The following is an 86327-nucleotide window of genomic DNA, read 5'->3' on the forward strand; positions in this document are numbered from 1 at the left end:
CTGGGGCGCGAAGCGGCCCCAAAAATGGGACTGCTACGCAGTCCAGCGGGAGCAAGCTCCCTCGCCACAAGTCACTGGTTGTCTGCTCTAGCTCTTAACTGACTGGCATTAGGGCAAGCCCGGCTCCCACAGGGATCTCTACACGTCTGACGGTCTTTTAAAAGGCAAAGGCGCCATCAAACACCGGCTTGTCATCCAGCGCCAACACCCCGCTGGCGAAGATCAGGTCCAGGTGATGGCTGCCCTTCTGCCCGCCACCCAAGCCCAGGTGCAACCCGCAGTGACGCTCTTCAAACCCGGCATTGCGCGCATACAAGTCCTTGACCCCTTCATTGGTGCCAATCCCCAACTCCTCCACGCGACGGTTGGACGGGTTGGCATTCAGGTACTTGTTGAAGTCATCTGCCAACCCCGGCACTTCGCTGGCCACGCTGCAAACGGTGGAGTTCTCGATCCATAACTCCAACGGCGATTGCAGCACGCCGTATTTGCGTGCAAAGGGGATGGTACTGAGGAAAGTGCCGACAAACCGCACCTGGCCGTTGATGGCTTCGCTGTGGGTGGCGATTTCGCCGGGCGCCAGGTCGTGGTTGCCGACGCCGTTGATATTGGTCCACTTCTTGATGCTGCTCATCGGCGCTTCCAGGCGCGAACCGTGTTTGTCGGTAAAGCTCAGCACGTTGGCCTGGGCCATGCGCCGGATCAGTGTGGCGTTGAGGTCGGCGATGCGTTGGGGCTCGACGCTGAAGGTGTCGTAAAAATAGTCGCCGTAATCCTTGAACAGCAGGGATTTCTTCCAGTGCTCGGCCATCACGCCTTGCAGGGCGCGGATAAAGTCAGGGCCTTCGGCGCGTGGGTTGGGCAGCGTGGAGGAATCGTAGAGAAACAGGTACAGATCACAGGTTTGAATGGCCTTTGCCAGGGTGTCGCTGGGCGCCAGGTCCAGGCGTTGCAGTTGGAAGTTGAAGCGGGCGGCGCTGCCGTGGGTGATCGCCTGGGCGATGGCGTCATAGCGCTCGGTATGGCCCAGCAACACGGTGGGGCGGTTCAGGCCGTTGAGGGCCGGGTGGTGAGCAAGGTAGTAGAGAAAGTGTTCGACGGCGCGGGCCTTGTCCATGACGGGTGTCCTTCGGTGCCTTGGGTAAGGGGGCAGGCGCCGTGCACAGCGCCTGCCGGATGCCTGCCGGTTATTAGAAAGGCCACATCGCGGTGCCAAAAGGCACAACGGCATCGGCTTGCATCATTTCAACGGCGGCCTCATGGGTCGGCGCTTCAAACCAATCGTCGAGTTGCAGTTCGGTTTCCAGGTCGTTTTCCAGTGCTTGCATGGTGTATCTCCTAGAGGACGTTGATTGAGAACGGCTCACCCACGGGCTTCGCGGGCAAGTGGAAAGAACCTAGAAGAGAGTGTTTCGAAATGCAAAAAATTTATTGACACGGTTTCATTTGCATTTTTTCTTCTGTTTTTTGGCGGATTTTTTTATTCAGGCAAAACAGTAAATTGGCTGAAGCGATTCTTCAGATTTTGCCTTCCGACAGAATTCCGTTGAGGGCTGCCAAAGTCTGGCTGTAACGCAGGATTTCCGTGGTGTAACGATAGATTTACGCAACTGCCCTGCCGTTGTTGGGGGGCGCGCCGATGTAAGCATTAGCTGACAGAATTGCCTGTGCACTTTCCCGGTGCGTGCCGAAGCTGTCGAGCGGTGTACAATGCGCCGCGTTTTACTGTGACCCCCCTTGCGTACCCACGCAAAAGGCCAAGACCTCAGGGTTTGATCCCCCTGATCACTCCGCCTGGCCACGAGCCGGACGGGTTCGATTTCGTCACAGATAAAAACAAACAGGTGACGCATGACCATTAGAAAGACGCTGTACTCCTGGTGCCTGCGCTGGGGGTTGAGCGGCGCTGCTTGAGTCGGTAATTCAAGGCAGCAACCTGCATTCAACTCTTCAAACCTTGCGTGAGACCCTTTTCATGAGTGGACCCCATTCCTCTTCAGGCGAGCTGAAACGCGGCCTGAAAAATCGGCATATCCAGTTGATCGCCCTCGGTGGCGCCATCGGCACCGGCCTGTTCCTGGGCTCGGCCGGGGTGCTCAAATCCGCCGGCCCGTCGATGATCCTGGGCTATGCCATCTGTGGCTTTATCGCCTTCATGATCATGCGCCAGCTTGGCGAAATGATCGTCGAGGAGCCCGTCGCCGGCTCCTTCAGCCATTTTGCCCACAAGTACTGGGGCGGTTTCGCCGGTTTTCTGTCGGGCTGGAACTGCTGGATTCTGTACATTCTGGTGGGTATGTCGGAGCTGACGGCCGTCGGCAAGTACGTGCATTACTGGTGGCCGGAGATTCCGACCTGGGTCTCTGCTGCGGCCTTCTTCGTGCTGATCAACGTGATCAACCTGGCCAACGTCAAAGTCTTCGGTGAAGCCGAGTTCTGGTTCGCCATCATCAAGGTGGTGGCGATCGTCGGCATGATTGCCCTGGGCAGCTACCTGCTGGTCAGCGGCAGCGGCGGCCCGCAAGCCTCGGTCAGCAACCTGTGGGAGCATGGTGGTTTCTTCCCCCATGGCGTCGGCGGCTTGGTGATGGCCATGGCGATTATCATGTTCTCCTTCGGCGGCCTGGAAATGCTCGGCTTTACTGCTGCCGAAGCCGACCAGCCACGTACCGTGATCCCCAAGGCGATCAATCAGGTGATCTACCGCATCCTGATTTTCTACATCGGTGCCCTGGTAGTACTGCTGTCGCTCACACCGTGGGACAGCCTGCTGGCGACCCTCAACGCCTCCGGCGATGCCTACAGCGGTAGCCCGTTCGTGCAGGTGTTCTCGATGCTGGGCAGTAACACCGCCGCGCATATCCTCAACTTCGTGGTGCTGACCGCCGCGCTGTCGGTGTACAACAGCGGTACCTACTGCAACAGCCGCATGCTCTTGGGCATGGCCGAGCAGGGCGACGCGCCCAGGGCCCTGGCGAAGATCGATAAGCGCGGCGTGCCGGTGCGTTCGATCCTGGCCTCGGCAGCGATCACCCTGGTGGCGGTGCTGATGAACTACCTGATGCCCCATGACGCGCTGGAACTGCTGATGTCGCTGGTGGTGGCCACGTTGGTGATCAACTGGGCGATGATCAGTTTCTCCCACGTCAAGTTCCGCCAGCACATGAACCGCACCGGCCAGGTGCCGCTGTTCAAGGCGTTGTGGTATCCGTATGGAAACTACATCTGCCTGGCGTTCGTGGTGTTTATCCTGGTGATCATGCTGATGATGCCGGGGATTCAGGTGTCGGTATATGCGATCCCGGTGTGGGTAGCGTTCATGGCAGTATGTTACTGGATCAAGAACAAGCGCACGGCGCGGTCAGCGATTGGCGCAACGGGTCCGGTTCTGGAGTAGGACTTTTCCCCTTGCAGAAAACCCGGCGCCCTGCCGGGTTTTTTGTGGGTATGGCACGTTAGAATCGCCCCCTCTTTTTTCCGCCTACCCGGAGGCCCCGATGCAATACACCGACGTCGCCGATAGCGCCTTGCAGCGCGATGAACTGCAAGACTTGATCGGCCGGCACAGCGGCCCTTTGCGCTTGATCGGAGTAGATTTAAGTGGTGTCGACCTGTCGCGCATGGCACTGGACAACTGGGTGTTCGAGCGCTGCACCCTGGTCCAGACCTCGTTTCTCGGTTCTCGACTGGAAGGGACTCAGTGGAAAAACTGCCGAGCCAGCCTCGCCATTTTCGAAGCGGCCAACCTGCTCGAGGCGCAATTCCACAGTTGCGATCTGAACAACACTCGTTGGCAGCGCAGCAAACTGTCCCAGGCGACTTTTACCCAGTGCAAGCTGACGGGCGCCAATTTCACCCATTGCGCGTCACTGGGGCTGAGCTTCAGCGAAACCCTGCTCAACAGTGCCTTTTTATCCGGGTTGTCGTTTGCTCGAAGTGTGCTCAATAATCTGGATTTTTCCGACAGCGACTTGTCGGATACGGACTTTCGCAAGGCTGAACTGGTCGACTGCAGCCTCGCACATGCCCGCATCAACGGCGCTAATTTTGCGGGTGCCGACTTGCGCGGTGCAGATTTGAGCGGTTTTCGCCTCAATGATGCCAAACTGTTCAAAGGCGCCGTGATTTCCAAAGCCCAGGCGTCGATATTGTTGTCCGAGTTGGGCTTGTCCGTTGCCTAAGGTTTTGATTGATGCTGGAAATTTCCAACAATGTGCACCTGCCCGACGCCGAGATCGAGCTGACCGCCATTCGTGCCCAGGGTGCCGGTGGGCAGAACGTCAATAAGGTGTCGAGTGCGGTGCACCTGCGGTTTGATATTCCGGCCTCGTCGTTGCCGGAGTTTTACAAGGAGCGCCTGCTGGCGCTGCGTGACAGCCGGATCACCAGCGAAGGCGTGCTGGTGCTCAAGGCCCAGCAATATCGCACCCAGGAGCAGAACCGTGCCGATGCGCTGGAGCGCCTGGTGGAGTTGATCCAGAGCGCCACCAAGGTCGAGAAAAAGCGTCGTCCGACCAAGCCCACCCTGGGTTCGAAGAAACGCCGCCTGGAGTCCAAGACCAAGCGCGGCAGCATCAAGGCCGGGCGCGGCAAGGTCGACTTCTAGGCGTCGCGTGTTTCGCGGGCCTTAGGCGCCTGGCGGTACAGGTAGAAGCTCAGCAGCAAACCGGCGAAAGCTGCGAGGGCCGCGAACAGGAAGATTGAGGCAAAGCCAAAACCTGCCGCCACGGCGCCCGCCAGCGGCCCGGTGATGCCCAGGGACAAGTCGATAAACAGCGAATAGGCGCCCACCGCCGAACCTCGGCTGGAGGCCGGCACCAGGTTGACCGCCTCTACCCCCAGCGCCGGGAACACCAGGGAAAAGCCGAAACCGCTCAACGCCGCACCCGCCAACGCCAGTTGGGCATCCGGCGCCAGCCACAGCAACAGCAGGCCCAGTACTTCCACTGACAGGCAGGCGATTGCGACGCGAAAACCGCCAATGCGGTTGATCAAATTGCCAAACAGCAAGCGTGCGCCGATAAAACTGGCACCGAACAGGCTCAAGGCCCACACCGCGTTATCCCAGTGCTGGGTGCTGTAATACAACGTGATAAAGGTGGCGATGGTGCCAAAGCCGATGGAGCCCAGCGCCAGCGCGCAACCATGGGGCAGCACGCGGCCCAGCACGTTCATGAACGGCAAACGTACGCCGGGCACAATCGGCGCCGCTTGTTTTTTCCAGGCCAACAGCACACCCAGCACGGCCAACAGAATGATGCTGACGCCCATGCTCCACAGCCCAAAATGGCTGACCAGCAGCACCCCCAACGGCGCACCCACCGCCAGCGCGCCGTAGCTGGCAATGCCGTTCCAGGAAATAACCTTGGCCGTGTTCGCCGCGCCGACACGGCCAATGCCCCAGCCAATCGCGCCCGAACCCACCAGGCTTTCAGCGCTGCCCAGCACCAGCCGCCCGACCAGCAGGCAGCCGAGGCTCAGAGCCGGCAGGCTGGAAAACCACGCCGCAAACAACATGAACACGCCACTCAAGCCGCAGCCCACCAAGCCGATCAGCACGGCGCGCTTGCTGCCCAGATTGTCGATGATCTTACCGGCATAGGGGCGGCTCAGCAGGGTTGCCAGGTATTGCACGCTGATCACCAGCCCGGCGATGACGGCGCCATAGCCCAACTGGCTATGGACATAGCCCGGTAGTACGGCCAGGGGGATGCCGATATTCAAGTAGCCGATGAAGGTAAACAGCACGATGGAAACGACTTGCAGCGTGACCGTCATGGGGCGCTGGGTATCTGGCATGGGAGAGATCCACTGTCGCAGCAGGTAAAGATAGGCTGCTAATGATACCGGTGCGCAAGCCGGGCAGGGCGGCAAAAATGTAAAACGTCAGATCTAAGGCAGATCAAGCTTGGGCGGGGGCCAGCAATTGGGTGGTCACCAGGGCCGCCAGGGCGTTTTCCTGGGTGCCGAAGCGCTTGAGCAGTGCTGCTTGCTTGTCGGCACTGAGGCGGTTCCAGACTTCGACCATCTGCAAGGCAGCGTCGAGTACAGCGGCGTCCGGCGTGTCGGAAGGGGAAGTGGTCATAGTGAAGGTCTCGGATAATTCAGGCAGTGTGGAAAGCGCTCAAAGGCGCGCTTTCCACACGGTCTGGTACGGCGTCAGTCTCGGCTTTCGCGCTCGACTGGTTTTGCTTCTTTGGCCTCAGGCTGCTTGTCGCTGGCCTGCTGCGGTGTTGGCTGCTCAGTTGGGTGCAGGCTTGGGAAGGGGAGATTAGGTATCTCGTGCATCGTGGTCGCTCCTCGCAAGGTCTGTTTTTTCAATCGCAGGTGATTCCGCGCTCTCAAAAAGCCTTGGCAGGATACAGCACCGTAAATGACAAAAAGACTTTTATCTCCACAGATGCACAATTTTTAATGGTTCAGGCGCAAGTGACATGAGGTCACACCCCTAGAACGGCACCTTGCCCAGGATCATGTCGCGGTACATCACAAAATCCCCCAGCAAGCTGTAGAACGGGTGCTGAAAGGTGGCGGGGCGGTTCTTTTCGAAGAAGAAGTGGCCAATCCAGGCAAAGCTGTAGCCTGCCAGGGGCAACGCCAGCAGCAGAACCAATGAGCCTCTGCCGATGGCGTACGCGAGAATGCCTATTACCAGGGTGGTGCCGATAAAGTGCAGGCGTCGGCAGGTGCTGTTGCCATGTTCGCTCAGGTAGTACGGGTAGAACTCGGCAAAACTGTTGAATTTCTTGATGTTTTCCACGGTCACCGGCCCTCTGGTTGCTGTGCCGCCAACGGGTGCGCGGCGGGGAGCTTATTTGAGTCTAGAGTGATCAGTGCTAACAGCCAGTGACAATAGATGCCACTTTAGTATCCTTGGCTTCCTGGCTGCCGTTTGAGCCTGCTTTCAACAAGAAGACGCCATGAGCGAACGAACAACTTCTGCAAGCTGGGCGATGGGCATCGTCAAGGCGCTGGAAATGGATGGCCTGGATTGCCGTGCCTTGTTCAAGCAACTGGGCCTGGACTACGCCGCCCTCAGTGACCCCGATGCGCGCTTCCCGCAAGACGCCATGACCCGCCTGTGGCAACGCGCGGTAGAGGTGTCGGGTAACCCGGCGATTGGCCTGAACATGGGCAAGGTGGTGCGCCCGGCCTCGTTTCACGTTGCCGGTTATGCGTTGATGTCCAGCAACACCCTGGCCGAAGGTTTTATGCGATTGGTGCGCTACCAGCGCATCATCGCCGAAAGCGCTGATTTGAGTTTTCGACTGTTACCCGAAGGCTATGCGTTGATTCTGACGGTGCATGGCGATCACCTGCCGCCGACCCGTCAAAGCGCCGAAGCCTCGCTGGCCAGCGCCCTGGCCCTGTGCGGCTGGCTCACCGGGCGCACCCTGCAGCCCCGCAAAGTGCTGCTGCAAGGCGAGCAGCCAGCGGACCTGGCGCCCTACCAACAGGCCTTTCATGCGCCTTTGCAATTCAATGCACCCTATGACGCGCTGATTTTCGAGCAGGCGGACATGGAGGCGCCGCTGCCCACGGCCAACGAAGCCATGGCGCTGTTGCATGATCGCTTTGCCGGTGAATACCTGGCGCGTTTTTCCGAAAGCCGCGTGACCCACAAGGCGCGTCAGGTGCTGTGCCGCCTGTTGCCTCAGGGCGAGCCCAAGCGCGAAGCCGTGGCCCAGACGTTGCACCTGTCCCAGCGCACCTTGCAGCGGCGGCTGCAGGAGGAGGGCACCAGCTTCCAGGCCTTGCTTGATGACACCCGGCGCGAACTGGCCGAGCAGTACCTGGCACAACCCAGCATGACCTTGCTGGAAATCGCTTACCTGCTGGGGTTTGCCGACCCGAGCAACTTTTTCCGCGCGTTTCGCCGCTGGTTCGATGCCACGCCCGGTGAATACCGGGCGCGCTTGCAGCAAACGTCGTCGGTCAGTGACGCCAGAACGCCGGAATGCACAACACAAACACGGTGATGATCTCCAGGCGCCCCAACAACATGCCCAGGGACAGGATCCACTTGGCGGCATCCGGCAGGGTGGCGAAGTTGCCGGCCGGGCCGATGGTTTCGCCCAGGCCGGGGCCCACGCCGGAAACGGTACTGGCGGCGCCGGTCAACGCGGTCATCCAGTCCACGCCTAGCAGCGACAGGGCCAGGGCGATCATGCAGATGGTGATGGCGAAGAAAAACGAAAAAGTCAGGATCGACCGCACAATCTCTTCATCGAGGCGATGGCCGTTGTACTTCTGCTTGATCACCGCGCGCGGATGGATCAACTGATTCAAGTTGGCCTTGAGCAGGATGTAGGCCACCTGGAAACGGAAGATTTTGATACCGCCCGCGGTGGAGCCCGAGCAGCCGCCGATAAAGCCCAGGTAGAAAAACAGCATCAGTGAGAAGTTGCCCCACAAGCTGTAATCCCCCAGTGCAAAGCCGGTGGTAGTCACCACAGACGTCACGTTCAGCGCCACATGGCGCAAGGCATCGAGCCAATGCAGGTTGGTGGTCCACCAGTACCAGGTGCCGAGTACCAGCCAGGTCACCAGCAACAGGCCGAGCAAGCCTTGCACCTGCTGGTCCTTGATCAGCGCCCGACGGTTACCACGTAAAGTGGCCACGTACAGGGCGAACGGCAAGCTGCCCAGGATCATCACCACCACCGCGACCCAATGCACCGCCGGTTGTTTCCAATGGGCCAGGGACTCGTCCGAGGTGGAAAACCCGCCCGTGGAAATCGCCGACATCGCATGGTTGATCGCATCGAACACGCCCATTCCGGCCCACCAGAAGGCCAGGCTGCCGAAGATGGTGATGCCCACATACGCCGCCACGATCAGGCGCGCCACCATGTGTGAACGAGGCATGACCTTTTCCGAGCGGTCCGAGGATTCGGTCTGGAACAGGCGCATGCCACCAATGCGCAGCAGCGGCAGGATCGCCACCGCCATGCCGATAAAGCCGATACCGCCGAGCCAGTGCAGCAGCGAACGCCACATCAAGATGCCCGGCGACATGCTGTCCAGCCCGCTCAACACGGTGGAGCCTGTGGCGGTGATGCCGGACATGCTTTCGAAGAACGAGTCGGTGTAGCTGATGTGCTGGGTCAGCAAAAAGGGCAGGGCCGCGAAGATGCACACCACCACCCAACTACTGACCGTCAGCAGGTACATGTCCCTGGGGCGCAGGTGCACGTGCTCTGGGCGACCAGGGATGACCAGCGCCAGGCCGGCGATAAAGGTGATCAGGCTGGCCCACAGGAACGAGGGCAGGTCGCTGGTGCGTTCGAAGATCACCAGGGTCGCCATCGGGATCACCATGGCGACCGCAAGGGTGATCAGGAAGATGCCGATGATGAAACCGATGATGCGCAGGGTCGGCAACGCCATGAAGTTCGCTCGGGTGATTGGGCAGAGGCGCCATTCTACCTGCGGTGCAGGTCTTGTAAACCAAGGGCTGCCGGTTGATGGAGAACCCCTGTGGGAGCTGGCCTGCCAGCCGGCGGATATCCACCTGACGCCCCGCAAGCCAGCTCCCACAGGTATAACGGCGGCAGTTATTGCGCGCATGAAAAAGGCGACCCGCAGGTCGCCTCTTTCAACTGCGCTTGATCAGAACTCGTGATCAGCGCTGTCCGGGTTCAGGTCGCTGATGCCCAGCTTGCCAGCAGCGGCTTCGATCGAGCCGGTCTGCTTGACCAGGGCGGCAATCGAGTCACGCACGATCTGGTTGCCCTTTTCATTGTCGGCGGCGATCAACTGGTCGTAGTGCTCGCCGTTGTTGGCGTGGTCAACCATCACCTGGATCTTCGCTTCGGTGGCGGCCAGGTCAGCCTTGAGGGCTGCATCGGCTGCCGGGTCGGCCTTGGCCACCAGGGACGACAGGCTGGCGCCGGTCAGCTTGGTACCGTCAACACGGGTGTATTCGCCCAAGTAAACGTTACGGATGCCCTTGGCGTCGTAGAAGTGCGAGTAATGGGTGTTGTCGCTGAAGCAGTCTTGCTCGTCTTCTGGCGAGTTGGCTTCCAGGGATACTTTCATGCGCTCCCCGGCGAGTTCGCCCAGAGACAGGCTGCCCATGCCGAACAGCATTTTACGCAGGCCATCGGTCGCAGGTTCCGACTCCAGGGTGGCGCGGTAGTTGTCTTCGACGTTGGGCTTCCAGTTGCCGACCATTTCCTGCAGGTCGCTGACCAGCAGTTGAGTGACAGCTCGCAGGTAAGTGCGGCGACGCTCGTTGTGGCCGCCGGTTGCACCATCACCGGTCATGTAGTCCGACGCCGGGCGGTTGCCCGCGCCTGGGCCGGTGCCGTTGAGGTCCTGGCCCCACAGCAGGAATTCGATGGCGTGGTAGCCGGTGGCGACGTTCGCTTCGGAACCGCCCAGTTCATTGAGGCTGGCGAGTTTTTCCGGAGTGATCTCCTTGACGTCGACCTTGTCTTCGCCGACCTGGATCTCGTTATTGGCGATGATGTTGGCGTTCGCACCTGGGTTGCCCAGCGCGTGCTCGTAGGACTTGTCGACGTAGTCGATCAGGCCTTCGTCCAGGGGCCAGGCGTTCACCTGGCCTTCCCAGTCGTCGATGATGGTGTTGCCGAAGCGGAATACTTCGCTCTGCAGGTAGGGTACGCGTGCGGCGATCCAGGCGGTACGGGCCGCTTTCAGGGTTTCGTCGTTCGGGTTGGCGAGGAAGGTATCGATTGCGGTCTGCAGGGTTTTTGCGGTGGATTCGGCATCGCTGTACACCGCAAACACCATGTCTGCGTAGTGCGCGACCACGGCCTTGGCGGCCGCTTCGTCGACCTGGCCAGCCGGGGCAGCCGCCGGTGCGGTAGTGCTGGCGGCAGCGGGTGCCTGGGGCGCGGCGGCCTTGTCTTTACCTTCGCCGCAACCGGCGAGAGAAATGGCAATGGCCAGCAGACTGGCGGTGGCCAGGGGCATACGAATCATGGCGAACATCCTGCTTCGGTTGTTGAAAGGGCGCGCGGGGAGCGCAAACGCTGCGACATAATGCGAAAGATTTGCATTTTGTGTAAAGGCTTATACGCGGGAAATATTGAGTATCGAAGTGTAAATTCAAAGACTCACGGCGTTATTGCGCTCGGACTGCTTCAGATAAGCCGTCAACTCCCGGGCCTGCAGCGGTTTGCTGTAGTGATAGCCCTGCCCCTCATGGCACCCCTCGGAGATGATGTAGGCCTCCTGTTCGGCAGTCTCCACGCCTTCGGCAATCACCTGCATGCCCAGGCTTTTGCCCAATTGGATAATGGCGCGCACGATGGTGGCGTCATCGTCGTCGTCCTGCAGGTCCTGGACGAAGCTCTTGTCGATCTTGATCTTGTCCAGGGGCAGGCTCTTGAGGTAACTCAAGGATGAGTAGCCGGTGCCGAAGTCATCAATGGCGATCAGCGCGCCGGAGCGACGCAGGCTCAGCAGGTGCTGGGCTGCGGTGCTGATGTCTTCCATCAGGCCGGTCTCGGTCACTTCCAGCTCCAAGCTGCGGGGCGGCAGGCGATAGATCTGCATCAGGTTGTTGACCACCCGCGGCAACTCGGTGTGGTGCAGTTGCACGGTGGACAGGTTGACGGCCATGCGCAGCGCGGTGAAACCCTGGTCATGCCATTCGCGCAGTTGCCGACACGCCTGGTCCAGCACCCATTCGCCGATGGGAATGATGGTGCCGTTCTGTTCCGCCAAGGGAATGAACAAGTCCGGCGGTACCAGCCCATGTTCCGGGTGTTGCCAGCGCAGCAGGGCTTCCACACCGACCACGTGATGGTCGAGATAGCTGATTTGTGGTTGGTACACCAAGTGAAACTGCTCGCGGCCCAAGGCGTCTCGCAAGTCTTTCTCCAGTTCACGACGCCGGCGCATTTCGCTGTCGACGCTGGCGATATAAAACTGATAGCGGTTGCGCGAGCGGCTCTTGGCCAGGGTCATGGTCTGCTCGGCTTTCTGGAGCAACTTCTCGGTGCTGTCGCCATCTTCCGGGAACAGCGTGATGCCGATGGTGGCGCGCAGGCGGATCAGGTCATGCTCAAGGGCGAACTCTGCTTCCAGGTCATCAAGGATGCTTTGCGCCAGTTCGGCGGCTTCGTAGGGCTGGTCGATATCGGCTTGCACCAGGGCGAACTGGTCGCCGCCCAGGCGGGCGAGCGTGCCCAGGTGGCCACTATGGGCGCGCAAGCGATCAGCCAGCGCCAACAAGAGTTTGTCGCCGGCCTGGTAGGTGAATTGCTCGTTGACGCTCTTGAAATCATCCAGCCCCACGCACAACACCGCGACACGGCGTTGCCGGCGGCCGGCGTCCGTGAGGATTTTGTCCAGTTGCGCCTGCAACTTCTGGCGGTTCGGCAGGCCGGTCAGGAAGTCGTATTGGGCCATGCGCAACAGGCTCGATTCGGCCTCGTGGCGCAGGTGGGTATTGCGCTCGATGGATTCGAGCAATTGGTTGGCGGTGTTTATCCACTGCCCCAGTTCGTTGCGTTCGTGGCCCTTGAGCTGAGGGATCTTGTGCTCGCTGGGGCGGTCCGGGTTGATCGAGGTCAGGTGCTCGATCATCCGCGACAGCGGTTTGGTGAGCATCCAGTGATACACCAGGTACAGCACCAGCCCCATGACCAGGGCGCGCAATACGCCCGAGATAAAGATGATGACCGAGCTGACCAGAAAACTTCGGCCATAGGTGGCGGTGTCGAGGGTGATGCTCAGGTCGCCGTAATATTCGCTGTAGGGGCCCTTGCCCACCAACGCAGTAGTAAAGGAGCGTTCCTGGCCAAGAATCAGGTCGGTCAACCAGCGGCTGGGCGACTGCTGTAAAGGACGGCTTTTTTCCGCCAGCATGGTCTCGTTGGGGTGCCCGATGGAAGCCATGCGCACAGCGTCGTCCTGGAACAGACCTTCGATCACCTGCATGCCCATCTCGCGATCCAGGCTGTACACGGCCTGGGTCGAGGGGTCGCGAAACATGTCGAGGATGCGCTGGGCATCGCCCGCCACGGCCTGGCGCGTCTTGTAGGCATCAAAAACGATCTGCGCCACGCTCAGCGCCACACCCACGATCAATGCCGAAAGCAGCACAACCCGTAGCAACTTCACCGACAAGCTGTTCTTGAGTTCCAGCTTCAAAGGGGCATTCCTTGTCTCATGCGGGTGGCCGTCAATATGCCATGAGTATTGGCAATCTGGTGATGGCAGTCAAAGGGACATTCGGGCTTGAGATTAATTGAAGGGGCTGGATAAACGTGGAGGGATACCCGCTTATGAGACGTGGGCAGAGGGCTTGGCGTGGGCTGGATGCCTGGCAGAGAAGAAGGCGGAACAGATCCGCCTTCTGTTTGGCGACGCTCTCAAAAATTGATCTTACCCTCTGGCTGTTGCTCTTCCCCTCCGACCTTTGACTGTTCACCCGCGATGTCTACGAGTTTGTTCGTCAAGTCCAGTGCGCTTTTCGCCAGGTCCATTCCCTTCTCAAGAAGACCGGATAACATTGGCACTGCACCCGCGGCCGTTGAAATAGGATCCATTGTCATTCTCCACATTGATTCAGGAGGTTTATTCCTCCTGGCGTTTGTGTGGTGAATAGTTACCGTTGGGTTCCGGGATTTCTGGCATGGCAATCAGGGCGCCCATGAAAAAGCCCGGCAATCGCCGGGCTCTTTTTACTGCAAGCGTCGCTTAGGCAGTGAAGGTCTTGCCTTCGAACTGCTCAGCCACAAACTTCCAGTTGACCAGGTTCCAGAACGCTTCTACATACTTTGGACGCACGTTGCGGTAGTCGATGTAGTAGGCGTGTTCCCAGACGTCGCAGGTCAACAGCGGGGTGTCGCCGTTGGTCAGCGGGTTGCCGGCGCCGATGGTGCTGGCCAGGGCCAGGGAACCGTCAGCCTTTTTCACCAGCCAGCCCCAACCGGAACCGAAGGTGCCGACCGAAGTCTTGGTGAACTCTTCCTTGAACTTGTCGAACGAACCGAACGCAGCGTTGATGGCTTCAGCCAGTGCGCCGGTTGGTTGGCCGCCGGCGTTCGGCGCCAGGCAGTTCCAGTAGAAAGTGTGGTTCCAGACCTGAGCGGCGTTGTTGAAGATGCCACCCGAGGAAGACTTGACGATCTCTTCCAGGGTCTTGCCTTCGAACTCGGTGCCAGGCACCAGGTTGTTCAGGTTCACGACATAGGTGTTGTGGTGCTTGTCGTGGTGGTATTCCAAGGTTTCCTTGGAGATGTGCGGCTGCAGGGCATCGTGTGCGTAGGGCAGCGGCGGCAATTCGAAAGCCATGATGATTCTCCTAATCAGGTCAGTTGCGGTGAGCGCAAGGCCGATCACGGGCGGCCAAACATGCGCCGGGGAGTTTGTACTCTTTGCGGCGCAGGGGGCCGATCATAGCACCGGGGGTGCGGCATAACCACGCAACAACTGTGTGGGATAGAGGTTCCAGAGCGTTTTGGAATATTGCTCAGGCGCTGATCAGTTGATAGGCCACCGAGAACATCATCGCGGCCACCAGCAGGTCCAGCAGGCGCCAGGTGGCCGGGCGTGCCAGCCAGGGTGCCAACCATGCCGCACCCAGCGCCAGGGTGGCGAACCACAGGAACGATGCACTGGCTGCACCGGCTACGTAGGCACCGGGTTCGGTTTGTTGCGCGCCCAGGGAGCCGATCAGCAGGACGGTATCCAGGTAGACATGGGGGTTGAGCAAGGTGACCGCCAAAGCGCTCAGCAGCACAGCGCGTAATGAGCGCATCTTGAGGGTGCCGCTTTGGTCCAGGCTCTGCTTGGTGCAAGCCCTGCGCAGCGCGCATGCGCCGTACCAGAGCAAGAACGCTGCACCGCCCCAGCGTGCCACCGCCAGCAGTATCGGGCTCTGCGCCAGCACGGTGGCCAGCCCGAATACCCCAGCGGCCACTAGCAGGGCGTCGCAGATCACACACAACGCCGCCACGGGTAAGTGATGTTCGCGGCGCAGGCTCTGCGCGAGTACGAATGCATTTTGGCTGCCGATTGCCATGATCAACCCGAGGGCCACCAGCAAACCGTTCATATAGCTTTGCCACATAGAGGGAGATCCTTGTTGATGCTCAAACGATGCTGGCTATGGTGCGGGTCGGGGCTGTATAAGAAAAACCAATATTGCTGATCGCTCATTAGAGAAACTGATGTTCGACTATAAATTGCTTTCCGCCTTGGCGGCGGTGGTGGAACAAGCCGGCTTTGAGCGCGGTGCCCAGGTGTTGGGGCTGTCGCAATCAGCCATCTCCCAACGCATCAAGCTATTGGAGGCGCGCGTCGGCCAGCCGGTGTTGATACGGGCCTCGCCGCCAACGCCCACCGATATCGGTCGGCGCCTGCTCAACCATGTGCAGCAGGTGCGTTTGCTGGAGCGTGACCTGCAAAGCCAGGTGCCGGCCCTGGACGAGGAGGGCATGCCTGAGCGCTTGCGCATTGCCCTGAATGCCGACAGCCTCGCCACTTGGTGGGCCGAGGCAGTCAGCGACTTCTGCGCCGAACAGCACGTGTTGCTGGACCTGGTGGTCGAAGACCAGACCGTGGGCCTCAAGCGCATGCGCGCCGGTGAAGTGGCGGCCTGCATTTGTGCCAGCGAGCGTCCTGTGGCCGGTGCTCGCAGCCTGTTGCTGGGCGCCATGCGTTATCGGGCGCTGGCCAGCCCGGCCTTTCTGGCGCGGCATTTTCCTGGAGGCGTGCGGGCCGACCAATTGGCGCGCACGCCTGCGCTGGTGTTCGGCCCGGATGATTTCCTGCAGCACCGCTACCTGGCGTCCCTTGGCGTGGACGGTGGTTTCGAACACCATCTATGCCCGTCATCCGAAGGTTTTATCCGCCTGACGGAAGCCGGCCTGGGGTGGGGCCTGGTGCCTGAATTGCAGGTGCGCGACCAGTTGGAAACCGGTGTATTGGTCGAGTTATTGCCAGATAAGCCCATCGATGTGCCGCTGTACTGGCATCATTGGCGCAGTGGCGGGCAACTGTTGGGCTTGTTGACCGACCATCTGGCCGATGTGTGTGGTCATTGGTTGGTGCCGTTGGAGTGATGGCGCGCGTCAAGGCAAGAGCGATGAAAAATGAAAGAACACGGAGTACGACATGAAAATTCTGGTCACCGGCGCAAGCGGCTTCATTGGCGGGCGCTTTGCGCGCTTCGCCCTTGAGCAGGGCCTGGACGTGCGGGTCAACGGGCGGCGCGCCGAGGGTGTGGAACACCTGGTGCGGCGCGGTGCCGAGTTCATCCAGGGTGATTTGAATGATGCCGACCTTGTGCGCGACCTGTGCCGCGATGTCGAAGCCGTGGTGCATTGCGCCGGCGCCGTTGGGCTGTGGGGCAAGTACCAGGACTTCCACCAGAACAACGTATTGGTCACCGAAAACGTCGTCGAAGCCTGCCTGAAACAGCGCGTGGGGCGCCTGGTGCACCTGTCGTCGCCGTCGATCTATTTTGACGGTCGTGATCACCTTGGGCTCACCGAAGAGCAAGTGCCCAAGCGTTTCAAGCATCCCTATGCCGCTACCAAGTACTTGGCCGAGCAGAAGGTGTTCGGCGCCCAGGAGTTCGGCCTGCAAGTGATAGCCCTGCGCCCACGCTTTGTCACCGGGGCCGGCGATATGAGTATCTTCCCGCGCTTGCTGAAAATGCAGCGCAAGAACCGTCTGGCGATCGTCGGCGACGGTTTGAACAAAGTCGACTTCACCAGCGTGCACAACCTCAACGAGGCGCTGCTCAGCAGTTTGCTCGCCACCGGCTCGGCCCTGGGCAAAGCCTACAACATCAGCAACGGCGCACCGGTGCCGATCTGGGATGTGGTGAACTACGTGATGCGGCAGATGGAGCTGCCCCAAGTGACCCGCTATCGATCCTACGGTTTGTCCTACAGCGTGGCGGCGTTGAACGAGGCATTCTGCGCGATGTGGCCGGGGCGGCCGGAACCGGCGTTATCGCGTCTGGGCATGCAAGTGATGAATAAAAACTTCACCCTCGACATCAGTCGCGCCAGGCATTATCTCGACTACGAGCCCAAGGTCAGCCTGTGGGCCGCGCTCGACGAGTTCTGCAGTTGGTGGAAAGCCCAGGACCCGGGCCGCCAATAACCTCATAAGCAGCAACACTTCGGGAACCCCATTCCAGGTTCCGAGTCGATCCATGCGCCGGGAGTGCGGTTTATACTCCTGCCGCTCGGCTTTACAGCCAGCCATCTCATTGATTCAGGGTAGATTCATGCGCAACGATGCTAAAGACGACTTCGACAACGTTCCCAGCCTGCGGGCCGACCTTGGGGATGACGATGATTTCGTGCCGACCCCCGCGACGTCGGTGCGTTCGCGAACGACGCCCGTGGTCAAGGTCAAGAGCGCCAGCACTGGCCCGTTGTGGGCACTGGTCGGTGCGCTGTTGATCGCCTTTGCGGGCCTGGCCTGGTGGAGCTTCCAGCAGATTTCCCTGATGGGCCAGCAGTTGGTTGCCACCCAGGAAAGCTTTGCCCGCATCAGCGAGGAAGCGGCAGGACGGCTACAGGCGATTTCCGGCAAGGTCGTGGCCAGCGAAGCGAATGTGAACAACGGCAGCGAAGCCTTGAAGCTGCAGATCAAGCAACTGGAAGCCCAGTTGCAGGAGCAGGGCAAGCAACAGTTGGGCGTCGCCGGTCAAACCACCGAACTTGACAGCCGCCTGGCCCAGATGAGCGCCAGCAACACCGAGCTGACAGCGGCCAATACCAAGCTGCAAGGCCAGGTGCAGGCCCTCACTGACGCGGTCACCAGCCTCACGGCAGCACAGGCCGAGAGCAAGGGCCTGGCCACCGATGTGGCGGCCTTGAAGAAACAAGGCAACCCAAGCGCGGCCATCGCCCGCCTCGAGCAGGACGTGCTGGTGCTCAAGAGCGCCCAGGAAAACCAACCGGCCAATATCGACGCGCCGACCAACAAGGAATTTGACGTGTTCCGCATCCAGACCACGCGCAATATCACCACCTTGCAGAGCCAGGTGCAGAACTTGAATCAGCGTCTCAATGCGCCTGCTGCGGTCACCCCACTGGGTCAATGAACTCAAAATCATCCTCTGTAGGAGCGAGCTTGCTCGCAAAAAACGTTAACGATCACGCAGGTTTCCTGGAATAAACGCGGCGCTTGTGAGCTTTTCGCGAGCAAGCTCGCTCCTACATTAAGGTGTTGATTGTCACCACTCGGTGACATTTCTTTTCCCCTTCGTTACTTGCCCCTGCCGTGCCCTTGTTTAGACTCCGGTCATCCCAAAAAAACAATAAGGGCCACCCATGACCACCCACCCACTGCCTGCCAGCAGTTGGCTGAATGCACCTGCCCATCACGCTTGGCTCGCCGCGGAAGGCCAGCGCCTGTTGGCGTTCGCCAAGGCATCGCGCCTGCCGGACGGGTTCGGCAACCTCGACGATAAAGGCCAGTTGCCGGCCAATGCTCGCGCCGAAACCATGAACACCGCGCGCATGACCCACAGCTTTGCCATGGCCCATGCCATTGGGTTGCCGGGTTATGCCGAACTGGTGGCGCACGGTGTGGCAGCGCTCAGCGGCCCGCTGCGTGACAGTGAGCACGGTGGCTGGTTCGCCGCGCCCCAGGCGGCTGATGGCAACACCGGCAAGGCCGCCTATCTGCACGCCTTCGTGGCCCTCGCCGCCAGCTCTGCCGTGGTGGCCGGCGCGCCGGGTGCGCGCACATTAATGAACGACGCCGTCCATATCATCGACCAGTTCTTCTGGAGCGAAGAGGAGGGCGTTATGCTTGAATCCTTTGCCCGGGACTGGAGCGGCGTCGAAGCCTATCGTGGCGCCAACAGCAACATGCACGCCACCGAAGCTTTCCTGGCATTGGCCGATGTCAGTGGTGATACACGTTGGCTGGACCGTGCGCTGCGCATCGTCGAACGGGTGATCCACACCCACGCCGCTGGCAACCAGTTCATGGTCATCGAACATTTCGATGCGCACTGGAAGCCGTTGCTCGGTTACAACCAAGACAACCCCGCCGATGGCTTTCGCCCCTACGGCATCACCCCCGGCCATGGTTTCGAATGGGCGCGGTTGCTGCTGCACCTTGAAGCTGCGCGCCTCAAGGCCAAGCTGACCACGCCGGACTGGCTGGTAAGCGACGCCAAAGGCCTGTTCGCCAGTGCCTGCGAGTACGCCTGGGCGGTGGATGGTGCGCCGGGCCTTGTCTACACTCTGGATTGGAACCAGCGCCCGGTGGTACGCGAGCGCCTGCACTGGACCCATGCTGAAGCCAGCGCCGCTGCTCAGGCGCTGCTCAAACGTAGCGGCGAGCTGCATTACGAAACCTGGTACCGACGCTTCTGGGAGTTTTGCGAAACCCACTTCATCGACCGGCTCCAGGGCAGTTGGCACCACGAACTCAGCCCGCACAACCAACCCAGCAGTAAAATCTGGGGCGGCAAACCTGACCTGTACCATGCCTGGCAAGCGGTCGTGCTGCCTGCACTGCCCTTGGCACCCAGCCTGGCCAGTGCATTGGGCAGCGGATGCTATGTCACCAGGTGGTGACATTTGTACGTCCCTTTGTTACCTGCGCCCCGAAAATCCATGTTTAAACTCCGTGCAGCGCAAGCTCTAGACTTGCATGCATAACAACAAGAAAAGGTACTCAGATGAACGCGATTAATCGCCTCGCCGTCGCTATTTCCATTGCCTCGTTGTTCCCCCTCAGTGCATTTGCCGCCGACTCCAAAGGTACGGTGGAAGTGGTGCATTGGTGGACCTCCGGCGGTGAAAAAGCGGCTGTGGATGTCCTGAAGGCCCAAGTTGAGAAAGACGGCTTCACCTGGAAAGACGGTGCAGTGGCAGGCGGCGGTGGCGCCACCGCCATGACCGTGCTGAAAAGCCGTGCGGTCGCTGGCAACCCGCCAGGCGTTGCCCAGATCAAAGGCCCCGATATTCAGGAATGGGCCTCTACTGGCCTGCTCGACACCGACGTGCTCAAAGACGTCGCCAAAGAAGAAAAATGGGATTCGCTGCTCGACAAGAAAGTCTCCGACACCGTGAAATACGACGGTGACTACGTGGCCGTGCCGGTGAATATCCACCGCGTGAACTGGCTGTGGATCAACCCGGAAGTCTTCAAGAAAGCCGGCATCACCAAGAACCCAACCACCCTCGAAGAATTCTATGCAGCGGGCGACAAGCTCAAGGCTGCAGGCTTCATTGCGCTCGCCCACGGCGGTCAGCCTTGGCAGGACAGCACCGTGTTCGAAGCGGTGGTGCTTTCGGTAATGGGCGCTGATGGCTACAAGAAAGCGCTGGTCGACCTGGATAACGGCGCACTGACCGGCCCGGAAATGGTCAAGGCCCTCACCGAGCTGAAGAAAGTCGCGACCTACATGGACGTCGACGGCAAGGGCCAGGACTGGAACCTGGAAGCTGGCAAGGTCATCAACGGCAAGGCCGGCATGCAGATCATGGGTGACTGGGCCAAGTCCGAGTGGACCGCCGCCAAGAAAGTCGCCGGCAAGGATTATGAGTGCGTAGCGTTCCCGGGCACTGATAAAGCCTTCACCTACAACATCGACTCCCTGGCGGTGTTCAAGCAGAAAGACAAAGGCACTGCCGCTGGTCAGCAGGACATCGCCAAAGTAGTGTTGGGTGAAAACTTCCAGAAGGTGTTCAGCATCAACAAGGGCTCGATCCCTGTGCGTAACGACATGCTGACCAAGATGGAATCCTACGGCTTTGATTCCTGCGCCCAGACCGCCGCCAAGGACTTCCTGGCCGACGCCAAGACTGGCGGCCTGCAGCCAAGCATGGCGCACAACATGGCCACCACCCTGGCGGTGCAAGGTGCGTTCTTTGATGTCGTGACCAACTTCATCAACGACCCGAAAGCCGACCCGGCCGACACGGCCAAGAAGCTTGGCGCGGCGATCAAGTCGGCCAAGTAACACCCTATGTAGGAACCCGGCTTGCTGTGGCGAGGGAGCTTGCTCCCGCTGGGGTGCGAAGCGCCCCCAAAGACAGCGTCTGCTTCGCAGCCGAGCGGGAGCAAGCTCCCTCGCCACAAAGGCGGGTTCCTGCAGGCTGTAGTCCTTTTTCCCTGTACTGGATTTTCCCATGAGTTCTGTTGCTGTGTTCAGCAAGGCCTCGCCATTCGATGTGCTGCAGCGCTGGCTCCCTAAACTGGTGCTGGCGCCGAGCATGTTCATCGTGCTGGTGGGCTTTTATGGCTACATCCTGTGGACGTTCGTGCTGTCGTTCACCACCTCGACCTTCCTGCCCAGCTACAAATGGGCGGGCCTGGCGCAGTATCAGCGGCTGTTCGATAACGACCGCTGGTGGGTGGCGAGCAAGAACCTGGCCGTGTTCGGCGGCATGTTCATCGGCATCACCCTGGTGATCGGTGTGCTGCTGGCGATTTTCCTCGACCAGAAAATCCGCCGCGAAGGCTTTATCCGCACCATTTACCTGTACCCGATGGCGCTCTCCATGATCGTCACCGGTACCGCCTGGAAATGGCTGCTCAACCCGGGCATGGGCCTGGACAAACTCCTGCGGGACTGGGGCTGGGAAGGCTTCCGTCTCGACTGGCTGATCGACCCGGACCGCGTGGTCTACTGCCTGGTGATCGCCGCTGTGTGGCAAGCCTCGGGCTTTATCATGGCGATGTTCCTCGCCGGCCTGCGCGGTGTTGATCAGTCGATCATCCGCGCTGCGCAGATCGATGGCGCAAGCCTGCCGCGTATCTACTGGAGCGTGGTGCTGCCGAGCCTGCGCCCGGTGTTCTTCAGTGCGGTGATGATCCTGGCGCACATTGCGATCAAGAGCTTCGACCTGGTGGCGGCAATGACCGCAGGCGGCCCGGGCTACTCGTCCGACCTGCCGGCTATGTTCATGTACTCGTTCACCTTCAGTCGCGGCCAGATGGGCATGGGTTCGGCCAGTGCGATCCTGATGCTCGGTGCGATCCTCGCGATCATTGTGCCGTACCTGTATTCCGAGCTGAGGACCAAGCGCAATGACTAGTCTCGCCGCCAAACCTGCCATCAGCCTGAGCCGCATCGCGATCTACGCGGTGCTGATCCTGGCGGTTCTGCTGTACCTGGTGCCGTTGGTGGTGATGCTGCTCACCAGCTTCAAGACCCCGGAAGACATCAGCACCGGTAACCTGCTGAGCTGGCCCACCGTGGTCAGCGGTATCGGCTGGGTCAAGGCCTGGGCCACCGTGGATGGCTACTTCTGGAACTCGATCAAGATCACCGTTCCTGCTGTGCTCATCTCTACCGCCATTGGCGCCTTGAACGGCTACGTGCTGTCGTTCTGGCGCTTCCGGGGTTCGCAGCTGTTCTTCGGCCTGCTGCTGTTCGGCTGCTTCCTGCCGTTCCAGACTGTGCTGCTGCCCGCGTCGTTCACCCTCGGCAAGATGGGCCTGGCCAGCACCACCACCGGCCTGGTGTTTATCCACGTGGTCTACGGCCTGGCGTTCACCACGCTATTCTTCCGTAACTACTACGTGAGCATCCCGGATGCGCTGATCAAGGCAGCACGCCTGGACGGAGCGGGTTTTTTCACCATCTTCCGCCGGATCATCCTGCCGATGTCGACGCCGATCATCATGGTCTGCCTGATCTGGCAGTTCACCCAGATCTGGAACGACTTCCTGTTCGGTGTGGTGTTCTCCAGTGGCGACTCCCAGCCCATCACGGTGGCGCTGAACAACCTGGTCAACACCAGTACCGGGGCCAAGGAATATAACGTGGATATGGCGGCGGCGATGATCGCCGGGCTGCCGACCCTGCTGGTCTATGTGATCGCAGGCAAGTATTTCGTGCGCGGCCTCACGGCCGGCGCGGTCAAGGGGTAATCATGGCTACGCTTGAACTTCGCAATGTAAACAAGACCTATGGCGCCGGCCTGCCCGACACCTTGAAGAACATTGAACTGTCGATCAAGGAAGGCGAGTTCCTCATCCTGGTCGGCCCGTCGGGCTGTGGTAAATCCACGCTGATGAACTGCATCGCCGGCCTTGAGACCATCACCGGCGGCGCGATCATGATCGGTGATCAAGACGTGAGCGGCATGAGCCCCAAGGACCGTGACATCGCCATGGTGTTCCAGTCCTACGCGCTGTACCCGACCATGAGCGTGCGCGAGAACATCGAGTTCGGCCTCAAGATCCGCAAGATGCCGCAAGCCGACATCGACGCCGAAGTGGCGCGCGTGGCCAAGTTGCTGCAGATCGAACACCTGCTCAACCGCAAGCCGGGCCAGTTGTCCGGTGGCCAGCAACAGCGCGTGGCCATGGGCCGTGCCCTGGCGCGTAGGCCGAAGATCTACCTGTTCGACGAACCGCTGTCCAACCTCGACGCCAAGCTACGGGTCGAGATGCGTACCGAAATGAAGCTGATGCACCAGCGTCTGAAAACCACCACCGTCTACGTGACCCACGACCAGATCGAAGCGATGACCCTGGGCGACAAAGTGGCGGTGATGAAGGACGGCATCATTCAGCAATTCGGCACCCCGAAGGAAATTTACAACGACCCTGCCAACCTGTTTGTGGCAAGCTTTATCGGTTCACCACCGATGAACTTCGTTCCCATGCGTCTAAAACGACAGAACGGTGGTCTGGTCGCGCTGCTCGACAGCGGCCAGGCCCGTTGCGAGTTGCCGCTGGGCGTGAATGACGCCGGGTTGGAAGACCGCGATGTGATCCTAGGCCTGCGCCCGGAGCAGATCGTGCTGGCAGCGGGCGAGGGCAACGGCTCGTCGAGCATTCGCGCCGAAGTGCAGGTGACCGAGCCTACCGGCCCGGACACCCTGGTGTTTGTGCAGCTCAATGACACCAAGGTCTGCTGCCGTTTGGCGCCGGACGTGGCACCGCAAGTGGGCGAGACACTGACCTTGCAGTTCGACCCGGCCAAGGTATTGCTGTTTGACGCCAAGACCGGTGAGCGGTTGGGCGCAGTGGCTTCATTGCCGGCACAGGGGCATGCCGACAATGTGACCCAGTTCAAGGGGCGTTGAGCAAGATAAGTGATTGTTTTAGTTAAAAAATGTAACCCGCGTTAGATAAAAACAGTTTAATAACAATAAAGACGAGGATGTAGGGATGAAAAAGCAACACAACAACACCCGGCTGATCTGCCAACTGTCAGCGGCAGCAGCCCTTGTATTGTCCGCCAATGCGATGGCGGCCGATGCATTCAGCGCCGATTCCAAGTGGATGACCGGCGATTGGGGCGGCGAGCGTACCAAGCTGATCGAGCAAGGTATCGACATCAAGGCCGACTACGTGGGCGAGATGGGCTACAACGCCCACGGCGGCTACAACGACGACAAGACCGGTCGTTACTCCGACCAGTTCGGTCTGGGCGTGGCGCTGGACCTGCAAAAACTGTGGGGCTGGGATAACACCCAGGCCAAGATCCAGTTGACCAATCGTAATGGCCAGAACATCTCCAATGACCGCATTGGCGACCCGCGTGCCGGCACCTTGAGTTCCTCGCAAGAAGTGTATGGCCGTGGCCACATGGTGCGTCTGACCCAGTTCTGGATTCAGCACCAGATGTTCGACAACAAGCTGGACGTGAAGCTCGGTTACTTCGGTGAAGGCGAAGACTTCAACACCTTCCCTTGCGACTTCCAGAACCTGTCGTTCTGCGGCTCGCAGGTCGGTAACTACGTCAATACCTGGTACAACTGGCCGGTCGCCCAGGCCGCTATCCGCGTGAAATACAACATCACGCCTGAGCTGTATGCGCAAATCGGTGCCTACAACCAGAACCCGTCGCAGTTGGAGCACGGCAACGGCTTCAAACTCAGCGGCAGTGGTACCAAGGGCACCGTGATTCCGGTGGAATTGGTCTGGTCGCCAAAGGTTAATAACCTGCCGGGCGAATACCGTGTGGGTTTCTATAAAAGTGCGGCCGATGCTCCGGATGTACGTGAAGACGTCAACGGTAACGATGCGGTCCTCAGCGGCGCCGACTTCCGTACCCGCAGCAGCAAGAAAGGCTACTGGTTCGTTGCGCAACAGCAACTCACCACCCATAACGGCGACGCTTCCCGTGGCCTGAACATTGCAGCCAACGCGACCTTCCATGACAAGGAAACCAACCTGGTCGACAACTACCAGTCGTTGATGCTCGTGTACAAAGGCCCATTCGACGCGCGTCCAAAAGATGACGTCGGCATTGGCGTCGCTCGCCTGCATGTCAACGATGACGTGAAGAAGAACTCTCAATTGCTCAACGCCGCCAATGGTGTGAGCGACTACGACAATCCGCTGTACACGCCGATTCGTGAGACTGAATACAACGTCGAACTCAACTACGGTTTCCACGTCACCAACTGGCTGACTGTGCGTCCGAACCTGCAGTACGTTGTCCAGCCTGGCGGCGTGGATAAAGTCGACAACGCGCTGGTAGCGGGCCTGAAAATTCAGTCTACGTTCTAACGCTGTTGCGATAAGCTCCTCTCTCTGTGCGCATTTGCGGGTAGCCATGGCTATCCGCTTTTTTTTGCGTGGCACTGTGATATTCGGGACCTGGGCACATGCACGAGCAACCGCTGCAACGCTTTTTCAAATCCCTGCGCGAGCGTCCGGTGTTCGCCTGGGAGCGCTTTCAGATGCGCGATGTGTTGGTGATCGACCACCCCCTGTGCCAGGCGGTGTTCAGTCGCCAGGGCGCGCAATTGCTGCACTTTCAACCTACGGGCCAGAAGCCGTGGCTGTGGTGTGCCGCCAAATGGCCGCAAGTCGGGGCTATCCGTGGTGGCGTACCGGTGTGCTGGCCGTGGTATGGCCGCCACCCCAGCGAAAATGCCTGGCCGTCCCACGGATGGGCCCGCTTGATCGACTGGAAACTGCTCGACAGCAGCACCGATGACGACGGCGTGCGCCTGCTCTGGCAATTGCAACTGTGCGACTGGCAGGTGGACTTGCACGCGCACCTGGGTGACACCCTGGAACTGCGCCTGAGCACCGAGCATCACGACGAGCTGCCGTGCCAGTTGAGTCATGCATTGCACGCTTACTGGCGTATTGGTCACGTCGATGAGGTAGCGCTGTCTGGGCTCGAAGGAGCACAAGGTTACGACCAGCTCAATCGCCAGGTTTGCCAGCAGGAAGGTGAATTGCGGGTCGATGGCGGATGCCAGCGGGTGTTCCAGCATGAGGGCGAATTGCAGCTCAAGGACCACGCCTGGCAGCGTGAACTGTGCATCGACACCGGCGACAGCGCCGACACGGTGGTGTGGCACCCGGGGAGCCGGCCGCTGTTGGGCGTGAGCTTTAACGAAGCGTCGGGGTTTGTGTGCGTAGAGGCGGCGATGGCGGCGGCGAGCCTGGCGCCGGGGGAGAGGGCCCACTTGAGTTTACAGGCCAGGGCAGGGGTTTAGCGGTGTGGCTGATGGCGCTATCGCAGGTACTGCTGGAAGAGCTGCCTGCTAGTTGAATTCATGATCGTTCCCACGCTCCGCGTGGGAATGCAGCCTATGACGCTCCGCGTCACGACGCTAAAGGCAGACGCAGAGCGTCCAGTGAGGCATTCCCACGCGGAGCGTGGGAACGATCAGTTGACACGGATTTAGTTGAATTCATCCCCCACCGGATATCGGCTGTCATTCAAGCTCTCTTTGATTTTCCGCAAATGCGGCTGAAAATCTACGCCACGGCGCAACGTCATGCCGGTCGCCAACACATCCAGCACCGTCAATTGAATGATCCGCGAGGTCATCGGCATATAGATATCGGTATCTTCCGGCAACGGGATGTTCAGGCTCACCGTACTGGCCTTGGCCAGCGGCGAGTTTTCGGCGGTCACGCCCAGCACTGACGCACCGTTTTCCCGAGCGATACGCGCCACTTCCACCAGCTCGCGGGTACGGCCGGTGTAGGAAATGATCACGAACAACTCACCGGTGTGCGCCACCGAGGCGATCATGCGTTGCATCAGCACGTCGGCATGGGCGGTCACCGCCAGGTTGAAGCGGAAGAACTTGTGCAACGCGTCCATGGCGACGGGGGCCGAAGCGCCGAGGCCAAAGAAGTGGATTTGCCGCGCCTGGATCAACAAGTCCACGGCCTTGCTGATCAGCGCCGGGTCCAGGGCCTGGCACGCACTGTCCAAGGAGGCAATGGCGCTGCCAAAGATCTTCTGGGTGTAGGCCTCAGGGTTATCATCGGCCTCCACGGCGCGGCTGACATACGCGGCGCCACTGGCCAGGCTTTGCGCCAACTGCAATTTGAGTTCAGGGTAACCGCTGACACCGAACGAACGGCAGAAGCGGTTGACCGTCGGTTCACTGACCGAGGCGGCCTGGGCGAGGGCGGCGATCGAGAAGCGTGTGGCCTGCTGCGGGTTGAGCAGGATCACTTCAGCGACTTTGCGCTCGGCCTTGTTCAATTCTTCGAGGCGGTTCCGGATCTGTTCCAGAAGATTTCGCACGCGGTCCATTCAGTCTTTCCTTCGGGCGACGATGCAAATAAAAAGGCGGTAACCAATCGATGAGTGGCTTTTCGCGGTGGCCTATCCTACTGAGGGTAGCTGAACACCACCACTCGCAATGCGTATTTCGGGAAAATGTTGTGGTTATTACTACATTTTTCCTTGAGTGATGCCTTGAAAAAAGGTATTTGTAGCTTAACTTGATAAAAGAACAAACATCATGCCTTCGATAACCGTGGAACCCTGCACCTTTGCCCTGTTTGGCGCCTTGGGTGATCTGGCGCTGCGCAAGTTATTTCCTGCCCTTTATCAACTCGATGGCGCCGGGTTGCTGCACGACGACACACGCATCCTGGCCCTGGCCCGTGAAGCCGGCTCCGAGCAGCAACACCTGGCCCATATCGAAAAAGAATTGCGTAAATACGTCGGCAAAGAGCTCGACGAAGCCGTGGCCCAGCGTTTCCTCGCACGCCTGGCTTATGTGCATGTCGACTTCATGAAGGCCGACGACTACGTCGCCCTGGCCGAAAAAGCCGGCAGCGAGCAACGCCTGATTGCCTACTTCGCCACCCCGGCGGCGGTGTACGGCGCGATCTGCGAAAACCTGTCCAAGGTCGGCCTGGCGGAAAATACCCGCGTAGTGCTGGAAAAACCCATCGGTTCGGACCTGGAGTCGTCGCGCAAGGTCAACGACGCCGTGGCGCAGTTCTTTCCGGAAAACCGCACCTATCGCATCGACCACTACCTGGGCAAAGAGACGGTGCAGAACCTGATCGCCCTGCGTTTCGCCAACAGCCTGTTCGAAACCCAGTGGAATCAGAACTACATCTCCCACGTGGAAATCACCGTGGCCGAGCAGGTTGGCATCGAAGGCCGTTGGGGTTACTTCGACAAGGCTGGCCAGCTGCGCGACATGATCCAGAATCACTTGTTGCAACTGCTTTGCCTGATTGCCATGGACCCGCCTGCCGACCTGTCCGCCGACAGCATCCGCGACGAGAAGGTCAAGGTGCTCAAGGCCCTGGCGCCGATCAGCCCCGAGGGCCTGACCACTCAGGTAGTCCGTGGCCAGTACATCGCCGGCTACAGCGCTGGTAAAGCCGTGCCGGGTTACCTGGAAGAAGACAACTCCAATACCCAGAGCGACACCGAGACGTTCGTTGCCCTGCGTGCCGATATCCGTAACTGGCGCTGGGCCGGCGTGCCGTTCTACCTGCGTACCGGCAAGCGTATGCCGCAAAAACTGTCGCAGATCGTCATTCACTTCAAGGAACCGTCCCACTACATCTTCGCCCCGGAGCAGCGCCTGCAAATCAGCAACAAGCTGATCATCCGCCTGCAGCCGGACGAAGGTATTTCCCTGCGTGTGATGACCAAGGAGCAGGGCCTGGACAAAGGCATGCAACTGCGCAGCGGACCACTGCAATTGAATTTTTCCGACACCTATCGCAGCGCACGCATCCCCGATGCCTACGAGCGATTGTTGCTGGAAGTGATGCGCGGCAATCAGAACCTGTTTGTTCGCAAAGATGAAATCGAAGCCGCGTGGAAGTGGTGTGACCAGTTGATCGCCGGGTGGAAAAAATCCGGTGATGCGCCCAAGCCGTATGCGGCGGGGTCCTGGGGGCCGATGAGCTCCATTGCACTGATCACGCGGGATGGGAGGTCGTGGTATGGCGATATCTGAATTGAAACTGCCTCAGGGCGTCACTGCCCATGAGTACCGTACGTCTGCGCTGCTGGCCGATGGCCTGGCCAATGACGTGGCTGAGCAACTGCGCTCGGCCATCAGTGCCCGTGGCGAGGCGACGTTGGTGGTGTCCGGTGGCCGCAGCCCCGTGGCGTTTTTCCAGAACCTGGCCAAGCAGGGCCTGGACTGGTCCAAGGTCACCATCACCCTGGCCGATGAACGCTGGGTGCCGGTCGAACATGCCGACAGTAATGCTGGCCTGTTGAAGCAACACTTGCTGCAAGGTCCGGCGGCCAAGGCGAAGTTCTTGAGCCTGTACAGCCCCGCTGCCAATCTTGAAGACGCTGCCGAGCAGGCCGATCGCCTGCTGGGCGAGTTGCCAGCCATTGATGTGCTGGTGCTGGGCATGGGCGATGACGGCCACACCGCATCGCTGTTCCCCAACAGCCCTAACCTGAGCGAAGCGCTGAAGGCCGACGGTACCCGCCGTTGCTGGCCGATGCTGGCGCCCACTGTGCCGCACCAGCGCCTGACCATGAGTCGTGCGCTACTGGCCACGGCCAGCTACACCGTGCTGTCGATTTCCGGCAGTTCGAAATTGACTACCTTGAGCGCCGCCCTGGCCAGCGACGATGTTGCTGCCATGCCGATTCGCGCGTTTTTGCAACCTACTCTAGAGATTTACTGGTGCCCATGAGCCAAGGATCAGCCGCTATGAAAAGCCCTCAACCGACCGTGTCCATGGCGGATAAAGTTGCCTTGATCGACAGCCTCTGCGCCAAGGCGCGGATCCTGCCGGTGATCACCATCGCCCGCGAGCAGGACATCCTGCCGTTGGCCGACGCCCTGGCCGCTGGCGGTTTGACCGCGCTGGAAGTGACCCTGCGTTCCGAGTTCGGCCTCAAGGCCATTCAGGTCTTGCGCGAGCAACGTCCAGAACTGTGCACTGGTGCCGGTACTGTGCTCGATCGTCACATGCTCGAAGCGGCAGAAGTGGCAGGCTCGCAATTTATCGTCACCCCCGGCATTACCCGTGACTTGCTGGAAGCCTCGGTGCACAGCCCGATCCCGCTGTTGCCGGGCATCAGCAACGCCTCCGGCATCATGGAAGGCTACGGCCTGGGTTATCGCCGCTTCAAGCTGTTCCCGGCTGAAGTCAGCGGTGGTGTTGCTGCCATCAAGGCTCTCGGCGGCCCGTTCGGCGAAGTCAAATTCTGCCCGACTGGCGGTGTTGGCCCGGCCAACATCAAGAGCTACATGGCGTTGAAGAACGTGATGTGCGTGGGCGGCAGTTGGATGCTGGATCCGGAGTGGGTCAAGAACGGCGACTGGGCGCGTATCCAGGAAGTCACTGCCCAGGCGCTGGCGCTGCTGGACTGAACTGATTTATCGAATCGTTGTTGCTGTGCTTAACGGCATTTTTGCGGCGCACTTGGTCGGTGTGCCGCTTTTTTTTGCCTGTAAAAAACCTCAAGCACATCGCCGCTCTGAAGGTGGGAGCTGGCTTGCCTGCGATAGCCATTTATCAGTTAGCCCATCTTTGGCTGATACACCGTTATCGCAGGCAAGCCAGCTCCCACAGTTTTAAACGGTGTTTAGTTGGGTGATCGCATGGACTAGCGCATTGATGTCCGCCGCCGACGTCACCAGCCCCGGCGTCACCCGGATACAGGTGCCAAACGCTGCCCCCGTGCGCGTAGTGGTGAACAGGCCGTGCTCCTTGAGCAACCTGTCCACCATCGTCTGCTGATCACGCCCGATGAACTTGAAGGCTGTGATCCCGCAGTACAGTCGCGGGTCATCCGAAGTCAGCACTTCAATCCCCGGCAGCGGCCGTACCTGGTTTACCCATAGGGTGCGCAGGTAATTGACGCGTGCGCCCTTGGCCGCAGCGCCACCCAACTGTCGATGCTCTTCAAACACCAGGGGCAAGGTCATCAGCGCCGGAAAGTTCGGCGTGCTGTAGGACGTACGCGCTCGCACATCGGTGGCTGGGTAGTGAAACTCGCCCATATCCGGGTCGATATCGGCCAGGCGCTCCGGTGCGATGTACAAAAATCCCAGGGTCAGCGGCGCGCCGATCCACTTGTGCAGGTTGAAGCCGGCGAACTGAATGCCCAGTTCGGCCAGGTTGAAGTCGATCTGGCCCAAGGCGTGGGCGCCGTCGAGGATCACGTCGATTGCGCGTTCGCGCGCGGCCTTGGCAATGGCCGCAACCGGCATGACCAGGCCCGTACGGTGCGTCACATGGGTCAAGGCCATTAATCTCAGACGCGGGTACTGCACAAACGCATCGTGATAAGTCTGCACCAGGCTGTCGACACTGGCCGGGTGGGTGTGGGCCACCTCTATCACTTCCACGCCGCGAGTCGCTGCCAGCCAGCGCATGGCGCCTTTGACCGTGTCGTATTCCAGGTCGCTGATCAGCACCTGGTCGCCGGGTTGCAGGCGGTTGTAGTTGCGGATCAGTGACTGCAAGGCTTCGGTAGCGTTACGGGTGAAAGCGACCGATTCGGGGTCGACATCAATCAAGCCGGCCAACTGGCGGCGTATCTCGTTGTTTTCACCCTGTTCAAAACGCTGGCGCACATGCACAGAGTTGCTGCGGTTGATAAAGCTGATGTGCTCAAGGTACTGGGCCTGCACCGCCCGGCTCATGCGCCCGAAGTAGCCGTTTTCCAGGTTGATCGGACCGGGCTCGTATTCATAGCGCTGGGCGATGGCCTGCCAGTGCGGTTCGTTATCAGCATTCCTTGGCATGGTGAGTCTCTTAGTGACGGGGGGCAGGTTTACCGTGTTTGGCGCGCAGCGGTTCGAGCAATTCGGACAGGCCGTTGTGGTCGATTTCCTGCATCAAGGCCAGCAAACCGCCCAATTCGCCGTGGGGGAAACCTTCGCGGGCGAACCAGTTCAGGTAGGGCCCAGGCAGGTCGGCAATGATCCGGCCTTTGTATTTGCCAAAGGGCATTTGGCGGGTGATCAGCAGTTCGAGTTTTTCGGGATTCATGAGCGTCTTAAGGTTGAGGCCAGGCTTTCGAAAATACAGGCATTCTGCATGAAGGCCAAATGACAGATCATGCAAATAACCAACATACAGATGGTTCAATAATTCTTAACCTATTGAAAATAAACACAAAAATAATTTTTCTAAACCTGGCACGGGCGCTGCAATAACCAAGGCAACCTTCTAACCCGTACAAGGAATTGAAAAATGACTGATATCAACAAAGAATCGATCTCCGTACTGAACGACCTGATTGAGACCAGCATCGACGGCCAAAAGGGTTTCAAGGAATGCGCTGAAGACATCAAGCATCCAGAACTCAAGGCCCTGTTTGCAAAGCGCTCCGCTGATTGCGCGACAGCCGCCGCTGAACTGAAAACCGCTGTGCGTGCCTTGGGTGGCGATCCTGAAGATTCCGGCAGCATGGCCGGCGCCCTACACCGTGGCTGGGTAGACGTGAAGTCGATGGTCACTGGCAAGGACGAAGAGGCCGTATTGAACGAAGCCGAGCGCGGTGAAGACCACGCACTGAAGGCTTACAAGGAAGCGATCGAGAAGATCAACAAGCACAACCTGGTGGGCATTCGTGACTTGGTTGAGCGTCAGTACCACGGTGTACAGCGCAACCACGACCAGGTAAAAGCCCTGCGTAACCAGGCTCGCGCTCAGTCGTAAGACCTGAGGTAAGACCTACGCTGGACCTAGTGTGGGAGCGGGCTTGCGCGCGAAAGCGGTGGATCAGTCACTGTTGTATTGGCTGATACACCGCATTCGCGGGCGAGCCCGCTCCCACATTTTTTTATGCAAAGGCTGGAATGTAGATCAGCCGATGCTGATTGGCGGCAGCTCGGTCAGGGTCACGACTTGCTGTTTGCGCGGCGCCAGAATCTCCGCCTCGCCATCGACTACCAACTCATCACGCTGGTTGAACACCCGAGTGGCAATGCGCACGCGAAACTTCGGCAGTTTCTCGAGGATTTCCAAGCGCACGGTCAGGGTGTCGCCGATCTTCACCGGTTTCTGGAAGGTCATTTGCTGGCCGATGTAGATCGTGCCCGGCCCAGGCAGCTCGCAGGCCACTGCCGCGCTGATCAGCGCGCCGCTGAACATGCCATGGGCAATCCGCTCCTTGAACATGGTCGCCTTGGCGTATTCAGCGTCCAGGTGCACCGGGTTGTGGTCACCCGACATGGCGGCGAACAGCTGGATATCGCGCTCTTCGACGGTTTTGCTGAAGCTGGCAGTCTGGCCCACTTCAAGCGCTTCGTACGGGGTGTTGGTTACCTGGGTCATCTCAAGGTGCATCCTGTGGCTTAACGGTAATTAATCGGCTGATTTTAAAGCAAAAACTATTCGCAGCGGGTGGGCCTGCGCAACGCCAACGCCTGGTCGAGCCAGGTCAGCAGGTCGGCGGTGACTTCATCACGGTTGGTTTCGTTGAATACTTCATGGCGCGCCTGCGGGTAAAGCGTCAATTGCACGTCCTGGCAACCGGCCTCACGCAGGGCGTGGGCCAGGTGCTTGAGACGCTTGCCTTCACTCACCGGATCACGATCGCCGCCCATCACCAGGATCGGCAGGCCGGGATCAATCTGCGCCAGGTTGGAGACTTTGCTGATCTGCTGCAAGCCGCCCAACAGGTCGATCCACAGTTGATTGGTGCAACGAAAGCCACAGAGTGGGTCGTTGATGTAGTTGTCCACTTCAACCGGGTCGCGGCTGAGCCAGTCAAACGCGGTGCGATTGGGTTTGAAGGCTTTGTTGAATGAGCCGAACGACAAGAAGTCGATCAACGCACTGCGCCCTCGCATGCCTTGGCGTGCACGTTCGATGCGCGCAATGATTTGCGCTGCACGGTAGAGGGCCACCGGCTGGAAATTCGAGCCGCTGAGTATTGCGCCATGCAAGCTGGCGCTGTGATGCAGCAAGTATGCCTGGGAGATATAGCTGCCCATGCTGTGGCCCAGCAAGATGATCGGCAGCCCGGGATGCTGTTGGCCGATGTGCTGATTAAGGCTGGCCAGATCGCCCACGACTTTGTTCCAGCCATCCGTTTCAGCATATAGCCCAACGGTGCCGGCCTCGGCGGTACGGCCATGCCCACGCTGGTCCAGCGCATATACGCCATACCCTGCGCCACACAACGCTTGCGCCAGGCGCGCATAGCGACCGCCGTGCTCGGCCATGCCATGGGAAATCATCACCACGGCCCTGGGCGGGCCGTCGGGCATCCATTGGTTGACGTACAGACGGGTGTGGTCGTTCGCGGTCAGCCAGAAGGTGCTGTGGTTCATGGCGGCTTCCTTTGCTCAGGGTGGTTGCATTGTATAGCTCATCCGGCGTGGGGCGGGGTATCTGCCTACGCCTTAGGTACAAGATTCATACAATCAATGACACAGTTCAGCGTCTTGCCTGTTTGGCCATAGCTGCTAACTTCCCCAAAGCTCCGCTTCTTATTGCTGCACATCTGCATGGCAGCGGCCGGACACACTCAGGTAAAGAGGACAAGAATAATGCAACCTGATTTCTGGAATGACAAACGCGCGGCGGGAGTCCCCAATGCCATCGACCTCAGCACCTACACGTCGGTGATCGAGGTCTTCGAGCGTTCCTGCAAGACCTTTGCCGACCGTCCGGCATTCAGCAGCATGGGCATTACCCTCACCTACGCCGAGCTTGAGCGCCAGAGTGCGGCGTTTGCCGGTTACCTGCAGCAGCACACCGACCTCAAGCCCGGCGAGCGCATCGCGGTGCAGCTGCCCAACGTGCTGCATTACCCGGTTGCGGTGTTCGGCGCACTGCGCGCCGGGCTGATCGTGGTCAACACCAACCCGCTTTATACGCCGCGCGAGATGCGCCATCAGTTCAAGGATGCCGGTGTGCGGGCGCTGGTCTACCTCAACCTGTTCGGTTCACGTGTGCAGGAGGTGTGCACCGACACGGAGATCGACTACCTGATCGAAGCCAGGATGGGCGATTTCATGCCCGCCGCCAAAGGCTGGCTGGTCAACACCGTGGTCGACAAAGTCAAGAAGATGGTCCCGGCCTACCACCTGCCGCGGGCGGTTTCGTTCAAGCGCGCCCTGCGCATGGGCGCGGGCCTTGGAGTGACGCGCCATCCGGTGACCCTGGACGACGTCGCCGTGCTGCAATACACCGGCGGCACCACTGGGCTGGCCAAGGGCGCGATGCTCACTCACGGCAACCTGGTGGCCAACATGCAGCAAGTGCGGGCGTGCATGTCGCAACTGGGCGACGACGGCCATCCGCTTATCAAGGAAGGGCAGGAGGTGATGATTGCACCGCTGCCGCTGTACCACATCTATGCATTCACGGCCAATTGCATGTGCATGATGGTCTCCGGTAACCACAACGTGCTGATCACCAACCCACGGGACATCGGCGGGTTTATCAAGGAGCTCAAACAGTGGCAGTTCTCCGGCCTGTTGGGGCTCAACACACTGTTTGTGGCGCTGATGGACCACCCGGATTTCAAGACCCTGGATTTCTCCCACCTGAAGATTACCAACTCCGGCGGCACCGCCCTGGTCAAGGCCACGGCGGAACGCTGGAAAGCGGTGACCGGCTGCGCCATCGGCGAAGGCTACGGCCTCACCGAAACCTCGCCAGTGGCCAGTACCAACCCCTACGGCGGCCTGTCGCGCCTGGGTACCGTGGGCATCCCGGTGCCGGGTACGGCGATGAAGGTCGTGGATGACCTGGGGCAAGAACTGCCGTTGGGCGAGCGCGGCGAGCTGTGCATCCAGGGCCCACAAGTGATGAAGGGTTACTGGCAGCAACCGGCCGCCACCGCCGAAACCCTGGACGCCGATGGCTGGTTGAAGACCGGTGACATTGCGGTGATCGACACCGATGGCTACATCAGTATTGTGGATCGCAAGAAGGATTTGATCATCGTCTCGGGTTTCAACGTGTACCCCAACGAAATCGAAGACGTGATCATGGCCCACCCGGCCGTGGCCAACTGCGCCGTGATCGGCGTACCGGACGAGCGCACGGGGGAGGCGGTGAAGCTGTTCGTGGTGGCACGGGCCCAGGGGGTGAGCCTCGAGGAACTGAAGGCGTACTGCAAGGCCAACTTCACGGGGTACAAGGTGCCCAAGCATATTGTGCTGAGAGAGTCGTTGCCGATGACGCCGGTGGGGAAAATTCTGCGCCGGGAGCTGCGCGACATCGCTTGAATTGAAATAGGGTACAAAAATGTGGGAGCTGGTTTGCCCGCGATAGCAGTGTTTCAGTCGCCTGTTGAATTGACTGATCCATCGCTATCGCAGGCAAGCCAGCTCCCACACTGTATTTTTCGCCCGTGAGAGCCTGTTCTAGAGCCATTTCTGGAGTTATAGAATTTTTGCTCTAAAAGTGACCATTGGATATTCTTGAGTCATGTTTATGACTGTAGGGGCCTCTTTTGGCTCTAGGCGGCCCTTGGCAAAGCTGCTACTCTCGGCGCGCTTTGTGACTTCTAGGCCTGCTTGAAAGCGCCAGACTCACCTAAAAACATACACCAATAATAATCGCATCAAATGCGATGATGAATTCGCGTCGCTGAGGAGTGGGCTTCCATGAATGAAGACTTTTGGAAGGATAAGTACCCCGCCGGGATTGCTGCACAGATCAATCCAGACGAGTATCCGAATATTCAGGCGGTACTGAAGCAGTCCTGCCAGCGCTTCGCCAACAAACCGGCTTTCAGCAACCTGGGCAAGACAATCACCTACGGTGAACTGTACGAATTGTCCGGCGCATTCGCCGCGTATCTGCAACAGCATACCGATTTGAAGCCTGGCGATCGAATCGCCGTGCAACTGCCCAACGTTCTGCAATACCCCGTCGCTGTATTCGGTGCGATCCGCGCCGGCCTGATCGTGGTCAACACCAACCCGCTGTATACCGCGCGGGAGATGGAACACCAATTCAATGATTCGGGGGCCAAGGCCCTGGTTTGCCTGGCGAACATGGCGCACCTGGCTGAAAAAGTCGTGCCCAAGACCGCCGTCAAGCACGTGATCGTCACCGAAGTTGCCGACCTGCTCTCGCCGTTCAAGCGCGTGCTGATCAACAGCGTGATCAAATACGTAAAGAAAATGGTCCCGGCCTATCATCTGCCCCTGGCCATCAAGTTCAACGACGTACTCGCCAAGGGCCATGGCCAGCCGGTCAACGATGCCAGCCCGGCCAGCGGCGATGTGGCCGTGTTGCAATACACCGGCGGTACCACCGGCGTGGCCAAGGGCGCGATGCTGACCCACCGCAACCTCGTCGCCAACATGCTGCAATGCAAGGCGCTGATGGGCTCCAACCTCAATGAAGGCTGCGAGATCCTGATCACGCCGCTACCGCTCTACCACATCTATGCCTTCACCTTTCATTGCATGGCGATGATGCTGATCGGCAACCACAACATCCTGATCAGTAACCCGCGCGACCTGCCGGCGATGGTCAAGGAACTGTCGAAGTGGAAGTTCAGCGGCTTCGTCGGCCTCAACACCCTGTTCGTGGCACTGTGCAACAACGAAGGTTTCCGCAAGCTGGACTTCTCTGCGCTGAAGGTCACCCTATCGGGCGGCATGGCGTTGCAACTGGCGGCGGCGGAGCGTTGGAAGGCCGTGACCGGCTGCGCGATCTGCGAAGGCTACGGCATGACCGAAACCAGCCCGGTGGCCACGGTCAACCCGATCCAGCACATCCAGATCGGCACCATCGGCATTCCGGTGCCTTCCACCGCGTGTAAAGTCATCGCCGACGACGGTACCGAGCTTGCACTGGGCGAAACTGGCGAGCTGTGTGTGAAAGGTCCGCAAGTGATGAAGGGCTACTGGCAGCGCCAGGAAGCTACCGACGAGATGCTTGACAGCGAGGGTTGGCTGAAGACCGGCGACATCGCGATCATCCAGCCAGACGGCTACATGCGTATCGTCGACCGCAAGAAGGACATGATTCTGGTCTCCGGCTTCAACGTCTACCCCAACGAGCTGGAAGACGTGCTGGCGGGCCTGCCGGGTGTGCTGCAGTGTGCGGCTATCGGCGTACCGGATGAAAAATCCGGCGAGCACATCAAGTTGTTCATCGTGGTCAAGCCAGGGGCTACCCTGACCAAGGACCAGGTGATGGAGCACATGCGCGCCAACGTCACCGGCTACAAAGTGCCCAAGGCCGTGGAGTTCCGTGATGCGCTGCCGACCACCAACGTGGGCAAGATCCTGCGGCGTGAATTGCGTGATGAAGAACTGAAGAAACTCGGTCTTAAAAAGTAACCCATAAAAAACCCCGCCGATGCGGGGTTTTTTATGAGGGCGCTGGCGAAACACTTACCCCCGTGGGAGCTGGCTTGCCTGCGATAGCGCTACAGCAGCCATTGCTGTATCGCCTGACTCACTGCCATCGCGGGCAAGCCCGCTCCCACAGGGTTACCGGGCTTACAACGCGAACTGCGCGAAGCTCACACCCGCACCGGCGGGGCGTACGTCCTTCAAGAACGAGTCCTTATCCGCGCTTAGCTCCAGGGTAATCTCCGGCTTGCGCTTGCCCGCATTGCGTACCACCAGCCCTTCGAGTTTTTCACGCAGGAACACGGTCGGCACCTTCAGGTGCAGCAACTGGTCGGTGTCGGCGTTGTGCATCAACAGGTGGATCCACTCGTACTGGCCCACGGCAATACGCCCCACCGGCAGGTCGAACCACCAGATGTTGCGTTTGCGGTCCAGGTCGGTGAAGTGGCAGTTGTTGACGCCGAGTACGGCACCGCCCAGTTCCTGGTTTCTGCGGGCAATGGCCTGTGCTTTATTGAGTTTCATAACCTTCCTACGGGATCTGTTATTCAGCGTTGCAGCCTGAATGTGCCGGGCATTCTCGTGGGTTGGCTGCAAAACATAAAGCCAAACCTGCCGCTTTCGATGAAATGCTTGCGCAAAAATAATTGAAACTCTGCCGTTGCGCTTCAGGTCAACCGCTACGTAGTGACCAAAAACCATTTGATTGTTATCAGGAGTAATACCATGAGCAGCACTTCCGATAAGGTAAAGGGCTTGGCGAACGAAGCTGTCGGTAACATCAAGCAAGGCGTCGGTAAAGTCACAGACAATGACAAGCTGCGTGCTGAAGGCGTGATCCAAGAGAAAAAAGGCGAAGCTCAGCAAGCAGTGGGCAAGACCAAGGACGCAGTGAAAAAAGCCACTGAGTAACACGTCCTGGCTGGCAGACTCCAGCAGCCCGACGGCCATCCACGGATGGCCGTTTTTGTATCCGGTGCTGCAACTAAACTTTCGAAATTGTTTCAAAGTCGCCAAATGGGCTACTTTGATGTAGAAAACGGCCCCTGAGTCGCCCACGAACTCAACCTCTTTTGCGGCGAAAGGAGACGCTATGCTTTTTCCAGTACTCGATGGTCTCAAGCTGCACAAGGTGCTGGTACGCACCATCAAGGAATTCGTCGATGACGAGATGCCTACCTACGCCTCGGCACTGGCCTACCAGATGCTGTTCTCTTTGTTTCCGTTCCTGCTGTTCCTTATTGCCCTGATCGGCTTCCTGCATTTGCCCGACTTCTTCAGTTGGCTGCGCCTGCAATCGGAGCTGGTGTTGCCACCCCAGGCGCTGGAACAGGTCAACCCGGTGATCGATCAGTTGCAGCAGTCCAAGGGCGGCTTGCTCTCGGTGGGTATCGTTATCGCCCTGTGGACGGCCTCTGCGGGCGTGCGCCTGATGATGAGCGCCATGAACGCCGCCTACGATGTGGTTGAAGGTCGGCCGATCTGGAAGCGTTTCCCGCTGTCGATTTTCTACACCGTGGGTATCGCCGGCATGCTGCTGGCGGCCGCCGCGCTGATGGTGCTGGGCCCGCAAGTCATGGAGTGGCTGGCCGGGCAGATCGGCATGCAGGAATTCGTGGTCACGTTGTGGACCATCCTGCGCTGGCCGCTGATTGTGATCTTGCTGATGTTCGCCGTGGCCCTCATGTACTACGTGATGCCGGACGTCGAGCAGGAATTTCGCTTTATCACCCCCGGCTCCGTCTTGGCCGTGGTGGTATGGATCGTCGCCTCCCTGGGCTTTGGCTACTACGTCAAGACCTTCGCGGACTACAACGCCATGTATGGCAGTATCGGTGCGATCATTGTCTTGCTCCTGTATTTCTACATCTCTGCCGCCGTACTGCTGCTGGGCGCGGAGATGAACGCGGTGATCGAGCATATGTCTGCCGAGGGCAAGGACCCCGGTGAGAAGGAAATAGGCGAGCCGGGCCACACCGATGAAAAACAACACGTCTCAGGCCTAGGCCGGGACCACTCCAAGCCCATGACCGAGCCTGAACAATGATCCGTGAAATCCTGAAAATGGGCGACGAGCGCCTGCTGCGTATCGCCCCGCCGGTGCCGCCGGAGATGTTTGACAGCCCGGAGTTGTGGCAACTGATCGACGATATGTTCCAGACCATGGAGCACGTGGGCGGCGTTGGCCTGGCGGCGCCGCAGATTGGCGTGGACCTGCAACTGGTGATCTTCGGTTTCGAGGCCAGCGAACGCTACCCGGACGCGCCGCCTGTGCCGCAGACCATCTTGATCAACCCGCTGATCACACCGCTCAGCCCGCTGCAGGAAGAGGGCTATGAGGGTTGCCTGTCAGTGCCCGGCCTGCGCGGCGCCGTGAACCGTTACCAGCAGATCCGCTACGAAGGGTTCGACCCCAAAGGCGAGCCGATCGTACGTTTTGCCGACGGCTTCCATGCGCGGGTGGTGCAGCATGAGTGCGACCATTTGATCGGCCGGCTGTACCCCTCGCGGATTACCGACTTCAGCAAATTCGGATTTATTGAAGTGATGTTCCCGGAGCTGGACCCAACGGCTGACGAATAGCCCTTCTGACACACTCACAGTTCAACTGTGGGAGCTGGCTTGCCTGCGATGGCGGTGGGCCAGCTACCTTATTTGTAGCTGATACACCGCCATCGCAGGCAAGCCAGCTCCCACATTGGATCAGTGTTTTGGGGCATTGAGCCCCATCGCAATCATCGGTTTATTGCGCTTGTAACGCACCAGCCGCTCACTCAGCGATTGCGGCAAAACCGTGTCCTGGCTGAACCCCATGCCCTGATACAACCCTTCCAGGTCCGGATGGCACAGCAACCAGACCGTCCCCTCACAACCTGCCACGGCCTCGCCAATCAGTCGCGCCGCCAGCTGCTGGCCACGATAAGTCGGCGCCACAAACACCCCCGTCAGCCACTGCCCACCCATCACCGGGCTCAAGCACAAGCCGGCCACGATCTCGGCATCTCGCACTACCCACAAACGGCCGCCCTTGAGCGCCTTCATCGATGAATTGTGGCTGCGGTAAAACTTGTTCAGCAGTGGCCACAGAGGCTCGGCCAGCGGTTCGATGTGCATTGGGGGCATGGGGTTCAGACAAGCATTATCCAGGGCAGGGGATTATAAGCGCCTTCTGCCGGGCAATAGGTGGTATACCCAGTGCTACATCCCCTGTTAGTGGAGCATGCATCATGGCCAAAGGTATGGATTCAAAGAAAGCCGCGAAGAAAAAACCGGCAAAGACCGCGGATGAAAAACGCGCGGACAAGAAGACCAAAAAATCCGAAGCAGGCCTGTTCGGTCACTGAGTTACACGCTTAGAACCAAACGATCTGCAAGATTTTCCCGCCTCATTGCACAGAGCAGGAAACACCTGCTCTGAGCTGCCGATGGCCAATTACCTTGATCCGACCCACCGCCGGGAAATCGAAGCCCTGGCGACGACCTTTGTGGCAAGAACCGAGTGGCCGACCTGGCTGCTGTTGATCGGCGTGTATGCCGGCTGGTTTGCGGTGATCCTTGGCAGCCGGTGGCTGGGCGTGTGGCTGAGCATGTTGCTGCTGATTCCGCTGCTGACCCTGTGGCTATCGGTGCAGCACGAATTGCTCCACGGCCACCCGACCCGTTCGTTATGGCTGAATAAACTCCTCGGCTATGCCCCTTTCGCGGTGTGGTATCCCTACACGCTGTACCGCGACAGCCACCTGTTGCACCATAACGACCATGACCTGACCCTGCCGGGCATCGACCCGGAAAGCCGCTACCTCAATCAGCAGCAATGGAACAACAGCTCACTGTTCGAACGTGGCGTGCATTGGCTGACCAAGACCGTGCTTGGCCGCTTCCTGCTGGCTGCGCCGTTGGCGATTGGCCGGTTGGCACGTCACGAGTTTCAACGCCTGCCCCAGGTATGGCCGATGTGGCTGGCCCACGGCGCCGTCACTGTGCTGATGCTGAGTTTCATCGCCTACTACAGCGCGCTTGCGGTGTGGCACTACCTGCTGCTGGTCAGCGTGCCAGCCTTGTCCCTGGCCTCGATCCGTTCCTACTATGAGCACCGCCCCCATCCTCGGCCGGAACAGCGCACAGTGCTCAACGAAGCATCCTGGCCCTGGGCCTGGCTGTTTCTCAACAACAATCTGCACCTGGTGCACCACGATCTGCCAAAGTTGCCGTGGTACCTGCTGCCCAGGGTGTACCGTGCCCGGCGCGAGCAGTGGCTGGCGCGCAGCGGTGGTTTCCTGGTGCATGGCTACGGCCAGTTGATCAGCCGTCACGGCCTCAAGGCCATCGACAGTCCCCTGCACCCGTTTGCCTGAGAGGCGACCATGAGTGAGCACTACGCCGACCTGCGCATGTACGTTGCGCCCGAGCCCATCCAGCAGGCCAATCAATACTGGCTGGCGCGCATCCTTGAGCGCTTGAAGCTGCATCGTCTTGATGCCGACCACCTCGACTTGCGCGGCCTGTGGCTGGCGCCGCAATTGCTCGTCAGCCAAACCTGCGGCTACCCGCTGATGACCCAACTGCGCGGCCAGGTGCGCATCATTGGGCGCCCCCGTTACGAGTTGGCCCACAGCAGCCACGGCGAACATTGCAGCCTGCTGTTAACTCGCGCTGACAACCCGCGTACCCGCCTGGCGCAGTTCTACCAGAGCCGCGGCGTGATCAACGGCCACGACTCCAACAGCGGTATGAACCTGCTGCGTGACTGCCTGGCGCCGTTGCAGCGCGACGGGCGTTTCTTCGCCAGCGTCGGCATCAGCGGTGCCCATCGCGAGAGCTTGCGCTGGCTGCGTGAAGGCCGCGCCGACCTCGCCGCCATTGACAGCGTCACCTACGACTACCTCGCCCGATTCGCCCCAGCAGAGGTCGCGGGCCTACGCGTCATCGCCCGCAGCGCGCCGAGCCCGACTTTGCCTTACATAGGCGCGCTGGGCTTGAGCGATGCGCAGGTAGCGCAGATTCGGGAGGCGATGAACCTGGCGTTGCAGGACCTGCCGCAGGTGGCGCAAACCCTCGGTGTGCGAGCTGTGCTTCCTGCCAGCGAAGATGACTACCAGGTGGTGTTGGATTACCAGCGCAAAGCCGCCAGCAACGGCTATCCGGTACTTCAATAAGGTTATATAAAAATGCGTTTTAAATATTATTAAAGCATAAGTAGCCTTGCTAGGATTGCTTCACCGGAACACCGGACATACCGCGCAACCTACTCAGAAGGAGCCACTATGTCCGGCGCCGATAGTGCTCACAGCGACTACGTGGGCTCATTGTTTCGCATTCATTACCCTTGGCTGTGCAGCCGCTTGCACCGCTACCTCAACTCCCGTGCCCACGCCGAAGACATCGCGGTCGACGCGTTTGTCCAGCTCTTGAGTGCACCTCAGGTAGCGCCGATACGACAGCCCCGCGCATTGCTCACCACCATTGCCCAGCGCCTGGTGTACCAGGTGTGGCGCCGGCGTGACCTGGAGCGTGCCTACCTCGCTGTGCTGGATGACGATGCAGCCTGCGCCGAGGACCGGGCGCAGGTACTCGAAGCCCTCCAAGCCATCGATCTCTCGCTCGACCGCTTGCCGGCCAAGGTCAAGACGACGTTCCTGTTGTCCCGCGTCAACGGCCTGACGTACCCCCAGATCGCTGCCGAACTGGGGATTTCCCAGCGCTCGGTCAGTGACTACATGGCCCGCGCTGTTACCGGACTTGAATCCCACCCCGATCAAATGTGGGAGCTGGCTTGCCTGCGATAGCGGTGAGCCAGCCAACACCCCTGGCCATGACAGGCCGCCATCGCAGGCAAGCCAGCTCCCACACTTCCTGTGCTCACTTTGAATCTGATCGAACCACCAAGAGGCAACTTATGAAAGCAATCAGACACCTGCTGGGCAGTTCGCTGCTGGCATTGGCAGTACTGGCGCAACCCACCTCGGCGGCCGAACCTTCCACGCTGCGCATCGGCTACCAGAAAAGCTCGGTCAGCATGGTGCTCGCCCGTGAGCACAAGCTCTTCGAAGCCGCACTGCCGGGCACCCAGGTGCAGTGGACCGAATTTCTCGGTGGCCCGCCGCTGATCGAAGCGCTCAACGCCGGCAGCCTGGACATCGGCAATATTGGCGATATTCCGCCGATCTTCGCCCAGGCAGCCGGAATCGACTTGCAGTATTTTGCCGTCGAGCCCAACGAGGGCAAGGCCGAAGCAGTGCTGGTGCCCAAGGCCAGTACCGTGCAGAACGTGGCCGAACTCAAGGGCAAGCGCGTGGCATTGCTCAAGGGCTCCAGTGCACACAACCTGTTCCTCAAAAGCCTGCTGCACGCCGGGTTGCAGTGGAAGGATGTGAACGTGGTGTACCTGTCGCCTTCCGACGGCCGCGCCGCGTTCGAACAAGGCAAGGTGGACGCATGGGTGGTGTGGGACCCGTACTACTCGGCCGCCGTGATCGACGGCTCGGCACGCGTGCTGCGGGACGGGCAAGGGTTGAACCCTGCGGGCAGTTTCTTCGTGGTCAACCACCCGTTTGCCAAGCAGCACCCAGAGGCCGTTGCCACGATTATCCAGACGCTTGGCAAGGCGCAGCGGCTGTCGCTTGATGAGCCTGACGCGAGCATCACGCTGATGGCCGGCACCCTGGGCCTGCAACCGGCGGTGGTCAAAAGCTACTTCGAACATCGCTCGCCCGAGCCGATCCGCCCCTTGGCGGCCATCGACATTGCCAACCAGCAACGCACCGCCGACCTGTTTTTTGCCAACGGCCTGATCCCGAAAAAAGTCGATGTGCAGCAGGCTGTCTTCAAGCCCCTTGATCATCCATGAGCAGCAATGCTGGCGGATTAGTGGCCTTGCAGAGTGCCAAGGCCTGTCTATGCTCACCCAGAACCGTTAACGACGCTTGGCCGATAAAGCGTTTCCAATGGTTATTTCCCCATGCAGGTGTACCAGAAATATCCAACGTATGAATGGAATGCGCCCTCCAGGCGCCGGGAATCTAGGGTGATCTGACCATGTTCAACCGCCAGCACAAATCCGACCTGCAAGAAATCCAGCGTTTTTCCTGTGCCCTCACCGAAGCCAACGCCAAGCTTGCCGCCATCAGTCGCTCCATGGCGATGATCGAGTTCGACCGCACGGGAGTGATCCTGAATGCCAACGAACGCTTTTGCCAAACCATGGGCTACAGCGTCGAGGAGATCCGTGGCAAACATCACCGCCTGTTTTGCGAGGAGGCGTATACCCACACCGATGCCTACCACCAGTTGTGGCGCGATCTGGCGCGAGGCGAGGCGCTCAGCGGCACCTTCATGCGCCTTAACAAGCGCGGTGAGCAAGTGTGGCTGGAAGCCAGCTATTTGCCGGTGCTGGACAGCGACCATCAGGTACGCAGTGTGATCAAGGTGGCGGCGGATATTTCCGCACGGGTCCATCACGAACACGAAAACCAAAGTCTGATCGACGCCATCAGCCGTTCCATGGCGGTAATCGAATTCACTCCCCAGGGCCAGATCCTCAATGCCAACGACAACTTCCTGCGCACGGTGCAGTACACGCGCGAAGAAATCATCGGCCAGCATCACAGCATGTTTTGCCACCGCAGCGAAGTGGAGTCCCCGGCGTATAAAGCGTTCTGGGCTTCACTCAATCGCGGTGAATTTCACTCCCACCGCTTCGAACGTAAAAACAAATACGGCAAGACCCTGTTTCTGGAAGCCTCTTACAACCCCATTTTCGACACCCATGGGCGCTTGTACAAAGTGGTGAAGTTCGCCAGCGATATCACCGAGCAAGTCAGCACCCTGCGCACGGCCGCCGACTCGGCCCACGCCACTTCGGTACAGAACGATGCCTGCGCCCGCAAGGGCTCGCAGGTAGTGCAGCAAACGGTGCAGATCATTGAAGCCATGTCCCACGACCTTAACCAGGCGGCGCAGAGCATCGATGCGGTGAGCAAACAGTCGGACATCATCGGCGCCATCGTGCAAACCATCCGCAGCATTGCCGAACAAACCAACATGCTGGCCCTGAATGCGGCGATTGAAGCCGCGCGTGCGGGCGAGCACGGGCGTGGGTTCGCGGTGGTCGCCGATGAAGTGCGCAGCCTTGCCGCTCGCACCAGCCAGGCCACCGTTGAGATCGTGGACGTGGTGCGCAAGAACCATGACCTGTCGTTGAGCGCCGTGTCGAGCATGCAGTCGAGCTTGAGCCGTACGGGCCTGGGCGTGGAGTTGGCGAACGAGGCGGGGCAGGTGATCCTGGAGATCCAGGAAGGGTCACGGCATGTGGTAGATGCGATCAGTCAGTTCAATTCGACGCTGCAATTGCAATAGCGCAGCCGCCGCTCTATGTGGGAGCAGGCTTGCCTGCGATAGCATCACCTCGGTCCTGCAGATCCACCGAGTTGTTTGCATCGCAGGCAAGCCAGCTCGCACCTGTTTAGATCGCGGCCAAGGTTTCTTTAAGTGTCTGGGCTGGCGAAGCAGTAGCCTTCGCCGCCACCTGCTGCTGTTGCTGCTCTTTCAAGCGCTCGGCCACTTGTTTGGCGATGGCGTCTTGTTTGTCCTGGGGCATCGCCTGCACTTGTTCTTCGGTCAGCCCTTGTTCCTTGAGTAACTGTTCACGAATACGTTCGGCTGGAGTCTTGCTCATGTATTCGGTGAACTCGGTACGTGCCCCATTAGTTGTGGCCTGTAACTGCACGCGAGTCTTGGCGAAGGCTTCGTCGATGCGATCGCTGGCCTTGTCCAATTCCCTCTGCGCGGCGGGCACTGTCACGCTGTGTTGCGCAGCCTGCAGGGCGCCGCTGTACAGCGCACTGGCGGCGGCGTTGGCGGGGTCCATGTCGGGTCGCGTGATCTGTTGCACGTTCGACGCCGCTTGAGTGTTGTTAACCAGCATGATCGTTCACCTATGAAAACAGACGGTGCGACAGCTGGAGCAAATACTGTGCCGGTTGCCAGACCCCAGTGTTTACTGGGGCTGGCGTCGTCGACGCGGCAAGCCTTCTCCTTGTGCGGCCAACCGTTGCCGTCAGTGAGCGATGTTCTCCAGGGCCAGGTTGCGCGTGCGCGGCCCAAACCAACTGATGGTAATCATCACGATCAACATGCTGCTGGCAATAAACGCCAACACGCCCGGCGTGCCCAGGTGTTCGAGGATAAAACCGATCAACAGGCTGCTGAACACCGTGGATAAACGGCTGAACGAATAGCAGAACCCGACCGCTCGCGCACGGATATTGGTGGGGAACAATTCGCTCTGGTACGAGTGATAACTGAAGCTCAGCCACGCATTGCAGAAGGTGATCATCACCCCGCAGAAAATCAGCCCTAACGCTGTGGTTTGCAGGGCAAACAGGCTGCCGAAGATCACCGCACCCATGGCTGAGCCGACGATCTGCCATTTGTTCTCAAAGCGGTTGGCCACCTTGACGAACAACAGCGGGCCCAGCGGGTAGGCGAGGGTGATGATGAAGGCGTAGAGCAGGCTGTGGGTCACGCTGACACCCTGGCCCGAGAGCAAGGCCGGCAGCCAGTTGCCAAAGCCGAAGAAACCGATGGCCTGGAATACATGAAACACGATCAGCATCAAGGCGCGGCGACGGTAGGGCGGCTGCCAGATATCGGCGAAACGGCCATTGCCCTGCACGCTGATCGCTTCGGGTTCCGGTTCGTCCAGCGGCTTGCCTTGGTCCTTTCGGCAGCGTGCCTCCAGGTTGTTCAGGATCGTGTCGGCCTCTTCGAAGCGTCCCTTTTGTGCAAGCCAGCGCGGTGATTCCGGCAGGCGCTTGCGCAGTTGCCAGATAAACAGCGCAAACACCGCACTTGAGAGCACCACCCAGCGCCAGCCCGCGATACCGAACGGCGCCTGTGGCACCAGCCACCACGACATCAACGCCACGGCCGGTACGGACAGAAACTGGATAAAAAAAGCAAAGGCAAACGCCGAACTGCGCATACGTTTGGGCACCAGTTCCGAGAGGTAGGCGTCGATGGTCACCAGTTCGATGCCAAGGCCAATGCCCACCAGAAAGCGCATGCAGATGATGCCCAAGGCCGAGGTTTGAATGCCCATCAACACCGTGGCCACCGTGTACCAGACCAACGCAAAGGTGAAAATCGCGCGTCGCCCGAAGCGGTCAGCGATGGGGCTGAGCAGGCTGGCGCCGAGGAACAGGCCGAGGAACGTGGCCGAGGCGAAAGCGGCTTGGTCCGAGAAACCGAAAACACCTTCGCTGCCGGTATGAAAAATCCCGTCGCTGATCAGGCCAGGGCTGATATAGGCGGTTTGGAACAGGTCATACAGCTCGAAAAAACCGCCGATGGAGAGCAACGCCACCAGGCGCCAAATAGTGGCGACGGCGGGCAGGCGGTCGATGCGGGCGCTGATGTGGGCGGCGCGGGTGGGGTCTGAGACGCAGGCGGCGAGTGGGGGCATGAATAACCTTCAGTTGGGCGAGTTGGAAGCTTCGAGCTTTAAGCCAAACCGCTATTGGGCTTGGGGCTTAACGTGCACAACTGCTTCTCTAATTGTGGCCGTCGAGCGCGAACGTCTTGAAGCCGGCGTGCTGGCTGAGGCGTTGGTAATACGCCGCGATGGCGGGGTAGGGTGGCCGCTCCATGGGTGTCATCTGCCACCGATGTACCGAAAGGCCTATCAAGATGTCAGCGAGGGTGAACTCTTCGCCGGCCACGTAGGCGCCGGTCTTGGTGAACTGTTGTTCTAGCAAGGCCATCTTGTCATTCCAGGCCTGCACACCCGCCTGGATGCGTTGCGGGTCCTGATAGTCCGGGTTTTGACGCACCAGTGCGTGGAACGCATAGCCCCACGAAGGGTTGAGTTCGGTGGCTTGCCAGTCCATCCACTGTTCGACCCGTGCACGCAAGGCGGGCTCAACGGGTAGCAAGTCATGGCGCTGGTAGAGGCCGACAAGGTAGCGGCAGATGGTATTGGACTCCCACAGCACGCCATGGTCGTCGATCAGCACTGGCACCTGGGCGTTGGGGTTCAAGGCGAGGAAATCGGGGGATTGGGTAGGCTTGAAACCGATGCCCCAGTCTTCGCGCACGTAGTCGATGCCCAACTCCTGGCAGGTCCACAGTACTTTTCGCACGTTGATTGAAGAGGTACGACCCAAGATTTTCAGTGAATGGCCCATGGTGCTTCCCTGGCATCTAAGAGAGTGACCAATCTAGCAGGGGCCGGGCACGGCGGCGAGGGTGTGAAGCGGGCACGGCCGAAAATGTGGGAGCTGGCTTGCCTGCGAAAGCGTTGGTTCAGTTGAAGATGCGTTGACTGACCCACCGCCTTCGCGAGCAAGCCCGCTCCCACAGGGGATCTGTGCCAGGCGCTGATTCTGTGGACACTACATGGCCAGCTCTCACATTGATTGCGTTCGGCTCGACGCTCAGGTGCTCTCGCGCACCTGCAACTCAAACCCCATATCCACCACTGGCTTGGCCACCTTGTTGCCCGCCATGATCGTCAGCAGATGCTCTGCTGCCCGACGCCCGATGGCTTCCCGTGGCGTGCTGATGCTGCTCAGGCGCGGCACCATGAATGACGAGGCGGGTAGGTCGTTGAAGCCCAGCACCGCCACACGTTCAGGCACCTTGATGCCATGGCGCAGGGCTTCGAGCAGGGCGCCCTGGGCCAGGTCGTCGTTGCCGAAGAAGATCGCGTCCACATCCGGGTGGGCGGCCAGCAGTTGCAAAAACAGTTCGCCTCCCAGGCCCACGGAGGACGGGCGTGGCGTCAGCAGCTCCAGCGCCGGATCGTACATGCCGGCCTGTTGCAAGGCGCGGCGAAAGCCTTCGCCACGCAGCAAGGTGCGTTGGTCCAGTTGTGCGCCGATATAGGCCAGGCGCTTGCGCCCCCGGGACAGCAAGTGCGCCGCCGCGGTCTCGCCGGCGGCCAGTTGCGAGAAGCCCACACAGTTCACCCCGGCATTGGGGTCCAGATCCATCATGTACACACAGGGCACATTGCTGGCCTCGACCATTCGTCGCGCGCTTTCGGTGCGGTCAAAACCGGTCAGCAACAAACCCCGTGGCTGGTAGGCCATGTAGTTGCGCAGCAGGTCTTCTTCTTCATCGCGCGAATAATGGGAGTTGCCGATCAGTACTTCAAAGCCCTTGGGCCGCAGTACCTGATGGATAGCTTCGAGGGTTTCGATAAACAGCAGGTTGGACAGTGACGGCACCAGCACCACCACCGAATGGCTCTGCGCCGAGGCCAGGGCGCGGGCGGCGGGGTTGACCACGTAGCTCAGTTCGGCGGCGGCCTGTTGCACTTTTTCCACCAGTTCGGTGGCCACGGTGCTGATGCCGCGCAGGGCACGGGAGGCGGTGATCGGGCTGACGCCGGCCAGGCGCGCAACTTCATTGAGGGTAGGGCGGCCCGTCGTGCGGGTATTTTTATCGTTCTTGGAGGTCATCAGGCGGCTTGCCAAACAAAAATCGAGGCACTAAGGTAGCGCTGTCTCCAAAGGGCTGCAAATTCTTGGATAAAGGGTTGCCTGATCCTGTCCAGCTCTTGAAGTCAATCTGTTGGAACGGATGCACGCGTCACTCCATAAAAATGACAAGTCGGCGCGGGAAAAGCCTGTTTTTGCACTAGCCTTACGCTATGCAAAGGTAGCGCTATCTGCGTCCTGAGGTGTTTCATGAGTCAACCTGTTACCGCCCTGGTCATCATGGGTGTTTCCGGCTGTGGCAAGTCCAGCGTCAGCCAAGCCCTGTGCGCCCTTAACGGCGCCACTGCCATTGAAGGCGACAGCTTTCATCCTGCCGCGAACATCGAAAAGATGAGCGCCGGCCACCCCCTCAACGACGACGACCGCGCCGGCTGGCTCGATATCCTGTGCGATGAACTGCGTCGTGCGTTGAAAGCGGGCGAGCATCCTGTACTGACCTGTTCGGCCCTGAAGAAAAAATACCGTGACCACCTGCGCGAAGCTGCGCCGGGCCTGGGTTTTGTCTTCCTAGAGCTGACCCGCGAAGTCGCCGCCGACCGCGTGTCTCACCGCCCCGGCCATTTCATGCCGGCGAGCCTGATCGACAGCCAGTTCGCCACCCTTGAATCGCCCAAGGGTGAGCCGCTGACCCTGGCCTTGAACGCCAGTGAAGACAGCGTCGAGGAACTGGCCGCGCAGACCCATACCTGGTGGCGCAAGCACGGCTTTGAACCTACTCATTAATTTTTTGCCGGAAAAGATAGCGCTATCCCCGGCAGGAAGTTCAACACCCGCTTTAATAACAACAACAAACAGGAGAGACCCCCCATGTTTGGCATGTCCCACGAGTCTTACCTGCTGCTAGATGCAGTAGTCACTATCATCGGGTTGATCGTACTGATCACCAAGTTCAAGGTGCACCCGTTCATTGCACTGATCATCGCGGCCGGTTTCCTCGGCCTGACCTCGGGCATGCCCGTGGACAAGATCATCAAGGCGTTCCAGGACGGTTTCGGCGGGGTGCTCGGTTTTGTCGGCATCATCCTCGCGCTGGGCACGATGCTCGGCAAGATGATGGCCGAGTCCGGCGGTGCCGATCAGATCGCCCAGACCCTGATCCGCGCCTTCGGCAAAGAGAAGGTCCAGTGGGCCATGATGTTCGCCGCGTTCCTGGTGGGCATCCCGCTGTTCTTCGAGATCGGCTTTGTGTTGCTGATCCCGCTGGTGTTTATCGTCGCCCGGCGTACCGGCGTGTCGTTGATCAAGATCGGTATCCCGCTGCTGGCCGGTCTGTCGGCGGTGCACGGCCTGGTGCCACCGCACCCGGGCCCGCTGCTGGCCATCGGCGTGTTCGGTGCCGATATCGGCAAGACCATCCTGTACGGCCTGATCGTCGCACTGCCGACCGCCATCATCGCCGGCCCGATCTTCGGTACGTTCATCGCCAAGTACATCCCGGGCAACCCGTCCCAGGAACTGGTGGACCAACTGGCCCGCGAAACCGATAACAAGTCGCTGCCAAGCTTCAGCATCACCCTGGTCACCGTGCTCTTGCCGGTGTTCCTGATGCTGCTCAAAACCTTTGCCGACATCGCGTTCGCCGAAGGCAACGTGGTACGCAACTGGATGGACATGATCGGCCACCCGATCACCGCACTGTTGCTGGCTTTGCTGTTATCGCTGTACACCTTTGGCCATCGTCAGGGCATCCACTCCAAGCAGATCCTCAAGCTGCTCGACGCCAGCCTTGCGCCAACCGCCGCGATCATCCTGATCATCGGTGCCGGTGGTGGCTTCAAGCAGATGCTGGTGACCAGCGGCGTGGGCGACGTGATCGGCCATATGGCGGTGAACGCGCAGATCAACCCGATCCTGCTGGCGTGGCTGGTGGCGGCGGTGATTCGGATTGCCACCGGTTCAGCGACGGTCGCGACCATTACCGGCGCGGGCATTGTGGTGCCGGTGGTGGGGATGATCCCTGGCGTCAACCGCGAGTTGCTGGTACTGGCGACGGGCGCGGGTTCGTTGATCCTGTCTCACGTCAACGATGCGGGGTTCTGGCTGGTCAAGCAGTACTTCAACATGACCGTGGCCGAGACGTTCAAGACCTGGACGGCGATGGAGACCATTCTGTCGATCGTGGCGCTGATCTTCATCATGTTGCTGTCGTTGGTGGTGTAAGCCACACCCCAAAGCAAGGGTGGGAACTGATCAAATGTGGGAGCTGGCTTGCCTGCGATTGCGGTAGTGAATCCAACACTGCCATCGCAGGCAAGCCAGCTCCCACATTGATTGGGTTTCTTCAGGTGGATCAAGTCAGGCTTTGGTCACCAACCCATCCGCCCTGAACATCCCGCGAATCCCACGCACGGCCTGGCGAATCCGGTCCTGGTTTTCGATCAGCGCAAAGCGCACATGATCGTCGCCATACTCACCAAAGCCGATCCCCGGCGACACACACACCTTCGCTTCCAATAGCAGTTTCTTGGCAAACTCCAGCGAGCCCATGGCCGCGTACTGCTCGGGAATCTTGGCCCAGACGTACATCGACGCCTTCGGATTCTCCACCATCCAGCCCAGTTCATGCAGGCCCTTGACCAGCACATTGCGACGCTGGCGGTACTGCTCGGCGATGTCCTTCACGCACTGTTGGTCGCCTTCCAGCGCCGCAATCGCCGCCACTTGCAGCGGGGTGAAGGTGCCGTAGTCGTGGTAGCTCTTGATGCGTGCCAGGGCGTTGACCAGTTCAGGGTTGCCCACCATGAAGCCGATGCGCCAGCCGGCCATGTTGTAGCTCTTGGACAGGGTGAAAAACTCCACCGCAATGTCCTTGGCGCCGGGCACTTGCATGATCGAGGGGGCTTTCCAGCCGTCGTAGACGATGTCGGCGTAGGCCAGGTCGTGCACCACCAGCACGTCGTACTGCTTGGCCAGGGCGATCACCCGTTCGAAGAAGTCCAGCTCCACGCACTGCGCGGTCGGGTTGGACGGGAAGCCGAGGATCATCATCTTCGGCTTGGGGATCGAGCCACGAATCGCGCGCTCCAGCTCAGCGAAGAAATCCACGCCCGGTATCAGCGGCACCGAACGTACCTGGGCGCCGGCAATCACTGCGCCGTAGATATGAATCGGGTAGCTGGGGTTGGGCACCAGCACGGTATCGCCCTGGTCCAGGGTGGCCAGCATCAAGTGCGCCAGGCCTTCCTTGGAACCGATGGTCACGATAGCTTCGGACTCCGGGTCGATTTCCACCGCGTAACGGTCCTTGTACCAACGCGAAATCGCCCGGCGCAAGCGCGGAATGCCTTTGGAGGTGGAGTAGCCGTGGGTGTCTTCACGCTGGGCGACGGTGACCATTTTCTCCACGATATGAGGAGGCGTGGCGCCGTCAGGATTACCCATGCTCAAGTCGATGATGTCTTCGCCGCGCCGACGCGCAGCCATCTTCAGCTCGGCAGTGATATTGAAAACATACGGGGGGAGTCGATCTATGCGCGCAAAGCGGCGCGGCGAACCTTGGTCTGCCATTGTTGCCTCGAGGTACGTAAGCGCCCGGAACCGTCCGAGCGACGTCGGCCACTGCGGTGGCCTGCGGGGCAGACAATACGGGCGATGATGGCCAGTTGTCCAGATGCGTAGGAAATTTTTCTACATGGAGTACAACGCGGATATGCCCCTATACTCGATGCGGGTTTGTTCCCTCATAAGAAGGAGACTGTTCGTATGGATCAGCAGACAAAACAACCGTTGGAGCCGCGCCTGGAAGCCGGTAAGGCCCTGGTGATCGCCGGGGTACAAGGGCGATATTCGAAGGCCACCGTTGGCGATATCCCACGGCTGTGGGAGTTGTTCGATACCTGTATCAAGGACATCAAGAAGCGCGTCGGCGGTGTGACCTACGGGGTGTGCCATAACCCGCATCACGGCGAATTCGATTACCTGGCAGGTGTTGAAGTCCCGGCCAAGAAGGACGTGCCGAGCAATTTCGAGGTGATCGAAATTCCGCCACTCAACTATGCCGTGTTCCCCCACTACGGGCCGGTGCAGGCGCTTGAGCAAACCTACGAACGCATCATGTTCGAATGGCTGCCGCACTCGGGCTACAAGGTCATGGGCGCGGATTTCGAGCGCTATAGCGCGGACTTCGATGCCAGGAAGGGCACGGGGACGGTGGAAATCTGGCTGCCGATCGGGGAGCGGGGCTGACACTGCACCCGATGTCACGTAAACACGACATGCACGCTTAAAAGTCATGTTTACGTGACATTGCCGCTATGGATTAAACCTGAAACTCAACCGGCGCTCATACCCTACGCGACCCTTGTACGCCTCACCGCGATCCACCCATCCCGCCCCCAGATACAACCCCATTGCCGCCAGGTTGTGGGCATCCACCGACAACTCCAACCCCTTGATCTGCGGCCAGGCCTCGCGCGCCACGGCGGGCAACGCCTGCAAACACATCTTGCCGTATCCACGCCCCTGCTGATGCCGGTCTACCTGTAGCGCGTGGAGTGTGGTGCTGTGTTCATCGGCCCAATGAGGCAGGCACGGTGGTCGCTTGAGCAGCAGGAACGCCACGGGAAGGTCGTCGACCAACAGCGCAAAGCCCTTGACCCCAGGACTCGGGTTGGCGAGCAGGGTATTGAGGGCGCAATACATATCACCGCAAAACGGCAGTTGTTCAGGGTGAACTTCGATGGCGCCGACTTGCTGTTGTTGCACAGCGTTCAGCGCCTCGTAAGCAACGAGGCGGGTTGGCATGGGACTATCCGAACGGCTGCAAGAGAAGTGGCAGTTTATCGGGTTTGAGCCACAGGAAATTATTTTTCAGGGGGATGTCGATTTCCCTCGGGGCCATTCGACTAAGGGTGTCTTCCGTGATTTTCCACCCCAAGGAGTCATCGCCATGAGCACTGCAATCAAGAGCCTGATCGAGCAATGGAAAGGCGCCGTTGTCAGTCGCGATATCGACCAGATTGTCAGCTTTTACGCCGACGATATCGTCTCGTTCGACGCTGTAACCGCTCTGCAATTCAAGGGCAAGGCGGCCTATCGCGCGCATTGGGAGGCGTGCATGGAGCACTGCCCCGGCCCCGGCATCTTCGAGTTTCATGAACTGCATGTCGTCGAAGCGCCAGACAGCGCATTCGCCCACTGGCTGGCCCACTGCGGCGGTGCCGGGCCGGACGGTGAGGTAAAGGCCTGCTGGATGCGCGTGACTGCCGGCTACCAGCGTATCGATGGCCAATGGAAGGTGGTGCACGAGCACTGGTCGGCACCGTTTGATATGCAAAGCGGCACGGCGTTGTTCGACCTGAAACCTTGAGCACCGCGAACTATAGTCAGTAGTCCGAAAACGGAGAACGCCATGAAATACCTGTGCCTGATCTACAGCGATGAACAGGTGTTGCACACCTCGCCCGACAGCCCCCACGACTCGGAATGTCTGGCCTACGCCGAGTCCATCCAGGCCAGCGGGCGCATGCTCGCCGCCGAGCCGCTGGAGTCGGTGACCACCGCCACCACCGTGCGCATGCGCAACGGCAAGCTGTCGATCACCGACGGGCCGTTTGCCGAAACCAAGGAGCAGCTCGCCGGGTTCTACCTGATCGACGCCAAGGACCTCAATGAAGCGCTCCAGGTGGCTGGCGGCATTCCGGCGGCCCGGGTCGGCAGTGTGGAAGTGCGCCCCGTGCGCCAATTGAATCTCTCAACACAATAATCAAAAGACGTGAGGAGGTTTCCCGTGAACACTCAACCCGCCCAATTTGAACTGTCCATCAGCCGCTTGATCGATGCGCCGCGCCGCCGGGTGTTTCGCGCCTGGACTGAGCCAACCCTGCTGCAACAATGGTGGGGCCCCCACGGCATGACCACCCCTGAATGCGAGATGAACCTGTGGGTCGGCGGCTTGTTCCGCACCTTGATGCGTGCGCCCGATGGCAGCGAGTTCCCGACCCAGGGCGTGTTCCTGGAAATCGATGCGCCCAACCGCCTGGTGTTTACCGACGCGTTCATGCCGGGTTGGGTGCCTTCGGGCAAGCCGTTCATGAGCGCCGAAGTCACCTTTGAGGAGGTCGGCGAAAAGACGCTCTATACCGCCCGCGCCATGCACTGGAGTGCCGAGGACAAGCAGGCCCACGAAGCCATGGGCTTTCATGACGGCTGGGGCCAGAGCCTGGACCGCCTGGTGAAGTTGGTGACCGAGGACATGGTCGATTGACCCAGCAGATCGACGCTATTTACCGCCGCGAATCACGCCGCGTGCTCGCGACGTTGATTCGTGTGCTGGGTGATTTCGACTTGGCCGAGGAGGCGCTGCACGAAGCATTTTTCGTCGCCCTGCAGCGCTGGCCCGAGGATGGCGTGCCGGATAATCCACGGGCGTGGCTGGTGTCCACCGGTCGCTTCAAAGCCATCGACCGCCTGCGTCGGCAGTCGCGTTTTACCCCGTTATTGGAAGAGCAGGCCGAGGCGTTGGAGGCCGCGCCTTGGACTGATGAAGACGTGGAAGACGACCGCCTGCGCCTGATGTTCACTTGCTGCCACCCAGCGTTGGCAGCCGATGCCCAGGTTGCGCTGACCTTGCGCGAGATCTGCGACCTGAGCACCGAGGCCATCGCTCACGCTTTTCTTGCCACGCCCACCACCATTGCCCAACGCATCGTGCGCGCCAAGGGCAAGATCCGTGAGGCGAAAATTCCGTATCAAGTGCCGTCCCGCGCCGAATTGCCCGAACGATTGGACAGTGTGCTGCGGGTGATTTACCTGGTGTTCAACGAGGGCTATTCGGCGTCAGCGGGTGCCGACCTCACCCGTGAGGACCTGACCTTGGAGGCCATTCGCCTGGGGCGTTTGCTGCTGGAGTTGCTGCCCGAGCCGGAAGTCATGGGCTTGCTGGCGTTAATGTTGCTGCACGAGTCGCGTCGGCCTGCCCGCACTTCTGCCAGCGGCGAACTGGTGCTGTTGGACGCTCAGGATCGTACGCTTTGGGACAGGGCCTTGATCGCTGAAGGCTGCGCATTGGTGGAGCAGGCGCTGATTACCCCGCGCTTTGGGCCGTATTGCTTGCAGGCTGCGATTGCCGCCGTGCACGCCGAGGCGCCCAGCGCAGGGGAAACCGATTGGCGGCAGATTGTCGGGCTCTACGATGTATTGCTCAGGTCTGTGCCGTCGCCGGTGATCGAGTTGAACCGTGCGGTAGCGGTGGCGATGGAGCAGGGGCCGTTGGCGGGGTTGGTGCTGGTAGACAATCTTTTGCAGCGCGGTGAGTTGCAGGACTACCACTTGGCGCATTCGGCGCGTGGGGAGTTTTGCCGGCAGTTGGGGCGGTTTGACGAAGCCCGCAGCGCGTACGAAAAAGCGCTGTCGCTGACGCAACAGGCGCCAGAAAAACGCTTCATCACGCGGCGTCTCGCCGAACTCAATTCCTCCAGGCAGTGACGATCCAAATGTAGGAGCGAGCTTGCTCGCGAAAAACTCACAGACGCCACGTTTCTTCAGGAAGCACGCGTTATCGTTGACGTTCTTCGCGAGCAAGCTCGCTCCTACAGGCTCATTCCAGCATCTTGCCCAGCAACCAGCTCCCCGCAGGCCCCGGCGGCTGGTGCCGGGACCACAGCGCATCCACCGCCACCGAACGCGGCCAACTGCGCACCTTGAGTTCAACCAACTGGTTGCCGCCAAAGCGCTCCACCAGCCAGCGTGGAATCGGTGCCCAGCCAAACCCCAGCTGTGCCATCTCCATCAGCATCAGGTAACTCGGCGCCGACCATACTCGCTGCGTACCGCGGTTTTCATTGGGGCTGATGATGCTCGCCAAACGCAACTCCCGGTGTTGTTGCAAGGTGTGCGGGTGAACCTTGTCCAGGGTCGCCAATGGGTGTCCAGGCGAGACAAACAGCGCGATCTCCGTGCGCTCCTCCACCGTGGAGAAGGAAAGGTCCGGCGGGTAGGCTTCTTGTTTCTCGATAAACGCGATCTGCGCCCGGCCACTTTGCACCAGTGCGATCAAGTCTTCGCATTCCGCGATCAGGCATTCCAGCTCAAGGTCCGGGTAGCGTTGCTCGAAGGCCGTGAGGGCGACCTCGAATCGATCGGATTGGTAAGTATCGGACATGGCGAGACTCAACTTCGGCTCCAGGCCTTGCGATAACTGACTGGCTGCCAGCTCCAGGCGGCTACTGGCTTCCAGCACTTGCTCAGCCCTTTGCAGCAACACTTGCCCCGCCGGCGTGAGGGTCGGCTTGCGGCTGCTGCGGTCAAACAGCACCACGTTCAGGTCAATCTCAAGGCTGGCCACTGCCGCGCTCACGGTGGACTGGCTTTTGCCCAGCTTGCGCGCCGCCGCGGAAAACGAGCCTTGGGTGGCAGCCTGGACAAACGCCTGAAGCACTTCATGGGAGGCCATGACTATCGCCTTGATCGATGGTTATTGGTTGTGAAGTATCGATACAAAGCCTGATCATGGCAACCATCGTCACTCACGGAGCCGGGTCATGACCCCTACCAAATCCTTTACTGAACGCGTGTTTCAAGCCCTTGGTTTCGAAGGGCTGGCCTTATTGATTTGCACGCCGCTGTTGGTGTGGATCACCGGCCGGCCGGCGCTGGAAATGGGCGCAGTGACCCTGGGCATCAGCCTGTTGGCACTGAGCTGGAACGTGGTGTTCAACAGCCTGTTCGACCGCCTTAAAACCCGCCTGCAACTGGCCAACGGTGGTTGGACCCGTGTGCTGCACGCGCTGTTGTTTGAAGGCGGCCTGATTCTCTTGGCAGTGCCGTTGATTGCCGCCTTGATGAAGATCAGCCTGCTGGAGGCCTTCATCCTCGACATTGGCGTGCTGTTGTTCTTCCTGCCGTACACCTACGTGTACCACTGGGGTTATGACGTCATTCGGGAAAAAATCAGCGAAAAAAACGCCGCCCACTGTAGGAGCGAGCTTGCTCGCGAAGATCGCTAACGATAACGCGAGGCCTCTGGAAACACGCGGCGCTCTTGAGTTTTTCGCGAGCAAGCTCGCTCCTACAGAGGGGAAGCCGTTTAGAGGAACATCCCCCCCGACGCCTCGATCCGCTGGCCGGTGATCCAATGACTGCCATCGGCCAGCAAGGTCGAAATCGCCCCGCCAATATCGTCTGGCAAGCCAGCGCGGCCCAGGGCGGTGTTATTGGCAACCATCGCATTCACATCGGTGTTATCGCGTACCGCGCCGCCGCCGAAGTCAGTGGCAATCGCGCCCGGTGCCAGGGTGTTCACGGTAATACCCCGTGGGCCCAGCTCTTTAGCCTGGTAGCGCGACAAGACTTCCACCGCGCCTTTCATGGACGCGTAAGCGGCATAACCCGGCAGGCTGAAGCGCGCCAGGCCGCTGGAGACATTGATAATGCGCCCGCCATCGCTGATCAGCGGCAGCAGTTTTTGCGTGAGGAAAAACGGTGCCTTCACATGGATCGCCACCAACTGGTCGAACTGGGCTTCGGTGGTTTCGGCAAAGCTTGCGTAGGTGCCAACCCCGGCGTTGTTGATCAGGAAGTTGAAATGTTCCTGGGCGAACACATCCTTGAGCAGGGTGCCGATCTGCCCAACGAATGCATTGAAGGTTGCGCTCTGGCTGACGTCCAATTGCAGCATGGCGCCGCGACCGCCCAAGGCCTCTACCTGGGCAACCACGGCTTGGGCTTCGGCCGCTGCGCTGTGGTAAGTGCCGATGATGTCGATGCCTTGCGCAGCCAGGTGCAGGGCGGCGCTTTTGCCCAGGCCACGACTGGCGCCGGTGATGAGTGCGATTTTACGGGTCATGGTGCAGTCCTCAGTGGGGGTCAGTGGGAGTGAGTGTATTTGTCCGCCTATAACGTGATAAACAGTGCTATAGCGGAATCACTGGCCGGATAAGGCGAACAATCCATGAACAAGCTAGAGCTGCTGCGCACCTTCGTACGGGTGACCGAATTGTCGAGTTTCACCCAGGCCGGTGAAAGCCTCGGCCTGCCGCGCTCCACCGTGTCCGAGCATGTGCAGGCCCTGGAAGAGCTGCTCGGTGCGCGACTGTTGCAACGCACCACGCGCAAGGTGCAGGCGACCCAGGATGGCCGTGTGTTGTATGAACGCAGCAAGGACCTGCTGGCGCATATGGAAGAGCTCGAGGGCCTGTTTCGCCAGGATGAGACCCAACTGGCCGGGCGCATTCGAGTAGACATGCCTAACGTCATGGCACGCAGCGTGATCTTGCCGAACCTGCCCACCTTCATGGCGCGCCATCCTCTGATCGACATGGAGATCAGCGGTTCGGACCGCCAGGTGGACCTGATCGCCGAAGGTTTTGATTGCGTGGTGCGCGTCGGCGCCCAGCCCGATCAAACCGTGGTAGCGCGGCGGGTGTGCAGCATGCCGATGGTCAACTGCGCGAGCGCGGCGTACCTGCAACGGTATGGCGTGCCCGAAACCCTGGCAGACCTGGCGCATCACCAGTTGGTGCATTATGTGCGGCCGCTGGGCGCACGCTCGGCCGGGTTCGAATACATGGTGGGCAACAAGGTGCAGCGGCTGGCGATGGCAGGCCGGGTGACGGTCAACAGCACCGACGCCTATCAATCGGCGTGCCTGGGCGGGTTTGGCATCACCCAGGTGCCGCAGCTCGGGATACGCGACTTATTGGCCAGCGGCGAGTTGGTGGCGGTGCTGCCCGACTACCAAGCGCCGCCCTTAGATGTGTCGTTGCTGTACGCCGGCCAGCGGCATCTGCCGTTGCGAGTGCGGGTGTTCATGGACTGGTTGACCGCCACCCTGCAAGCTCATCTTTAACGGCGTGCCGACAACTGCTGGGGCGCCAGAAACGCGTCGTGGAAGTAATCCCGGAACGCTTGCATCGCTGGGGTAAACGCGCGCTCGCGGTGCCAGGCCAGGCCGACGCTCATGGGTGTGACCGGGTCGGTCACGGTCAGGGTTTCGATGCGTTTGCCTTCCAGGGACCAGGGCCGGTGCACCAGGTCTGACAGGATCGCCACGCCGCTGCCGTTGGCTACCATGCTGCGCACCGCCTCCACTGAGCTGGTGCGCAGCCGCACCTTGGGCGTTTGCCCGGCCTGTTCCCAGTAGCGCATGGCGCTGTGTTCGGCTTCGTCGACGGTGAGCAAAATGTAGGGTTCTTGGGCCACGTCGGCCAGGCTCACGGCACCGCGTTCGCACAACGGGTGATGGCTGGGCAGCCACAAGCGGCGCTCGGAGTTGAACAGAATTTCCGAGACGATATCCGCGTGGGTAAGGTTGGCGGTCAGCACCACGGCCATGTCGAACTGGCCGTCGAGCAGGCCCTGTTCGATGGCCTGGCGCTCCTGTTCGAACACCTCGATGGTTACGTCCGGATGCCAATGCTCCATGCGCTGTAAATGGTGCGGCAGGAAATAACCCAGCACCGTGTAGCTGGCCGCCACCCGCAGCACGCCGCTGGCGCGGTAGTCCGGCAACGGGCTGTTGAGGGCGTCCTCCACACTGCGCACAATCACATAGGCACGGTTGAGAAAATGCCGCCCGGCGTCGGTGAGGTTCATGCCTTGGGCCGAGCGCACGAACAACTGCACGCCGAGCATGGCTTCCAGCTCCTTGATCGCTGTGGTCACCGCCGATTGGGAAATATTCAGATGAATTGCTGCCTGGGAAATCTGGCCGATTTCCGCAGTGGCGACGAAATAGCGAACCTGGCGCAAGGTTAAAGACATATCGCACTCTGCTTATTGATCGTTCCCATGCTCTGCGTGGGAGTACCTCTTGTGGCGCTCCGCGCCACGGTCTCAAGTGCGGACGCAAAGCGTCCATGGCTGCATTCCCACGCAGAGCGTGGGAACGATCTGGGGTTGAGGATAAAAAGCTATCTGATTTTCAGAAGATGGGCCATCTGATAATAGATCTTCCCAAGGGGTCAAGCCCCGGCCTACTTTGCGGGCATCACCTTTGGCGGAGCGCCCCTGATGCAGGCAGTGGATTTCAATTCAGACATGGGCGAAAGCTTTGGCCCCTGGACCATCGGCGACGGCGTCGACGCAGAGCTGATGGCCTATATCAGCTCGGCCAATATCGCCACCGGCTTTCACGCCGGCGACCCCGGCACCATGCGCCGCACCGTCGAGCGCGCCAAGCAACTGGGTGTGGCCATCGGCGCGCACCCAGGCTTTCGTGACCTGGTGGGTTTCGGTCGCCGGCACATCAACGCACCGGCGCAGGAATTGGTGGACGACATGCTCTACCAGCTCGGTGCCCTGCGTGAAATGGCCCGCGCCCAAGGCGTGACCCTGCAACATATCAAGCCTCACGGCGCGCTTTACATGCACCTGGCCCGTGATGAAGAGGCCGCCCGGCTGTTGGTGCAGAACCTGCAAATCATTGAGCCCACGCTGATGCTGTACTGCATGCCCAACTCAGTGATCTGGCGCATCGCCAAGGAACTGGGGCAGCCGGTGGTGCGCGAGTTCTATGCCGACCGTGAATACGACCTGAGCGGCTCCATCGTGTTTACCCGCAATGTGCGGGCGCTGGCCCCAGCCACAGTGGCCGCCCGGGTCTTGCGTGCGTGTCAGGCCGGCCTGGTACGTACCGTCGAAGGCGAAGACCTTGCGATCGAATTCGATTCCATCTGCCTGCACAGCGACACCCCTGGCGCCCTGGATCTGGTGGAGGCTACCCGTGAAGCCTTGGACCAGGCGGGTATCGACGTCAGAACACCCCGATAAGATCCAACCCTTACTTTTTTGCCTGCCTTTCTACAAAGATTCCAAGAGGAACAGACATGGCTGAAACGTCCCCCATCCGCTATAGCTTCGGCGGTGATGAACATCTGTTTGCCGAGGTCAGCGACAGCATGTCCCTGGAGGCTTTTTTCAAGGGCATGGCGGTGACCCGCGCCGTGGAGCGCCTGGCACTGGAAGGCGTACTGGATGTGTGCCTGGCCAATGCATCCTTCCAGATTCGCTTCGACCCTGACCGCATCGCCCCTCACGCGCTGCTCGACGCCGTGCAAAGCGCCGAAGCCCAGGCCGTGGCCGAACGCACCTTGCGCACGCGCATCATCGAAATCCCGGTGCTCTATAACGACCCCTGGACCCACGAAACCCTGATGCGTTTTCGTGACCGCCACCAAGACCCCAGCGGCACAGACCTGGAATACGCGGCACGCATCAATGGCCTGGCCGACGTGGAAGCGTTCATCGCCGCCCACAGTGGCGCGCCGTGGTTTGTGTCGATGGTCGGCTTTGTCGCGGGCTTGCCTTTCATGTTCCAGATGGTCGAACGCGAGCGGCAATTGCAGGTGCCCAAATACCTGCGGCCACGCACCGACACACCGAAACTGACCCTGGGCCATGGCGGTTGCTTTGGCTGTATCTACTCAGTGCGAGGGGCGGGCGGTTATCAGATGTTCGGCGTTACCCCGGCACCGATCTACGACCCGGCGCAGCAGTTGGCGTACCTCAAGGAGCACATGGTGTTCTTCCGCCCTGGCGATATCGTGCAGTTCAAGCCGATGGACCGCGAGGCATATGACCTGGCGGTCGCCGAGGTGGACGCCGGGCGTTTCGACTTGCGCATTCGCCCGGTGGAGTTTTCCCTGGATGCCTTTCTCGCCGACCCCATCGGCTATCCGAAAAAACTGCAGGAGGCGCTGGCATGATCAAGGTCCTCAAACCCGGCCTCGCCACCTCCGTGCAGGACCTGGGCCGCGAAGGTTATTACCATTTGGGCATCCCACCATCGGGGGCGCTGGACCAATACGCGTTGAGTGCGGCCAACCACCTGGTGGGCAATCCCGTGGGCGCGGCGGGCCTGGAATGCACGCTGATCGGGCCGGCGCTGGAGTTCCAGCAGGACGCGCTGGTGGCCCTGAGCGGCGCCTTGATGTCGCCGCGCCTGGACGGGGAAGTGGTGCACCAGGACACCGCCTTTGCCGTGCGCGCCGGGCAGGTGCTGCGGTTCGAGTTTCCCAAGGCCGGCGCACGCACCTACCTCGCCGTCGCCGGCGGTATCGACGTGCCGTTGGTGCTCGGCAGCCGCTCCACCTACACCCTCGGCGCCCTCGGCGGGTTTAATGGCCGACGCTTGCAGGAGGGCGATCAATTGCCGATCGGTAGCGCCAGCGGTACCGGGCGTGCGGGCAACAGCTTGCCGATGGCGTTGCGGCGTTCGGTCGGCGGCGATGTGACGTTGCGGGTGGTGCCGGGGCTGTATTACGAACGCTTGAGCTTGGAGGCCAAAAGCAGCTTTTTTGCCGAGCCGTGGACGGTCGGCTCCGAGGCCGATCGCATTGGCTATCGCTTCAAGGGCGGCAGCGCGTTGAGCTTCCAGCCGCGGGAACAGCCGTTTGGCGCCGGCTCCGATCCTTCCAACATCGTGGACAGTTGCTACCCGATTGGCTCGATTCAAGTACCGGCGGGGCTGGAGCCGATTGTGCTGCACCGCGATGCGGTGTCGGGCGGTGGCTACGCGATGATCGGCACGGTGATCAGCGCCGACCTGGACTTGATCGGGCAAATGCAGCCCAACCAGCGGGCGGGGTTTGTGGCGGTGAGTCTGGAGGAGGCTTTGGAGGCGCGGCGGTTGTACAAGAAGCGGCTCAGAGCGATGACGGGACTCTTCAATCACTGAACATACGCTTAACCCCTGTGGAAGCTGGCTTGCCTGCGATAGCGGTGGGTCTGCTTGCATTGTCTTGGCTGATACACCGCAATCGCAGGCAAGCCAGTTCCCACCTTTGGGCTTATTTCAATTTGAGAATTTGCGGAATGCCCACCGCCCAGCGATCAGGGTGAAGGTTGCGACCAAGGCCACCAGTATCCAGAAGCCTTCCGGGTCTTGGGACAGGGGCACCCCACCCACATTCATGCCAAAAAAACCGGCAATGATGTTGATCGGCAGCGCCAGCACCGTCACCACTGTGAGGGTAAACAATGTGCGGTTGCTCTGTTCATTGAGGTTGGCGGCGATCTCTTCCTGCAACAGCTTGATGCGTTCGCCCAGGGCGGTCAGGTCGTTGATGATCAGCGCAAACTCCTCGGTGGATTTGCGCAATTCCTTCACGTCTTCCTTTTGCAGCCATTGCGGCGGGCGATTGAGCAGGCGTAGCAGCGAGCCCGGCTCCAAAGCCAGCAGGCGTTGCAGGCGCACCAGCACGCGGCGGGCGGCGCCCAGTTCGGCACGGTTGGTGGACAGGCGCGAAGACAACAGCTGATCCTCGATTTGGTCAACGCTGATGCTGGTCTTGCGCACGATCTGCGTCAGCACTTCGCCCTGGTCGCGCAGCAGGTGCACCAACAGCTCCAAGGGGGAGCGAAAGTGTTCGCCGGCCTTCACCGACGAGCGCAATTTATCCACCGAGTGCAACGGCTGCAGGCGTGCGCTCACCAGCAAGCGGCTGCGCGCACACACCCACAGCGTGGAAATATCCGACGACACCATGCTGCTGAAGTTGAACACCACATCGTTGACCACGGCCAATAAGGCCGAGTCCACATGCTCGATGCGCGTGGAGCGTGAGCCCTCATGCAAGGCTTCAAAAAACTCTTCTGGCAGTGACAGATGCGCCTGCATCCAGCGCTCGCAGGCGGCGTGCGCCAGGTTCAGGTGCAGCCACAGGAATTCTTCCGGATCTGGCGGTTGCTGCAAGGCGGCGAGGGCGGTGGCGGAATCAATTTGTTGGCCTTTCTCGCCGGGGCGAAAACGAAAACCGTAAAGCAGGCCAAACAGATCGGAATCTTGATGGCCGTGGTCGATGCTGTGGTTCATGGCGACTCGCAGAGAAAGGGCCTGTAGGACGTTTCACAGGTTCCTGAGCGAATCATTGCAAGGCGGTATGACGGTTATGTGACGGTTTGAGGCGCGCATAAAAAAACGCGCCACCCGAAGGTGGCGCGTTTTTTCAAGGTTCAACTCAGGTGTCTTGCTTGTTTTCCAGCACGGCACCGGTTTTGGCGTCGAGCTTCACATCCCATTTCTTGCCGGTGGTGTCGGTCAGGTCCACTTCGTAGACCAGCTTGCCAGCTTCGTGATCCAACTCGGTATCGTTGATGGTAGCGCCGGCATGTTGGGCGACGGCGGCGGCGTTGAGCTTTTCGAACGCCATCACTTCACCGGTCTTGAGCAGGCTGGGAATCTGGTCTGGACGAACATCAGCCTGGGCCAGGCCGGCGGTCAAGGTCAGGGCAGTAGCGGCGAACAGGGCGGTCAAGGTTTTCATGGTGTATGTCCTTCTTAGGTTGAGCTGTTTAAGTGGCGCCAGATTAACCAGCGCAACTTAACTCATCCTTAATGGCTCACTGACACCAACGCTTTTAGTACTTATGGTCGTTGAGCAGGTCTTGCACGCTGGACGACGGCCAGCGCTTGTAGAACTTCAACAGCTCGGCGGCGCGGTTGGTGAAGATGCCATCGACGCCGGCCTTCATGACCTTCTCGAAGTCCACCGGCTCATCCACGGTATACACATGCACCAGCAGGCCCTTGTCGTGGGTCAGCTTGTTCATTTCCGGCTTCACCAGGTCGGTGTAGCTCTGGTCGCCGTGGTCGGTCAGCTCAGCCGACGGGCCGGTGCCGATGGCGCCAAGGCTTTTGGCCTCATCGACCCACTTTTCGAATTCGGCGGCATCTTTGGGCTCTTGCTTGGCGTAGTAGGCGGCCTTGGTGGCTTCGCCAGACTCGGCGAAGGTCACTTTGGATTTGGGCTCGATGCTGCCTTCACCCACCCACAACAGCAGGATTTTCGGAGTGTTGGGCATTTCTTTCTGCAGCTCTTTGAGGCTGGCGGTTTCGAAGGTTTGCAGCACCACGCGGCCCTTGCCTTGGCCGACACCGGTGTTGCTCTTGCCCAGCTTGGAGCCGGCGGAGCTCAGCCAGCCTTTGTCCAGCAGCTTGTTTTTCAGGTCGGCTTCGATGCCCGGGAACTGCTTGGGCTCCTTGGTCTCGATGTACAGGCCGGGTTTGTGCGAGGGGTTGCCTTCGGCGATCTTGATGATGTCGTCCAGGCTCAGGATTTTCAGGCCAACGAAACCAGGGCGCGCGCGGTCCGGGTAGGCGGCGTTGAACCAGCTGCCGGCGTCGAGGGTTTGCAGTTCTTTCCAGGTGAACTCGTTGGCAGGCGCGTCTTTGCGCTCGGGGAACTTGGTGGCGACGTCGGTGGTGCGCTGCAGGTTGTTGTCGTGCAGAGCGAACAGCACGCCGTCCTTGCTGCGTTGCAAGTCCAGTTCCAGGTAGTCGGCGCCCAGGTCGCGTGCAACTTTGTAGGCAGCGGCGGTGGATTCAGGTGCGTCGTAGGATGCGCCACGGTGAGCGATCACGGCAGGATAGGGGATGCCTTCGTTTGTCGCCAATTCGGCCGGGCTGACCGGTTCGGCAGCCTGTGCCTGGCCAAGGCCGAGCATCAACGCCAGCAGCAAGGCGCTTTTGGAAAACGTGACAGGCATATGCGAAGTCCTTTCGTGGAGGTAACTTTGAGAAGGTGTCCTTTTTAACAATTGATTGCGAACGGCGCTATCACCAAACCGACATTAACGTGCGCACCGGCCAATTTTGTCGACTTTTTTGCAGGGCGTTGCAGTATTCTTACGGGTAGCTGCCCCGTCAGAGGGCGGTAATTTCTGCCACGCGTGTAAACCATCTTTCCAGTCCCTGTGGGACTTTTCAGTGAGGTTTACCATGCGCATCACTTCCGAGCTTATCTGCCAGGCCGCCGACCAACTCCAGGGATTTGTCGGCCTCAACCGCAAGACCGGCCAGTACATCGTACGTTTCAGCGAAGACTCATTCGGCATGGACGTGGCCGATGACGGCATCATCCCCACGGCCGAGTTCGTCTGGCTGCCGGCCGCCGACCACACCATGACCCTGTGCCGAGTCCGCCTGCAGTTGTTGCTCGACCAGAATATCGACGAGCGCATCAACATCACCGAGCCGCTGCGTGTGTATATGCGCCGGGTAGAGATCCCGCAGATCAGCGCGTTGCGTAGTTTGGTGAGCTGAGCGTCCGCGATTTTGCTAACGATGACGAGCAAATGTGGGAGCTGGCTTGCCTGCGATAGTATCAATGCGGTTTCACTGCATCACCGAGGTGTCTGCATCGCAGGCAAGCCAGCTCCCACCGGGTTCGGTGATTCAAGTGGAGAAGGTGTAGGCCCGCTCTACCTTGCATACCCGTGTGTGAAACGCCTCATACCAAGTGGCCCGCCCTTGCTCGCGCACCTGCCGATGCTCGGCCTGCTGTTTCCAGGCCAGTATCGCCGCCTCACTGGCCCAGTAGGACACGGTGATCCCCAGTCCATCCTCCCGCGCCGATTCCACCCCCAGGAACCCCGGTTGTTGCCTGGCCAGTTCCAGCATGCGTGTGGCGGCCTCGCCATAACCCAGGTCGGCGCCGGTGCGCAGCGAGCTGAAAATTACCGCGTAATAAGGTGGGGCGGGTGTCTTGGCGATCATACCGATACCTCCTGGCAGGCCTTGAGCAGCGCAATCGCCAGCGGCGGCGTGATGCCCTTGAGTGCGGCGCGTTCGGGCTGGAACAGGGTGGCGACGAAGAACGGGTGGTCGAGCAGTTCCACCGCGCGCAGATCGCCCGCCGAATCGTGGCCGGTGGGAATCAGGTTGGCGTCCAGCAGGGCGTCGGCAAAGGCGGGGTTGATGCCGTAGCGGCAACGGTAACCCTCGTGGATGTCCAGGCGGCCGTAGGCCTGGGCAATGCGCGTGTACGGGGCCAGGCGTACGGTGTCGCTCACCTCCACCAGGGAGCAGTTCAGCGGCGTGATGACAGCGCGTTCAGCATCCGGCATTAATTCGCCGTGCTGGGCATCGGCCCAGCCGAGCACATGGCGGGCATATTCCAGCACGGCATGTTGAAAACCGCCGCAGGTACCGAGGAAAGGGCGACCTTGTTCGCGGGCAAAACGTATCGCCCGTAAGGCGCCGTCGACATCGCGATAGGGGCTGCCGGGCACGCACCAGAAACCGTCGAAGTCGCTCAGGGCAGAAGTGGAGGTGAGGGTGTCGGTGGCCAGCCATTGCACTTGGACGTTCAGGCCCAGAACGTCGGCGGCCTGTTGCAGGGCCATGGGAATGGCTTGGTGGGCGGTCACATCGGGGGTGTAATCACCGATCAGGGCAAGGTGCAGCGCGGGGGTTGGCATCATGTACGTCCATGACTTGTGGTGGGGTGATACCCACTATAGATTGGCGCTCACGCAATCAATATTGGCGTTTGCCCATATGTTCAATGCAGTCACGCACTATCAAATCGACTACGCCGACCTGTCATTGATCCTGGCCCTGGTGCGCGGCGGTACCCTGGCGCGGGCGGCGGCGCTGCTGCGGGTCGATGTGTCCACGGTATTCCGTGCGGTGCGGCGGCTGGAGGCGGCGCTGGGCCAGACCCTGTTTGAAAAAAGCCGTGCCGGTTATTTGCCCACCAGCCTGGCGAGCAACCTGGCCCAACAGGCCGAGCGTGCCGAACAGGCGCTGGAGGCGGCGCGTATTGGCGTGGAGCAGGGCGGTGAAGTGATCAGCGGTACCGTGCGCCTGACCTGCACCGACTCGGTGTTGCAAGGCTTGCTGTTGCCGGCCCTCGCGCAGTTCATGCCGGCCTACCCGGCGTTGACCCTGGAACTGAGCACCTCCAATGACTTCGCCAACCTCAGCCGCCGCGATGCGGATATCGCCCTGCGCCTGACCAAGACGCCGCCAGCACATCTTGTCGGACGTTGCCTGGGTGCGGTGACCTACCAGGTGTGTGCCAGTGCCGACTATGCGCGCCTGCACCCAGACCATGAGTGGGCCGACCTGGCCTGGATCGCGCCGGACGATTTTTTACCCGATCACCCCACCGTCATCTGGCGCCGTGAGCATTTGCCGGGCGTGCGTCCCCGTTATCGGTGCAACAGCATGCAGTCGGTGACCGAATTAGTGCGCGCGGGGTTGGGCGTGGCGGCGCTGCCGGAGTTTCTGATGGGCGATGGCCTGCAACCGCTGGGCCCTGCGCTGGCAGGGCACGATACGGCGCTGTGGTTGTTGACGCGGCCTGATTGCCGGGCGTTACGCTCGGTGGTGACGCTATTTGATGAACTGGGGCGGCATGTGCGCTGGCTGCGAAGTTAACCTGCAGACAGCCAGCGCCAATGGCTCAGCGATTGCCCCGCTCATTGGCAAACGCACTTACCGCTTGTACTGCTTCGCCGGTGCCTTCGCGAATCTGCAGGATCACCGTGCCGGCCTGGTTGGCCAGTTCCACACCCTGGGCGGCGCGGTCGCGGGTGGCGTCCATGCTGTCGATGGCTTGGCGGGTTTCGTCCTGGATCATGGCGATCATGCCGGAGATTTCGGCGGTGGAGCCGCTGGTACGCGCCGCCAGTTGCCGCACTTCATCGGCCACCACGGCAAAGCCACGGCCCTGCTCGCCGGCGCGGGCGGCTTCAATGGCGGCGTTGAGGGCCAGCAGATTGGTCTGGTCGGCAATGCCGCGAATGGTATTGACGATGGCGGTGATCTGTTGCGAGCGTTCGCCGAGTTTGGCGATCAGTTGCGAAGAGGTGTCGATATCCACGGCGATTTCGCGCATGCCGCTGGCGGTTTTCTGAATCACCTCGGCGCCTTTTTCCGCCATCTCCTGGGTGTTCAACGACAGGTGGTAAGCCTGGGCGGCGCTCTGTGCGTCAGCGGCATGCTGTCGCACGCGGGCGGTGACATCCGAGGCGAACTTCACCACTTTGCACAGGCGCCCGCTGGCGTCGTACACCGGGTTGTAGTTGGCTTCCAGCCACACGACCTGGCCGTGTTTGTCCACCCGCTCGAACTGGCCATTGAACAGCTCGCCCTGGTTCAAGCGCTTCCAGAACTCGCTGTAGGCCGCACTGTTGGCCAGCTCGGGTGTGCAAAACAGGCGGTGATGCTTGCCCTGGATCTGCGCCAGGCTGTAGCCCATGCGCTGCAGGAAATTGTCGTTTGCGGTGATGATGGTGCCGTCGAGGTTGAACTCGATCATCGCCATGGCGCGGTCGATGGCTTCGAGCTTGGCGTTGGCTTCGCTTTCGGCTTGCAGACGCGGGGTGACGTCCATGGCGTATTTCACCACTTTGATCACATTCCCCGCCTCATCCCGTACCGGGTTATAGCTGGCTTCCAGCCACACCGAGGCGCCGTTGGCGCCTACTCGTTCAAAGGTGCCCGACTGGAATTGGCCGTTTCGCAGGTGCGTCCACAGCTGGTTGTAGTCCGCGCTGCGGGCGAACGCCGGGGTACAGAACATCCGATGGGGCTGGCCCAGGATCTGTTCGGCGCGGTAGCCCATGGTCTTGATGAAGTTGTCATTGGCGCGCAGCACGGTGCCTTGCAGGTCGAATTCGATCACGGCCATGGAGCGTTCGATGGCGTCCAGCAGGCTGGTCTGTTGGGCTAGGCTGTGTTGCAGGGTACTGATGGTTTTCTTGTGAGCGTTGAATAGCATGGTGGAGGGCTCGGGCATGCAAGCGTATGCGGGGTCCATGTATTTGCGCCTGACCCCGTAGGGCCCCTGGCCTTACGGTTGACTTGCTCATTGCCAGCTTCCTGATGCTGACAGAGGGGGGTAGAACAACGGTGTCAGAGTGATCAACCGACCTGGAAGTTCGCCCGTCAGGCAGGACTATTTTGACCAGGCGACCAATGGCGGCATTATGCTATTGCGGCAAGCCGGCGAATGAAGTTTCAGACGAGGTGTCATCAGACAACTCAGGCCGGATGGGCGGCCACGCAACGGGCGGAATACGCCAAAACGCTCTGCAATAACGCGCCTTAGTATGAGGGCGGAGTGCTGACTTCGTAGCCGGCCAGGAACAGGTCGATGGCTGATTCGATAACACCTGCCTGGGCGGCGGGGTCGAGGGTGGGCTGGCCGAGGGTAATCTGCGGCCAGAATGCAAAGGCCTTGAGCAGGCTTTGGATCTGGTGGGCGGCGAACCCCGGGTCGGTGCAGGTGAGGCGGCCGTCTTCCTGGGCGGCGCGCACCCATTGGGTAAAGCCTTCTTCTCGTGCGCTGAGGCGGTTGACCATGTCTTGAGCGCGTTCCGGCGAATGAATGGTGGCAGCAATGGCTACGCGTGCCAGGTCGAGGAAGTTGGCGTCCGACATCATCTGCATTTTCGCTTCCAGCAACGTGCGCAGTTGGTCGCGCAGCGGACGGTCGCTCGTATAGATCACGTCCAGCTGGGCAACGCTGCTGGCCCATAGTTGGTGGAGGATCTCGGCGAACAGTTCTTCCTTGCTGGGGAAATGGTTGTACACCGTGCGCTTGGAAACGCCAGCAGTTGCGGCGATTTTGTCCATGCTGGTGACCTCGAAGCCGTTCTCGCGAAATTCGGCAATCGCCGCAGCCACGATGGCTTCGCGTTTACGCTCGGTGAGGCGTTTGGGGGCAGTCATGGAAGGCATTCGACTCAACAATGAAATTACACCGGGCAGTTTACTTGCTCCGGATTTTGTTGCAATCTAGAAACTACACTGTGCAGTGTAATACTTGAGCGGACCGCCGGAGTCACATCGTCATGGCCACTATTTCAACCCGTCTCGACCCGGCGCCCTCGGCGCCCAAGCCTGCCGAGCAGGGCCTGGGGCACTTCAGCAACGACACTCCGGTGCAGCACGGTGGCTTGGGCAAGACCCTGCGCATTTTCTGGAACATGCTATTCAACAAGCCGCGCACGACACGGCCGGTGGGGCAGATTCCGGTACAGCCACTGACCCGCGAGCAGTTATTGGCCGCCCCTGATCACAGCGTGTATCGCCTCGGCCATTCAACCGTGCTGCTGAAACTGCGTGGTAAATTCTGGGTCACCGACCCTGTGTTTGCCGAACGCGCCTCGCCGTTCAGTTGGGCCGGCCCCAAGCGTTTTCATCAGCCGCCCATCAGTCTTGATGAGCTGCCAGCGCTGGAAGCGGTGATCCTTTCCCATAATCATTACGACCATCTCGACCGTAAAGCGGTGGTCCAATTGGCCGAAAAGACCCGCTACTTCCTGGCGCCCCTGGGCGTGGGTGACACGCTGGTCAAATGGGGCGTAGACGCCAGCAAAGTGCGCCAGCTGGAGTGGTGGCAGGGCATCGAAGTCGATGGCGTTCGTTTTGTCTGCACGCCGGCCCAGCACTTTTCAGGGCGCGGCCTGTTTGATGGCAACCAGACCCTGTGGTGCTCATGGGTAATGATCGACGCTACGCGACGTATATTTTTCAGTGGCGATACTGGCTATTTCGACGGTTTCAAACGCATCGGCGAGCAGTACGGGCCGTTCGACCTGACCCTGATGGAAACCGGCGCTTACAATGTCGATTGGCCCCATGTGCACATGCAGCCGGAGCAAACGCTGCAGGCGCATATCGATCTGAAAGGGCGCTGGCTTCTGCCGATTCACAACGGCACCTTCGATCTGGCCTTCCACGCCTGGCATGAGCCCTTCGACCGCATCATGGCCCTGGCCTGGGAGCGCAATATCTCGATCACCACTCCGGCGATGGGTCAGGCTTTTCGCTTGAACCAGCCTGAGCGCGGGCAAGCCTGGTGGCTGGAAGTGGAGCCTCAACCGGTCAACGAACACGCAGCAAGCTGAGCCGATGGCCCGCTTGGAAAAGAGTTTTTCAGCGAATTTCTGCTCTGCGACAAAGGTCAAATGAGAGTGCGATGATCCCGCGGGAATTTTATTTCCGGGAGGATGTTTCGATGGACAGCCACTGTAAGAAGCTTTGGAAAATAGGGGTGCCTTGTGCCCCAGCCCAACCGCTACCCCCGCCAATGAACGCCGCCGACGTACCTGCTTCACCCCCCCATGCTGCACCCACCTCTATTGTCTTTGGCACCGAACAGGCTGCGGGCGCCATGCTCATCCCAGGGTATAACGCCCTGGCGCCCCATCTACGGCCGGTGCGTGACCCCGCGCTATCACTTGTCGCCCTCAGCGGCGAGGATCCTACCGAACCGGTGATGGTAGAGGTACCGCTCGTGTTGAATAACACCACGTTCACCGCCACGCGGGCGTTGACGGGCTATCGGGTCGGGTATGTCGAGCGCTATGTGCAGGGCAATCACGTTGAACGGGTCGAACACAGTGAGGCCTTGCACCGAGTCTTCGACACCCTGCGCAGGGCCGGTGTCCAATGGGTAGCGGTGGACATGCAGCGCAGCGGCGACAATCAGCAGGCCTGTCGTGAAATCGATGAGCGGGTGGCAGGCCTTCGCCTGGATGCCTTGGTGTCGGAGGACCCCGAAGCCGCCTTTCATAACGCCTCGAGAAGCGGATACCCCACGGTGTGTGAAACCCTGGAGGATGGCTCCAGAGTCTGGTTTTACGGTGCACGCTGGGCAGGTGATCGTTTGGCGGCACTGGTACGCGCTTACCGCCAGCTACGGCCATAGACGTTATTGAAGACTACGTCGGGCTGGGAAGAGTAGGACGCAGCAGCAGGATTCGCCCGAAATAGTGATGGGGTGTCGGCTCTTAGACTGGTGCGGTGTTATCGACCGATAACGCTCACATCCAGTTAGACAGAGGGGAATTTCATGATCGGACCAGTTTCGGTAAGTGGATGGGCGACAGGCCTGCTTCAGGAACTTGCAAACCCTGTGCAAGGTTTCAAGAGTGCCTGCCAGATGTCATTGGAGATGGGCCAAGGTGGCGGCGTTACCTCAGAGTCACTGTTGAGGGACTCGCTCAAGCAGATTGCCAATATTGATCGTGGGCTACAGGGCGGCAATGCGTTTTTGGAAACCAACCCGGATGCTATGAGGGAGGCGAAGGCCCGCGACCAGGAACGTGCCAATGGCCGCGTACTCAAGCACTTGCATGGCGTGCCGATAGCGCTGAAGGATGTCTTCGAAACCAACGACCGCATGCAGACCAGTGCAGGTTCGAAGGCCTTGGTGGGCGCGCCGGCCACTAAAACCGCCAAGGTTGTCGACAATTTGTTGAAGCACGGGGTGGTGATTGTGGGGAAAACCAATATGAGTGAGCTGTCCAACTTTCGGTCACTATTACCTGTGGATGGCTGGAGCTCCCGAGGTGGCCAGACGCTGAACCCTCATCGACTCGGAGGGCCGGTGGCTGGGTCGAGTTCAGGTTCGGCAGTGGCGGTCGCCCAAGGGCATGTGCCTGTGGCACTGGGGTTGGAAACCAACGGATCGATCATCAGCCCCGCCGCCTACAACGGTGTGTTTGGCCTGAAAACAACGACGGGCCTGGTCAGTACCGAAGGCGTCATGACCAGCACTCGCATGGACGCGGTGGGGACTTTTACCCGCAATATCTGTGATGCGGCCGAAGCGCTTAACGCAATGACCGAGACCACTGCCTACACCAAGGGCCTGCAGTCCGACGCCTTGAAGGACAAGCGAATTGGCTATACCCCTTTACCCGAGTTGTCCGCTGAGGAGGCCAAGGACCCGGCCAAGCGAGCAGACCGCAAGCATTATGAGGCGGCGCTCGACGTGATGAAGGCCCAAGGGGCGATTCTGGTGCCGATGGCGCGGTTGGATGCTGGCGTCCCCGAACAAACCTATGTCGATTATAACAACGCGCTTTTCTCGGAGGTCAAGCAAGCGCTGGAAGGCTACCTGGCTGGGCGAGAAGGTTTGCCGGTCAAATCACTCTCTGAGCTGATTGCTTTTATCAACCGCACCCAGAAACCTGGTGAGCCTGACCAGAAACTGCTGGAAATGATCAATGGGGTGCAGACCAACCAGGAAGATCGCGATGCGCTGTGGAAAGCCATTCTTCCTATATTTCAGAACACCATTGATGACCCCATGAAGGAGCACAAGCTCGACGCCATGGTGTCGAACTTCCAGTCCCACAATTATTTTTTCAGCGCTGCGGCCGGGTACCCAGGCATATCCGTTCCGTCAGGCATGGATGAAGATGGCATGCCCACGGCACTTTACGTGTATGGCTCCGCCAACAGTGAAGCGACCTTGCTGTCAGTCGCCTATGGTTATGAACAAGCCTCACAGGCCATTCAAAAACCGGCTTTTCTCCCAGGTGCTCCCTTCACACCGACACCTGCCAGTACAGAGGACGTGGTTGAGACTACTGACACTTGAGTTTGAATCAGCCTCTGCAGACGGCTGCCTCGCAGAGGTTGTGCCAGGGTTCAATCGACCGCCACGGGTGCATTTGAAACTATTGAAGCGCCCGGAGAAACACCTGGGCTCTACGCACCATTGGGTTGAGGCGTTTGTGAGTCAATGGTTGCGGTGGTTGAACCCATCAACCGGGAAATGAGGCCTTGCGCAGAAGGTTGCGCTGCGGCGGTATCAAACCGCCGCGCACTCATCCCCCACCCCGGCGCGAACCCCGGGAAAAATACCAGCCCTTCGGCCTCCAGGCGAAACGCCAGGATCAAACGAGTTTCATCGTCCACGTCGCCGTGGCCTTCCAGTTTCTCAATTGCTTGCACCGCCACGCCAGCCTGGCGAGCCAGCTCTTCGCGGCTCCAGCCCAGCATCACGCGCGCCTGCGCGCAGTGTTTGGTGGTGAATTGATGCAAGACGATCTGTTGTTCTACGAAAGAACTCATTGCCAGAGAGGACATGGGGTTTCTCCAGGTTCGACAGGGGAGGCGCAACTATACTGTGTTTTTGTACAGTTGTTTCTACCGCTCATCCATTGGCGTTGCAACCCCTTATGATTCCAGCCCCGGCGCCTCGCGAATAATCAGGTGATCCAGGTTTTCGATCCTGGCGCTGAATACCCCGAACGTCTGCTCGGGTTTTTTCTGGCTGGGCACCTGCACAAGCTGCGGCGTGACCCCGTAGAAAAAGCAATACAGCGGCCGTTCGCTGCTGGCCGCCGCCTTGATCTGTTCCAGGAATGCCGTGCGCTTGCGGTAGTTTTCGATAAGCTTTTTGCTCAGGTAGACATTTACCGAATAGGGCTTCTTGTCGAGCCACACCTTCTTTTCGAAGTCGATGCGAAAGCTGCTGGTGTAGTCCTTGATGGTCTTGATCTTGCCCCAGTAAATCAAACCCTGGTTGTCTTGCAGGTATTCGATCTTCTTGAAGAATGCCCAGTAGGTCGCCGTGTGCTCACCGATCTTCAAGGGCATGGCCTTGAGCTTGTCCTTGTCATCGATGTTGGACACGTAGCACTCCACCGGGTGTGCGAATACGCTGGTTTTGTCCGGGATCGAGTCATTGCTGCCAGAAGAGGTGGTAGCGCGGTTTGCGGGCACTTTCGTCGGCTCCTGCAGGACGCTCCCAGCGGTGCCGACTACCGGCGTTCTAAGCTCGTACAGTCGCCGCGTCAGCACAAATTCCGATGGGAAATTTTCCTCACGCTCGTCGTCATTTTCACCCGTCGCAGGTTTATGGCTGCCGGCATAGCGGCAGCCGTCGATATGCCGCGTGCCGGGTTTGTTCTTGAAGTGCGGCGTGCGCTGGTAGTTGACGTTCTTGGCGTTGAAGGTACTCAACGCATTGGCGCTATCGAACGCCGCACGGCAGGCGTCGTTGGGGCACAGGAAGCTGTCTTTGTCGGAATCGAAGGCGGTAGTTTCATCGAAATTCAGATCTCGCACGTCGTAGATTGACAGCTTGTCGTCGAGACTCAGGCTGTAGGCCGTGTCGAATTTCATGGGGCTCGGGTCCGTCAGAGGTTTGGCTATTAATAGCCGGATCTTGCGTAAATATCAGCAAGAACCTGCCACGCGTCGCCCGCTCAAGAAACACAGGGTGCCACCCATGGCCGTGAGTGCGGCCAGGGCAAAGAACATGCTGGTGGGCGCCGCATTGATCAGCAGATAGCCACAAATCACCGGGCTCATGGCCCCGCCAAACGCGGCCAGGTTCTGTGCGCCGTAATAACTGCCGCGTAGTGCATCCGGCGCGATGGTGTCGATAAACAGAAACTCCGAGGGGTAGATGATCATCTCGCCCAGGGTGAACACGAACATTGCCAGGCACCAGGTCAGCAGACTGTGCGCCTGGCTGAAGCCGACCAACCCGGCAATAAACAGCAGGGTGCCCAGCACGATCCAATGGCGCAGTTGCTCGCGCTTGAGAAATCGGCCGATTTGGTACTGCATCAAAATCACGGTGATGGCGTTGCAGGCGAGCACCGCAGACAGAATTTTCAGTGCCTGGTCGGGTGTGTAGGCCACCAGCAAAAACTGCGACAGATAAAGGGTGTAGCGCCCATGGACGATGGTGCTCAACAGGCTGCCGCTGGTGAAGAGGATCAGCGTGCGGTCGCTGCGCAAGATGCGCAGGGTGCTGAGGAAACTCTGAGGCTTATGACTGTCGTCGCGCTGGGTCGGCGCAATGCCGATCATCAGGAACAGGCTGCCAAAGGCAATGGCGCTGGCGATCAAAAACGGTGCCCACGGCAATTGGCCGGCAATCACTACGCCCAACATCGGGCCCGTGGCATAGCCGACATTGGTCAGGGTGTAGCGCAGGGAAAACACCTTGGCGCGCTCACCCACCGGCAGGTTTTCGCTGATGATCGCCTTGGATCCGATCAGGAACAGCGCCGACGCGGCTTCAGTCACAACAAGGGTCAGCGTGGTGAGGTAGAGGTTGCTGGCAAAGGTCAGCAACAAAAAACCGATGGAGCTGGAGAGCATGGCCAGGATCAACAGCTTGCGCTTTTCCAGGCGGTCGATGATGTAGCCGCCGTACAAACCCAGGAGCGTGGCGATGAACACGGCGACCCCCATCAGCAGGCCGATGTCCTGCTGGTTGAGGCCCAGGCGCGTGCTCAGCCAGAGGGCCAGCAACGGGCTGGTCATGGCACGGCTGACCACGATGGTCACCGAGCAGATCATCAGGCGACGGATTACCAGGGAGTAGGTGGCCACGGTGGGGTGGGCTCCTTGTGATTCTTACCTACACGACTCAGATCACCAGCGAACGCAGATTGAGTGTGGGAGCTGGCTTGCCTGCGATAGCGGAGTAACAGCCAACATTGTTTTAGCTGACCCACCGTTTATCGCAGGCAAGCCAGCTCCCACATTCGATGGCGTTATTGGCCAGAGTTGATGGTGATTTTTTCTACCGCACCTTGTTCCAGATCCCACTTTTTCAAGATCTTGCCGTAAGTCCCGTCATCAATCATGCCCTGCAATGCCTCACTGATCGCCGTGACCAACTCGGTATTGCTCTTCTCAATCCCAAGCCCGGTGAATTGCTTGGAAATCGCCAGGCCCACCGGCTTGTACTTGCCTTTGTCCAGCGACATCAAATAAGGAATGGTCTCGCTGCCCTGCATCGCCCCATCCAGGCGGTTCTGCTGCAACTGCGCCCGGGCATCTGCCGAGCCTTCGGTGCCGATCACCACGATTGCCGGCTTACCCGCCGCTTCGCAGTTTGCCTTGCTCCAGGCGGTAATTTCAGACGGCCAGGTGGTGCGGCGGCTGGTGCCGACTTTTTTACCGCACAGGTCGGTCAATTCCTTGATCTCTTCGCGCTTGGCCAAAGTGTAGAGCTGCGGGCCGCTGGTGAAGTAGTCGATGAAGGTCACGGCTTTCTGGCGCTCGGCGGTATCGGTCATGCCCGACAGCACGATGTCCACGCGCTTGGTGGTCAGGCCGCTGAGCATCTGTTCGAAGCCGGTTTCCTGCCATTTGATCTTCACGCCCAGTCGCTCGGCCAGGGCGTTGCCCAGGTCGAAATCGAAACCGGTGAGTTTGTTGGTGGCCGGGTCCTTGAAGTCCATCGGCGGGTAGTTCGGCACGATGGCCGCGCTGATCTCACCCTTGTCCTTGATGGCTTGCGGCAAGGCCGCGAATACACACGAGGAGGCCATCAGGCCTGCAAGCAAGGTAGGGATAAATATCTTCTTCATAGGGGCGTTCTCGTTAGTTTTTTAGTTAAGTGCGAACGGCAGAAATAAAGCTTTGGGTACGCGGGTTTTGTGGGCTTATTAGAATGTCTTCCGGGCTGCCGGCTTCCACAATCTGGCCGGCGTCCATAAACACCATGCGGTTGGACACTTCGCGAGCGAAGCCCAATTCATGGGTGACCACGATCATGGTCATGCCGGTGGTGGCCAAATCGCGCATCACCGACAGCACTTCGCCTACCAGCTCCGGGTCGAGGGCTGAGGTGGGTTCGTCAAACAGCATCAACTTGGGGCGCATCGCCAAGGCCCGGGCAATTGCCACACGCTGTTGCTGGCCGCCGGACAACTCCACCGGGTAGGCATTGCGCTTGTCCGCCAGGCCAACGCGGGCCAGCAGTTCCAGCGCATCTTCGATGGCTTCCTTGGGCGAGCGCTTGAGCACCTGGCACGGGCCTTCGATGATGTTTTGCAACACAGTCATGTGCGGGAACAAATTGAACCGCTGGAACACCATGCCGGTGGCCAGGCGCTGGCGGGCGATCTGCGCTTCGTTCATCTCGTGCAGCTTGTTGCCGACCACTCGATAACCAACCAATTCGCCATCGACCCACAGGCCGCCCTTGTCGATCTTTTCCAGCTGATTGACGCAACGCAGCAGGGTACTTTTGCCCGAGCCGGACGGGCCGATGATGCACATCACCTCGCCTTGCTCGACCTCTATATTGATGTCACGCAGGGCGTGATACTGGTCGTAATACTTGTTCAGGTTGACAGCCTTGACGATGCTTCTCATGGGGCAAATCTCCTCAACCCAGGCTTACGAACGCTTGCCGGCGCCGCGGGCAAAACGACGCTCGAGGCGGCTTTGACCGAATGAAAGAACAGTCACCACCGCTAGGTACCAGATGCCCGCCACAATCAGCAGCTCCATCACCCGGGCGTTGGCGTAGTAGATGTTTTGCGCGTTGTGCAACAGCTCCGAGTACTGGATGACACTGGCCAGGCTGGTCATTTTCACCATGCTGATGAACTCGTTGCCTACGGGCGGGATGATCACGCGCATCGCCTGCGGCAGAATGATCCTGCGCAGCGCCTGCAGGCTCGGCATGCCGATGGACTTGGCCGCCTCGTATTGGCCGGTGTCCACCGACAGCAAGCCGGCACGCACCACTTCAGCGGTATAGGCGCCCTGGTTGATGCTCAAGCCGAGCAGGGCGGCCACGAAGGGCGTCATCAGGTCGACGGTGTCGATGCTGAACAGGCCCGGAATCGCGATCACCGGGAAGATCAACGCCAGGTTGAACCATAACAGCAGCTGCAAAATCAGCGGTGTACCGCGAAACAACCAGGTGTAGGTGATGGCCACGTAACGCAGGATCGGGTTGGCCGACATGCGCATGATCGCCGTGATCACTCCGATCACTACGCCCAATGCCATCGCCAGGATCGACATGACGATGGTGTTCACCAGGCCCCAGAGGATGGCTTGCGACGTAAGGAACTGGCCAATGTAGGACCATTCGATCTGGCCATTGGCAAACGCGCGCAACAGCGCCGCCAACACAATCACGATCAGGGTGGCAAAAAACATCCGCCCGTAATAGCGCCGCGGCACGTGCTCGTACTGGGTGATATCGAACTGGTTTTCGGACAACTTGCGCTCGGCTTCCAAGCGCTCGGCCGGGGTTTGGTTCATGCTGCTACTCCAAAATTTATTCTTGATGCGTGATCGTTCCCACGCTCCGCGTGGGAACGCCGCCTCGGACGCTCCGCGTCCCGCCGTTGGCGCGTAACGTGACGACGCGGAGCGTCACGGGATGCATTCCCACGCAGTGCGTGGGAACGATCGTCACCGGCTTAAATCCGAAATCCTTGATAACTTTCAGTCCACTTTTGCTGAGCCGCCAACGCCATCTTCAACCGTCCAATCTGCTCCTTCACCCGCTCCGGCGCCGTCCCACCCCACCCACTACGCGCCGCAATCGCCGCCTCCAGGGTCAGGCAGTCGCGCACGTCCGGGGTGAGTCGCCCATCCACCTCGGCCAACATCGCCGGTGAGGCTTGCCACAACTCAATCTCATGCTGCTCACAGGCCTGCACCAGCGCGCCGGTAATCTCGTGGGCCTCCTTGAACGGCACACCACGGGTGGCCAGCCAGTCCGCCACCTCAGTCGCCAAGGTAAAGCCCATTGGCGCCTGGCGCCGCAACTCCTCTACCTGCACCTTCATGGTCGCCACCATGCCGGTCATCGCCGGCAATACCAGCAGCAAGGTGTCCACGCTATCCAACACGCAGTGCTTGTCTTCACTCAAATCGCGGTTGTACGACAGCGGCAACGACTTGAGCGTCGACATCAGCCCGGTCAGGTTGCCGATCAAACGCCCGGCCTTGCCCCGCGCCAATTCGGCAATGTCCGGGTTCTTTTTCTGCGGCATGATCGAACTGCCGGTGGCGTAGGCATCGTCCAGCACTACCCAGCGAAACTGGCGCGACGACCACAGGCAAAACTCCTCCGACAGCCGCGAAATATTCACCCCGAGCATGCCGGCCACAAACAGGAACTCCGCCACATGGTCACGGCTGGCGACGGCGTCTATGGAGTTTTCGCATGGCCCGGTGTAACCCATTTCCCTGGCCGAGTGCTCTGGCTGACGCGCTATCGCCGAACCTGCCATAGCGGCCGCGCCCAACGGCGACAGGGCCGTACGCGCATCCCAATCCACCAGGCGCTGCACATCGCGCAGCATCGACTGCGCGTGGGCCAGCAAGTGATGGGCAAACACAATGGGTTGCGCCTGCTGCAAATGGGTGAAGCCCGGGCAGATGCTCTGCACATGTTGCTCGGCCTGCTCAACCAGCGCCTGCTGCAAACCCAGCACCTCGTTGGCGATGGTGCGCGCATGGTCGCGCAGGAACAGGCGCAGATCATTGGCCGTCTGGTCATTGCGCGAGCGTCCGGCACGCAACTTGCCGCCCAGGGCGCCCAGGCGCTCGGTCAATACGCGTTCGATAAAGGTGTGTACGTCCTCGTCATCCAGGGTGGGATGCAGGCGCCCGGCGGCAAAATCCTCACCGATGCGGTCCAGGGCCTCGAGGGTACGCAAAGTCTCCGACTCATCCAGCAACCCAGCGCGCTGCAACTCACGGGCATGGGCGCAGGAGCCGGCCAGGTCGTAGGGCGTCAGGCGAAAATAGCGCTCAGGGCAACGCGACAACGCGGCCAACGCCGCAGACGGACCGGTCTTGAAACGAGCGCCCCAAAGGCGGTCGGTGGGCTGGGACATGGGTATTCCTCACGCTTGTTTTTAGAAGAGTCGGAGGCAGTTTCAACAGACGTTTATCGGTGTAGAACCGGCATCTGACGCGCCGTATTCAAGGTTGCCAAGGGCGGATGTTTATGTTCATTATCGCCGCCTGGCTATGTTCAAGGATTGGGTTCAAGCCTGTTGAATATGGCACTCGAGGTCAACGCGCATTATGGAAACCCCACTTTCCACTTCTGGAAACCTGCCGCCAAAACCCGGCACACGAGCACCGCTGCAACTGAGTGGGCTGGACTTCAAATTGCTGCGGGTATTTATGGCCGTGGTCGAAGCCGGCGGCTTCAGTGCTGCGCAAAACGAGCTGAACGTGGGCCTGGCGGCCATCAGCAAACAGATCTCCGACCTGGAGATTCGCATCGGCATGCGCCTGTGCACACGGGGCCGCGAAGGGTTCGGGCTGACCGAAGAAGGCAAGTTGGTGTATCAAGCATCCATCGAGTTATTTACCTCAGTGGACAGTTTTCGCGACAAGCTTAGTTCGGCGCAAAACGAACTGATCGGCGACCTGAGTGTGGGCGTTATTGATAACACCGTCTCTGATGTCAATTCCCCGCTGATTACCGCTCTGGGCAACTTACATCGCCAATCGCCAAAAATAAGATTGCGCCTACACGCCTCTCAATTGGACGAAGTTGAACGCGGAGTAGTGGAAGGGCGCCTGGTCGCCGGCATCGTCCCGGTGTACCAACGCCGTGAAGAATTCGACTACTTCCCGCTCTACGAAGAAAAGGCCCACGGCTACTGCGCCGTAGGGCATCCCTTGTTCACTGCGAGCGACATCACCCCCGATGCGCTTCGCCAATACGAAGTGGTGAACCATCGGTATGCGATCCATCGCGACAAGGCCAACTTCGTCGGCCACGACAGCCAGTCCGCCTCGGCTTCACAAGTGGAAGCCGTCGCCATCCTGATCCTCACCGGCCGCTTCCTGGGCTTTCTGCCAGAACACTACGCCACGCCACTGGTGAGGGAAGGGCGCCTGCGCGCACTGTGCCCACAGCAGGTTCATTTAAGCACCGCGTTCAACCTGATCCTGCGCCACAACGCGCCGAGAAGCCCGATGGTAAAAGCCTTTGCCACAGCGCTGGGTGTAGACCTGAAGACGTCGGCCTAAGCCTCAACAAAGCTCAAATGTGGGAGCTGTCGAGCCCCAGCGAGGCTGCGATGGGATCGCCTCGGTCTCCCCGCCAACCTCATCCCCCCGCATCACCGCTGCAACCGAGCTCGCTTTTTCTTCTTCGCATGAAAATGCCGAAAATGCGCATCCTGCGCCGCCGCCAGCAACTCTCGATCCCCGCGCGTATCACCCCAGGCCCTGAGCCGATACTCCCCCAGGTCGCCATAAACCGCTTCAAGGCGCAGCACCTTGTTCTCACAACGGCAATTATTCCCGGTGAGTTTGCCGGTCAGCACCCCATCCACCACCTCAAGTTCAGTGCCGATCAAACGAATGCCAAGCCGGTCGGCAAACGGCTGCAACACCAACGCCGGCGACGCCGAACACAGCGTCACCACCGCCCCGGACTTCACCTCATCCGCCACTGACTGCAACCCGCTCGGGCGCATCAGCTTGCTCCAGCGCGCCTGGCAATATTCCTGCGCTTGCTGCTCAACCCAAGCCTTCTCCACCCCGGTCATAAAGGTGCGAATCAACTGCGCCTTCAACTCATCCCGGCTGATCTGCCGCACCAAAAACCGCAACCCCGGCACCGCCAGCTTGACCATCCGGCCATAAAACTCACCGGGGCCAAAGGCAAACTTGAGGAAGGGCACGAAACTGTCGTGGTGGGTGAGGGTGCCGTCGAAGTCAAAGACGGAAAGTACTTTGGCGTCTGCGGGGCCGGCTTCGAGCATGTCTGGGTTCACGGGTTGGCCTCGGTCCTATCTAATAGTTTTTAAGCATGCATCAGCTGTGACAGCAGGAGTCTACTCCCGTGCCAATCTTCCGATCTTGGCGTAAATCTCTTCGGTAAAACCGGTGACAACGCTGATGGCAATTGGGGCACAAGGCTACAGCATTGGGGGGGCGATCCGAACCCTTCCGGGCCAGGTGTTTGAGGTGATGTACTTCAAGAAATAGCAAATTCCTTTTTTACCGACGAAAAAAAAGCCCTGAACATGCCAGGGCTTCCTTTAGTGCTTAGTCCGGATCAATCCCAGCTCAGCGCGCCGCCGGTCTGATACTCGATCACACGGGTCTCGAAGAAGTTCTTCTCTTTCTTCAAGTCCATGATCTCGCTCATCCACGGGAACGGGTTAGTCGTGCCTGGGTACTCTTCCTTCA

87 protein-coding genes and 3 pseudogenes are annotated in these 86327 nt (G+C 59.9%); 47 read left to right on the forward strand and 43 right to left on the reverse strand.

Translation table 11 applies throughout. The annotated features are described in order from the left end of the window. Positions 1-157: 157 nt before the first annotated feature. Together ACP7CZ_RS25490 and ACP7CZ_RS25495 are read right to left on the reverse strand one after the other, a co-directional pair. A complete protein-coding gene (locus ACP7CZ_RS25490) occupies positions 158-1117 on the reverse strand; it encodes a hypothetical protein (protein ID WP_054896691.1) in 960 nt (319 codons plus the stop codon). 73 nt (positions 1118-1190) lie between these two features. Further along, positions 1191-1328, reverse strand: a complete 138-nt coding sequence (locus tag ACP7CZ_RS25495; RefSeq protein ID WP_003175756.1) for a hypothetical protein — start codon at positions 1326-1328, stop codon at positions 1191-1193. 647 nt (positions 1329-1975) lie between these two features. Between ACP7CZ_RS25495 and ACP7CZ_RS25500 the strand changes: the two genes are divergently transcribed. The 3 genes from ACP7CZ_RS25500 (at position 1976) to arfB (ending at position 4606) form a co-directional block, all read left to right on the forward strand. Next, positions 1976-3397 carry an amino acid permease gene (locus ACP7CZ_RS25500; RefSeq protein ID WP_057975120.1) on the forward strand — a complete coding sequence of 474 codons (1422 nt, stop codon included), beginning with the start codon at positions 1976-1978 and terminating at the stop codon, positions 3395-3397. A 100-nt stretch (positions 3398-3497) separates the two neighbouring features. After that, a complete protein-coding gene (locus tag ACP7CZ_RS25505; protein WP_054896693.1) occupies positions 3498-4181 on the forward strand; it encodes a pentapeptide repeat-containing protein in 684 nt (227 codons plus the stop codon). 11 nt (positions 4182-4192) lie between these two features. Continuing rightward, a complete protein-coding gene (arfB, locus tag ACP7CZ_RS25510) occupies positions 4193-4606 on the forward strand; it encodes an alternative ribosome rescue aminoacyl-tRNA hydrolase ArfB (RefSeq protein WP_034128536.1) in 414 nt (137 codons plus the stop codon). Here the strand turns inward: arfB and ACP7CZ_RS25515 are convergent. The 3 genes from ACP7CZ_RS25515 to ACP7CZ_RS25525 all read right to left on the reverse strand — a co-directional run bounded on the left by ACP7CZ_RS25515 (position 4603) and on the right by ACP7CZ_RS25525 (position 6760). Continuing rightward, positions 4603-5799 carry an MFS transporter gene (locus ACP7CZ_RS25515; RefSeq protein WP_054896694.1) on the reverse strand — a complete coding sequence of 399 codons (1197 nt, stop codon included), beginning with the start codon at positions 5797-5799 and terminating at the stop codon, positions 4603-4605. The two genes, arfB and ACP7CZ_RS25515, sit on opposite strands and share 4 nt — an antisense overlap. A 103-nt stretch (positions 5800-5902) precedes the next feature. Next, positions 5903-6085, reverse strand: coding sequence for a hypothetical protein (locus ACP7CZ_RS25520; protein ID WP_054918213.1), 183 nt, complete (start codon positions 6083-6085; stop codon positions 5903-5905). Between the two features lie 363 nt (positions 6086-6448). Further along, a complete protein-coding gene (locus tag ACP7CZ_RS25525) occupies positions 6449-6760 on the reverse strand; it encodes a DUF962 domain-containing protein (RefSeq protein WP_034128574.1) in 312 nt (103 codons plus the stop codon). Between the two features lie 160 nt (positions 6761-6920). Here ACP7CZ_RS25525 and ACP7CZ_RS25530 point away from each other — a divergent pair, with 160 nt between their 5' ends. Next, a complete protein-coding gene (locus ACP7CZ_RS25530; RefSeq protein ID WP_054896696.1) occupies positions 6921-7979 on the forward strand; it encodes an AraC family transcriptional regulator in 1059 nt (352 codons plus the stop codon). Here ACP7CZ_RS25530 and ACP7CZ_RS25535 read toward each other — a convergent pair. The 5 genes from ACP7CZ_RS25535 to ACP7CZ_RS25555 all read right to left on the reverse strand — a co-directional run bounded on the left by ACP7CZ_RS25535 (position 7936) and on the right by ACP7CZ_RS25555 (position 15052). Further along, positions 7936-9390, reverse strand: a complete 1455-nt coding sequence (locus ACP7CZ_RS25535; RefSeq protein WP_003193780.1) for a TrkH family potassium uptake protein — start codon at positions 9388-9390, stop codon at positions 7936-7938. The genes ACP7CZ_RS25530 and ACP7CZ_RS25535 overlap by 44 nt on opposite strands. A gap of 222 nt (positions 9391-9612) precedes the next feature. After that, entirely contained in the window at positions 9613-10950 is a 1338-nt protein-coding gene (locus ACP7CZ_RS25540; RefSeq protein WP_034128533.1) for an imelysin family protein, read from the reverse strand. 126 nt (positions 10951-11076) lie between these two features. After that, complete coding sequence (locus ACP7CZ_RS25545) at positions 11077-13128, reverse strand: putative bifunctional diguanylate cyclase/phosphodiesterase (RefSeq protein ID WP_054896697.1); 2052 nt, start codon at positions 13126-13128, stop codon at positions 11077-11079. A gap of 549 nt (positions 13129-13677) precedes the next feature. Next, on the reverse strand, positions 13678-14274 hold the full coding sequence (locus ACP7CZ_RS25550) for a superoxide dismutase (protein WP_003175739.1): 597 nt from the start codon (positions 14272-14274) through the stop codon (positions 13678-13680). A 178-nt stretch (positions 14275-14452) separates the two neighbouring features. Next, entirely contained in the window at positions 14453-15052 is a 600-nt protein-coding gene (locus ACP7CZ_RS25555) for a LysE/ArgO family amino acid transporter (RefSeq protein ID WP_252949982.1), read from the reverse strand. Between the two features lie 100 nt (positions 15053-15152). Here ACP7CZ_RS25555 and ACP7CZ_RS25560 point away from each other — a divergent pair, with 100 nt between their 5' ends. The 10 genes from ACP7CZ_RS25560 to ACP7CZ_RS25605 all read left to right on the forward strand — a co-directional run bounded on the left by ACP7CZ_RS25560 (position 15153) and on the right by ACP7CZ_RS25605 (position 26384). Continuing rightward, positions 15153-16046, forward strand: a complete 894-nt coding sequence (locus tag ACP7CZ_RS25560) for a LysR family transcriptional regulator ArgP (RefSeq protein ID WP_054896698.1) — start codon at positions 15153-15155, stop codon at positions 16044-16046. A gap of 52 nt (positions 16047-16098) precedes the next feature. After that, the gene (locus tag ACP7CZ_RS25565; protein WP_034128528.1) at positions 16099-17097 is read left to right on the forward strand and encodes an NAD-dependent epimerase/dehydratase family protein; all 999 of its coding nucleotides are present in this window, start codon (positions 16099-16101) and stop codon (positions 17095-17097) included. A gap of 127 nt (positions 17098-17224) precedes the next feature. Next, positions 17225-18049: a hypothetical protein gene (locus ACP7CZ_RS25570; RefSeq protein ID WP_054896699.1), complete on the forward strand. Its 825-nt coding sequence runs from the start codon at positions 17225-17227 to the stop codon at positions 18047-18049. 229 nt (positions 18050-18278) lie between these two features. Then, positions 18279-19538, forward strand: coding sequence for an AGE family epimerase/isomerase (locus tag ACP7CZ_RS25575; RefSeq protein WP_294204633.1), 1260 nt, complete (start codon positions 18279-18281; stop codon positions 19536-19538). Between the two features lie 104 nt (positions 19539-19642). Further along, positions 19643-20929 carry an ABC transporter substrate-binding protein gene (locus ACP7CZ_RS25580; protein WP_003193767.1) on the forward strand — a complete coding sequence of 429 codons (1287 nt, stop codon included), beginning with the start codon at positions 19643-19645 and terminating at the stop codon, positions 20927-20929. A 169-nt stretch (positions 20930-21098) separates the two neighbouring features. Continuing rightward, positions 21099-22007, forward strand: coding sequence for a carbohydrate ABC transporter permease (locus ACP7CZ_RS25585; protein ID WP_003193765.1), 909 nt, complete (start codon positions 21099-21101; stop codon positions 22005-22007). Further along, on the forward strand, positions 22000-22845 hold the full coding sequence (locus tag ACP7CZ_RS25590; RefSeq protein ID WP_003193763.1) for a carbohydrate ABC transporter permease: 846 nt from the start codon (positions 22000-22002) through the stop codon (positions 22843-22845). The genes ACP7CZ_RS25585 and ACP7CZ_RS25590 overlap by 8 nt, the downstream gene beginning before the upstream one ends. 2 nt (positions 22846-22847) lie before the next feature. Further along, positions 22848-24008 (forward strand): ABC transporter ATP-binding protein, encoded by a 1161-nt coding sequence (locus ACP7CZ_RS25595; protein WP_054918234.1) that lies wholly within the window; start codon positions 22848-22850, stop codon positions 24006-24008. An 85-nt stretch (positions 24009-24093) separates the two neighbouring features. After that, a complete protein-coding gene (locus ACP7CZ_RS25600) occupies positions 24094-25440 on the forward strand; it encodes a carbohydrate porin (protein ID WP_054918236.1) in 1347 nt (448 codons plus the stop codon). Between the two features lie 98 nt (positions 25441-25538). Continuing rightward, the gene (locus tag ACP7CZ_RS25605; RefSeq protein ID WP_054918237.1) at positions 25539-26384 is read left to right on the forward strand and encodes a D-hexose-6-phosphate mutarotase; all 846 of its coding nucleotides are present in this window, start codon (positions 25539-25541) and stop codon (positions 26382-26384) included. A 188-nt stretch (positions 26385-26572) separates the two neighbouring features. Here the strand turns inward: ACP7CZ_RS25605 and ACP7CZ_RS25610 are convergent, their stop codons facing one another. After that, positions 26573-27433, reverse strand: a complete 861-nt coding sequence (locus ACP7CZ_RS25610) for a MurR/RpiR family transcriptional regulator (RefSeq protein WP_169856377.1) — start codon at positions 27431-27433, stop codon at positions 26573-26575. A gap of 220 nt (positions 27434-27653) precedes the next feature. Here ACP7CZ_RS25610 and zwf point away from each other — a divergent pair, with 220 nt between their 5' ends. Genes zwf through ACP7CZ_RS25625 form a run of 3 tightly spaced genes read left to right on the forward strand, consistent with a single transcriptional unit; the run spans position 27654 to position 30503 of the window. Further along, the gene (zwf, locus tag ACP7CZ_RS25615; RefSeq protein ID WP_034128521.1) at positions 27654-29120 is read left to right on the forward strand and encodes a glucose-6-phosphate dehydrogenase; all 1467 of its coding nucleotides are present in this window, start codon (positions 27654-27656) and stop codon (positions 29118-29120) included. Continuing rightward, positions 29107-29820 carry a 6-phosphogluconolactonase gene (gene pgl / locus ACP7CZ_RS25620; protein ID WP_197901105.1) on the forward strand — a complete coding sequence of 238 codons (714 nt, stop codon included), beginning with the start codon at positions 29107-29109 and terminating at the stop codon, positions 29818-29820. The genes zwf and pgl overlap by 14 nt, the downstream gene beginning before the upstream one ends. Before the next feature lie 17 nt (positions 29821-29837). Continuing rightward, positions 29838-30503: a bifunctional 4-hydroxy-2-oxoglutarate aldolase/2-dehydro-3-deoxy-phosphogluconate aldolase gene (locus ACP7CZ_RS25625; RefSeq protein WP_026067364.1), complete on the forward strand. Its 666-nt coding sequence runs from the start codon at positions 29838-29840 to the stop codon at positions 30501-30503. Positions 30504-30707: 204 nt separating this feature from the next. Here the strand turns inward: ACP7CZ_RS25625 and ACP7CZ_RS25630 are convergent, their stop codons facing one another. Together ACP7CZ_RS25630 and ACP7CZ_RS25635 are read right to left on the reverse strand one after the other, a co-directional pair. Beyond that, positions 30708-31883 (reverse strand): aminotransferase class V-fold PLP-dependent enzyme, encoded by a 1176-nt coding sequence (locus ACP7CZ_RS25630; RefSeq protein ID WP_294183560.1) that lies wholly within the window; start codon positions 31881-31883, stop codon positions 30708-30710. Between the two features lie 10 nt (positions 31884-31893). After that, a complete protein-coding gene (locus ACP7CZ_RS25635) occupies positions 31894-32130 on the reverse strand; it encodes a DUF3820 family protein (RefSeq protein WP_008056784.1) in 237 nt (78 codons plus the stop codon). A 204-nt stretch (positions 32131-32334) separates the two neighbouring features. On the opposite strand from ACP7CZ_RS25635, the gene ACP7CZ_RS25640 reads away from it, so the two are divergent. Next, entirely contained in the window at positions 32335-32802 is a 468-nt protein-coding gene (locus ACP7CZ_RS25640) for a ferritin-like domain-containing protein (RefSeq protein WP_003193748.1), read from the forward strand. 147 nt (positions 32803-32949) lie between these two features. Here the strand turns inward: ACP7CZ_RS25640 and ACP7CZ_RS25645 are convergent, their stop codons facing one another. Together ACP7CZ_RS25645 and ACP7CZ_RS25650 are read right to left on the reverse strand one after the other, a co-directional pair. Continuing rightward, entirely contained in the window at positions 32950-33420 is a 471-nt protein-coding gene (locus ACP7CZ_RS25645) for a MaoC family dehydratase (RefSeq protein WP_003193747.1), read from the reverse strand. A 56-nt stretch (positions 33421-33476) separates the two neighbouring features. Further along, positions 33477-34421, reverse strand: a complete 945-nt coding sequence (locus tag ACP7CZ_RS25650) for an alpha/beta hydrolase (RefSeq protein WP_054918239.1) — start codon at positions 34419-34421, stop codon at positions 33477-33479. A gap of 219 nt (positions 34422-34640) precedes the next feature. Between ACP7CZ_RS25650 and fadD2 the strand changes: the two genes are divergently transcribed. Both fadD2 and fadD1 read left to right on the forward strand, forming a co-directional pair. Beyond that, positions 34641-36329, forward strand: coding sequence for a long-chain-fatty-acid--CoA ligase FadD2 (fadD2, locus tag ACP7CZ_RS25655; protein WP_034128516.1), 1689 nt, complete (start codon positions 34641-34643; stop codon positions 36327-36329). Positions 36330-36710: 381 nt separating this feature from the next. Continuing rightward, complete coding sequence (fadD1, locus tag ACP7CZ_RS25660; RefSeq protein WP_096144829.1) at positions 36711-38402, forward strand: long-chain-fatty-acid--CoA ligase FadD1; 1692 nt, start codon at positions 36711-36713, stop codon at positions 38400-38402. A 162-nt stretch (positions 38403-38564) separates the two neighbouring features. Here the strand turns inward: fadD1 and ACP7CZ_RS25665 are convergent, their stop codons facing one another. Continuing rightward, positions 38565-38942: a hypothetical protein gene (locus ACP7CZ_RS25665; RefSeq protein WP_003193739.1), complete on the reverse strand. Its 378-nt coding sequence runs from the start codon at positions 38940-38942 to the stop codon at positions 38565-38567. Positions 38943-39143: 201 nt separating this feature from the next. Between ACP7CZ_RS25665 and ACP7CZ_RS25670 the strand changes: the two genes are divergently transcribed. The 3 genes from ACP7CZ_RS25670 (at position 39144) to def (ending at position 41000) form a co-directional block, all read left to right on the forward strand. Further along, positions 39144-39329 carry a CsbD family protein gene (locus ACP7CZ_RS25670; RefSeq protein WP_003193737.1) on the forward strand — a complete coding sequence of 62 codons (186 nt, stop codon included), beginning with the start codon at positions 39144-39146 and terminating at the stop codon, positions 39327-39329. Positions 39330-39510: 181 nt separating this feature from the next. Continuing rightward, a complete protein-coding gene (locus tag ACP7CZ_RS25675) occupies positions 39511-40464 on the forward strand; it encodes a YihY/virulence factor BrkB family protein (protein WP_032895581.1) in 954 nt (317 codons plus the stop codon). Further along, positions 40461-41000, forward strand: a complete 540-nt coding sequence (gene def / locus ACP7CZ_RS25680) for a peptide deformylase (protein WP_034128513.1) — start codon at positions 40461-40463, stop codon at positions 40998-41000. The genes ACP7CZ_RS25675 and def overlap by 4 nt, the downstream gene beginning before the upstream one ends. Positions 41001-41120: 120 nt before the next feature. Here def and ACP7CZ_RS25685 read toward each other — a convergent pair whose 3' ends face one another. Next, positions 41121-41540, reverse strand: coding sequence for a GNAT family N-acetyltransferase (locus ACP7CZ_RS25685; protein ID WP_054896707.1), 420 nt, complete (start codon positions 41538-41540; stop codon positions 41121-41123). Positions 41541-41842: 302 nt separating this feature from the next. Between ACP7CZ_RS25685 and ACP7CZ_RS25690 the strand changes: the two genes are divergently transcribed. From ACP7CZ_RS25690 to ACP7CZ_RS25715, 6 genes and pseudogenes are all read left to right on the forward strand, one after another. Continuing rightward, positions 41843-42772, forward strand: a complete 930-nt coding sequence (locus tag ACP7CZ_RS25690) for a fatty acid desaturase (RefSeq protein WP_054896708.1) — start codon at positions 41843-41845, stop codon at positions 42770-42772. 9 nt (positions 42773-42781) lie between these two features. After that, positions 42782-43573 (forward strand): phosphate/phosphite/phosphonate ABC transporter substrate-binding protein, encoded by a 792-nt coding sequence (locus tag ACP7CZ_RS25695; protein ID WP_054896709.1) that lies wholly within the window; start codon positions 42782-42784, stop codon positions 43571-43573. Between the two features lie 108 nt (positions 43574-43681). Next, positions 43682-44203, forward strand: a complete 522-nt coding sequence (locus ACP7CZ_RS25700) for a sigma-70 family RNA polymerase sigma factor (RefSeq protein ID WP_034128509.1) — start codon at positions 43682-43684, stop codon at positions 44201-44203. Positions 44204-44313: 110 nt separating this feature from the next. Then, complete coding sequence (locus ACP7CZ_RS25705; protein WP_054896711.1) at positions 44314-45264, forward strand: aliphatic sulfonate ABC transporter substrate-binding protein; 951 nt, start codon at positions 44314-44316, stop codon at positions 45262-45264. A gap of 188 nt (positions 45265-45452) precedes the next feature. After that, a pseudogene (locus ACP7CZ_RS25710) lies at positions 45453-46226 on the forward strand (PAS domain-containing protein); the annotation flags it as partial. A 150-nt stretch (positions 46227-46376) separates the two neighbouring features. Then, positions 46377-46772 (forward strand): annotated as a pseudogene (locus ACP7CZ_RS25715) (methyl-accepting chemotaxis protein); the annotation flags it as partial. 106 nt (positions 46773-46878) lie between these two features. Here ACP7CZ_RS25715 and ACP7CZ_RS25720 read toward each other — a convergent pair. The 4 genes from ACP7CZ_RS25720 to ACP7CZ_RS25735 all read right to left on the reverse strand — a co-directional run bounded on the left by ACP7CZ_RS25720 (position 46879) and on the right by ACP7CZ_RS25735 (position 50881). Then, positions 46879-47340 (reverse strand): hypothetical protein, encoded by a 462-nt coding sequence (locus ACP7CZ_RS25720; RefSeq protein ID WP_054896713.1) that lies wholly within the window; start codon positions 47338-47340, stop codon positions 46879-46881. 132 nt (positions 47341-47472) lie between these two features. Next, entirely contained in the window at positions 47473-48879 is a 1407-nt protein-coding gene (locus ACP7CZ_RS25725; RefSeq protein ID WP_054896714.1) for an MFS transporter, read from the reverse strand. An 88-nt stretch (positions 48880-48967) separates the two neighbouring features. Next, entirely contained in the window at positions 48968-49600 is a 633-nt protein-coding gene (locus tag ACP7CZ_RS25730) for a glutathione S-transferase family protein (protein ID WP_294183632.1), read from the reverse strand. Positions 49601-49849: 249 nt separating this feature from the next. Continuing rightward, a complete protein-coding gene (locus tag ACP7CZ_RS25735) occupies positions 49850-50881 on the reverse strand; it encodes a LacI family DNA-binding transcriptional regulator (protein ID WP_161793224.1) in 1032 nt (343 codons plus the stop codon). A gap of 225 nt (positions 50882-51106) precedes the next feature. On the opposite strand from ACP7CZ_RS25735, the gene ACP7CZ_RS25740 reads away from it, so the two are divergent. Together ACP7CZ_RS25740 and ACP7CZ_RS25745 are read left to right on the forward strand one after the other, a co-directional pair. After that, complete coding sequence (locus ACP7CZ_RS25740) at positions 51107-51640, forward strand: gluconokinase (protein ID WP_034128504.1); 534 nt, start codon at positions 51107-51109, stop codon at positions 51638-51640. Positions 51641-51724: 84 nt separating this feature from the next. Continuing rightward, positions 51725-53077, forward strand: coding sequence for a GntP family permease (locus ACP7CZ_RS25745; protein ID WP_014719640.1), 1353 nt, complete (start codon positions 51725-51727; stop codon positions 53075-53077). Positions 53078-53212: 135 nt separating this feature from the next. Here the strand turns inward: ACP7CZ_RS25745 and alaC are convergent, their stop codons facing one another. Then, complete coding sequence (gene alaC, locus ACP7CZ_RS25750; protein WP_057975137.1) at positions 53213-54424, reverse strand: alanine transaminase; 1212 nt, start codon at positions 54422-54424, stop codon at positions 53213-53215. A gap of 195 nt (positions 54425-54619) precedes the next feature. Between alaC and ACP7CZ_RS25755 the strand changes: the two genes are divergently transcribed. Next, positions 54620-55102 (forward strand): GyrI-like domain-containing protein, encoded by a 483-nt coding sequence (locus tag ACP7CZ_RS25755; protein WP_047711634.1) that lies wholly within the window; start codon positions 54620-54622, stop codon positions 55100-55102. A gap of 66 nt (positions 55103-55168) precedes the next feature. Here ACP7CZ_RS25755 and ACP7CZ_RS25760 read toward each other — a convergent pair whose 3' ends face one another. Beyond that, positions 55169-55660: a GNAT family N-acetyltransferase gene (locus ACP7CZ_RS25760; RefSeq protein WP_294183648.1), complete on the reverse strand. Its 492-nt coding sequence runs from the start codon at positions 55658-55660 to the stop codon at positions 55169-55171. A gap of 145 nt (positions 55661-55805) precedes the next feature. Between ACP7CZ_RS25760 and ACP7CZ_RS25765 the strand changes: the two genes are divergently transcribed. The 4 genes from ACP7CZ_RS25765 to ACP7CZ_RS25780 are packed head-to-tail and all read left to right on the forward strand — an operon-like array spanning position 55806 to position 58342. Then, positions 55806-56225 carry a YybH family protein gene (locus ACP7CZ_RS25765; RefSeq protein WP_060765182.1) on the forward strand — a complete coding sequence of 140 codons (420 nt, stop codon included), beginning with the start codon at positions 55806-55808 and terminating at the stop codon, positions 56223-56225. 42 nt (positions 56226-56267) lie between these two features. Then, positions 56268-56621, forward strand: coding sequence for a YciI family protein (locus tag ACP7CZ_RS25770; protein WP_200583321.1), 354 nt, complete (start codon positions 56268-56270; stop codon positions 56619-56621). 24 nt (positions 56622-56645) lie between these two features. Further along, complete coding sequence (locus ACP7CZ_RS25775; RefSeq protein WP_034128500.1) at positions 56646-57122, forward strand: SRPBCC family protein; 477 nt, start codon at positions 56646-56648, stop codon at positions 57120-57122. Continuing rightward, positions 57119-58342, forward strand: coding sequence for an RNA polymerase sigma factor (locus ACP7CZ_RS25780; protein ID WP_200583322.1), 1224 nt, complete (start codon positions 57119-57121; stop codon positions 58340-58342). The genes ACP7CZ_RS25775 and ACP7CZ_RS25780 overlap by 4 nt, the downstream gene beginning before the upstream one ends. Positions 58343-58454: 112 nt before the next feature. Here ACP7CZ_RS25780 and ACP7CZ_RS25785 read toward each other — a convergent pair whose 3' ends face one another. Then, positions 58455-59309: a LysR family transcriptional regulator gene (locus tag ACP7CZ_RS25785; RefSeq protein ID WP_034128498.1), complete on the reverse strand. Its 855-nt coding sequence runs from the start codon at positions 59307-59309 to the stop codon at positions 58455-58457. Between the two features lie 88 nt (positions 59310-59397). On the opposite strand from ACP7CZ_RS25785, the gene ACP7CZ_RS25790 reads away from it, so the two are divergent. After that, the gene (locus ACP7CZ_RS25790; protein WP_034128497.1) at positions 59398-59862 is read left to right on the forward strand and encodes a multidrug/biocide efflux PACE transporter; all 465 of its coding nucleotides are present in this window, start codon (positions 59398-59400) and stop codon (positions 59860-59862) included. 80 nt (positions 59863-59942) lie between these two features. On the opposite strand, the gene ACP7CZ_RS25795 is transcribed toward ACP7CZ_RS25790, so the two are convergent. Next, positions 59943-60701: an SDR family NAD(P)-dependent oxidoreductase gene (locus ACP7CZ_RS25795; protein WP_294183672.1), complete on the reverse strand. Its 759-nt coding sequence runs from the start codon at positions 60699-60701 to the stop codon at positions 59943-59945. Between the two features lie 105 nt (positions 60702-60806). On the opposite strand from ACP7CZ_RS25795, the gene ACP7CZ_RS25800 reads away from it, so the two are divergent. Further along, a complete protein-coding gene (locus tag ACP7CZ_RS25800) occupies positions 60807-61703 on the forward strand; it encodes a LysR family transcriptional regulator (protein WP_198790621.1) in 897 nt (298 codons plus the stop codon). Here the strand turns inward: ACP7CZ_RS25800 and ACP7CZ_RS25805 are convergent. Next, a complete protein-coding gene (locus ACP7CZ_RS25805) occupies positions 61700-62617 on the reverse strand; it encodes a LysR family transcriptional regulator (protein WP_014719628.1) in 918 nt (305 codons plus the stop codon). The genes ACP7CZ_RS25800 and ACP7CZ_RS25805 overlap by 4 nt on opposite strands. 249 nt (positions 62618-62866) lie before the next feature. Here ACP7CZ_RS25805 and ACP7CZ_RS25810 point away from each other — a divergent pair, with 249 nt between their 5' ends. The 3 genes from ACP7CZ_RS25810 to ACP7CZ_RS25820 are packed head-to-tail and all read left to right on the forward strand — an operon-like array spanning position 62867 to position 65531. Further along, the gene (locus ACP7CZ_RS25810; protein WP_294183680.1) at positions 62867-63625 is read left to right on the forward strand and encodes a 5-oxoprolinase subunit PxpA; all 759 of its coding nucleotides are present in this window, start codon (positions 62867-62869) and stop codon (positions 63623-63625) included. Positions 63626-63681: 56 nt separating this feature from the next. Next, complete coding sequence (locus ACP7CZ_RS25815) at positions 63682-64560, forward strand: 5-oxoprolinase subunit B family protein (RefSeq protein ID WP_198790619.1); 879 nt, start codon at positions 63682-63684, stop codon at positions 64558-64560. Next, positions 64557-65531, forward strand: coding sequence for a biotin-dependent carboxyltransferase family protein (locus ACP7CZ_RS25820; protein ID WP_054918276.1), 975 nt, complete (start codon positions 64557-64559; stop codon positions 65529-65531). Before ACP7CZ_RS25815 ends, ACP7CZ_RS25820 begins: the two co-directional genes overlap by 4 nt. 117 nt (positions 65532-65648) lie before the next feature. Here the strand turns inward: ACP7CZ_RS25820 and ACP7CZ_RS25825 are convergent, their stop codons facing one another. The 3 genes from ACP7CZ_RS25825 to ACP7CZ_RS25835 all read right to left on the reverse strand — a co-directional run bounded on the left by ACP7CZ_RS25825 (position 65649) and on the right by ACP7CZ_RS25835 (position 68341). After that, complete coding sequence (locus tag ACP7CZ_RS25825; RefSeq protein WP_057975143.1) at positions 65649-66668, reverse strand: transporter; 1020 nt, start codon at positions 66666-66668, stop codon at positions 65649-65651. Between the two features lie 145 nt (positions 66669-66813). Continuing rightward, complete coding sequence (locus ACP7CZ_RS25830; RefSeq protein ID WP_034128489.1) at positions 66814-67119, reverse strand: PepSY domain-containing protein; 306 nt, start codon at positions 67117-67119, stop codon at positions 66814-66816. Between the two features lie 94 nt (positions 67120-67213). Beyond that, positions 67214-68341, reverse strand: a complete 1128-nt coding sequence (locus ACP7CZ_RS25835) for a glycerophosphodiester phosphodiesterase (RefSeq protein WP_034128488.1) — start codon at positions 68339-68341, stop codon at positions 67214-67216. Positions 68342-68573: 232 nt separating this feature from the next. Between ACP7CZ_RS25835 and ACP7CZ_RS25840 the strand changes: the two genes are divergently transcribed. Further along, positions 68574-68897 (forward strand): DUF2025 family protein, encoded by a 324-nt coding sequence (locus ACP7CZ_RS25840; protein ID WP_200648311.1) that lies wholly within the window; start codon positions 68574-68576, stop codon positions 68895-68897. A 132-nt stretch (positions 68898-69029) separates the two neighbouring features. Here ACP7CZ_RS25840 and ACP7CZ_RS25845 read toward each other — a convergent pair whose 3' ends face one another. Both ACP7CZ_RS25845 and ACP7CZ_RS25850 read right to left on the reverse strand, forming a co-directional pair. Further along, on the reverse strand, positions 69030-69350 hold the full coding sequence (locus ACP7CZ_RS25845) for an antibiotic biosynthesis monooxygenase family protein (RefSeq protein ID WP_054918277.1): 321 nt from the start codon (positions 69348-69350) through the stop codon (positions 69030-69032). Continuing rightward, positions 69347-70054: a CTP synthase C-terminal region-related (seleno)protein gene (locus tag ACP7CZ_RS25850; protein ID WP_089042443.1), complete on the reverse strand. Its 708-nt coding sequence runs from the start codon at positions 70052-70054 to the stop codon at positions 69347-69349. Before ACP7CZ_RS25850 ends, ACP7CZ_RS25845 begins: the two co-directional genes overlap by 4 nt. A gap of 79 nt (positions 70055-70133) precedes the next feature. On the opposite strand from ACP7CZ_RS25850, the gene ACP7CZ_RS25855 reads away from it, so the two are divergent. Then, on the forward strand, positions 70134-71018 hold the full coding sequence (locus ACP7CZ_RS25855; RefSeq protein WP_054896730.1) for a LysR family transcriptional regulator: 885 nt from the start codon (positions 70134-70136) through the stop codon (positions 71016-71018). 25 nt (positions 71019-71043) lie between these two features. Here ACP7CZ_RS25855 and ACP7CZ_RS25860 read toward each other — a convergent pair whose 3' ends face one another. Both ACP7CZ_RS25860 and ACP7CZ_RS25865 read right to left on the reverse strand, forming a co-directional pair. Beyond that, complete coding sequence (locus ACP7CZ_RS25860; RefSeq protein WP_181123968.1) at positions 71044-72363, reverse strand: methyl-accepting chemotaxis protein; 1320 nt, start codon at positions 72361-72363, stop codon at positions 71044-71046. A gap of 326 nt (positions 72364-72689) precedes the next feature. Continuing rightward, positions 72690-73316, reverse strand: a complete 627-nt coding sequence (locus tag ACP7CZ_RS25865; protein ID WP_034128571.1) for a TetR/AcrR family transcriptional regulator — start codon at positions 73314-73316, stop codon at positions 72690-72692. 122 nt (positions 73317-73438) lie between these two features. Here ACP7CZ_RS25865 and ACP7CZ_RS25870 point away from each other — a divergent pair, with 122 nt between their 5' ends. The 3 genes from ACP7CZ_RS25870 to ACP7CZ_RS25880 all read left to right on the forward strand — a co-directional run bounded on the left by ACP7CZ_RS25870 (position 73439) and on the right by ACP7CZ_RS25880 (position 76980). Continuing rightward, positions 73439-74497 (forward strand): MBL fold metallo-hydrolase, encoded by a 1059-nt coding sequence (locus tag ACP7CZ_RS25870; protein ID WP_054896731.1) that lies wholly within the window; start codon positions 73439-73441, stop codon positions 74495-74497. Between the two features lie 266 nt (positions 74498-74763). Beyond that, the gene (locus ACP7CZ_RS25875) at positions 74764-75300 is read left to right on the forward strand and encodes a hypothetical protein (protein ID WP_229999914.1); all 537 of its coding nucleotides are present in this window, start codon (positions 74764-74766) and stop codon (positions 75298-75300) included. Positions 75301-75444: 144 nt separating this feature from the next. Next, on the forward strand, positions 75445-76980 hold the full coding sequence (locus ACP7CZ_RS25880) for an amidase family protein (protein WP_229999917.1): 1536 nt from the start codon (positions 75445-75447) through the stop codon (positions 76978-76980). Between the two features lie 110 nt (positions 76981-77090). Here the strand turns inward: ACP7CZ_RS25880 and ACP7CZ_RS25885 are convergent, their stop codons facing one another. The 7 genes from ACP7CZ_RS25885 to argH all read right to left on the reverse strand — a co-directional run bounded on the left by ACP7CZ_RS25885 (position 77091) and on the right by argH (position 84004). Further along, the gene (locus ACP7CZ_RS25885) at positions 77091-77471 is read right to left on the reverse strand and encodes a helix-turn-helix domain-containing protein (RefSeq protein ID WP_054896732.1); all 381 of its coding nucleotides are present in this window, start codon (positions 77469-77471) and stop codon (positions 77091-77093) included. Between the two features lie 90 nt (positions 77472-77561). Then, positions 77562-78512 (reverse strand): hypothetical protein, encoded by a 951-nt coding sequence (locus tag ACP7CZ_RS25890; RefSeq protein ID WP_054896733.1) that lies wholly within the window; start codon positions 78510-78512, stop codon positions 77562-77564. Positions 78513-78566: 54 nt separating this feature from the next. Then, complete coding sequence (locus ACP7CZ_RS25895) at positions 78567-79736, reverse strand: MFS transporter (RefSeq protein WP_054896734.1); 1170 nt, start codon at positions 79734-79736, stop codon at positions 78567-78569. A gap of 164 nt (positions 79737-79900) precedes the next feature. Next, positions 79901-80722 carry an ABC transporter substrate-binding protein gene (locus tag ACP7CZ_RS25900; RefSeq protein WP_294171862.1) on the reverse strand — a complete coding sequence of 274 codons (822 nt, stop codon included), beginning with the start codon at positions 80720-80722 and terminating at the stop codon, positions 79901-79903. A gap of 25 nt (positions 80723-80747) precedes the next feature. Next, complete coding sequence (locus tag ACP7CZ_RS25905) at positions 80748-81512, reverse strand: amino acid ABC transporter ATP-binding protein (RefSeq protein ID WP_003193648.1); 765 nt, start codon at positions 81510-81512, stop codon at positions 80748-80750. Positions 81513-81536: 24 nt separating this feature from the next. After that, the gene (locus tag ACP7CZ_RS25910) at positions 81537-82415 is read right to left on the reverse strand and encodes an amino acid ABC transporter permease (RefSeq protein ID WP_019819278.1); all 879 of its coding nucleotides are present in this window, start codon (positions 82413-82415) and stop codon (positions 81537-81539) included. Between the two features lie 161 nt (positions 82416-82576). Next, entirely contained in the window at positions 82577-84004 is a 1428-nt protein-coding gene (gene argH, locus ACP7CZ_RS25915) for an argininosuccinate lyase (protein ID WP_057975150.1), read from the reverse strand. 193 nt (positions 84005-84197) lie between these two features. Here argH and ACP7CZ_RS25920 point away from each other — a divergent pair, with 193 nt between their 5' ends. Then, a complete protein-coding gene (locus ACP7CZ_RS25920) occupies positions 84198-85157 on the forward strand; it encodes a LysR family transcriptional regulator (protein ID WP_057975151.1) in 960 nt (319 codons plus the stop codon). Between the two features lie 92 nt (positions 85158-85249). Here ACP7CZ_RS25920 and ACP7CZ_RS25925 read toward each other — a convergent pair whose 3' ends face one another. The 3 genes and pseudogenes from ACP7CZ_RS25925 to ACP7CZ_RS25935 all read right to left on the reverse strand — a co-directional run. Then, positions 85250-85897: an HAD-IB family hydrolase gene (locus ACP7CZ_RS25925; protein ID WP_054918285.1), complete on the reverse strand. Its 648-nt coding sequence runs from the start codon at positions 85895-85897 to the stop codon at positions 85250-85252. A 52-nt stretch (positions 85898-85949) separates the two neighbouring features. Continuing rightward, complete coding sequence (locus tag ACP7CZ_RS25930) at positions 85950-86126, reverse strand: HNH endonuclease (RefSeq protein WP_371264134.1); 177 nt, start codon at positions 86124-86126, stop codon at positions 85950-85952. 67 nt (positions 86127-86193) lie between these two features. Continuing rightward, positions 86194-86327, reverse strand: a pseudogene (locus ACP7CZ_RS25935) (ribonucleotide-diphosphate reductase subunit beta); the annotation flags it as partial.

This window comes from Pseudomonas sp. DWP2-2 (assembly GCF_049897065.1).
In the GTDB taxonomy this organism is placed as follows: Bacteria; Pseudomonadota; Gammaproteobacteria; order Pseudomonadales; family Pseudomonadaceae; genus Aquipseudomonas; species Aquipseudomonas paracarnis.

Excerpts from the sequence above, each read along its gene's own strand:
- ACP7CZ_RS25490 (WP_054896691.1), bottom strand. The coding sequence starts at position 1,117 with ATGGACAAGGCCCGCGCCGTCGAACACTTTCTCTACTACCTTGCTCAC.
- ACP7CZ_RS25495 (WP_003175756.1), bottom strand. The coding sequence starts at position 1,328 with ATGCAAGCACTGGAAAACGACCTGGAAACCGAACTGCAACTCGACGAT.
- ACP7CZ_RS25500 (WP_057975120.1), top strand. The coding sequence starts at position 1,976 with ATGAGTGGACCCCATTCCTCTTCAGGCGAGCTGAAACGCGGCCTGAAA.
- ACP7CZ_RS25505 (WP_054896693.1), top strand. The coding sequence starts at position 3,498 with ATGCAATACACCGACGTCGCCGATAGCGCCTTGCAGCGCGATGAACTG.
- arfB (WP_034128536.1), top strand. The coding sequence starts at position 4,193 with ATGCTGGAAATTTCCAACAATGTGCACCTGCCCGACGCCGAGATCGAG.
- ACP7CZ_RS25515 (WP_054896694.1), bottom strand. The coding sequence starts at position 5,799 with ATGCCAGATACCCAGCGCCCCATGACGGTCACGCTGCAAGTCGTTTCC.
- ACP7CZ_RS25520 (WP_054918213.1), bottom strand. The coding sequence starts at position 6,085 with ATGACCACTTCCCCTTCCGACACGCCGGACGCCGCTGTACTCGACGCT.
- ACP7CZ_RS25530 (WP_054896696.1), top strand. The coding sequence starts at position 6,921 with ATGAGCGAACGAACAACTTCTGCAAGCTGGGCGATGGGCATCGTCAAG.
- ACP7CZ_RS25535 (WP_003193780.1), bottom strand. The coding sequence starts at position 9,390 with ATGGCGTTGCCGACCCTGCGCATCATCGGTTTCATCATCGGCATCTTC.
- ACP7CZ_RS25540 (WP_034128533.1), bottom strand. The coding sequence starts at position 10,950 with ATGATTCGTATGCCCCTGGCCACCGCCAGTCTGCTGGCCATTGCCATT.
- ACP7CZ_RS25550 (WP_003175739.1), bottom strand. The coding sequence starts at position 14,274 with ATGGCTTTCGAATTGCCGCCGCTGCCCTACGCACACGATGCCCTGCAG.
- ACP7CZ_RS25555 (WP_252949982.1), bottom strand. The coding sequence starts at position 15,052 with ATGTGGCAAAGCTATATGAACGGTTTGCTGGTGGCCCTCGGGTTGATC.
- ACP7CZ_RS25560 (WP_054896698.1), top strand. The coding sequence starts at position 15,153 with ATGTTCGACTATAAATTGCTTTCCGCCTTGGCGGCGGTGGTGGAACAA.
- ACP7CZ_RS25565 (WP_034128528.1), top strand. The coding sequence starts at position 16,099 with ATGAAAATTCTGGTCACCGGCGCAAGCGGCTTCATTGGCGGGCGCTTT.
- ACP7CZ_RS25570 (WP_054896699.1), top strand. The coding sequence starts at position 17,225 with ATGCGCAACGATGCTAAAGACGACTTCGACAACGTTCCCAGCCTGCGG.
- ACP7CZ_RS25575 (WP_294204633.1), top strand. The coding sequence starts at position 18,279 with ATGACCACCCACCCACTGCCTGCCAGCAGTTGGCTGAATGCACCTGCC.
- ACP7CZ_RS25580 (WP_003193767.1), top strand. The coding sequence starts at position 19,643 with ATGAACGCGATTAATCGCCTCGCCGTCGCTATTTCCATTGCCTCGTTG.
- ACP7CZ_RS25585 (WP_003193765.1), top strand. The coding sequence starts at position 21,099 with ATGAGTTCTGTTGCTGTGTTCAGCAAGGCCTCGCCATTCGATGTGCTG.
- ACP7CZ_RS25590 (WP_003193763.1), top strand. The coding sequence starts at position 22,000 with ATGACTAGTCTCGCCGCCAAACCTGCCATCAGCCTGAGCCGCATCGCG.
- ACP7CZ_RS25595 (WP_054918234.1), top strand. The coding sequence starts at position 22,848 with ATGGCTACGCTTGAACTTCGCAATGTAAACAAGACCTATGGCGCCGGC.
- ACP7CZ_RS25600 (WP_054918236.1), top strand. The coding sequence starts at position 24,094 with ATGAAAAAGCAACACAACAACACCCGGCTGATCTGCCAACTGTCAGCG.
- ACP7CZ_RS25605 (WP_054918237.1), top strand. The coding sequence starts at position 25,539 with ATGCACGAGCAACCGCTGCAACGCTTTTTCAAATCCCTGCGCGAGCGT.
- zwf (WP_034128521.1), top strand. The coding sequence starts at position 27,654 with ATGCCTTCGATAACCGTGGAACCCTGCACCTTTGCCCTGTTTGGCGCC.
- pgl (WP_197901105.1), top strand. The coding sequence starts at position 29,107 with ATGGCGATATCTGAATTGAAACTGCCTCAGGGCGTCACTGCCCATGAG.
- ACP7CZ_RS25625 (WP_026067364.1), top strand. The coding sequence starts at position 29,838 with ATGAAAAGCCCTCAACCGACCGTGTCCATGGCGGATAAAGTTGCCTTG.
- ACP7CZ_RS25630 (WP_294183560.1), bottom strand. The coding sequence starts at position 31,883 with ATGCCAAGGAATGCTGATAACGAACCGCACTGGCAGGCCATCGCCCAG.
- ACP7CZ_RS25635 (WP_008056784.1), bottom strand. The coding sequence starts at position 32,130 with ATGAATCCCGAAAAACTCGAACTGCTGATCACCCGCCAAATGCCCTTT.
- ACP7CZ_RS25640 (WP_003193748.1), top strand. The coding sequence starts at position 32,335 with ATGACTGATATCAACAAAGAATCGATCTCCGTACTGAACGACCTGATT.
- ACP7CZ_RS25645 (WP_003193747.1), bottom strand. The coding sequence starts at position 33,420 with ATGACCCAGGTAACCAACACCCCGTACGAAGCGCTTGAAGTGGGCCAG.
- ACP7CZ_RS25650 (WP_054918239.1), bottom strand. The coding sequence starts at position 34,421 with ATGAACCACAGCACCTTCTGGCTGACCGCGAACGACCACACCCGTCTG.
- fadD2 (WP_034128516.1), top strand. The coding sequence starts at position 34,641 with ATGCAACCTGATTTCTGGAATGACAAACGCGCGGCGGGAGTCCCCAAT.
- fadD1 (WP_096144829.1), top strand. The coding sequence starts at position 36,711 with ATGAATGAAGACTTTTGGAAGGATAAGTACCCCGCCGGGATTGCTGCA.
- ACP7CZ_RS25665 (WP_003193739.1), bottom strand. The coding sequence starts at position 38,942 with ATGAAACTCAATAAAGCACAGGCCATTGCCCGCAGAAACCAGGAACTG.
- ACP7CZ_RS25670 (WP_003193737.1), top strand. The coding sequence starts at position 39,144 with ATGAGCAGCACTTCCGATAAGGTAAAGGGCTTGGCGAACGAAGCTGTC.
- ACP7CZ_RS25675 (WP_032895581.1), top strand. The coding sequence starts at position 39,511 with ATGCTTTTTCCAGTACTCGATGGTCTCAAGCTGCACAAGGTGCTGGTA.
- def (WP_034128513.1), top strand. The coding sequence starts at position 40,461 with ATGATCCGTGAAATCCTGAAAATGGGCGACGAGCGCCTGCTGCGTATC.
- ACP7CZ_RS25685 (WP_054896707.1), bottom strand. The coding sequence starts at position 41,540 with ATGCCCCCAATGCACATCGAACCGCTGGCCGAGCCTCTGTGGCCACTG.
- ACP7CZ_RS25690 (WP_054896708.1), top strand. The coding sequence starts at position 41,843 with ATGGCCAATTACCTTGATCCGACCCACCGCCGGGAAATCGAAGCCCTG.
- ACP7CZ_RS25695 (WP_054896709.1), top strand. The coding sequence starts at position 42,782 with ATGAGTGAGCACTACGCCGACCTGCGCATGTACGTTGCGCCCGAGCCC.
- ACP7CZ_RS25700 (WP_034128509.1), top strand. The coding sequence starts at position 43,682 with ATGTCCGGCGCCGATAGTGCTCACAGCGACTACGTGGGCTCATTGTTT.
- ACP7CZ_RS25705 (WP_054896711.1), top strand. The coding sequence starts at position 44,314 with ATGAAAGCAATCAGACACCTGCTGGGCAGTTCGCTGCTGGCATTGGCA.
- ACP7CZ_RS25720 (WP_054896713.1), bottom strand. The coding sequence starts at position 47,340 with ATGCTGGTTAACAACACTCAAGCGGCGTCGAACGTGCAACAGATCACG.
- ACP7CZ_RS25725 (WP_054896714.1), bottom strand. The coding sequence starts at position 48,879 with ATGCCCCCACTCGCCGCCTGCGTCTCAGACCCCACCCGCGCCGCCCAC.
- ACP7CZ_RS25730 (WP_294183632.1), bottom strand. The coding sequence starts at position 49,600 with ATGGGCCATTCACTGAAAATCTTGGGTCGTACCTCTTCAATCAACGTG.
- ACP7CZ_RS25740 (WP_034128504.1), top strand. The coding sequence starts at position 51,107 with ATGAGTCAACCTGTTACCGCCCTGGTCATCATGGGTGTTTCCGGCTGT.
- ACP7CZ_RS25745 (WP_014719640.1), top strand. The coding sequence starts at position 51,725 with ATGTTTGGCATGTCCCACGAGTCTTACCTGCTGCTAGATGCAGTAGTC.
- alaC (WP_057975137.1), bottom strand. The coding sequence starts at position 54,424 with ATGGCAGACCAAGGTTCGCCGCGCCGCTTTGCGCGCATAGATCGACTC.
- ACP7CZ_RS25755 (WP_047711634.1), top strand. The coding sequence starts at position 54,620 with ATGGATCAGCAGACAAAACAACCGTTGGAGCCGCGCCTGGAAGCCGGT.
- ACP7CZ_RS25760 (WP_294183648.1), bottom strand. The coding sequence starts at position 55,660 with ATGCCAACCCGCCTCGTTGCTTACGAGGCGCTGAACGCTGTGCAACAA.
- ACP7CZ_RS25765 (WP_060765182.1), top strand. The coding sequence starts at position 55,806 with ATGAGCACTGCAATCAAGAGCCTGATCGAGCAATGGAAAGGCGCCGTT.
- ACP7CZ_RS25770 (WP_200583321.1), top strand. The coding sequence starts at position 56,268 with ATGAAATACCTGTGCCTGATCTACAGCGATGAACAGGTGTTGCACACC.
- ACP7CZ_RS25785 (WP_034128498.1), bottom strand. The coding sequence starts at position 59,309 with ATGGCCTCCCATGAAGTGCTTCAGGCGTTTGTCCAGGCTGCCACCCAA.
- ACP7CZ_RS25790 (WP_034128497.1), top strand. The coding sequence starts at position 59,398 with ATGACCCCTACCAAATCCTTTACTGAACGCGTGTTTCAAGCCCTTGGT.
- ACP7CZ_RS25795 (WP_294183672.1), bottom strand. The coding sequence starts at position 60,701 with ATGACCCGTAAAATCGCACTCATCACCGGCGCCAGTCGTGGCCTGGGC.
- ACP7CZ_RS25800 (WP_198790621.1), top strand. The coding sequence starts at position 60,807 with ATGAACAAGCTAGAGCTGCTGCGCACCTTCGTACGGGTGACCGAATTG.
- ACP7CZ_RS25805 (WP_014719628.1), bottom strand. The coding sequence starts at position 62,617 with ATGTCTTTAACCTTGCGCCAGGTTCGCTATTTCGTCGCCACTGCGGAA.
- ACP7CZ_RS25810 (WP_294183680.1), top strand. The coding sequence starts at position 62,867 with ATGCAGGCAGTGGATTTCAATTCAGACATGGGCGAAAGCTTTGGCCCC.
- ACP7CZ_RS25815 (WP_198790619.1), top strand. The coding sequence starts at position 63,682 with ATGGCTGAAACGTCCCCCATCCGCTATAGCTTCGGCGGTGATGAACAT.
- ACP7CZ_RS25820 (WP_054918276.1), top strand. The coding sequence starts at position 64,557 with ATGATCAAGGTCCTCAAACCCGGCCTCGCCACCTCCGTGCAGGACCTG.
- ACP7CZ_RS25825 (WP_057975143.1), bottom strand. The coding sequence starts at position 66,668 with ATGAACCACAGCATCGACCACGGCCATCAAGATTCCGATCTGTTTGGC.
- ACP7CZ_RS25830 (WP_034128489.1), bottom strand. The coding sequence starts at position 67,119 with ATGAAAACCTTGACCGCCCTGTTCGCCGCTACTGCCCTGACCTTGACC.
- ACP7CZ_RS25835 (WP_034128488.1), bottom strand. The coding sequence starts at position 68,341 with ATGCCTGTCACGTTTTCCAAAAGCGCCTTGCTGCTGGCGTTGATGCTC.
- ACP7CZ_RS25840 (WP_200648311.1), top strand. The coding sequence starts at position 68,574 with ATGCGCATCACTTCCGAGCTTATCTGCCAGGCCGCCGACCAACTCCAG.
- ACP7CZ_RS25845 (WP_054918277.1), bottom strand. The coding sequence starts at position 69,350 with ATGATCGCCAAGACACCCGCCCCACCTTATTACGCGGTAATTTTCAGC.
- ACP7CZ_RS25850 (WP_089042443.1), bottom strand. The coding sequence starts at position 70,054 with ATGCCAACCCCCGCGCTGCACCTTGCCCTGATCGGTGATTACACCCCC.
- ACP7CZ_RS25855 (WP_054896730.1), top strand. The coding sequence starts at position 70,134 with ATGTTCAATGCAGTCACGCACTATCAAATCGACTACGCCGACCTGTCA.
- ACP7CZ_RS25860 (WP_181123968.1), bottom strand. The coding sequence starts at position 72,363 with ATGCTATTCAACGCTCACAAGAAAACCATCAGTACCCTGCAACACAGC.
- ACP7CZ_RS25865 (WP_034128571.1), bottom strand. The coding sequence starts at position 73,316 with ATGACTGCCCCCAAACGCCTCACCGAGCGTAAACGCGAAGCCATCGTG.
- ACP7CZ_RS25870 (WP_054896731.1), top strand. The coding sequence starts at position 73,439 with ATGGCCACTATTTCAACCCGTCTCGACCCGGCGCCCTCGGCGCCCAAG.
- ACP7CZ_RS25875 (WP_229999914.1), top strand. The coding sequence starts at position 74,764 with ATGCTCATCCCAGGGTATAACGCCCTGGCGCCCCATCTACGGCCGGTG.
- ACP7CZ_RS25880 (WP_229999917.1), top strand. The coding sequence starts at position 75,445 with ATGATCGGACCAGTTTCGGTAAGTGGATGGGCGACAGGCCTGCTTCAG.
- ACP7CZ_RS25885 (WP_054896732.1), bottom strand. The coding sequence starts at position 77,471 with ATGTCCTCTCTGGCAATGAGTTCTTTCGTAGAACAACAGATCGTCTTG.
- ACP7CZ_RS25890 (WP_054896733.1), bottom strand. The coding sequence starts at position 78,512 with ATGAAATTCGACACGGCCTACAGCCTGAGTCTCGACGACAAGCTGTCA.
- ACP7CZ_RS25900 (WP_294171862.1), bottom strand. The coding sequence starts at position 80,722 with ATGAAGAAGATATTTATCCCTACCTTGCTTGCAGGCCTGATGGCCTCC.
- ACP7CZ_RS25905 (WP_003193648.1), bottom strand. The coding sequence starts at position 81,512 with ATGAGAAGCATCGTCAAGGCTGTCAACCTGAACAAGTATTACGACCAG.
- ACP7CZ_RS25910 (WP_019819278.1), bottom strand. The coding sequence starts at position 82,415 with ATGAACCAAACCCCGGCCGAGCGCTTGGAAGCCGAGCGCAAGTTGTCC.
- argH (WP_057975150.1), bottom strand. The coding sequence starts at position 84,004 with ATGTCCCAGCCCACCGACCGCCTTTGGGGCGCTCGTTTCAAGACCGGT.
- ACP7CZ_RS25920 (WP_057975151.1), top strand. The coding sequence starts at position 84,198 with ATGGAAACCCCACTTTCCACTTCTGGAAACCTGCCGCCAAAACCCGGC.
- ACP7CZ_RS25925 (WP_054918285.1), bottom strand. The coding sequence starts at position 85,897 with ATGCTCGAAGCCGGCCCCGCAGACGCCAAAGTACTTTCCGTCTTTGAC.